The sequence below is a fragment of the Neorhizobium sp. LMR1-1-1.1 genome, assembly GCF_040675795.1.
In the GTDB taxonomy this organism is placed as follows: Bacteria; Pseudomonadota; Alphaproteobacteria; order Rhizobiales; family Rhizobiaceae; genus Neorhizobium; species Neorhizobium cellulosilyticum.
In genome coordinates this window covers 173,014-288,356 of sequence record NZ_JBEGHE010000001.1, presented here as the reverse complement: position 1 = coordinate 288,356, position 115,343 = coordinate 173,014, and the positions used below count along the sequence as shown (strand labels likewise).

The window sequence follows — 115,343 nt, the reverse complement described above, 5'->3', positions numbered from 1 at the left end:
CATCGCTCATTCCCGGTTATCCAAAGGTGATGAAACAGCTTGGCCAATCGACCACGCTGATGGAATTCGAAGACCTTCTCGGCGAGAAGGCAACGCTTAGACACGGCTCGGTCGAAGGTCTCGATCTTCTGGTGCTCGATGCCCCTGCCCTCTACGACCGCCCCGGCGGCCCCTATGTCGATCAATTCGGCAAGGATCACGCGGACAACTGGAAGCGGTTTGCCGTCCTTTCACTCGCCGCAGCCGAGATCGCCGCAGGCGCATTGCCCGGCTGGGTTCCCGACCTCGTCCATACCCATGACTGGCAGTCGGCAATGACTTCGGTTTACATGCGCCAGAACGGCTGCAGCACCCCGGTTGTCATCACCATTCACAACATCGCCTTTCAGGGGCAATATTCCGCCGATCTGCTACCTTGGCTTGGACTGCCGCCGGAAGCCTATTCCATCGACCAGCTGGAATATTTCGGTGATATCAGCTTCCTGAAAGGTGGGCTGCAGACGGCCGATGTGATCACCACAGTCAGCCCGACCTATGCCCGCGAAATCCTGACACCGCGTTTCGGCATGGGCCTCAACGGCGTGCTCAACGAACGAGTGGAAGTGTTGCGCGGCATCGTCAACGGCATCGATCTTGATGTCTGGGATCCGGCTACCGACGAATTCCTGCCTCAGACCTTCGACATAGCCACCCTGCGCCGCAAGCGTGACAACAGGCAGCCGCTTCTCAACCGTTTCGGCCTCGATCCTGACGACAGGGGACCGATCTTTGCCGCGATCAGCCGTATGACGTGGCAGAAGGGCATCGACATGCTGGCCGAGACGGCGGACGAGGTGATCCACAACGGCGGCAGGGTCATTATCGTTGGTGAGGGTGACCACGACATCGAACAGGCACTGCTGGAAACGGCAGCACGTTATCCCGGTCGCATGGCAGTCCATATCGGTTATGACGAACCGACCGCGCATCTCGTCCAGGGCGGCGCGGACGCGATCGTTCAGCCCTCGCGTTTCGAACCTTGCGGCCTGACCCAGCTATACGCCCTGCGTTACGGCTGCGTACCCGTCGTCTCGCGCACCGGCGGACTTTCGGAAACCATCATCGATGCCAATGACGCGGCCATGTCCGCGCGCGTGGCAACCGGCTTCCAGTTCCATCCGGTAACGACCAACGGCCTGCGGCTGGCGCTCAGGCGTGCACTCCATGCTTACGAGCAGCCAAAGATGTGGGCGCGGCTGCAGAACCAGGGCATGAAGACGAAATTCTCCTGGGAGCGCAGCGGCCAGCAATATGCCGCCGTCTACCGCAGCCTCGTCCAGAAAGCCTCGCCGAACACAGGCCTGCGACGCCTGAAATTCTGGTGAGATCGGGCCGGGCGGAAAAGCTTACCGCTTCAGAAACCAGCCCATCCACCGCAAAAGATGCGGCAGGATACCGAAATACATGGTCGGAACGATCAAGACGGTGGCGATGAACATCTTCAACAGGAACGGGATGTCGGCGAGCCACGGGAAGAGGAAATAGACATAGAATGATGCGGTGGGAAAGATCCCCATCCAGATGACGAAGGCCATGCGCCAGCGTGTCGGCGGCTTGGGCGGAAGGGCGAGACCCGTTGCCGAAAACCACAGATCCTCGGTATTGAAGATGCGGTATTCCGGCTGATGGTCTGAAACCTGTTTCAGCCGCTCGTGCCATTCATGCGAAACGTCGGACTGGCGCCATTCATCAAGATCCGCCTGTGTGGCGAAAACCTGGACGATATGGAATTCCTCGCCTTCGACCCGCGGCGGGATCAATGTCGAAAATCTGTAACCCTTCGACTTCGACGAAGCTTCCAGCATGCCACGCGCAAGCTCTTCATACTGCGTCTCGTAACCGACATTGGCGCGCCGATGGACGATACGCGTCACCTGGGACATCTGGCCTGATCCTTGTTGAGAGGCCAGATCCGGGAGGGGTTACGCTCCATGGAGCGGAAAAAGGAAATGGCGCGGTAGGGTGTTCGACTGCTAGGAAAGCAGGAAGCCCTTGTCAACCGGACAAGGGCTCAACCCGTGCGCAAGGCTTCAAGGCCGCCTGAACAGGGCCAGGCTTCGACCTTCCAGTTCGAAATCCTTTTCCTTGGTGATCGTAAGCCCGCGTTTGGCGCTGTCGGATGTGGTCAGTTCCAGCACCCAGCCGCCCTCCCCGAACTGGGGGATACGGAAGGGGACGTTGCCTTCGAACGGATTGCACAAGAGAAGTACGTCGTGCCAGACGCCTTCTTCTTCCTGCAGGTCGCCGCGGCCGATATAGACCCCGAGCGTTGTTCCCTCGTCCCATTGGTCCGGCTGCTGGAAACCGCCGCCGGCATTGAACCACTTGATATCCATGCCGTCGCGCCAGTTCTCGCGGCGCAGGAGCGGCTGCTCGGCCCTGAGCTTGATCACCTGGCGGGTGAACTCGCGCAGTTCCTCGCAGGTTTCCGGCAGGTCGTCCCAATGGACCCAGGAAATCTCGCTGTCCTGCGCATAACCATTGTTGTTGCCCATCTGGCTGCGGCCGAACTCGTCACCTGCAAGCAGCATCGGCGTGCCGTGGGAGAAGAACAGCGTGGCGAGAAAATTGCGCTTCTGCCGGTCGCGCACGGCATTGATGCCTTCGTCCTCGGTCGGCCCCTCGGCGCCGTAATTGTAGGACCGGTTGTCGTTATGGCCGTCGTTATTGTCCTCGCCGTTGGCCTCGTTGTGCTTCTCGTTATAGGAGACGAGGTCGTTCAGCGTGAACCCGTCATGAGCCGTGATGAAGTTGACGCTCGCCCACGGCCGGCGGCCGCGCTGGTCGTATAGATCGCCCGAGCCGAGCAGGCGTGCGGCGAAATCTGTCGAGACATTGTCGCCCTTCCAGTATTCGCGCACCGTGTCGCGATATTTGTCGTTCCATTCGGCCCAGCCGGGCGGAAAGCCGCCGACCTGATAACCGCCCGGACCGATGTCCCATGGCTCGCCGATCAGCTTCAGCTTGGAGAGAACCGGATCCTGCGTCATCGCGTCGAAAAAGCCGCCGCGCTGGTCGAACCCTTCCGGCTCGCGGCCCAGAATGGTGCCGAGATCGAAGCGGAAACCATCGACATGCATGTGTTCGGCCCAGTAGCGCAGGCTGTCCATCACCATCTGCAGCACGCGCGGATGGGAGGTGTTCACCGTGTTCCCGGTGCCGGTGTCGTTGATGTAATAACGGTGATTATCCGGCAGCGTGCGATAATAGGAGAAGTTGTCGATACCCTTGAACGACAGCGTCGGTCCAAGCTCGTTGCCTTCCGCCGTGTGGTTGTAGACCACGTCGAGAATGACCTCGATGCCGGCATCGTGGAAGGACCGCACCATATCGCGGAACCCCTGGATACCGCGCGGACCGTAATAACGTGACGCCGGCGCGAAAAAACCGAGCGAATTATAGCCCCAGAAGTTCTTCAGCCCCTTGTCGAGCAGGTGCTGGTCGTCGGGGAACCAGTGGACCGGCAGAAGCTCGACCGAGGTAATGCCAAGGCTCTTGATATAATCGACGGAAGCCTTGTGGCCCATACCCTCGAACGTGCCGCGCAACTCCTTCGGCAACGCCGAATTGAGCTGGGTAAAACCTTTCACATGGGTCTCGTAGACAACGGCCTTCGGCCAGGGGACATTGGGACGGTTCTGGTCCTGCCAGTCGAATGCATAAGGATCGATCACCTTGGCCTTCGGCGTGAATGGCGCGCTGTCGCGCGTATCGAAGGTGAGGTCCTTGTCCTCGTGAAGGAGATCATAGGCGAAATGCGCCTCGTTCCACTCGATATCGCCGACAAGCTCGCGAGCGTATGGGTCGATCAGAAGCTTGCTCGGGTTGAAACGATGGCCGGCCTCCGGCTCGAACGGACCATGGACGCGAAACCCGTATAGCGCACCAGGCTTCAGCCCAGGCACATAACCGTGCCAGATTTCGTGCGTATATTCCGGCAGGTCGAGCTTGGCGATTTCGATCTTTCCGCTCGGATCATACATGCACAGCTCCACCCGTGTCGCATGGGCCGAGAAGATTGCAAAATTGACGCCCTCACCATCGAAATTGGCGCCGAGCCGTGTCCAGTCGCCGGATTCGATCGTGAACTGATTGCTCTTCATGTCCATGCAACGCCCCTTTGTGGTAAGATCGCCATCGAGAAAATCTGCCCTACAATCGTGCAGCGCGGCATTTGGTTCCGCCTTCGTTTGCGCGGAACGAGATCGGCGCCAGGATCGTTCTCCGCTTCGCGTCCCGTCTATCTTTCACGCTGCGACAGGAGGGTAAAAATATGACATCTCTGACACCACAGGAACTCGAAGGTCGGCTCAACGCTCATCGAGAACTGATGATCGAAATGCTGGCAGCCATGATCGGTGGCGAAGTGACAATCACGACATTCCTCAAGAAGCTGCGCGATGACGCGACCTTCAAGGATAACGAGGAAGATCCAGGCGTGATGCCGGACAGCGCTTTCGCGATCGAAAACGCCTCCGCCCGTGAAATTCGCGCCATACTGGAAGCCGCGCGGGCGCGGGCTTCCGCGAGCTAGATACCATGTCGGCATCGTGTTTCAGCACATTTTAATATTTGTGGCCGTCCTGCCATCTTTATGGCAATTTCATGGAACTAGAATGGCAACAGCACGTTCTTGGTCCAGAGTTCGATGGAGGCGACCATGGTCAGGGAATGGTTTGAAGTTGCAGGTTTCGCGCTGGTCATTGCTGCCTGCTACATGTTCGTTATTCCGGTTTGAAGTTTCCCGAGGAGGGGAATGAGGCTTCGACAAAAGAGGCCCCAAGCTCTCGTGGCCTAGTGGCCGCGGGAGCATTATGCTTGAGGCGAAAGGCCATCCAGAACAGCCTCGCGATCCATTGCCGGATGTAAAATTGTGGGAACGTTTCTCCGCCCGGGCTTGTTAGCCCACGTGACAGGTCGCCAGTTGTTATCGCGAGCGACTGATACGGGAGACTGCCATGCTGCACTTATTCAGAATGCTCAGGAACCGTTTTCTGACCCGGCGGGAACAGTCGACATTCCATGTCGCCCGCCCGCAAGATCTTCAGGTCGTGGTTCCGGAAGCCGTTGCGCTTCCGCTTCCCAAGACACCGCGTGAAGAAATCAGCGTGCCCGCATCAATCAACGGACGCGACCTGTCGACCGGCAGGCTCTAGAGACTGACGAGCCACCGCTCATCTCAAGAAGAACAATCCCAAAAGGAGCTTATCATGGCGAATATCGATTCCGCCAATATCCTCATCTTGGCCACCGATGGCTACGAACGTTCGGAACTGCGCGTGCCTTACGACGAGCTGAAAAAGCGCGGAGCCAAAGTGAAAATCGCCTCGATCAAATCCGGCGAGATCAGGAGCTGGGACGAGAAAGACTGGGGCGACAGTGTGACCGTCGATCTCGATGTCAAGGAAGCGAAGGTGGAGGATTTTGACGCGCTCGTTCTGCCCGGTGGCCAGATCAACCCGGATGTCCTGCGCAAGAACGAGGACGCCGTACAGCTGGTTCGCGATTTCATCAGCCGCGGCAAACCGGTAGCCGCTATCTGCCATGGTCCATGGCTGCTGGTCGAGGCCGATGCCCTGCGCGGACGCAAGGCAACCTCCTATGCCTCTATCCGCACCGACCTGCGCAATGCCGGCGCCAACTGGAAGGATGAAGCCGTCGTGGTCGACAGCGGCATCATCACATCGCGCTCGCCAAAAGACCTCGCAGCCTTCGTCGACAAGATCGTCGAGGAAGTGGAAGAAGGCCTGCACCAGCGCCGCGCTGCCTGATTGCCCTACTTCGATCTGGTGGAGGCCCCTCATCCGGCTGCTGCCACCTTCTCCCCGCTTGCGGGGGGAAGGAACATGCCGCACCGGCGCCGGCTCTCCCTACCGCCGATATCAGGAACGTCATTTCGCCACGCGCGGGGAGAGAGCGAGGGGCAACTGGACGAGCGCAAGAGCTTCACTGCAATCCAGCACCACCCGGCCTTACCCTTCCTTCAAAAATGCCAGTAAACGCGCCTCGTTCATCCGCAATCCGCGCGGAGACTTGGATGTTTTCCCCGTCTCCATGATCCGACGCAATGGCGCATCATCCTCGGCAAGATCGAGAATGCTCGGATGGATATAGCTTGAGCGGCAGACGGCGGGCGTGTTCTGCAGCGCATCCGAAGCGGCTTTGGTCAACGCCTTTATCTTCGGCCGCTTGCCCTCTTCCTCCACGATCGTCCATGCCGTCATGAAGGCAGCCAAGCTGCCACCCCAGGTGCGAAAGGTCTTGGCCGAAACCGGAAAGCCGGCAGCCTTGGCGAGATAGGCATTGAGCCTGCCGGAATCGACCGGGCGGGCGGTGCCGTGCTCGTCTGGAAATGAAAACAGCTGGCGACCGGGAAGGTCGGCGATCTCTTCAAGAATACGCTGCAGTCGTGGATGTTTGAGCGTGTGCTGCACGCGCTTGCCGCCCTTGGCCGTGAATTTCAAAAGCACACCGTCGCCGGACAGGATCATGTGACGTTTCAGAAGCGTCGTTGCCCCATAGGTACGGTTTTCCTTGGCATAGGCTTTGTTGCCGACGCGCAGATGCGTCACATCCATCAGCGCCACGAGGGCGGCCAGCACGCAATCGGACTTGTCGAGACCGAGCGCAAGATCGCGCTTCACCTTGCGGCGAATGCGCGGCAAAGCCTCACCGAACCGGGCCAACTGATCGAACTTCTGCTCGCTGCGAAAGCTCTGCCAGTCGGCATGATACCGATACTGCTTTCGCCCCCGGGAATCGTAACCCGTCGCCTGCAGATGTCCCTGCGGATCCATGCAGATCCAGACATTGTCATAGGCCGGAGGAAGCCCCAGCGCCGAGATACGGAGCCGGTCGTCTTCATCAGTCAGAAGCAATCCGTCCGGCAGCTTGTAGCAAAAGCCCTTGCCACGCTTTAATCGGCGAATGCCCGGCTCCGTATCGCTGACATAGGTAAGCCCGATGGCTTTGAGCGAAGCGGCGTCGATTTCGATTGTTTTGAGCGACAGATCCATGAGCGCTAAAACGACGCGAACCACGCTTCGTTCCTGCGCGAACCGATCAAATCACGTCGAACTACATTGCCAGACTGCGCCGCTCGTCGACGGCATCGTCGCGCTCCAGATTGGCGCGCGGCGCCACAAGTCTCCAGACAAGGCCTTCCGGGCGGAATTCGACATCCACCTGACCGCCAAAGGCAGCAACTGCGTGGCGCTGGATGATGGTCGTTCCAAACCCCTTGCGGGAAGGCTCGCTAACCAGCGGCCCACCGCTTTCTTCCCAGACAAGCCTGATCTTCGGCTCGCCGTCATCGTCGGGAGCGACATCGTCCCACGAAATCCGTACACGCCCATGCGGCACCGACAGTGCGCCATATTTGACCGAATTGGTCGCCAGCTCGTGCAGCACGAGGCCGAGATTCTGGACCGCCTCGGCCTTGAGCATGAAATCCTCGCCCGACACCAGAAGCCGGTCCCCGGCCTCGAAGGTCGAAAGATGAATCTCGATGACGCGCATCAGCCGCACACCGGCCCATTGCTCCTTGGCCAGCGCCTCGATGGATTTTCCAAGCCCGTGCAGGCGTGTGCTGATCGCCTTCTGGAATTCCGGCATGGTCGTGTCCTGACGGCCGAGCTGGCGCATCATCGCCTGCACCAGCGTCAGGATATTCTTCGTGCGATGCACCAGTTCATGCAGGATGAGATGGATACGGTCTTCGGCCTCGCTACGGTCGAAGGACGCATTCGACAGCGCGACCGCCACCTGATTGGCCTCGGTGATACGCGTCTCGACCGGCGAGACGATCTCACCCTTGCCGATCCTGTCCGCCATGTCGGCGATCTGCCGGATCGGCGTGCGAAGCTGACGGGCAATCGTATAGGCAAACAGAACCGCCAGCGTGAGAAAGATCACGCCCCCCGCGACCAGTTGCTTGAAGGTGGTGATGATGCCTTCCTGCGCCGAGGCGATCGGCCCCCAGACGACGGCCTTCCATGTCCAGCCGGTGATCTGGGCATAGCCGTACATCTGCCTCTCATCACCTTCGACATCTTCGATCGTGCCCTTGAAGCCGGTCATCAACCTCAGCGTATCGGGATCGAACGGCTTGCCGGATGCTATTCTGGCGGCCCCACCAGAAGCCACGACCTGCCCCTGTCCGTCGATGACCGCAGCCGACCAGCCTGCAGGAAGTCCCTCGATGGAAATCAGTTTTTCCATGTCTTCGGCATTCTGCGTCATGATGATCGCAGAACCGGAATGCGAAAGCGCATCAGGCAGCGGCATTGCAACGTTGAACACCCACTTGTTGCTCGTCTTGCCGTAAAACACGCTGGAGACTTCGGTAATGCCGGATTTCAGCACCGATTCCAGTGCCGGCATGTTCGACATGCTGGGCAGCGGATCGCCGAAGGGCGAACGGGTGTTGAGCCGCTGCTGGCCATCCTTGTCGACGACGATGACATAAAGCGAATTGGAGCGCAGGCTGCGCTGGGTGCGGTCGTGGAAGGCTCTCAGGTCACCGGCTTCAAGCTCCGGCGAGGTAATCAGAAGGCGAAGCGTCGTCGCCATGTCCTGCAATTCCCGATCGACGGAGCGTGCAATCAGCTGCGCATCCTCGGCGGTCTCGTTGGCCAGTCCTTCGCGTTCCTGCCCCTCGAGTTGCAGGACAAGAAAACCGACAAAAGCCAGCAACGGCAAGGCGACGACAATCACCAGCGCCATCAGATAGGCGCCGATCGAGGCTGTGGGGAAAAGACGCGAAAACTTAAACATTCCGCTATCTTAAGCCAATAATAAAGCTGCAGGCAGAAGCCCGCCCGCTGTCACTGATCATCAGTCGTCCCGCCCTACGCTAATACATCTTAGCCAAAACGGTTCTAACTGCTTTTGCAGATCGCGCCAACATGTGTTTGGAACAACTGAGCTGTGCGTTGCCCCACAATGTTGCGAAAACGTGTCTGCCGTATCGTTTCGGGACAATCGACAAATGTGTGGAACTTAGCCTGCCCGACGAAGATCAGCCGATCCGCTGCCCGCTTTGGGGATCGAAAACCACTGCCTTGTCGAGATTGAAGACGAAGCGGAATGCCTGGCCGGGTTCGACAACGGTTTCCGCGCGGGCGCGACCGGTAAACGTCGTGCCGTCGAGTTTGCCGGTGACGAACGTATCCGATCCGGTCGGTTCGACGATGGTGACCTCCGCATCGATCTGCGCACTGGCCAAGGCAGCGGCATCGGCAGAGCCTTCGTCGGAAATCGCCTCAGGGCGTAGACCGACGATGACCTCCTTCCCCTCGGCGAGCGGTGTCGTGACCGAAGGCGGAACCCTGACGGTCACGCCCTGGCCACCGGCGCCGAACAGCTGGATACCGCCTGAAACCGCCCTGCCCTTCAGCATGTTCATCGCCGGCGATCCCATGAAATCCGCGACGAAGAGATTGGCCGGACGGTTGTAGATTTCTGCCGGCGTGCCGACCTGCTGGACGATGCCTTCCTTCAGCACGACGATCTTGGTGGCGAGCGTCATCGCCTCGATCTGATCGTGGGTGACGTAAACGATCGTCGCATGGGTATTCTGGTGCAGCGCCTTGATCTCGGCACGCACTTCGACGCGCAGCTTTGCATCGAGGTTCGAAAGCGGCTCGTCGAACAGGAAGACGCGCGGCTTGCGCACCAAGGCACGCCCCATCGCGACACGCTGGCGCTGGCCGCCGGAAAGCTGGCTCGGGCGACGGGTCAGGAGATGCTCGATCTGCAGGGTTTTCGCCACCTGCGCCACAGCCTTTGCACGCTCGGCCTTGTCGACGCCGCGCATTTCCAGCGCAAAGGCGATGTTCTCTTCGACAGTCATGTTCGGATAAAGCGCATAGGACTGGAAGACCATTGCGATATCGCGCTTCGATGGGTGCAGGTCGGTCACCACTTGCCCATCGATAACGATGTCACCCGAGGACGGCGGCAAGAGGCCGGCGATGGCATTGAGCAACGTGGACTTGCCGCAGCCGGACGGGCCGACCAGCACGAGGAAGCCGCCCTTTTCCAGCTCGATATCGATACCCTTGAGGATCTCGACGCTGCCGATCTTCTTGCGGATGTTCTTGATCTGAAGAAAGCTCATGAAGATTTATCCCTTGACGGCGCCGGCCATCAGGCCGCGCACGAAATAGCGTCCGGCGACGACATAAACGAACAATGTCGGCAGCGCGGCAAAGACGGCCGCGGCCATGTCGACATTGTATTCCTTCACGCCGGTGGAAGACGAAACGAGGTTGTTGAGCGCCACTGTCATCGGCGAGGCTTCGCCGGACGAGAAGGAGACGCCGAACAGGAAGTCGTTCCAGATATTGGTGAACTGGTAGATGACCGTGACGACGATGATCGGCCCCGAACTGGGCAAAAGAATGCGCCAGAAGATCTTGAAGAAACCCGCACCGTCGATCATCGCGGCCTTCACCAGTTCGTCCGGAAAGGCTTCGTAATAATTGCGGAAAAACAGCGTGGTGAAGCCGAGACCGTAGATCACGTGGACCATGACGAGCCCGGTCGTCGAGTTCGACAGGCCCATCAGGCCGAGCAGCCGCGCCATCGGGATCAGCACCGCCTGGAAGGGGATGAAGCAGGCAAACAGCATCATGCCGAAAACGATCTTGTGGCCCGGAAACCGCCATTTGGTCAGCACGTAACCGTTGAGCGCGCCGAGCAGCGTCGAGATGATGACGGCCGGAACGACCATCTTGATCGAATTCCAGAAATAGCCCTTGATGCCGACGCAGGAGACCCCGATGCAGGCCTCACCCCAGGCTTTGGTCCAGGCGGCGATCGAAGGATCGGTCGGCAGCGCCAGCATGTCGCCGCCGCGGATTTCGTCGAGCGATTTGAGCGAAGTCGACAACATCACATAGAGCGGCAGCAGATAGACGATCGCAAGGATGATCAGCGCGGCATAGATGAAATAGCGTGTGAAACGCGCCGAGCCGGCGCTGATCGTTTCGGGTGCGGCGCTCATTGCTTCTTCTCCCGCAGTTCCGAATAGAGATATGGAACGATGATCGCGGTAATGCCCATCAGCATCATCACGGCGCTGGCCGAGCCGACATTCATCTGGTTTCGGTTGAACGTGTAGGAATACATGAAGGTGGACGGCAGCTCGGTGGCATTGCCCGGCCCGCCGCCGGTGAGCGCGATGACGAGGTCGTAGGACTTGATCGCCATATGTGCGAGCACGATGAAAGCCGAGAGGAATATCGGCCGCAGCAGCGGGATGATGATGCGGCGATAGATGGAAACAGTCGATGCGCCGTCGATCTGTGCCGCCTTGATGATCTCGCCGTCTATGCCGCGAAGGCCGGCCAGGAACATCGCCATGATGAAGCCGGACGCCTGCCACACACCGGCGATGACGACGGTGTAGATCGCCATGTTCGGGTTGACCAGCCAGTCGAAGGTAAAGCTCTCCCAGCCGAGATTGCGCATCGTGTGTTCCAGCCCGAGGCCGGGATTGAGGAACCATTTCCACGCCGTCCCGGTGACGACGAAGGAGAGCGCCATCGGATAAAGGAAGATCGGTCTGAGCACGCCCTCGGCGCGGATGCGCTGGTCCATCAGGATCGCGATGAACAGCCCGATTGCGGTGCAAAGCGCGATGTAGAGAATGCCGAAAATAGCGAGGTTCTGCATCGCCACATACCAGTTCGGCTGCGACCAGAGCCGGAAATAGGCATCGAACCCGCCCCATTTATAGACCGGCAGGATGCGCGATGTGGTGAAGGAGAGCGTGATCGTCCAGAGGATGAAGCCGTAGACGAAAATCAGTATGACGGCGAAGGACGGCGCCAGAACGAGTTTCGGCAGGCCGTTGCGCAGCGTGTCGCCTAAAGATTTCCGCGGCCGTTCGGGGGTAACCACCGGCATCGGTTCGATTGTCGTCATGGGGGTCTCCAATGGGGAGAGAAACATTGAAGGCATCCGGCGGGATACCCCCTCTGGCCTGCCAGCCATCTCCCCCACAAGGGGGGAGAAGACCTGTGACACCCGCATCGCTCGATTGAGGCGTAGAGGGTGCAGCCGGGTTAAGCCCCTCCCCGTTGTGGGGAGGGGTTTGGGCCGGGGTACTGTCTGCTACTTCGCCGCAGCAACCGCTTCCGGCAGACGCTTTAGCGCGGCATCGGTCGTGAGCTGACCATTGAGATGCTGGGTGATGACGTCGAGCATGGCTTCCTTGATGGCGGCCGGCTGGGCGTAGCCGTGAGCCAGCGAGCCCATCAGCGTGCCCTTGGATGAGGCTTCAGCCAGATCCTTCATGCCCTTCTTGGCGCAATCGTCGAATTCCGTATCCGGAATGTCGGTACGGGCCGGAACCGAACCCTTCACCTTGTTGAAGGCGATCTGGAAGGCCGGGTTTTCGACGGCGGACGCCATCTTCATCTGCGCGTCGGCGGCATCACCGCCCACATCGAACATCATGAACTGGTCGGCGTTGAACAGAACCGAGCCTTGCGTGCCGGGGAAGCGGATGCAGACGAAATCTTTGCCCGGCTCCTTCTTGGCGCGCAGCCATTCGCCCTTAGACCAGTCGCCCATTTCCTGCGCGCCAGCCTTGCCTTCGATGACGAGCGCCGTCGACAGGTTCCATTCGCGGCCGGAGAAGTTCGGGTCGAAATAGGTGCGAAGTTTCGACATGTCGTCGAAGACCTTCTTCATCGTGTCGCTGGAAAGTGCTTCCGGATCGGCTTCGAGCACCGCCTTCTTGTAGAAATCCGGGCCACCGCGGGAAAGAACCACGGCTTCCCAGAGCGTGCCATCCTGCCACGGAACGCCGCCATGGGCGAGCGGGACGATGCCGTTAGCCTTGAATTTGTCGAGCAGCGCGAACAGCTCGTCGATATTGGTCGGAACCTTGCCGCCCGCCTTGTCGAGTGCGGCCTTGTTCAGCCACAGCCAGTTGGTCGAGTGAATGTTGACCGGTGCGGCCACCCAGTGACCGTCATATTTGGAGAATTCCTGCAGAGCCGGCGGAATGACCTTGTCCCAGCCTTCCTTGGCGGCGAGATCGTCAAGGTTGGCGGCAACGCCCATTTCCGACCAGTCGCGCAGGTCGAAGCCGAGCAGCTGAACCGCAGTCGGCGGATCGCCTGCAGTGACGCGGGCGCGAAGTGCGGTCATGGCGGCGGAACCGGCACCACCAGCAACCGGCATATCCTTCCAGGTGACGCCTTCCTTGGCGAGGTTTTCCTTCAGCACGTTGAGTGCTGCAGCTTCACCGCCCGACGTCCACCAGTGCAGGACTTCGACTTCAGCGGCCTTGGCGGCACCGGCTGTCATCGCGATCAACGCGGCACCGGCGGCCAGTTTTGTAATGGCACGAATATTCATTGATGATCTCCTCCAAATCCGGGCTCCTCTCCGGATAGGCAATTTATAACGTTATAACCCGAGCAAGTGTCAACCCATGGATGAAGGTTTTCGAATTGCTCGTGATCAATTTTTTAAAGTATTGATCCGGCTCGACAAATATCGATTTTCAGAGGAATGTTCGTCCACTTGAAAGAAAATTCTGGAAATCGTCACGGAATTTGCAACGATATATATGGAGCTCCGGCAGCGGTTAAGCCGCCGGATGGAGGATGAGACATGCCGCTGGACGATGCAGAGGACGGACGCCAACCGAACACGGCTGGCTCTTCGACTTCAACTCCCGGCCCCCACCGAAAGCCGACGCTGAAGACGATCGCCGAATTGACCGGGCTTGCGGTGACCACCGTGTCGCGCGCTCTGGGCGACGATCCGCTGATTGCCCGAGAAACCCGCCAGCGTGTTCAGGCAGCGGCAGCCCAGGTCGGTTACCTGCCCGATCGGGCCGCTCAGCGCCTGCGCACCGGCCGCACCAACGTCATCAGCCTCGTTCTGGATCCGCATGAGGAAATCCTCGGCTACGGCACATCGATGATCAGGGGCATGACGGCGACATTGCGCGGCACGCCCTATCACCTCGTCATCACCCCGCATTTTTCCGATACGCCGCAGATCGATCCGGTCCGCCATATCGTCCGCAACCGCATGGCAGACGGCATCCTGTTCAGTCGCACCGAACCTTCCGACGAGCGGGTGAAATTCCTGCTGGAAGCGGGCTTTCCCTTCGTCTGTCACGGCAGGACGGAGCTTGCGACGCCGCATCCTTATGTCGATTACGACAATTACCGCTTCACCTATCAGGCGGCGAAGAAGCTGATCGCCTCGGGCTGTCGGCGGCTGTTCATCATCCTGCCGCCCGAACGCTTCACCTTCCATCACCACATGCGCCACGGCTTCATGACGGCAGTGCGGGAGGAAGGTGTCGGTTTCGAGATCGCGAGCGGCATTACGCTGGACAGCAAGGCGGATGCGGTGCGCGATCATGTGGCGGCGCGGCTGGCGAAAGCCGACCCGCCGGACGGTTTCATCTGCGGCGGCGAGGTATCGGCCATGGCGGTGATGTCGGCCACCCACGATCTCGGGCTTGAGATCGGCCGCGATGTGAGCTTGGTGGCAAAACAGACATCCGGCCTGTTCGATCAGGTCAGGCCGCGGATCGAGACGATCTACGAGGACCTGTCGGAAGCAGGAAGGCTGATGGCGGGGCTGCTGTTGAAGCGGATGGCCGGGGCAACGCCGGTAGGTGAGTTGCAGGCGGTGCTGGAGGTGTAGCCTTTGGATAAAACAGCGGATCGGCTTTGGCTTGCGTTTGGATCCTCGGGTCAAGCCCGAGGATGACGAGTTTGTGGGGTATGTCTTCGACCCCATTGAACCTAACAATCCTGCCGAAACGTCTCGTATGTCAATCCGATTTGCCTCTGCCGTCATCCTCGGGCTTGACCCGAGGATCCAAACACAAGCAACATCCTATCCAGAAGAGAACCCACAGCGGGCGACCGAGACGCTGACCAACATGCGAAAGGCCACCCAAACGGCGGCCCTTCCCGATACTTAATCCTCCTCGACAAACACCTCGTCACGCTTCTTCCGCACACTCGGCAGGAACACGACAATCAGCACGATGACGGCGATGAACAGCAGCGTGGCGCTGATCGGCCGCGTGACGAACGTGCTCGGATCCCCGCGCGACAAAATCATCGCCCGTCGCAGATTTTCCTCCAGCAATGGCCCCAGCACAAAGCCAAGTAGAAGCGGTGCCGGCTCGCAGCGCAGTTTCAAGAGCAGGTAGCCAAGCAGGCCGAAGAAGGCGACGGCATAGAGGTCGTAGACGTTCGAGTTGACGCTGTAGACGCCGATCGAGCAGAAGGCCATGATGATCGGGAATAGCAGGTAGTAAGGGATGGTCAGGAGTTTGACCCACAGCCCGATCAGCGGCAGGTTGAGGATGACGAGCATCAGGTTGCCGATCCACATCGAGGCGATGATGCCCCAGAAGAGGGCCGGCTGTTCGGCTGCCACGTTCGGACCGGGCACGATGCCCTGGATGATCATCGCCCCGACCATCAACGCCATGACCGGGTTGGCCGGGATGCCAAGCGTCAGAAGCGGAATGAACGAGGTTTGCGCACCGGCATTGTTCGCCGATTCCGGACCGGCGACGCCGGCAACCGCGCCATGGCCGAATTCCTGCGGGTTCTTCGACACCTTCTTTTCGACCGTATAGGAGGCGAAGGAAGCAAGGATCGCCCCGCCGCCCGGCAGGATGCCGAGCACCGAGCCGATCGCCGTGCCGCGCAGCACAGGCGCGATCATCGCCCGAAAATCCTCGCGGCTCGGCAGAAGGCCGGAAACCTTGGCCATCAGCACTTCCCGCGTTCTCTCGTTTTCGAGATTGCGCAGGATTTCCGCGATGCCGAACACGCCGACCGCAACCGCGACGAAATTCAGACCATCGGCATATTCGCGGATGCCGAGCGTGAAGCGCGGCGCGCCTGTATAGATATCGGTTCCGACAAGTCCGAGCAGCAGTCCTAGCGCCACCATGGCCAGCGCCTTGATGACCGAGCCATGCGCCAGCGCGATCGACGAGACCAGACCGACGACCATCAGCGAAAAGTATTCGGCGGCGCCGAATTGCAGCGCGATGGCCGTGAGCGGCGGCGCGAAGATGGCGACGAGGAAGGTGGAGACCGTGCCGGCGAAGAACGAGCCGATCGCGGCGATCGCAAGCGCCGCCCCGGCCTTGCCCTTGCGGGCCATCTGGTAACCGTCGATGGCGGTGACGGCCGACGAGGATTCGCCCGGCATGTTGATCAGGATCGCCGTGGTCGAGCCGCCATATTGCGCCCCGTAATAGATGCCCGCGAGCATGATCAGCGACGAGACCGGTTCGAGCTGGAAGGTGATCGGCAACAGCATGGCGATCGTCGCGGTGGCGCCGATGCCGGGAAGCACGCCGATCAGCGTGCCGAGCAGCACCCCGATCAGGCAGAAGAACAGGTTCTCGATCGATCCTGCGGTCTGGAAGCCGAGAAGAAGATTATTGAAAAGATCCATCAGTCAAATCCTAGAAGCGAACCCAGGGTCCGAAGCGCTGGAAGGGCAGCCCGAGGCCATAGCTGAAAACCAGCACGGAAAAGGCGGTCAGCAGCACAGCGAGAATAACGGCCGTCAGCGGCTTCATCTTGTGGGAGGCGAAAGAGGCGATCAGCGCGGCGAAGAACAGCGACGGCACGAAACCGAGGCCGCGCACCGTGATGCCGAAGAAGATCGGGGCGGCAAGAATGAAGATGATACCGCGCCAGGCAATAGGCCCGATCGGCTCTCCCTCCACGCGAAATGCCTGAAACAGGATGATGGCGCCGAACAGGATGAGCGCCAGCGCCAGGATGAACGGGAAATACCCCGGCCCCATGCGAAACGCCGTACCGAGCTCAAGCTCGATCGACTGATAGGCGAAGAAGATGCCGGTCAGGATCAGCAGGATGCCGCAGATCAGATTGGCTTTGTCGAATGACTTGGAATTCATGGTGTCTCCGTTTGAGTGGGAGATGGTCTAGCGTTGATGGCTGGAGCAAGCTCACCCCCTCTGCCCTGCCGGGCATCTCCCCCACAGGTGGGGAGATCAGCTGGGAAGAAGCTCACCAATCAACCTCGGCGTTTGCGTTCTGCGCTTTGTCTGGTCACTCAAGGTCCGCTGGACACGGTGATCATGAGGCACGTGATCTCCCCCTTGTGGGGAGATCACCGATAGGTCAGAGAGGGCGCGCTTACTCTAAGTCGTCGCTGAATACCGCACCCCATCCAGCGCAAGCACTCAGTCCGCGTACTGCCCGGCAGACTCGATGATCGGCTTCCAGCGGGCGATCTCGGTCTCCAGCTTGGTTTTCAGCGCAGCCGGCGTTGCATCGGCTTCCGGGGAGGGCTTGGTGCCCAGTTCGGCAAAACGCTTGACGATATTCTCGTCCTTCAGCGCGCCCTGGAGCGACTTCGACAGGCGCTCGTTGATCTCGGCGGGTGTGCCCTTCGGCGTGTAGATGCCGTGCCAGATGCCGACGGTCATGCTTTCAAGCCCAGCTTCCTTGACGGTCGGCAAGTCTTTGAAGATGTCGAGACGCTCGGGCGAAGTGACGGCGTAAGCCTTGATCGTGCCGCCCTGGATCTGCTTCGTCGTGTTGGTGGTCTGGTCGCACATGATATCGACCTGGCCGCCGAGAAGATCGGTCATCGCAGGTCCCGTGCCCTTGTAGGGAACGGTGACGAGCGGGGTCTGGATGGCGCTCATGAACAGCATGCCGCAAAGATGCGAGGCAGCCCCGATGCCGGCATTGGCGACGGTCACCTTGTCGGCATTCGCATTGGCGTATTCGACGAGCCCCTTGAGATCGGTCGCTTCCATATCCTTGCGGGCGACGATCGTCATCGGCACGTCGGTGACGAGACCGACATATTCGAAGGCGTTCAGCGTGTCATAGGCGAGCTTGCGGTAAAGCGTGGCGCTGGTCGCCATGCCGATATGGTGGAGCAGAACCGTGTAACCATCGGCTTCGGCTGCAGCGACGCGGCCGGCACCGAGTGTTCCGCCGGCACCGCCGACATTTTCGACGACGATCTGCTGGCCGAGATCCTTCGACATGGATTCGGCAACGAGACGGGCAACCGTATCGGTCGGGCCACCGGCGGCAAACGGCACGACCATGGTGATCTGGCGCTCGGGATAGCCCTGAGCACTCGCCTGTGCGGAAAACATCGAGATGGCGGCAAGCGCCGTTGCGCCGAGAACGGCGTTAAACAGTTTCATGAATTTCCTCCTCCAAGGACAATATCCAGCCTGTAGCTGCAGATGCACATCTCCTCCGGCACCTGCTTGGGATCCATTAGCGGGCGGCGCGGAAACGCTGGCAATTGGCTAACGGCAAGCGAAGGCAGGATATTTCCTCAACCGCAGCGCAGCATGGGTGGATTTGGGAACAACGGGCGTCCGGCATGGGTGGAAATCCACCCAACTGCCTTGAGTAATAGTGACGCAGCGGCAAAATATCCGCCAATTCAACTCAGGAAAAGTCGGCGAACGCTCCCGACTCGTCTTCATCGCCAACTTGGGAGGACTTCAGCATCTTCTTGTCGAGACCGTATTTCTGCATCTTCTCGTAGAGCGTCTTGCGCGAAATACCGAGCGTTTCATAGACCGGCTTCAGCGCCCCGCCATGGGCAGCAATCTCGGTGGCGATGAGATTGCGCTCGAAGGCGGCAACCTTTTCCGCCAGCCGGCCGCCGTTTTCCTTTGCAGCCCCACCCGGCTCCCCTGAACCCGGATCGAGACCCAGCACCAGCCGGTCAGCGGCATTGCGCAGCTCGCGCACATTTCCCGGCCAGTCCCGCTGGGCGATCAGCGAAAGGATATCCGGAGGCACGACGATATCCTCCCGGCCGTAACGCGCCGCCGCCTCGCGCACGAGCTGCAGGAAGAGCAGCGGAATATCCGCCCGTCTTTGCGAAAGCGCCGGGACATGCACCGTCGCGACATTCAGCCGGTAGAGAAGATCGGCGCGGAAGCGACCGGCCGCCACTTCCGCCTCCAGATCCACCTTGCTGGTGGCGATGAAACGCACATCAAGCGGCACGGTCTCGTTGGATCCGAGCCGGGTAATGACCCGTTCCTGCAGCACCCGCAGGAATTTCGCCTGAAGGTCGAAGGGCATGGAGCTGATTTCGTCGAGCAGGATCGTCCCTCCCCGCGCATGCTCGAACTTGCCGTATCGCGGCCGAAGCGCGCCGGGAAAGGCACCGGCTTCGTGGCCGAAAAGCTCGCTTTCGATCAGCGTTTCGGGAAGAGCGGCGCAATTGATGGCGATCAGCGGCCGGTTGGCGCGCGGGCTGATATCGTGCAGGGCGCGAGCCACCACTTCCTTGCCGACGCCGGTATCGCCGATGACCAGCGTATCGGCATCCGTCGCGCCGATCGCACGAATGCGGTAGCGCAGATCGACCATCACCTGCGTGCGGCCCGGCATGCGGGCTTCCACATCGTCACGTTTTCCCGCAACGGCCCGAAGCCGCCGGTTTTCAAGGATCAGCGCGCGCCGCTCCAGCGCACGGCGGATGACGCCGGCCAGATGCTGCGGGGTGAACGGCTTTTCGAGAAAATCGTAGGCGCCCTCGCGCATTGCCTTCACGGCAAGCTGCACATCGCCATGGCCGGTGACGAGAATGACCGGGATTTCCGCATCGAGCTCGCGCACCCGGTGCAGAAGCGTCATCCCGTCCAGCCCCGGCATACGGATATCGCTGACGATCACGCCATCAAAGCCGAAACCGGAAAGCTCCAGCACGTTTTCCGCATTCGGGAACGTGTCGACGGTAAGGTCGAACAGTTCCAGCGCCTGGGCGGTGGAGCGGCGAAGCTCCTCCTCGTCATCGACAAGCAGAACTCGTTGCGCAAGCGTCATTCGGCCGCCTCCATCACGCTTGCATCGGCGACATCGAGTTCGATGTCAAACACCGCTCCGCCTTCCGGATGGTCGGTGACCGAAAGGCTGCCGCCGAAATCCTTGACGATATTGTAGGAGATCGACAGGCCAAGCCCCAGCCCTTTGCCGACGCCTTTGGTGGTGAAGAACGGGTCGAAGATACGCTCGCGAATGGCGGCCGGAACACCCGGCCCGCGATCGCGCACGATGATCATCACCTTCTCGGCCGCACCGGAGGCAGACACATCGATACGCCTGTCCTCCAGTCCCTCCACCGCATCGGCGGCATTGGTAACGATATTGACCAGCACCTGCTGCAGACGCACGGCGCCTGCCATCACCCGCGGCAGGCCCGGTTCGATCGTGATGGAAAGCTCCGCATCCGCCGCCTTGAGCCGCGCCGAAACGATCTCGATCGTATCGCGGATGACATCCTCGACGCTGACCGCGCCGAGTTTTTCATTCGGCTTGCGGGCGAAATTGCGCAGGTGCCGGCTGATCGACGCCATTCGGTCGATCAGCGCCGAGATGCGCTTGAGATTGTCGCTTGCGTCCTCCACCCGCCCGCGCTCGATCAGGAGGCCGGTCGTCTCGGCATAAGTCTTCGCTGCGGCAAGCGGCTGGTTGAGTTCGTGGGAGAGCGCTGCCGACATCTGGCCGAGGCCTGCGAGTTTTCCGGCCTGCACCAGATCGGCCTGTGTCTTGCGCAACCGGCGCTCGGTCAGGCGGCGCTCGGCAATTTCCTTCTCGATCCGGCTGTTGACGCGGGCAAGGGCCGCGGTTCGCTCGTCCACCCGCCGCTCCAGCTCGTTCTGCGCTTCGGCCTGCAGCTGCATGCGCTCAGTCAACCGCGCCCGGCGCTGGAAGACGATCGCCGAGACAAGTCCGGCAAGGCAGAACGCCAGAAACACGGCCGCCATCATCGTCTGCGCCTGCCAGCGCACCGAGGCCGTATCCATCAGCACATTCACCGTCCATCCGGCCTCCGGCATGGATTGCGAGACGTAGAGATATTCCCGCTCCGTATTGCCGTTCCGGATCAGCATGGTTTCATGGCCTGCGAAACTGCCATAGGCGAGCGGCAGCTGATGCAGCTTCACATCCGCATATCGGCGGGAAGTTTCCGTCCGGGCAATCCGATCCGGCGTCAGCGGCAGGATAGCGGCAAATCGCCATTCGTCGCTGCCGGTCATGAAGATGATGCCTTCCGGATCGGAGACGAAGATCCGGTCGTCGCCGCCGGCCCAGGAGGCCTCGATCGTATCGAGATCGACCTTGAAGACAATGACGCCAAGGATTTTTCCATCCATCACGATCGGCGAACTGAAATAATAACCGCGCTTGGCCGATGTCGTGCCGACCGCGAAGAAACGCGACCTCTCGCCCCGCGCCGCCTCCTGGAAATAGGGCCGATAGCTGAAATTCTCGCCGACGAAACTAACGGGAGAATCGTAATTGCTCGCGGCAATCGTCGTGCCGTCCATGGTCATGATGTAGATGTCGGAGGATTTTAGAAGCGCATTGACGGATTTCAGATACCGGTTGGCGGCAAGCCGCAGCGCCTCGTTGCCGGGGTCTTCTATGAGCACCTCGATGATCTCGTCATCGGCAGTCAGCGCCGGCAGCGCCTCATAGCGCTTCAGATGCCCGTCAAGCGCCGAAACCGCCAGCCTCAGCGTCGTCCCCGCCTGCAGTTCCGCCTCGTCCATGGCGCTGCGCGCCACGAACCCATGCACCTTCCATGTCAGCACAAGGCCGAGCACAAGACACAGGACAGACACTGCCGCGATACGATATTTCACGTCCGAAGGGCTCCTCCTCCCTCGACCATAACGCGCATATCTTACGGAGCGCCGCAGAATTTTCCAATGGCTTCTCGTATGACGGGTGCGTTTGGATATTTTGGCGAAAGCGAAGGCTGCTATGTAGCACCGTCACAGGCAGCAATCCCGTGCAAGACGCTTGACTTGCGGTAGGATATCACGTGGTTGTGCAATCAATGAGGGCAGACCGCTTCGGGCGGAAATAGGGGTTCAGATGGTTTCCTTGCTTGCGCTATTCATGGGCGGCGTCGCCGGCCTCAGGGCGATGATGGCCCCGGCCCTCGTCACCTGGGCGGCAGCGCTCGGTTGGCTTGATCTATCCGGCTCATGGCTGTCCTTCCTCGCCTCCAAATGGGCGGTGCTGATCTTCACAATTCTCGCCGTGTTCGAACTGGTGACCGACCAGTTACCCAACACGCCGAGCCGCAAGGTGCCGCAGCAATTCATCACCCGGCTGATAACCGGCGGCGTGGCCGGCGCCGCGATCGGCATTCCCTACGACCTTTGGCTGGCCGGCCTCGTTTCCGGCGTCCTCGGCGCCGTGGCCGGCACCTATGGCGGGGCCTGGGCACGCGCCAAGCTGGCCGAGATTTTCGGCAAGGATGCACCGGCCGCCTTCATCGAGGATGGCGTGGCCTTCGTCGTGGCCTTTATCATCATTTTGTCTCTCCCCGCGGCCGCAACGATATGAAGCGTTTCGACGCGATCATCATCGGTGCCGGCCAGGCAGGCCCCTCGCTTGCCGGCCGGTTCAATGATGCGGGAAAGGCGGTCGCGATCATCGAGCGCAAACATGTCGGCGGCACCTGTGTCAACACCGGCTGCAAACCGACCAAGACGCTCGTCGCCAGCGCCTATGCCGCCCACCTTGCCCGCCGTGCCGCCGATTATGGTGTCGGCATTGACGGCGATATCTCAATCGACATGCAGGCGGTGATGCGCCGCTCTCACAAGGTCACGCTCGACAGCCGCCACGGCAACGAGAACTGGCTGGAGGGCATGCCGAACTGCAGCCTGATCCGCGGCCACGCCCGTTTTGAAAGCAAGGATGTCATTCGCGTCGGCGATGAATTGCTGAGCGCGCCGCAGATTTTTCTGAATGTCGGTTCGCGCGCAACAATCCCGGATTTCGCCGGTGTGAGCGACATCCACTATATGACCAATACCGATATCGTCATGCTCGACCGGCTGCCGAAACATCTGGTGATTGTCGGCGGCAGTTATATCGGGCTGGAATACGCGCAGATCTATCGCCGCTTCGGTGCAGAGGTAACGGTCGTCGAAAAAGGCACGCGGTTGATCGGCCGCGAGGACGAGGACATTTCCGCAGCGGTTCGCGAGACCCTTGAGGCGGAAGGCATCCATATCCGCACCAATGCCGAATGTATCCGTTTCCGCAAGCATGAAGACGGCATAGCAGTCGGCGTGAATTGCGACGAAGGCGAACCCGAAGTGATCGGCTCGGATGTGCTTCTGGCAGTCGGCCGGCGGCCCAATACCGACGATCTTGGCCTCGATAAGGCTGGCGTAGAGCTCGATGCGCGCGGCTTCATCAAGGTGGACGAGCGGCTTGCCACCAATGTCGACGGCATCTGGGCAATGGGCGACTGCAACGGGAAAGGCGCTTTCACCCACACCGCCTATAACGACTTCGAGATCGTCGCCGCCAACCTGTTCGACGGCGAGGACCGCAAGGTTTCGCAACGACTGCTGGGCTATGCGCTGTTCATCGATCCGCCGCTTGGCCGGGTCGGTATGGGCGAGGAAGAGGCACGCAAGGCGGGCCATGATGTTCTGGTCGGCACACGGCCGATGACGAATGTCGGACGTGCGGTCGAAAAGGGCGAAACCAAGGGTTTCATGAAGATCGTCGCCGACGCGAAGACGAAACAGATCCTCGGCGCGGCCCTGCTCGGCACCGGCGGTGACGAGGCGATCCACGGCGTGCTGGACCTGATGAATGTCGGTGCGACTTACGACGATCTGCGCTGGGCGGTGCCGATCCACCCGACAGTTTCCGAACTCTGGCCGACAGTCGTCCTATCTATGAAGCCCGCATAAGGGGATCGGCAAGCTTTTCCGCTTATGAACGGATCAACGATCCGGTTCGGGATGGAAGAGATGTGCGGATTTGCAGGTTACGTGGGAGAAGGGTTTGGGGCGGAGCGCGCGCCATCGCTTCTATCGGCCATGGGACAGGCGATCGCCCATCGCGGCCCGGATGGGCACGGCATCTGGATCGGCTCCGGCATTGGCCTCTCGCATGTACGCCTATCGATCGTCGGTCTCTCCGACGGCCAGCAGCCGATGACGAGCGCCGACGGGCGCTACACGATCGCCTTCAACGGCGAGATCTTCAACTATGTCGAACTGCGCGATGAACTGAAGGCCCGCGGCGCCACATTCCGTACCGGCTCGGATACGGAAGTGTTATTGCAGCTTTATGCCTATGACGGCGAGGCCTGCCTGCAAAAGCTCAACGGCGATTTCGCCTTCGCCATCTGGGACGCGACGGAGCGAAAATTGCTGCTGGCGCGAGACCGCATGGGCGTGCGGCCGCTGTTTTATACCGAGCACAGGGGCACGTTTTATTTCGCCTCGGAAGTGAAGGCGCTTTTGACCGTGCCCGGCATCGAGGCCGAACTCGATGCTGTCGCGCTGGACCAGATATTCACCCTATGGGCGCCGATCGCGCCGCGCACAGCCTTTCGCAACATTTTCGAGCTGGAACCCGGCCAGATGCTGGTTCGCGAGAACGGAGCGAACCGGTTGAAACCCTATTGGACGCTCGACTTCCCCGATGTCGGCGAGCATGGGGCGACAGATGAAGATCACACAGAGGAATTGCGCGCCCTGCTGAGCGATGCCGTCAGATTGAGGATGCGCGCCGACGTGCCGGTCGGCTCCTATCTTTCCGGCGGGCTCGACTCGTCGCTGATCTCGGCGCTCGCCGCTCCGATGGCGCCGAGCGGACTGAACACCTTCTCCGTGACCTTCGACAGCGCGGAACACGACGAAAGCAGCTTTCAGCAGCAGGTAGCCTCGGCGCTCGGCACCCGTCATAACTCGATCGCCTCATCGCCTGAAACGATCGCGACCGCCTTCCCTGACATCATCCGGTTTACCGAACGCCCGATCCTGCGCACCGCCCCTGCCCCGCTTTACACTTTGGCCGGTCTCGTTCGAGAAACCGGCATGAAGGTGGTGCTGACCGGCGAAGGCGCGGACGAAGTATTTGCCGGTTATGACATTTTTCGGGAAGCGAAAGTCCGCCGTTTCTGCGCCCGCCAGCCCGGCTCTAAGATCAGGCCGCATCTCTTCCGCAAGCTCTATCCCTATCTTCCCGGGCTGAAGCAGCAGTCGGCGGAATATCTTTCGGCCTTCTTCAACGTCTCCGGCACCGATCCGTCCGATCCGCTTTTCTCGCACCGACCGCGGATGAAAAGCACGGCGGCGACGAAAATCTTCTATTCCGCAGACCTGCGAGAAACGCTCGGCCACTACGATGCCGCCGAAGAGCTGAGCACGCGGCTACCGGAGCGTTTCCGCCGCTGGCATCCACTGCATCAGGCACAATATCTCGAAACCCGTCTTCTTCTGCCGGGCTACATCCTCTCCAGCCAGGGCGAGCGGATGGCGATGGCGCATGGCATAGAAGGCCGTTTCCCCTTCCTCGATCACCGGCTGGTGGAGTTTGCCACAAAACTTTCGCCTGATGCGAAGCTCAAGGGCCTGCGTGAAAAACATATCCTGCGTGAAGCGGCGAAAGGTCTGTTGCCGGACAGCGTCATCGAGCGTCAGAAACAGCCATACCGCGCACCTGACAGCAGTTCCTTTACCGGCCCGGGCACCGATGAGCAGGCTTACGTCTCCGAGATGCTGTCCGAACGTGCCGTCTCGGCAACCGGACTGTTCGATCCGGTGGCGGTCTCAAGGCTTCACGGAAAATGCCGCAAGCAAACTGTCGCCGGTTTTCGCGATAATGCCGCGTTTGTCGGAATTCTTTCAACCCAGTTATGGGCCAAGAATTTTGCCGAAAAACAATTGGTTACAAAAATATCGGCACTATCCAAAAGCTCGCTTTAAGGCCGAAAATACGCGTTTTTGCCTCTCACGCTCGCGTGATCGATAAAATTTTAGTATTGTCTTTATGAGGATCGGAAGAGCCTGCCTTTAAGCCTTCCAGCACGCCGCGCCACGATCGGGACCCGTGGGCACAAATCGCGACCAAGTCAGGGAGTTTCACCACCATGACCGTATCGATCATCATCAAGACACTGGATGACGAAAAGCGCATTGCCCGCACGATCGAGTGCGCGCTGAAAGCTCTGCCGGATGGCGAGGGCGAGATCATCGTCACCGACCTAGGCTCCCGCGACCGCACGATCGAGATCGCATCGGCCTATCCTGTGCGGCTGACCCAGATTGCTCGTCCCGCGCGTTTTCGCAGCGGCGCCGGCTCGCAGCTCGGTTATCAATATGCCCGCCACGACTTCATCTGCCTGATCGACGCCGACATGGAACTCGATCCGGCATTTCTGCCGGAAGCGATTGCTTTTCTGGAGCGCCATACGCGTACCGGCGGCGTGACAGGCCATATCGAAACCGGAGCGGCATCCGGCAGCGGCTTCCTGCCCGATCGGCGTATCGGCGCCGTGGACCAGTTGGCCGGAGGCGGGCTTTATCGCCGCCGCGCGATCGAAGAGATCGACTATATGGCCGACCGCAACCTGCATGGCTACGAGGAATTGAACCTCGGCATTCGCCTGCGCAGTGCCGGCTGGAAACTGCATCGGCTGGATCGCCGTTTTGCCCGCCATCACGGCCATGATGCTCGCTCTCGTGACCTGCTTCTGCAACAGGTAAAAACCAAGGAGCCTTTCGGCATCGGCGAGCTCTTGCGGGCAGCAACCGGCAAGCCCTATTTCTATCGGCTGCTGCGTGCACTGCCCGAGCTTGGCATCCTGGCGCTTGTCTGGAGCTTCATGTTCGGCTCAATGCTGCTTGTCGCAACACTGCCCGGCGTCACCATGCCCGCCCTGATCATCGCCGCAGGCCTTGGCCTTGTCGTGGCCGTAACGTCCTTGCGCACCGGACGGCTGAAGACGGGTCTTTATACGGTGATCATCCGCTTTCTTCAGGCGATCGCCCTGCCGGTCGGCTACATCACGCCGCGCCGCAACCCGCGTTCCTGGATCGAAAGCCGGCTTCTCGGCGAACCCGATGCGGAAGTGAGCCGCGATGCCGATCAAGCCACGGATGCTTATGATACCGCCATGGCAAAGAGCGCCCGCTGAGCCCTGATTTAAGCCCGATTGTGCAACCGGAACCCGTAATCCGACTTGCTGCAAGCCAGCCTGCAGAGCCGTGAACAGCAGATAAAATCCGGTCACCGAATCATTACTTCGATTTAACCTGACCCCGCTTGAAACGGCCACAGAAGGTAGTAATCTCACCCCATCGCTGGCTGATGTGTAGGGCGCCGGCGACTGAAAGACGACAGGTCGTCACTGAAGTTCTTTCGCCCCCATGATGGAGGCAAGACATGATACCCGCAGTAGCAACACATACGTTCGACCCTAACGAGCTTGCGTTCCTGAAGCGCGTGTTCGATGACGTTTGCATGGAACACGGCCTGCCCGGCAGCAGCGCTGCGGCAAGCAATGTGGCGGTTGAGATGATTCAGCTTTATCAGCGCGGCGTGAAGGACGAAAAGAGCCTTCATCGTCACTTCGATGGGCACAGCTTCTATGGTTGAACAAGGCTAACGCTTCGCCTGCAAATCCCGTTCATCGCGCATCAGGAAAACCCGGGTGATGGGGTCGAGATTGTCTTCCAGCCAGCTTGCCATCGACATCTCTTCCGCAAGGATGCGTTCGAACACGGCCTGGGCTTCGGTTTCTCCCAGCTCGTCGGCAGCCGCGATCAGCATGCGATAGGTCGCGATCTCCAGATGTTCGAACGCATAGGCCTGAGCAGTGAACTTCACCACCTCGTCATTCATCACCAGCGCGGGAATTCCGTGCACGGTCGCGGCGATGCGCCCGGCAATATCCTTGAGTGCGGACGGCGCACCGGAAAAATCGTTGAGAAGGCTCTGCAGCGCGTCCGCCTGGCTGCGCGTTTCCTCAAGATGTTCGAGCATGCGTGCCTTGAGGTCCGGGTAGTTTTCCAGTCGCCGCGTCTGCGCGGTCAAAGAGGTGATCGCCTGCTCCTCCATCGCATGGGCGCTTTTCAGCCAGGCAATGAAATTGTCCTTCGCATGGGTCATGCAGCTCCTCCCTCGTCTCATCCACAGATAATACACGGGCTCGTGATCGCCAATGGCAACCCCGAACCATAACGGGAAGTTCCCTGACATTGAACGCGAAATTGCCTCGAGATGCCCTCAAGGGATGCATCTGCGGCATATCAGCACTTGTTAAAAAGATGGGAACCATCACTTGCGCCCGGGGTTACCGATGCATTAATGGAGGCGCCGATGATCGAAGATCCAAGAGAGCCAACAGAGCAGCCGCCCATGCCGGCGCCAGGATGGGCTCCAGATCCACCGATCAACGAGCCGGAACCCGACAGGCTGCCCGATGAGGCGCCAGTCCCCAATCCGGATGAGACAAACAGACCGCCCGTGTACATGCCGCCAGGAAATGCGGTGTAACCGGCGGCATAGAAGAGAACGACATGACAGTATCGAGTAAGAGCATGCCGAGCAGCGTTGCAGCTCGGTCCCAGCAGCCATCCGAGTTCAAACCGTGCCTTTGGAAGCTGCTGGTAGTGACCGCCGGTATCCTGGCCTCCGTATTCGTTGCCATGCAGATGGTCGACGACACCTATGTCGGTTCGTTCGATACCAAGGTCTCCACGCAGCAGACCCAGAAGGCCGGCTAAGCCTTTTGAAGACCGCTTAGGAAGCCGGAGCGGGAACAAAAACCGAAATCGTGGCGTTCATCCGTCAGAAATGACGAGGTGGCGCAAGGTGGACGTGAGCAATTTTTCCAATTCTGATCTGATTGATCCGGTGCTTCATCGCACGCGGGTCATAAAGCCCGGCAGAAACGTCTGGCGCTCGGCGAAAGCGGAACGCGTTGCGTTCCTGATAGACGGCGAAGACTATTTCCTCCGTCTCGACGACGTGCTGCGTCAGGCGAAAAGATCGATCTTCATCGTCGGCTGGGACTTCAATCCTGACATCCGCTTGCGCCCGCGGGATGAGGGTTCGGAAACGATCGGCACGCTGCTGCGCCGCATGGTCGAGGAGAAGCCGGAACTCGAAATCCGCATTCTCGTCTGGGGCATGGGACCGATCTATTCCGGCAAGAGTTTTCGGATGTTCGGCAAGATTGACTGGGCGGATCATCCGCGCATCGATCTGCGCTTCGACTTCCGCCACCCTTTAAGGGCAAGCCACCACCAGAAGATCGTCGCGATAGACGACAAGACCGCCTTTCTCGGCGGCATTGACCTGACGGCCCGACGCTGGGACGACAGAGAGCACATGATCGTCAATCCTGATCGCGTCTCGCCGGATGGCACCTCCTATGGCCCTGTCCACGACATGCAAACCATCGTCACGGGTGACATGGCAAAGCTGATCGGCGATGTCGCGCGCCGCCGGTGGAGGAAGACTCATGGCGAGGAACTTGCACCCGTTGACGTACCCGGCCCCGCGCCCTGGCCGTCCGATCTCAAGCCAGCACTCACCTATTGCCTGACCGGCCTGGCGCTGACCGAGCCATGGAAGTGGAAAGGCCGCCGCGGTCATCGCGAGGCTATCCGCCTGACCCACGATGCGCTGAAGGCAGCCGAAAGGCATCTCTACATCGAGACACAATATCTCGCCTCCTTCGGCGTGGCGCGAACGCTGGCACGGCGCCTGCGTAAACAGAACGGCCCCGAGATCGTCGTGCTCGTCACCCGCGAATCCCACGGCTTTCTCGAAAAGCTGATGATGGGCCATAACCGCACACGGCTGATCCGCCGGCTGAAACGCGCCGACCGATATGACCGGCTCAGGGTCTTTTATGCGGTGACGCCGGACGAAAGGGGTGGCGAGCGGGAGATTATCGTCCATTCCAAGCTGATCATCGCCGACGACCATTTCGTCCGTGTCGGCTCTTCCAACCTCAACAACCGCTCGGAAGGCCTCGATACAGAGAGCGATCTGGCGATGGAACCGCAGGATGCCGCCGGCCGCGCCGCCATTGCGGAACTGCGGATCGATCTGCTTGCCGAACACCTGGCGGCCGATCCCGCGCTGGTGCGCCAGCATTTCGAAGAGACCGGATCGCTGATCCGCACGATCGAGATGCTGAACGTCAATGGCCGGCATCTGAAGCCCTTCGACGTGGATGTCGAAAAGGGCGAGACCGAATCCATCCCCGGCACCAGCATCATCGATCCGAAACAGCCTTTCTGGCCGGTCCCGCAGATTCAGGCCGGTTTCCGCCGCCTCGTCTCGCGCTTCTCACCCCATCGAATGTTTTGAAAAGCTGTCCGGGCGGCGTCGATAATAAGCCTCGCTGGCAAGAAATGTCGGCAGGCCGATCATCAGTGGCAAGAAGAAATAGAGTACCCGGAAGGCGACGAGCGCACCGATGATCTTGGCGCCGGGAATAATGCCGAGCATCGTCGCCTCCAGCACGCCGAGCCCGCCCGGAACATGGCTGATGAGTGAAGCGACATTGGCCGTGACATAGGCGCCGGCGACCTCGAAATAGGTGATCTCGCCAAACACCGCCATGAGCTGATGGATGGCTGCCGCGACACAGGCAAAATTCAGCGTGCCGATGCCGATCTGCGCCATCGCCAGACCGGGCGACGGCGGATCGAGACGCCATTTGCGGAACCGCACCGGGATCCTGAAGAGGCAGACAAGCAGATATGCAACCGGACCGGCGAGGCAGGCAAGACCTGCGGCCACCCTCGTCTCCTGACCGATACCGAAAAGATCCGTATCCGGTCCGAGATCGAGAAGCAGTACGATCGCGGCAAGGCTCGAAAGCCCCAGCCCCACGGTAATTCCGCAAAAGCCGATGACCTTGGCGATCTCCCCACCCGTCAGCCCCCAGCGAGAATAGAACCGGTAACGCACCGCACCGCTGCTGAGCGCCGCCATGCCGACATTATGGCCGATCGACAGAGCACAGAAGGATGCAAGCGCCGCCTGCCTCCAGACAAGTGGCCTTTTGACATAACGGACCGCAAGCGTGTCGAAGCCGGTGAGGCATAGATAGGATGCCGCGACGAAGATCAGCGCGGCGCCGAGCCTGTCGAGAGGGATCGCTTGCGCCGCATCCGCCACTTCATCGAACGTATAGCGACCAAGGCTGCGATAGACGAGAAACGCAGCAATGCAGACAGCAGCAAGGACACCCAGTTGTAAAATATGCTTCCTGCCGATCATCATGCCTCCTGCCTTCTTACAGGTGGGGAACGAAAACGCGCGACAGGTGTTCCCAGCCCTATGCAATCACCACCCGCCAGATCGCCGGCTTCCCGTCGCCTGAAACTTCTGACCTATAATGTGCACAGTTGTATCGGCACCGATCGCCGGCTTGCGCCGGAGCGCGTTGCCGAAGTAATCGCCGCGGCGCAACCGGATATCATCGGCCTGCAGGAACTCGATGTCGGACGGAGACGAACCGGCGGTATCGATCAGGCCCACACGATCGCCGAAACCCTCAAGATGAAGCATCATTTCCACGCTGCCCTCGATGTCGAGGAAGAACGCTACGGCGATGCGATCCTGACTGCCCTGCCGGCGGAACTGGTCAAGGCAGGTCCTCTGCCTTCGGTGGGGGAACAGCGTGGCGCAATCTGGATCGAAGTCGAGGTCGGTGAAACGCGCCTGCAGGTCATCAATACCCATCTGGGCCTGAGACGCATCGACCGGATGCGTCAGGCGGAAATCCTGCTCGGTCCGGAATGGCTGGGTAGTGACCATATGTCCGACCAGCCGGTCGTTATGCTCGGCGATTTCAACTCGATCCCCTCCAGCCCGCCCTATAAGCGGCTTGCCGGTGCCTTGACGGATGTGCGCACCCATATGGCCGGGCAATTGCGCCCGACCTTCCCATCACGCTTTCCGCTGCTAAGGCTCGACCACATATTTGCATCGAAGGAAGTTTCGGTGACAGGGGTAGAGGTCATTGCCAACCCTCTCGCAAGGCTCGCTTCGGACCATCTGCCGCTTCTGGCGACAATCGAAATCTAGTGCAGCAGCTTCTGAAGCCGTCGCGCCTGTTTCAGGAACTGCGTAACTGCCCGATCGTCCGGCGGCTCGCTGGTTGAAGAAACCCGGGCGACACGGACGGAATGTGCACCGATCTCGCCGAGCCGCTGCAGCACCAGCTGGAGAATGGATGCCTCAACCCCATGATCGACGATCACCACGTGTTTTCCGGCATGATCGTGGCAGGGGCCATCATTATCGCCGAGATACATGACGTGGCGGCGTTCGAGATCCCACAGCTGTCGTTGGCGCTCGGTATTGAGATAACCCGGAGGCACATGCGACGCGCGCGCCAAATCCTCATCGATCACGACCTGCGGCACTTCGAAATCGAGAACCGCGCCGATCGTCTTTTCGGGGTGACCCGGCGCAGGAATTCGCCCGACAAGCAGAAGGTCCAGCTCGCAACCGAGACGCTGCGCGGCATCAAAGGCAAGATCGACGCTTTCGGGAGAAAGTGCCACAAGCACGATACGCTCCAGAGAAAGCGCCGAAAGCTGGTCAGCCAGCTCGCGTCCCGCCAGGTTACGCCCGGTGACACCGGATGGATGGGGCTCAGCCTGCATGAAATTCCTCCTCCCAGAGTTATTCGTATTCTCAAGGACAAAGCGGTAACATCAGCCGATTGTTCCGACAGCATAACACGAAAACGGGATTTAGCTGCGAGAAAGGACGACCAGATATCGTGCTGGCAACGGGCCACGGTTCGAGAAAGCGCAATCGCTGGGAGGGCCGAGCAGAAGGCAATCGCCCGCTTTCAGCTCATGTTCCACAGCGCCTTCGGAAAAATCGAGACACCCTTCGAGTATCCAGATCTGTTGCTGCTGAAAGGCGAAGGCTGAGGCGGGATAGGTGATGCGGGCACCTGCAGGTAACTGGACTTCTATCAGCTCTGCCGGCGCACCGGCGGGCGAAATCGCTCTTCTGAGATAACCCGTCTCGGGATCCGTCCAGATCGATTGCCTTTCCGAAAGGCTCAACCTTTCGGCAGCCTTTTCGGCCGATGCGATCAGAACCGACAGGGGCACGCCGAAAGCACCGGAAAGCCTGCCGAGCACTGTCGCAGTCGGGCTTGCCTCCCGGCGCTCGATCTTGCTGATCATTGCCTTGGATACGCCTGATCGCTGGGCGAGATCGGCAAGCGACCATTTCCGCGCCTCCCTCTCCTGCTTAAGCATGAAAGCTATCGCGTCCGCAGGATCACGCTCCATTTCAACAACGCTCCATGCACCTGAACCGTCTCAGATAGTAGACTTCAGTTCATATAGGAGACAAGCGACTTCCACAACGAAAGGACAAGACCACCGAGTTGCTGCTATACGGAACTTATTCAGTCGTATAATAACGGCAGGATCGGCAGCAAGAAAAAGAGCGTGAGGACGATATGGCACCAGCCCGCCGCTCCTATACCCGCGCCAGCGAGGCTGAGCGCCGCGAAGACCTGATCCTGGCGACGCTCGACTGCATAGCGGAAGTCGGCATTCAGGGTGCCACGGTGCGCCAGATCGCCAACCGCGCCGGTGTGACGGCTGGCCTCATCCGGCATTACTTCACCGGCAAGGACCAGATGCTGGAGGCGGCATACCGCGCCGTGATGAACGGCATGACACAGACCGCGATCGAGGCCGCCCGCGAGGACGAGGCGCCAAGGGCACGGCTTCGCCGTTTCATCATCGCCAACCTGACGCCGCCTGTAACCGACAGCCGAACATTATCGCTCTGGGCCGCCTTCATCAGCCACATCCAGATAGACCCGAGTTTTGCCGCCATTCACCGTGACAACTATCTCGCGTTTTTGCGGGAAGTCGAAACACTTCTGTCGACATTCTTCGATGAGCGCGGCACCGCGCTTTCGCCAAAACAATGCCGCAGCTTTGCGATCTCGCTAAACGCGCTGATCGACGGATTGTGGCTGGAAGGCACGCTTGCCGCCGATCTGTTTGACGAACACGAACTCGCCGATGCGGCGCTTGCCTCCGTTGAGGCGCTGTTGAGATTGACCCCGGGCGAACTGGCCTTGGAAAAGTAAGGAAACCACGCATGCGTTATGCCTCGATCACCGACCGCCTTGCCCATCTCGGCTCCGGCCGCTGGGCCCTGCATCTCACCGCCCGACGGATGAAGGCGGAAGGCGAGGAGATCATCGAACTGACGATCGGCGAGCCGGATGTGGCGCCCGACAAGGCTCTGCTGGATGAGGCTTCGCGTGCCATGTATGCCGGTCGCACGCGCTATTCCAACGGCCGTGGCGAACCCGCAGTCCTGAAAGCACTGGTCGAAAAATATTCGAAGCGCCGCAACGGCGTAACTGAAAAGAATTTCCTCTGCTTCCCCGGTACCCAGACAGCGCTTTACGGCGTGATGACCGGCCTTGTGGAAGCGGGCGACGGCGTGCTGGTCGGCGATCCGCTTTATGCGACCTATGAAGGCGTGATCGCCTCGACCGGCGCCCACATGATCCCGGTACCGCTCAGGCCGGAGAAGAAATTCCATCTTCAGGCCGAGGATCTGGAGCGCGCCATCACGCCGGAAGCGCGCGTGCTGCTTCTGAACACACCGCATAACCCGACCGGCGCCGTGCTGACCAAAGCCGAGATCGCCGCTATCGGTGAAGTCTGCCGCAGCCGAGATCTCTGGATCATCTCCGACGAAGTGTATGAACAGCTGATCTTCGACGGCACCGAGTTCGCCTCGCCCTTCGATATGCCGGAACTGGCCGAGCGGACGATTGCCGTCTCCTCCATCTCGAAATCCCATGCGGCACCCGGTTTCCGCTCCGGCTGGGCCGCCGGTCCGGAAGAATTCTGCGAACGGCTTCTGCCGGTCTCCGAAACCATGCTCTTCGGCGTGCAGCCCTTCATCTCCGACATGACGGCGCTGGCGCTTTCTAAGCATTTCGACACCGCCGACGTGATGCGCGAGAATTACGCCCGCCGCGCCGCAATCGTCGAAAAGGCGTTTGCCGGCAGCAATCTGGTAAAACCCATGCCTCCCGAAGGTGGCATGTTTATCCTGCTCGACGTGACGGCAACGGGCCTCAACGGCGAGGAATTCGCCTGGGAACTGCTGCGCGAGGAAAAGGTCGCGGTTATGCCGGGCACTTCCTTCGGCGATCAGGCTGCAGGTTTTCTGCGCATCTCGCTGACCGTGCCGGAGGACGTGCTGGAAACCGCGATGCAGCGGATCGGCGAACTGGCCGGACGCATCGTTGCACATAAGGAAGCGCCGCTGCATATCCGCTGATCGGAACCTGGCGAAGGCTTCTTACAGTTTTCCCGCCAGCCACAGAATACAGAAGACAAATCCGCCGATCGCCATGAAGGACGACAGGATCGTCGCAAGGATAAGGGCGACGAGATAAAGCCCCGGCACATGCGGCGAGACTTCCAACTGGAAGCTCTCCCGTATCGTCTCCGGATTGACGCAGGTGATCTCGAAATCACCGGGCGTGGGGCATTCGAATGCTCCCAGCGGAAACGATTTGCGACCGCTCATATCCGTGCGCTCGGTTCGAAACAGCGAACGGCCATAGGAGCGATAGTCAAGCTCGACACCTGATGGCTGCTGCGTGATAGAAAAGCGGGCCGAAAAATAGGAAACCCCGGTGATGAACGTCATTGCCGGAATGACGACGCTGACCACATACCGCCCCGCGATCGGCAGGTTCATGCGGTATGGCGTGCTTCCTGCCGGGAAGCGGTATTTCACCTTCGGAGAAATGATCTTCCACAGTCTCGAAATACAGCGAACGAGCAGATAAATGCCCGCCACTGCAAAAAGTGGCGATGCAGCACCAATGAAAACCGGATTCGTCATGCGGCAAGGTTAGCGCAGTGAGGCGCACATTTCCAACTGAAGCGCCAACCTAACGCCTGCTCCGGCCATCACGTCAAACCGTGTCAGCCCGCATCACCGGCATCGGCGACACGCTCGTCGCGCTCGACAGCATCAGCCCCGACGCCGCATGCCTTGCGGGCCTTGTTGAGTTCGATACTCTCTGCGCTCGGTCTTGTCTTGAACATGGCCTCGCCGGTGCCGCAACTGCTGGCGACACTTGGCTGGCTGCTGCCGAAGCGGGTGGCTTCTTCCGATGTGCTTCCACGGGTCATCATGTCCTCCTCCAGGCTAATGCGATAACACCGCAGGCCGGCAGAGGGTTCCAATGTCGGCCGCACGGGATGTGCCAACACTCCCGCGGATGCCCCGCGGGAGTTTTTGCAGACTGTCGGGCGGCTGCGGCTTGTCTTACTTCCACAAGCCATGGCGTTTCGCGAAAGTCTCGAACAGCGCCAGATGCGGAAGATCCTTGCCATTTTCGATCAGCCCATGCCCACCGACTTCGAAGAGATGCAGTTCGGTCGGCGTCTTTTGGGCGCGCAGGGCATTGAACAGGATCAGGCTGTTTTCCGGCGCAACGGCCGGGTCGTCACCCGCATGGGCCAGGAAGGTTGGCGGCATGTCGGCGGGAAGGTTGAATTCCAGCGAGATCTTGCGCTTCTCCTCATCCGTACCGCCCTTGGGGAACATGTTCTTGACCGAGGTCTCATGCGCATAGGGCGCCATCATGGTCATCACGGGGAAGAACATGCCGGTGACAAGCGGCTTGGTCGGGAGCTTGTCGGCCTCATCGACCGGCGCATAGGTTTCGCGGCCGAAGCTTTCCGTCAGCCAGCCGGCCAGATGACCGCCTGCAGAGAAACCGGCAACGCCGACGCGGGCGGGATCGATGCCGAATTCCTTGGCGCGGTGGCGGATCAGCCGGATTGCGCGCTGGGCATCCTGCAGCGGCGCTTCCGGGCCGGCAGCCCAGCCGTCATGCGGCAGGCGGTAGGTCATGATGAAGACCGTCGAGCCCAGGCTGGCAAAGGTCTTGTCGATACTGCTGCCGGAACGGGTCACCGCGACACGCGTATAGCTGCCGCCGGGAATCATCAGGATGGCCGAGCCATCCGGCTTGGCTGGCCGCTGTACCATCAGGATCGGATTGGTGACATGCATGGCGGCCGTATCGTTCGGATCACCATCCTTCGGATTGCGCAGGATCCACTCCTCCTTCGCCGCCACTCCCGCGCTGCCCGGAACCTTGCCCTCAGGCCAGATCGGAAAACTTTCGAGCTGCGGCAGAAGCGGAAGCTTCATCCCCTGCGGTATCTCACCCGGCTTTCCCGCAACGGCAACCGGCGTCGTGCCGGAATTCTGTGCAAGTGCGGCGACCGGCAAAAGCGCAGAGGCTGCGACGGCGGTGAGAAGCTGACGGCGATCCAATAAGGCTGGCATGATCATGATTACTCCCTTTCATATGACTCCTGATGTGCAGCCTAGGGAGTAGCCGGATTGTGACAAGCGGCCGACATGCCGCAGGGCCGCAGTAGAGCCCATGCCGCGACACTGTGTCGGAGGCCAAAGTGATTGCTGTCAAATATCGGGAAAGGTCTTAAGGGGCGAGCTTTCCGCCCTGCTCCGGCCTGTCGCTTTCCTCCTCCGGCGGCTCCCAGCCAAAAACGCTGCGGCCGCCCCATTCATGCGAATGGCGAAACTCGCCGGCGATGATTTCCTTGAAATCCGGACCGGTGACGTAGCGTTCGAGGCTCCGCGCCTGGTCGTCTAGGCGACGCAAAGCCTGCAGCTCCTCTTCGCGGCCGAGCCTTGCCTTGCCAACGGCGGATTTCATAACCCTGATCGTCTCGTCATAGACTTTAAGCGGCACCGGAAACGGATGCCGGTCCTTGCCGCCATGGGCGAGTGAGAAACGCGCAGGATCGGAAAAACGGCAGGGCGCACCATGCACGACTTCCGCCACCATGGCGAGCGCCGAAACGGTGCGGGCGCCGACACCGGGCGTCATCAGCAGATCCTCGAAATCCTTTGGCCCACGATCGGCAGCGGCGGCGAGAGTGCCGTGAAGGCGTCGCATGTTGACATCCTCTTCGCGGACATCGTGATGCTCCGGCATGATCAGATGCGGCAACATCGGCTGCGCTGAGGGTTTCCTCATCCGCGAGGGATCGAGCGAAATGACTTCGCGGACTATTCTGTCCGGCCCGAGCGAGGCAAGCAGATCGAGCTGGCCGCTGCGCGAGGCAAGCGCCCGGTGATCCGCCAGATTGACGATCTCGCCCTGCCCTCTGCCTTCGATGGCCGCATGGGGTGAATCGAGAAAGCTCTTCAACCCCTCCGAATGCCAGTGATAGCGCCGCGCCTGTCGCCGCGCATCGTTCATGCCCTGCTGCACAACCACCCATTTGCCGTCATCGGTGACGATGAAACCGTGCAGATAAAGATCGAACCCGTCCTGCACGGCGGCACTGTCCACCTTGGCGACGAGCTTGCTGGTCTGGGCGAGGGCCCCGCCGTCGATGCCGACGCGATTGCCGATGGCGATCAGTTCCTCCGGCGTCTGGCGCGAGTTCCTGCCGCGACCGCCGCATACATGGATGCCGAGTTCGCCGGATAAAGGCGTCAGCCCGCGCTTCAACGCGCCGATGACGCTGGTGGTAATGCCCGACGAATGCCAGTCCATACCCATCACCGCCCCGAAAGACTGGAACCAGAAGGGATGCGCCATCCGCGCCAGCAATTCGTCACGGCCGTAGTGGATGATGATCGCTTCGGTGATCACCGCACCGAGCCGGGTCATGCGTTCGCCGAGCCACCGGGGAACCCGGCCGCTGTGAAGCGGAAGATCGGCGCTGCCTGAACGTTGAGCCATGCCCCGTTATAGGCGCGCCGTGCCGATTACGACAGCGAAAAGTTCTTCAAACGTTCCGTCAGTCGACCGATCGTCTCGGCATCCGCATTGGCAAAGGCAAAGCGCAGATAATTCTGCTGGCCCTCGCCGAAATAGACGCCCGGAATGCAGGTGATGCCGGCACGTTTGGCAAGCTTTTCCGCGACTTCCGCCGAACCGACACCGGCAAACGGATGCCGCACGAAGGCGAAATAGGCGCCGATTGCATCGAGCTTCCAATCGGGAAGCTGCTCCATGACGGCCTTCAAAGCCTCGGCGCGGCGGCCGATTTCCTGCCGGTTTTCCTCACGCCATCCGGCGAGCAGCGGCAATGCTGCGGCAACGGCACCCTGGGCAGCACGCGGCGCGCAGATCTGCAGGTTGTCCATGATCTTGGCGACCTGCCCGATCACCGCTTCGCTCGCCGTGATCGCACCGAGGCGGTGGCCGGGAATGCAGAAGGATTTCGAGAAACTGTAGAGGCTGATCAGCGTCTCTTCCCAGCCTGCGAGATTGAACAGGCCGTGCGGCTTCTGGCCCGCCTCGGGAAGGAAATCGCGATAGGTTTCGTCGAGGATCAGCCAGATGCCTTTCTGCTGGCAGAGCTTGAAGATCGTCTCGAGCAGCGCCGGCGGATAGATCGCACCGGTCGGATTGTTGGGCGAAACGAGCGCGAGCGCCTTCACCTCGGACGTGATCGCCGCCTCGATCGCGGAAAGCTCGGGCAGGAAACCGTCTTCCGCCTTGCAGGGCACGAAGGCGGTCTTGATGCCCATCATCGCCAAAGTGGTTTCGTGGTTGAAATAGAAGGGTTCGGTCATCAGCACCGTGTTGCCGGGACCCGCCACCGTCATCGCGGCGCAGACAAAGGCCTGGTTACAGCCGGAAGTGACATGCGTATTGGCAGCCGCGAGCGGAGCCCCATAGACATCGGCGACATGCGCACCATAGGCGTCACGCAGCGATTGGTCGCCTTCGATCGGACCATAACCGGTATAGGTGATGGACGAAGCCGTCTCGCCGAGCAGCCGCAGCATCTCGGGATGCGCCGGATAACCGGGCACGGCCTGCGAAAGATCGATCAGCGGCCCTTTCGCGCCATCATAGGCGCGGCCCCATGCGGCAACCGAAGGAACGGGCGGAAGCGAAAGCTTGTCGACGAGCGGATTGAAGCGGGAATTTGAGGCGAGCATGATGTTCCGGAGAAGATTTTAAAAGACAGGCAATTGAATTGCTCCTTTTCTTCATCAGATTATCCGATGACGCAAGCGGAACCGCATTGAACATCGCCTCCGGCACCCACGAGAGAACCGCAAATGGCCGACGACACCCCGGCACGGCAAGATTCCAAGCTGACCATCACCAAGCGCAAATGGGCCGATGAAGGAAAATTCCTCACCGGCCACCATGCCCGGCCGGAAACCGACAGGCTGCCGCCCGGCCAGCATCTGGTGAAAAACTGGCCGGTGCTTGATCTCGGCCAGCAGCCAAGCATTTCCACGGCTCAATGGAAACTTGAGGTCCACGGCTTCGTCAACAATCCTGTGACGCTCGACTGGGCCGCATTCCGGGCCCTGCCGCAGTCGGACATGCTCTCCGATATCCACTGCGTGACCACATGGTCGCGCTACGACAACAACTGGAAGGGTGTCTCCACCCGCGATTTCCTCGATCTCGTCGATCCGAGGGAGGAGGCTCATTCGGTGATGCTGACGAGCTACGACGGCTACACGACGAACCTTCTGCTTTCGGACTTTTCCTCGCCCGATGCGATCATCGTCACCGACTGGGAAGGCGCGCCGCTGACGGAAGAACACGGCGGCCCCGTGCGCCTCGTCGTGCCGCATCTCTATTTCTGGAAAAGCGCCAAATGGCTGAAAAGGATCGATTTCAACGGCATGGATCATGCCGGCTTCTGGGAGAAAAACGGCTATCACATGCGCGGTGATCCGTGGGCGGAAGAGCGGTATTCGGAGGATTGAAAGCCGGTCGCGTTATGGCATCAGAGGATGCAGTCGCGACGTCTCAGCAGATTGCAATTTTCACGAGAGTAATTACAGATCAACACCATAGATAATTCAGTCTATTTCCAGAAAGCTATTTATGCGCCTGATTGTGGTTTTCCTCCTGAGCCTGTTTGTCGCGGGCTGCAGTCCCCTGTCCAAACGTATAGGAACCGTACTGGTCAGAACCGACGCGAATGGCAAAATGGCATCCGTATCCATGCGGGATTCAACGGGCAATCCCAAAGCCGATGCACGGTACATGCAGTATGCGCGAACGACATTTCCTTCTCGGATGCCGAATGCCAAACCCAATACGGGATACACCTACCCAGTCCACGGAGATCCCAGCGTCACTTCGGGAAATGTCATTGCCTGGCGCCAGCTAGGGAGATGAGAACCGCGGAAATCTATGCTGCCATCTACGGACTGGTTTTTCCGCCTTAAGTCGCGTGAACAAGCCCTTATTTCCTGCTCGCTCGACATATCGCATTTCACGCATGACATTCACCCTGCTTCCGGTTTAAAACGAAGAGGACTTCCAATTCGGAGGCTCCTCCATTCAAACCAGTGACTTGATGCCAAGCGTCAGGTGACGATCGCGCAGGAGCATGACTTTGGCCTCGGCCACGCCGGAAAATGCAGATCAGACACCGCCGAAACTGCGTGCGGATGCACGCCGCAATCGCGACAAGCTGATTGAAATCGCCGCTCAGGCCTTTGCCGACAATGGCGTAGAGACCTCGCTGGAACATATCGCCCGCAAGGCCGGCGTCGGCATCGGCACGCTTTACAGGCATTTTCCGACACGCGAACATCTGGTCGAGGTCGTTTATCGGCGAGAGCTGCAGAATCTGGCGGATGCGGCTGACGAACTGTCGCGCACCGAATCCGCCGACATCGCGCTCGAACAATGGATGCGCCGCTTCGTCAATTACATGGCGACCAAGCGCGGCATGGCGAGCAGCCTGAAGATCATCGCCAGCTCCAACTCCACCATGTTCGCCGAAGGTTTCGGGCGGATCCGCTCATCCTTCGACAAGCTTTTGACGGCCGCGCAGGAACAGAACCTCATTCGCAAGGATATAGGGCAGTCGGACCTGATGCACGCCATGTCCAGCATCTATTCCATCCCCGACACGCCCGAATGGCGCGACAGCGCCAATCGCCTAATCGGCCTCCTGATGGACGGATTGCGCGTTCAGCGCTGAACCATAATCGAGATACAAAAACGGCCCGGAAAACCGGGCCGCTTCTCTTTGATGGAGAACGTCGCGCCGTTATTCGGCGGCGACTTCCTTGTAGTCCCGGTAATAGGACAGGTAGTTGCTGCGCAGACGCTCCGGCGCACCCGGATCTGCATATTTGTGCAGTTCGGAAAGATCCGTCTTGTTGAGGATGACGCCGATCGTCTTCGCCGCGATCTGCGGTTCCGACTGCAGCACGCTCTGCACCGCCTTCGCCGGCGTCGCGCCCCATTCGGTGACGAACACGAAGGCATCCGCGTAAGGCTCGAACGCCTTGGCATCGATAACCGGGATAAGCGGCGCAAGGTCGACGACAATAACGTCAAACGTGTCCTTGATGCTTTCCAGGAACTGGCTCATGCCGCTGGAAGCCAGAAGCTCGCTCGTATGGGTAACCTGACGGCCACGCGTCGTCATCGGCAGGATGGTGAGGCGCGAACGGCGGTCGACACGGGCAACGCTGGTCCACGACGTCTTGTTGAGGATGACGTCGACGAGACCGACTTCCGGCTCGCTTGCCAGCATCTTCGAAAGACCCGGATTGCGAAGGTCGGCGTCGATGACCAGTGTACGAGCGCCGCTCGATGCGATCAGGCCAGCAAAGTTTGCGGCAACTGTCGACTTACCCTCGCCCGGCAGGCAGGAAACGACGCCGATGACGGCGCATTTCTTGCCCTGAAGCACGATATCGCAGGCAAGCTTGGTATTGCGCAGCGTTTCGGCAAACTGCGAACGCGGAGCCTCGACCGCAACACGCATCATGCGGCGGAAGGAGATCGGATCGCCAACCGGCTGGTTGGCGGCTTCGCCCTGTTCCGGCACGGCGCTCGGCTTCGGCGCGTCTTCACGCGCGGCACCGGCAATGCGCGGCAGGTAGCCGAGGAAGCGCATGCCGAGTTTCTGCTGCACGTCTTCGCCGGTGCGGAAGAAGCGTTCACGCAGTTCCAGAACGGCGGCGGCGGCACAGCCGATCAAAAGACCGAGAATGACCGACAGCGCTATGGTCAGCGTCTTGCGTGGACTGGACGGTGATACCGGCACACCGGCATCGGAAATCACGCGCGCCTTGGCGATCGGCAGGGACTGCTGTTGCGAGGCCTGTTCGAAACGCTGCAGGTAGGACTCGTAAAGCGTTCTGAGGGCCGAGGCCTTCTGTTCCAGCTCCTGCAGCTGAACCATGTTCACATTGGCATCGGAATTGTTGCCTGCGACGCGCTGGATATTTTCCCGCATCGATTCCACGCGCGACTGGGACACGTCCAGCTCGTTCTTGAAGCTGCCCGTCAGCTGCTGCAATTCGCGGAACATCTGGTTGGTCACGTCCTGCTTTTCGGCCTTCATCGCAATCGCCTGCGGATGATCGGCGCCGAACTGCTGGATGATCGCCTGTTCGCGATCGTTGATGCCGATATAGCGCTTGCGCAGATCCTGCATCACCGTGTTGTCGGTGTCGCGGTTGGAGACGACCGCATTATGCACGGCCGCTTCCGGCCCCTTTTCGATGATTGCCTTGTACTGGTTGTAGCGGGCGGCGGCGGTTGCCGCATCAGCTTGAGCCACGATCAACTGGCTGTTCAAATCGGAGAGCTGCTGCGCTGACAGAAGTTCGCCGCGCGGGGAAATCAGCCCTTTGTCGCGCTTGAACTGTTCGACGGCGAGCGACGCCTGCTGCGAACGGGTATTCAGATCGTTCAGACGTTCCTGCAGCCAGATGCTGGCGCGTTCGGTTGCGTCGAAATTGGCGTTGAGCTGTTCCGTCAGATAGGATTCGGCATAAGTTCTGGTGATCTGCGCCGAGAGAAGCTTGTCCGGCGAGCGCACGGAAACAGCGATGACCGAGCTGCGACCGACGCGTTCGACGGTCAGCCACTGCTGGATGATCGCGGCGGCCTTTTCACGGCGACCTGCTGCGATCTGCTCTTCGGTCAAGGCCGGCGTATCTGCGGAAAAAATCGATGTGACACCGCGCAACATGCCCTTCACAAGATCGACAGGCGACTTTGGCGGGTCGACGATCAAGGCATTCTGGTCGAGCTTCGCCTTGTCAACGACGCTGAGTGCCAGTTCCTTCGACTTCAGGATTTCCACAGCACTGGACATGCGGTTGTCGAGCATCTGCGCGGACTGATTGTCCGACGCGTTTTCTTCCGCGTAACGGGACAGATTGTCGTCCATGAGAATATTCGTCATAGACGTATACATCGGCTGGGCAAAAACCAGATAAAGCCCGGCCAGAACAACCATTGCAGCAACGCAGGCACCGATCACACCCAACCGGCGCATGGCCGCAGACCACAGCTTGTCGAGGTCGATGAACGTGTCGTGGTCTTTCGGTTCCGGGGGAAATATCGTCATCGGTCGAAAGTTTACCTGATCCATTGTGTCATCCGCTCTGGGGAAAATAGTGCAGGAAAGGCGAATGTCTCGCCTTTCCCATAATCATTATGCGTCAAGCCGCGCGTACCTTGGTCGCATGAGCATCGAGCAGTTCCTGGATCGTTACTGCCAGATCGCCGCTCATGTCCGCACGCATCATCGCGAAAGCGACGTTTGCCTCGATGAAGCCGCGCTTGGATCCGCAGTCGAATGTACGTCCCTGGTAAGGATGCGCATGGAACGGCTGAACCTTCAACAGTTTCTGCATGCTGTCGGTCAGCTGGATCTCGTTGCCGGCGCCGCGCTCTTGGCTTTCGAGAAGCTCGAAGATCTGCGGCTGCAGAATATAACGACCATTGAGGTAATAGTTCGACGGCGCATCGGCCGGCTTCGGCTTTTCCACCATGCCGGTGACCTGGAAACCATGGCGAACGTCCTGACCGATGGCCACCACGCCATAGCTCGACGTCTCTTCCGGCGCGCACTGCTCAACCGCAAACACGTTACCGCCGACTTCCTCGTAAAGGTCCATCAGGCCGGACATGCAGCCACGAGCACCATAGGAAACCATGTCGGGCAGAAGCAGCGCGAACGGTTCGTCGCCGACCAACTCACGGGCGCACCAGACCGCGTGGCCGAGACCGAGCGGCACCTGCTGGCGCGTATAGCTGACGGTACCGGCGAGCGGCAGCATCTTTTCCAACTGCGCGACCTGCACGGTCTTGCCTGAGCGGGTGAGGCTGGCGATCAGTTCGGGATTGCTGTCGAAATAGTCTTCAATGGCAGTCTTGTTGCGGCTGGTGACGAAAATGATGTTTTCGATGCCTGCCTGCATGGCTTCATCAACGGCATATTGCACGACCGGACGATCGACGATCGTCAGCATTTCCTTCGGCATGGCCTTCGTCGCGGGCAGGAAGCGGGTTCCGTTGCCTGCGACAGGGATAACTGCCTTACGAACTGGTCTTTTCAAGTTCATTCCTAGTCCTTTCCAGGGGGCATACACGCCCGATTGATCGGATTTCAGTTGACACCGGCCGCCTTGGCGAACCGGCGCATGCGAACAGCGATAGGCATACGGAAGTGTTTTAACGCTCCCGGGGCTTTCAACGCGGTTTTGAGGAACCCACTGAGCGACTTGGCCTTGACCTCGTCGACGAGGGTGAGAAAAGAGCGGGCTTCGATGATGCTGTTCGTGCGGCGGCGCTGCGCCGCCATCTCGGCCGGACCAAGAGAAAAGCGCGCCATGAAACGGCTGTCGCCCTCCAGCATGTCATCGAGATGCTTGTGTTTCAGCACGCGGGAAATCGAACCTTCCCGCAGATAATAGACATAACCCGGATTGGGATCGACCGCGCAGCGCGCGCCGCTTGCCAGAACCGAGGCGAACAGGATGTAATCCTCGCCGATCTTCAGGGCATCGTCGAACCAAAGATCATTCTTCGCCAGGAATTCTCGGTCGAAAACCGGCTTCATGTAGCCGTAGTTGAAGGTCGTCTTGAAGATCAGGTTGGAATCGATGAATTCCGCAAGCGCGATCTCGCGCTTCTCCTGCAGAAAACGCTTGTCGAACATCGTCTTCGCAGGCCCGCCCTCCATCGGCACGACGTCGACATTGTCGACCACGATCTGCGCGTCGAGCGTCCTTGCCCGTTGCAGCATCGAAAGCGAACGTTCCGGATAAACGGCATCGTCGGAATCGAGCGTTGCAACGAAGCGGCCGGTCGCAGCCGCGATACCGGTATTGCGCGCCCTGCCCGGCCCACCATTTTGCGGCTGGCGGATCAGCCGCACGCGCGGATCGGTGTAGGTTTCCGCGAGAGCCACAGTTCCGTCGGTCGAACAGTCGTCAACGACGATCACCTCGACGGTAACGCCGAGCTGAGCCAGAGCGCTGTCGATTGCACGCGCGAGCGTCTCTTCCGCATTATAGGCGGCAATGATGAAGCTGATATCGGGTATCCCGCTATCCATGTTCACGCAGCCTCCGGGGCGCCGTATTGGCGGATTTCACGAACGCCGAGCATGCCCATCACGGCGCCGACATGCAGCGCGCCACGTAGCGCATAACGGTTGCGCCTCACTGGCATAAGCGTGAAGGCGGCGGCGATGGCACCACAATAACCGGCCTTTGTGGCAGCGATGAGAGCCTTGGGAAAACGCTTCACACCACCGCTCTTCGCCGCAACGATCCTGCCATGGGTCTGGCCGGAACGGAAACGACGCTTTGCAAGCCACAGGAAGCTGGCGCGACTTGCCGGCACCGGCTCCAGCACCAAGGCATCCTCGGCGAATTCGATCCGTCCGCCGCTTTCCGTCAGCTGCGAGAAGAAATGCGTATCCTCGCCCCCGCTCTGTCCGAGCGCCAGCGCGAAACGACGGCCAATGACGAGCGGCGAACGCATGTCGAGCAGCGTATTGCAGGTGTAACCGGTGATGATCCGCCCATCGACCCAGACCGGCATGGTCGAGTGGAAATCGCCATTGCGCATCCAGGCGGCACTGTCGTCGCCATAAAGCGCGCGTACAGGGCCGAGCACTGCTTCCGCGCCAGTCTGGCGTGCCTTTTCATAAAGGGCTGCCAGCCATTCCGGCGTCGCGGTCTCGTCGTCGTCGATGAAGGCGAGAAAATCCGCATCGGCCGAGGTGAGGCAGGCATTGCGGGCAACCGAGATATTCGACTTCGGGCAATGGACATAGGCGATCGGGAACGGAGAGCGCTCACGCAGGCTTTCCACCAGATCAGCCGCACTCGGCACCGCATCATTGTCCGCCACGATCAGACGTATAGCAACGCCTTCCGGAACGGTCAGCTTGAACAGCGATTCCAGCGTCTCCCTCAGTGCCGGGCGCCGATAGGTGCAGATGCCGATGTCGATTTTTGTCACGGTGAGATCAGCCGTCATGCGACCTTCTTTCGTCGAATACGAAGCAGTTCCATCCAGAACCCGGCCGACCAGGCGAGGTGCATGATCATTGCGGGAATGGTGGCCAGGAGTGCGATCGAGTTTCGCTGACCGATCGCCATGTAGGCACCGTAAGCGATGCAGGCGATCATCCAGACGGCGACCGGAACGGCAGCCCACCAGTAAAGCAAGGCGAGAACCGCACCGGCAACCACGGGCGCGACCGCAAGCGGGATCGCCTGGCGGATTTTCGGGATGGAGCGATGCTTCAAGAGGTTCTTCGCCCGGCCCCGGCCATAACCGAGATACTGGCGGAAGAGTGCAGAAGCGCTCGAACGCGGGTAATAGGTCATGAAGGTCTCGCCCGTCATCCAGATGCGGAAACCGGCATTCCGGAGCCGGAAGTCCAGCTCGGCATCCTCGTTATGGCTGAAACTCTCGTCATAACCGCCGACCTGACGGTAAGCAGCAATCCGCATCAGCGCGTGGTGACCATGATCGACCCACTCGCCGCCGCCGCCGGCGCGATGCTTGGAGCCGCCATTGCCGAGCTTGGAATTCTGCGCGATGGCCGCTGCCTGCTGGAAGGCGCCGAAACCGACCGTTTCCATGCCGACCACAACCGAATCGGCCTGGTGAGTAACGGCGTCCTCGATCAGCGCCTGGCAGTAGTTGTCCGGATAATCCCCATGCGCATCGATGCGGATGAGATAATCGCGCCCGTCACCATAGGTCTTGACCGCGAGGTTCATCGCAGCGCTCTGGATGCGCTTGGGATTGTCGAGAAGCACGAGATCCGGGATTTCCCCGATCATACGACGAACGATATCCGGCGTGCCGTCGCGGCTGCCGCCATCGGCAACGACAATCAGCATGTCGGTATCGCCCCGCTGAAGCGAGAACTTGCGCAACAGCGCCTCGATCGTCTTGGCCTCGTTAAGGCATGGGATGACGAGAAGAACACGCGGATTGGCCGGGATTTCAGAAGGTTGGTTCGACATGTCGGAACCGGAAACGCTACTCACTACCATATTCCACCTCACGACTGCATGGTTGACGCAGCCTGCATTTCAGCAGGAGAGCGTAAATCGGGTTTTAACGATGCCAGTTTTGCAACCAGCGCCCGGCAATCGGCCGGGCCGGTGATCCATTGTCCGCGCTCGACTGCGGCGATGCGGGCGAACTGTTCGGCGTAAATTTCGGGTGTCATCTGAGAGAACATCGCTTCCAGTGCATCAGGCGTGGCGGCATCGATCGTCACGCCGATCTCGCGGCGGGCCAGAAAACGGCCCGTCTCGGTCGACTTGAGTGCAATCGGCACCGCGCCATAGAGGCCACCTTCGTAAAGGCGGTTCGGCAGCAGCCATTCGGAATTTTGGCCCTCTTCGAAGAAATCAATCGCCCAGTTGAATTGCACCTCGTCATAGATGCGGGCGAGATCCTCAGGGTTCCGGTAGGAACCGTGGAAGGTGACATGTGGGGCGTCAGCGACGATCCGGTCGAAATCGGCAAATTCGCTATAGGCCGGGCGGCCGCGCAGCACGATCTCGACCTTGCCATCCATGCGGCGGGCGAAATCGGTGAGGATCGCAAGCGACTTGGCGCAGCGGATCGCGCCGAACCAGCCGATCCGCCATGGCTCGCCGGCTTTCGGCGCGCGTGGCACCGGCTGAAGCGGCAGACTATCCGGGTCGAGCGCGAGAACCTTGTTTTCCAGCAGCAGAACCGGCAGCGAAAGCCCGGAGCGCGGCTGGAAGAAGTTTTCGACAAACGCAGGCGAGCTGGTGATCAAAAGCTGCGCGCGGCGGCCGAAATGACGCTGGAATGCCCGCACCAGACTTCCCTTCCAGCCGTCGTCGAGCAGCAGGCGATGGATATCGAGGCATTCGTAGACAATCGGCAGATTGCGATCGAACAGACGCGCTGCCTGGCCCGCCAGCGCCAGCGTCTCGAGATTGCGGGCAATGATCACGTCGGGGCGGTCGATAGCGGCAAGCCTGCCCTTCAGCCCGGCGCTCGCCTTGACGATCGCACCAATCCGCTGCGCAAACTTTCCGTCGGAGGTCTCGCCCAGCACGATGGTGCGCACGCCCGGCTCACCCTCGAGCAGGTTGCGTCCTCTGGTAAAGCCCGCAACCGTCACGTCAGCTCCCCCGGCCTTCAGGGTGAGCACACGCCGCCTGATGGCCGCATCGGCCAGATCATGGGCGAGATAGAGAACGTTTATGCTCAAACGGGCATGCTCCTGTGCTGAAAAACTCAACGCAATATGACAAGCGAAGAAATGGCTGCGGTCAGGCTCAATCGAGATTGCAGGCGACGGATTCAGGGAACTGGCACGCGTCTCCCTGGGCGGTGAAGGAAACCCGGTCGATCACCATGGAGGACTGCCCCTGATAGGAGAAGCGGCCCATCCAGTCCTTCAGCGTGTCGGTACCCCACAGGCTGAGCATGATCTTCTGGTCATTGGTCGGTATTTTCGAAGGATCCGTCACCTCGTGAACGAGCTTGCCGTTGACGAAGTAACGCAACCGGTCCTTTTCCCAGACGAAGGCGTAGTCGTTGAAACCCTGATCGGCGCCGCCGGCAACCGGAATGAGCTTCTCGTTACCGCCCTTGCCGTTGATATACTGGTTGACCTGAACCTGATTGGTGTTCTTGCCGAGCACCTCGAAGTCGATCTCGTCCCAGGGCTTCTTGTCGGTCGGGCCGATATAGGTGAAGAAGGCCGAGTTGAGGCCCGAACCGGTCGCCGCCTTCATCCGCACCTCATAGGTGCCGTAAAGGTAACGCGACTTGGTCTGCACTTCGCCGCAGAGAAATTTACGGTCCTTCGACTGGCCTTCGGAAAAATTCAGCGTCAGCGTTCCGCCTGCCGTATCGATCTGCTTCTTCGACCAGGTGCAGTTCTGGTGCGAGCCATTCGCCCAGCCGTCTGCGACATACCAGAAGGACCGGTCGAAGCTGTCGAAATTCTCGACAAAGGACTTGTTGTTCAACGTGCCCTGCGCCGCAGCCGGCATGGCGGCGGACAGAAAGGAAAGGCCCAGAGTGGAGATGGCGGCCGCGATTTTGTGTGCGATGGTCGTCATGGTTTCACCTGCGCTGCTGTGACAGTTTCGGTTCCATCGGGTGCGAAGACCCGACAGGACGGTTCGAAGTCGCTTTCGCGAGCTTTTCCCTGCGCCCGCGGCTGCCGGTCAGGATCTGATAAACGGGCGACGCAATCCGCATCATGACGGCGTTGCTGATCACCAAGATGACAAGCGAGACGACAACCGAGCCGAAATAGAAAAGCGGATAGGCTTCCGCCGTTCCGACGCGGTTCCACACCATCCACAAAGCCACGAGAACCGGATAATGGGCGCAGAACACCCAGAAGCTGAGGCTGCCGGTCGAAGCCAGCCGCCTGCCCAGCCGTGTCTCGATCGCAATCGCCGAGATCATCCAGAAACCAAAGGCGCCGACGATCGACAGCACGTTGCGCGCAAGATCGACGCCCCAGGGATAAGCGGGCTGGCTCAGATAGATCGCCAGTGACAGGACGAAGGCCGCGGCGAGCGTTGCGATCGAACCCGGCCATGCGAAACGGTCCAGCGCCTTGAGATCGGCGCCACGCAAGCCCAGATACATGCCGAGCGCGAAGCTGAACAGGATCGAGCGCTTGACGACGATGGCAAAGCTCAGGTCCGGAATGACGGCAAGAACGAAAAGCACTGCAAGCACCGGGATTGCCGCGTGACGCAGCAGGAACAGCAGGATCGGCGACAACAGGATGCAGACGAACAGATCGCGCAGGAAATACAGCGGCACATTGGCCGGCATGCCTTCGAGCGCAAACGCATAGGTCAGCATCTCACGCACCGATGCCGTGATATCGGGAAAATAGCCGACGCCGATGCCGGCGCGCTGCAGGCCGACGATCGCGACGAACAGGCAGAGGTTCCAGATCAGGAACGGCAGAAGCACCGTCATCGTCTTGGAACGAACCACCTTGCCGTAGTCGAAGGATGCCGCGCCTTTGCGCAGCAGAAGATAACCCGAAATCATGCTGAGGCACGGGACACCGATGCGGAACAGGCTGTCGCCAAGGAAAACACTCAGCCAGTTGAACCAACCGGTCTGGGCAATCACCACATCGGATGCCGGATCGTGAGGCACATGCACGAAGACAATGCCGCAGATCAGCAGGATACGCATCAAATTGATACGCAAGGATATGTTCTGATCAACAGTCAAACCAGTCACCCCTTTTGAGCAGTGCCTCCCGTCACCGCCATTTCAATCAGAGCAGACTTGAGCCCGCGTGAGTGAGAAGCATCACGTGAAGTTTCGGGTAAAATGTGGCAGCGCAGCAAATTTGGCAGGTGCGAAATCTAGCAGTGGTAACTATTCGGCGCTCAGTCATTGGCTTTTGTCAGGCCGGAAGCACTGGTACATAGGGGCTTTGCAGGCCAAACTAATATAAGAATGCTGCAGTGCAGCGAGACTCAAAATTAAAAAAACAATCACGTTTTCTCGCGCGATCGTGCATTGCACGTGAGAAGACCACGTCAACAATGGCGAATTGAGGCAAAAATATGGCAAACATGAGGCGAAATCGGTGATTTGCCCGAATCGCCGGAAACCGTTTGCCGGCAGGTATCCAGGATGGCTCAACACCCGCTATCGGGCGCCGATTGCGACAAAAAAAGCGGCCGGACGTTTTATCGCCCGGCCGCCTTGGCTGGATTTTTAGGATTTCATTTACCCTTGCGGGCGAGACACCTTGTCAGATGGTTGTCGCGCGGCTGAGAGCCGTGCGCTTATCCAGAACGTCCAGCGCCTCGTCGATATTCGCCACCAGCGCCGCCCGGTCGCCATTGGCGGTCTGCCAGGCGTCGATGAAGGTGCTGGTCTTGCCGTAGCTGTTGTCGAGCACGCAATGATCGGCATCGAGAAGCAGGCTCATGATATGACCGTGCATTCGGTCGGTAATGACCTGCCGTGCGGAACTCAACAGCCGCACGCCGCGGTCAAAACGCTGCTGCGCCCGCTCGCGATAGGCGAGTTCCGTCATCTTCGCCCGCCCGCCGACATCGCCGCGCAACAGGCCCTTGATGATGGCAGCACGCTTGGTGCGCTTCTGGAAATCGGCCTCCTCGTGTTCCGGCCAATCCGCCACGATCACATTTGGGCGTGCGATGGCGCGGGACGTATCATGTGCCGCGCCGACTTCCTGGTCCGCCCGAAGGTTAAGGAGCAGATCATGGCTCGGCGCAAGGCGCTTCACGGGACCGATCCAGAAGGCCATGTCCGGGCAAAGCCGGACTTCGCACTGGAACCACTTCTTGGCGAACTCGAAGCTCTTCTTGTCGCGCACCAGGAGCTTGTAATTGCCGTGCTTCTCGATCGCGCGTGCCGTGCTGTCGACGTTTTCCTGGTTCTTGAAATGGATCGTCTGCGGCATCTGGATGACCGGACGGCCCTGGTATTTGCCCAGGATATGTTCGCGAAACTCGCGGAAACCCGGCCAGATATCGCCGAAATTGCCGCCGCCATGCAGCAGGATCTGGCCGTCGCCGATCGCAGCCAGCATCCGCTCGTCGCTATGGGTCGGGATTTCGCTGACAAAGCTCGGCTTCGACTTTACCCGGTCAAAATAGGCCAGTTCCCCGAGCCAGATGGCGCTGTCACCGATATTGTAATGGTTCGGAAAATCCAGAAGCGCGTAACGCCCGGACAGATCGACCAGATCGGCAAGGTTGTCGTGAATTACACCCTGAAGCCTCTTGATGGTGGCAGCACTTGTTTCCTGCATGGGATCTCCTTGGACGTACAGTCTCATTTCCAATTGGGTCTACTTTTGCGTCAGCAGGCGGAAGCGTGCCGGCAGCATCGACATGATCATGGCGAGATAGGGCCGGATCATCTTAAAGGCGAAAATCAGCATGAATGCGGCATAGATGGCGCCGCCCAGCGCAATGCAAAGCCCGGTGCCAAGCCATGCGGGTGTTACCGCCGCAAGGATGAACGGCTTGGCGAACCAGACGCAGACGGCCATAACGAGCGAACCGATGAATGGCATCGAAATCGCCTTCAGCGTTCCCAGTGAATCGATATGGGCAAAGCGCTTCAGCACATATTGCTGGTAAGGCATGGTCAGCCACGCCCGCAGCGCATATCCGGCAGCAACCGCGATAATGCCGTAAGGTACCAGCAGCCACGTCAGAATGACCGTCATCGCAAGCTGCAGCGCCGCCACTGACAAGATGCTCTGTGCCTTGTTGACGGCCGCAAGCGCCGAGGAGGCAAACACGTTCATCACGAAGGGCACGGCCATCATGACGAGCACGGTCGCGACATCGCCGGCATTGCCCCACTTGTCGCCGAACAGGAAGAGGATCAGCTGATCCGACAGCGCACCAAAGCCGAGTAGCAACGGGAAGGTTCCAAGCGCTGCCAGACCGACGATACGGTTATAGGCGTTGCGGAAGCTGACCGGATCGTTCTGCAGCTTCGACAGCGTCACCAGCGCGACACTGCCGATCGGCGACAGCACGGCCTGCGAGATCAGCTCGATCAGCCGCCAGGCGATCCTGTAACGCCCGACTTCCGTCGGTCCGAACCATCGCGAAATGAAGATATCCTGCACGCGGGCAAGCATCATCCAGAGAATTTGGCTGACCACGAGGCTGACGCTGAACAGGAAGATCGAGCGGAAGATAGCGAAGTTGAAGCGCAGCTTCGGGATCCACCGATAGGACAACCAGCCCAGAACGACGAGCACGATGCCATTGACCGCGGTCTGCGCCACCAGCGACCAGACGCCCCAACCGAGAAAGGCCGCGGCCACCGCCGTAAGACCAGACAGAAGGCTCGCGGCAATGCTCTGGGCGGCAAGGCTTTTGTGGCCGAAATCGCGCGCCAGTCGGGCATTATGGATGACGGCGAGCGATGACAGAGGCAGGAAAAGCGCCAGCCATTTGAGGATTGCCGCGACATTCGGATCGCGGACGAATTCACCATAGGCGGGTGCCGCAAAAAAGATGACAACTCCGACCGAGACGCTGAAAGCAACCGAGGCCCAGAAGGCGGTATCGGCCAACTCTTCGTCCAGTTCGAGCTGACGGGTCACGGCATCGCCAAGCCCGGCATAGGCAAGCACCCGGCCGATTTCGACGAACAGGCTGGCAAGCGCAAACGTGCCGAAATCCGCAGGCCCGAGAATACGGGCCAGGATAACGAAGATGATGAAGGTCGCGACCGTGCTCCACCCGACGCGCACGATCGACCACAGAATCGATGTCGCGGTTTTCTTTTTCAGGTCGCCACTGTCGACGGCTTGAGCATCCATGAACATTCCAATCGATTAGAAGGCGGCGCAAACCGCCCCATATGCGTCTTGGCCCGCATGGCGTGGACCGTTTCCGAAAATGTCCGGATGTTTTAAGAGGTCTGGCCCGCCCGGCCGCTGCGCCAATAGGCCCAGAGTCCGGCAAAATTCTGCTTCACCGTGTTCCGATAGGTCAGCCCCAGCGCGCTATCGAGGTTCTTGCCGCCGAAATATTCCTTCAGCGCCTGGCGCACGTCCCAGCGGAACATGCCGCGCATGTTGGAATCCCGCACGAACATGTATTTGGCGTAAAGCGCGCCATTGCCATAGGAATAACCGTCGAACAGCCGCTGAACCTGGTCCATGCTGCGTCGGCCATGGAAATGCTTGACCACGAGGGTCGGAACATATTCCACGCTAAAACCTTCACGGAAAGCCCGGTGGATGTAATCCGTATCCTCGCCGGAGCGGAACGTGGCGCCAGCGCCGAAGCGCACGTCGAATACACCGACCTTGTCCGCCAGCGCCTTCGGAAAAGCCATGTTGCAGCCGTGGATAAAGCCGCCCGGATGATTGTAGATGTTGAGGACCGCGTGTTCCGTGTCCGTCTTGATCGTGATCGGCAGATCGCGCTCGTCGCCCAGGTCGATGCGGCCGCCACGCATGACGGGGGCGGTGTCATTGGCGAACAGAGCGGCGATGGTGGTGAAATAATCCGGCGAGACTTCGCAGTCGTCATCGGTAAAGGCAAGGATGCGGCCCTGAGCGTTCTCGATCCCGGTGTTGCGGGCATGCGACAAGCCCGGACGGCTTTCGAAGATTAGCGTCGTTTTGATCGGAGCGGTCTCGCTCCACCTGGCGACGACCTCGGAAGTTGCATCGGTCGAACCATTGTCGACGAAGATGAACTCGAGCTTGAGGTCGCGCGCTTGCAGCGCGGCATGGGAGATGGCCTGCAGGCAGCTATCGAGCCCGAAGGCGCGATTACGCGAAGAAATAATGAGGCTAATATCGACAACCTCGAACGTCATCCTGTTCCCTTCAACCGTTAAGCGAATAAAGCGGCTTGCCGCCACTTCGTCACCAAGAGACTTTTTGCACTGCAACAAACCACGAAAGCAATCAGGAGTGCAATTGGGGTATTTTCATGATTGCTGCTCACAGATAGGGCAGCTTTCGTGCCGGAACATTGCCAGCGCCAGATATTTTGCATACCCGTCTTTCTTGTCGGAAAAATGATAATCGGTCGCTTCAATCCCCTGTTTTCAGGTAAAAACAGCCGATTTTGCTCATCTGAGCCTGCTGCGCCGTCACGCGAAAACAGCACGAAATTCACCCTTTCGCCGTATTCACCCTTCTAAAATTGGTGCAGTGCCCAAGATTAGGATCGCGTCTCTGCGCTTGCGCAACCACGACACCAACATGGCGTTTGCGACATCTGTCGCATTGACGGAAGCGCGAATCGCCAAGCCGAGAATCGCGTCGGACTGCAAGAATTGGGTCCGCGCCCTCATCATTTGGAAAGGTCCGCTGATCGTAAAACTGTGTCTGTTCAGGCCTGCTCAACCACTCGCAAGCCACCCGCTGCAGTCGCATCGGCTATCAGCTTCGACAGATAGGCTGCGTCCAGAAGGGCGCAGATGCTCATCGCCGCGATCCTTGTGTTCCGCAACGGGCAACAGCCCGGGCCCGGCCTTGCGATACGCGCCCTCTCCTCTCTCCAAGAAAGATGGACAGCCACCCCAGCTCACGTTCCAGAACTGCTAAGGAATTCAAAACATGGCTAGTTTTACCGTTGTCATTCCGTTCTACCAACGGAAAAAAGGAATTTTGTCCCGCGCGCTGAAATCCATATTCGCGCAAAGTTTCAAGGATTTCGACATCGTCATCGTCGATGACCAGTCACCCCTCTCCGCAGAAACCGAATTGCGCGACGCACCTGCCGAATGGAAGGCGAAAATCCGCGTCATCCGCCAGGAAAACGGCGGGCCGGGTGCGGCCCGCAATACCGGCCTCGACAATGTTCCGGCAGAAACCCGCTTCGTCGCCCTGCTCGATTCCGACGACATATGGCGCACCGACCACCTGAAGAACGCCCATGACTTCATGACCCGCTTCGAGGCCGAATGCTATTTCGCCTCGATGCAGGAGAGCGAGGAATTCTATTACCATTTCGGCATGGCAAAGCTCGCCGAGACCGAGGAAGGCAAGACGCTGGTCGAAGATCCGCTCGTGCTGGAAATCCCCAATCTGGCCAGCGTCATGCTGAAGGACTGGGCCTTCCTGCATTTGAGCTGCATGGTCATCGCCCGACCGCTGTTCGAGGCGATAAGGTTCGATCCGGCGCTGCGGCTCGCCGCCGAGGACGTGCTGTTCTTCGCCGATTGCATCCTGAATTCCAAGCGAACCGTCGTGTGCGACGCGCCCGGCGCTGCCCGTGGCATGGGCGTCAACATCTTCCATGGCATCGACAACCAGTCGCCGGAATTTCTGCAGCAGCAGTTCAACACGCTGGTGGCGCTCGATACGCTCGAAACGCGTTTCGAGGACAGGCCGGAGGACGTCGCGTCGATCACCTCCTACAAAAACATCGCAAGACGACAGGCGCTCTGGAGCCAGGCTGGACGGCTGAAGCGCCGTCAGTCGCCCGATTTCGGAATGCTGGCACGCTGGGTCATGCGCGATCCGGCCATTCTTGGCGCAGCCGTCAAGCTCGGCGCAGGCAAGTTCGATCGCGGGCGCAGATAATCCGGCCTGAGACAACGGATACTGTTTCGAGAGAAAACGACAGGGCGGATGACAACTCCATCCGCCTTATGTCCTTTTGGTATCAGCCCTGCCCTGCTACCGGCACGCCGGCCAGCAGATAGCGCGGAGTCGTCGGCAATGACGCCGCCGACGTGTTGTTGCGCCGAAGCGCATCGTACTTATCGAAGAAAATGCCGGTGACCACAGGCACAAGGGCATCCGGACGCGACAGGATATGCCTGATCGCACCGCCCTTGCCCGATTGCCGTTTCACATCGAGAAACTCGCGCAATTCATACCGCGCCTTGATGTGGTCGCGGTGATGGATAATCACCGAACGCGCATCAGGAGACAGTTGCATGGCGGCAAGCACGGCGTTATCGGCCTCATAAAGCCGCCTCAGGTCCTCGGTGCGATGACGGCTGCTGAGAGAATCGCCGCGCACCACGGCACCGTACCCGCAATGTTCGATCACCTTGTAACGGGCGCCGAGCGCAAGCGCCCGCACATAGAAATCGTAATCCTCTCCGAGCCGCAGCCCCTCGTCGTAGGTTAAGCCGTTCGCAACGATAAAGGATCGGCGCATGACCGGCTTCAGGAAACCGGTCTCGCCGCGCGGTTTGCCACGCTGCGAAATATTGCCCTCGACAAACTGTACGAGCGAAAGCTCTCGCGCCCGCGACTGAAACTGCGCTGGTGCAGAAAGGGCAGCCGGATCGGCGACGAAGGCGATGTTGTCGGCGATAAAATCCCATCCGCTCTCTTCAAGCATCGGAGCGAACCGGCCTGGAAAGAAAAAATCGTCTGCGTCAAGAATTGCGATCAGCGGCGCGCTCGACTGCGCGATCGCCGCATTTCTGGCCGCCGAAGGTCCTTGGTTCTTCTCGAAGGAAATGATCTTCAGGCGACCACTTCCATCATTCGCCGCAAGTGCCGCCTGATCCGTTCCGTCGCTGGAGCCATCATCGACGACGACGACTTCGGATACGGCGGCCTCGCGAAGCGCAGAAGCCACTGCCAGACCGATCGTATCGGATGCGTTCTTGGCTGCGATGATTACACAGATCGTTTCGTCAACGGCTTGCGCCATAAGCTTCTCCATCGTCCGTTTCACCGCTCATTGGTGCAGACTTATGAACTTAGGAAAATGGCAGCGATGTGAAAGGGCTAATTTTAGGGGCCAGAAATGCCCGTCAAAGGCTCAATGATCCTGAATGTGAACCCGAGCTGGCGCTTCGGCTGTCAGGCTGTCGCGGACGCCTGCCTCTGCTCTCGACTTTGCCTTGAGGCCATCACTCGACCGGTCGGCATCCATCTGCGCCTTCTCCCGACGCACCATGTAAACGATTCCGATGAAATAACCGATCTGAAGTATTAGCGCGCAGAAGATAGTCTCGATGAGCGCCGTCCAGAAGGAACCTGACATGACGTAAGCGGCAATAGCAAACACGGCGAGTGTGCCCAACATGCTCACGAATACACGCGGTGCGTACATCATCATTCCTCCCGAGGGACTTTTCTTATGAATTTTTAAATTTCATCAGTCCTCTCACACGCCCTTTACATTACTGTGCAGTGAGAGAGTTTTCAAGATTTTCGCCGGCTCATAAATTTTGGCCAGTGAATCTTTCGTAAGGTTCCGTCATCGCCCGCTAGGTGCCTTTCAAACGGTTCAACACCCTGTTACCACATATCTCCACCACACTTTCGCCACAATTAAGCCTGATTTGGCGCCTCTTGGAACAAATAGACGCCGCCGGGTGCCGAGCGCCCGCGATATCCGTTCACTTATTGTTACAAAGGTCACAAGGCGCCATCATGCGCCTTTTTGCGCCGCACCATTGTATTGCAGTGCAGCAGGCCTAGGCCTTTGGTCCTAAGGGCAAGCTACTTAGGGCCTGAACCTCAAGAAGCGGTGAATGATCAGACCGCGTAAAATCACTGGTAATACATCCGGATCAAGTTTCGATTACGATTAATAGTCGACATCGATTCAATTTTACAGGCTTGCGGTAGTATTTGTGTAAGCCTTTATATTTACGATCACGACCTGCAGCTGTGACAATCTCTCGCCTTTTGGCCTCCCACCGGCCCTTCCCGTCACATCGCAGAAATTTTTGTCTGGCATCAAATTACGAACACAGACTTATTATCACATACCAGCTCAATGAAGCGCCGCTTAAGGCACCGACTATCGCCAAACCTAAATGGAGCCCCCTCTATGAAGTCAGCGACACGTTCGGCAGATACGCCGCTATCAGACCTGGACCATGCCGCCATGACACTCCCGATCGGCGGCCTGGCCAAAAGAACGTTTGACGTAACCGCAGCAGGCATGGCTCTGATCGTTTTCAGCCCGCTGTTTTTGATGATCATGGCTTTGGTAAAGCTGACCGACAAAGGCCCCGCCTTTTACGGACACAGCCGCATCGGCCACAGGGGCCGTGTGTTCAAATGCCTGAAGTTCCGCACCATGGCGGTGAATGGCGATGAACTGCTTCGGAAGCATCTTCGGGAAAACCCCGAGGCTGCGGAAGAATGGCGCCAGACCCGCAAACTCAAGGACGACCCGCGCGTCACGGCCGTTGGTCGTGTCCTGCGTAAGCTCAGCCTTGACGAACTGCCGCAGCTCCTCAACATCGTCCGCGGTGAGATGAGTGTCGTCGGTCCGCGTCCGGTCGTCGACGACGAGCTGAAGGTTTATGACAGCTCTGCCGTCTATTACCTGCAGACCCGCCCCGGCCTGACCGGCCTATGGCAGATCAGCGGACGCAATGACGTGTCTTACGAGACCCGCATCGCATTCGATACGCAGTATGTGCAGAACTGGTCGCTGATAAAGGACGTCTCGATCATCTTGAAGACGATCCCTGCCGTCTGCATGGCCCGCGGTAGCTACTGACGGGCATCATAGCCGCACCGCGCGTTATCCGCCGGTGCGGAAATCACCACGAAATACGAAATGCAATAAACCAAGGAGATCTGATGGGTATCCGAATGGTCTTTCCGCGACGCATCCCGACGCTGGCAATAGCGGCGGGAACATTTGTTTTGTCGCTGACCACATCAGCAGGCGCGCAGACTTCTGCCCAGCCTCAGTCCCAGACACCCCAGTCCCAAGCCCAACCTCAGGCAGCAGCTGCGGCCCAGCCTGCGACAAAGACCAGCAAACCGGCGCAAGCGACGGCAACGGTCAGCGCAAAGAGCCAGGAGGGTGCCTATCGCCTTGGCGTAATGGACAAGCTTCGCATTCGCGTTGCGGAATGGCAGCCGGCAGACGGCAGCGTCCGCACCTGGGATGCCGTCAGCGGCGACTATGCGGTCGGCCCGTCCGGAGCACTATCGCTGCCCTTCATCGGTGATCTCGATGCCGCCGGCAAGACGACGGCAGAGGTCGGCAAGGCGATCGGCGAGAGGTTGCAGAGCGAATTCGCCCTGCGCAATCTCCCCTCGGCTTCCGTGGAAATCGCGGAATTCCGGCCGCTCTTCTTGGCGGGCGATGTCGATAAGCCGGGCGAATATCCCTATTCCCCCAATCTGACCGTTCTGAAAGCCGTCAGCCTCGCCGGTGGCCTCAAGCGTTCCGACGCCGGCCAGCGCTTTGCCCGCGATTTCATCCGGGCGCGCGGCGATGCCCAGGTCAGTGATTCGGAACGCGGGCGCCTGATCGCTCGCAGAGCGCGCCTCATGGCCGAAATCGCCAATGCCAAGGAACTGGCCATGCCGCCGGAACTGAAGGATGTGCCGAACGCCAAGGAACTGATGGCGAGCGAGGCCTCGCTTATGAAGTCGCGTCGCGAACGTTACGAGCTTCAATTGAAGGCGTTGGCCGACCTCAAAACCCTGCTTGATACCGAAGTCCAGTCTCTGGCGCAGAAATCGGGAACACAGCAGCGGCAGCTCGCGCTCTATAACGACGACCGCGATCGTATGGCCAAGCTCAGCGAACAGGGTCTTGCCACATCCAGCCGCCGTCTCTCGGCGGAAGAACGTGCAGCGGATCTCGAATCCAACATGCTCGATACGGATACGGCTTCGCTGCGCGCCAAGCAGGATATCAACAAGGCAAACCAGGACGAGATCAACCTTCGCAACGACTGGGATGCCCAGCGCGCCCAGGAACTGCAGGACACCGAGGCGCAGCTGGAGAAGCTCGGCCTTGAACTCTCGACCAGCCGCGAGCTGATGCAGGAAGCCCTGGCGCAGTCGGCCGAAGCCCTGAAATTCGACCCGTCGAACAAGGACGCGACGATCAAATATGTCATCGTCCGGGATAATGGCGACGGTCCGAAACAGATCACCGTCGATGAAAACGCCATGCTTCGCCCCGGTGACGTGATCAAGGTATCATCAGACCTTCTGATGCAGTGATAGGTGGCGAATGAAAATCGCTCGGTCGATGTTGGTCGACCCTGACAGGAACCAGGTCTATGGGATAGCGGCAGTGGCGCTATCCTTCTTCGTCTTCGCCTATTCCAGCCTTTTCGGGCAGGTGTCGATCCTGGTCTATTACGGGCTCTGGTTTCCGCTGATCCTGGTTGATTACAAACGGGTGCTGGGCAACTATTTCAGATATTTCTGGATAATCGCCTTCCCGCTTCTCTGTTTCCTGTCAGCCTTCTGGTCGCCGGCGCCATCGGTGTCGTTGAGGACGGCAATCCAGCTGCTTACCCATCTGATCTGCGCCCTGATAGCAATGCGCACGATCAGCGTGCTGACGCTGACACGCGGTTCGATCGTCGGCACGGTCGTGGTCATGCTCTATTCGATCGTCTTCGGTCACTACAGCTATGATGCGATGGATGGCAGCTACAGCTTCGTCGGATCCTTCGCTTCCAAGAACCAGCTCGGGCTTTACGCCTCCCTCGGCATTGTTTTCTCGGTTCTCTACGCCATCGTCTTCCGCCGCCGGGATATATGGCTGGCTGGCGCCGGTGCCGCGGCACTTCTCTGCGCCTACTGCCTGATGGCGTCCCAATCGGCAACGTCCGTTATCACCACGGCGGGGCTGATTGCCGCCTGTATCGCCTATCTGCCATTCGGTCTTCTGGCGCCAGGAAGCCGAAAGCTGCTGTTCGTCGGCATTCTCGTGATCGGCCTGGCGATCGTCGTGGCCGGCCTGCAAATGGGCGCAGTCGATGCGATCCTCGGCCTGTTCGGCAAGGATTCGACGCTGACGGGCAGAACCTATCTCTGGCAACAGGGTATCGAGGCAGCACATCTCAACCCGGTTCTCGGCATGGGTTATCAGGGTTTCTGGGTCCAGGGTTTTGCCAAGCCGGAACAGCTTTGGGACGAGTTTTTCATCGCCACCCGCACAGGCTTCCACTTCCACAACACCTATATCGAGGTGGCCGTGGAGAACGGCTTGGTCGGCCTTGCGCTGCTTGTCTTCATGTTGCTGCGAAACGTTTTCGGCCATCTGAGCGCCATGCTGAACCGGCACAATGATCCGTCATCCATCGTCCTGTTCGCCGTCAGCCTGTTGCTGCTGATGCGATCCTTCGTCGAGATCGACGTGATCTTCCCCTATCAGATCGGTTCTTTCCTGATGTTCTATGCCGCTGGAAAACTGACCCTCCGGCGGCCCGTGCCCCAGCTTCCGCAGCAGCGATACAGGCACCACCCGATCGCGGCCTGACCCACCAAAAAGCAAACGGCCCGGAGCAGAAAGCCCCGGGCCGTTTTCATTTCAAGTCTTGGGAGACTTAGGCTGCCCTTGCGGCATCGAGCGGAATCTCGACATCGATCTCAAGGATCGAGACATTCTCGTCGCGATCGACCTTCACCGTGACACGGTCAGCGTCGAGCTGGACGTGCTTGGCGATGACGGCAAGGATTTCCTCGCGCAGGATCGCGGTCAGGTCGGAGCCGGTGGATGCCCGCTCGTGAGCCAGAAGAACCTGCAGGCGTTCCCGCGCAGCAGGCGCCGAGCGCCGAGGCGAACGGGTGAAAAGACGCAGTATGCTCATGCGGCCTTCCTTCCGAAGAGTTTTCCGAAGATGCCGCGCTTTTCGCCCGGCACCGTCACAGGTACGATTTCGCCGGCCAGACGGCGGGCAGCTTCAAAATAGGCCTGTGCCGGCGCACTGCGTGCATCCGACAGCGTGACCGGGGCACCGAGGTTCGATGCCTTCAGGACATCCGTGCTTTCCGGGATGATGCCGAGAAGCGGGATGGAGAGGATTTCCAGAACGTCGTCGACCTTCAGCATGTCGCCGCGTTCCGCACGAACGGAATCATAACGGGTCAGCAGAAGATGCTTTTCCATCCGCTCGCCGTTCTCGGCCTTCAGCGTCTTGGAATCGAGCATGCCGATGATGCGATCCGAATCGCGGACCGAGGAGACTTCCGGGTTGGTGACGACGACGGCAACGTCGGCATGGCGCATGGCAAGCGTCGCGCCCTTTTCGATGCCGGCCGGGCTGTCGCAGATGACCCAGTCGAAATACTTCTTCAATTCGCCGATGACGCGCTCGACACCCTCTTCCGTCAGCGCGTCCTTGTCGCGCGTCTGGGAAGCGGGCAGCAGGAACAGCGTGTCGAGCCGCTTGTCGCGGATCAGCGCCTGCGGCAGCTTTGCGTCGCCGTTGATGACGTTGACGAGGTCGTAGACCACGCGGCGCTCGGCACCCATCACGAGGTCGAGGTTGCGAAGCCCGACATCGAAATCGACGACGGCGACCTTTTCATTGCGCTGTGCCAGCGCTGCTCCGAGTGCGGCCGTCGATGTTGTCTTGCCAACCCCGCCCTTGCCGGACGTCACGACTATGACTTTCCCCATCTTGATCTCCTGTATTGAACCTTGTTCCGGTTCAGAAAAGTACGTCTGCCATGATCGTTTCGCCCTCAAGCGAAAGCTGCACGGCGTGCCCGCGAAGGCTTGAATCCATGTCTTCCGCCATCTTGTAGATACCGTCGATGGCGATCAGTTCCGCCTCTAGGCGGCGGCAGAAAATGCGTGCGTTGCTATTGCCGATCGACCCTGCCATCGCCCGGCCGCGCAGCGTGCCGTAGATGTGGATCGAACCGCCGGCGATAACCTCGGCACCCGATGCAACGGAGCCGACAATGGTGATGTCGCCTTCCGGAAAGATGATCGACTGGCCGGAACGGACCGGCTCGTCGATTGTAAGCGACTGCGGGATCGCCCGAACCTGCGGCGCTTCCTGGCGCTGCGGCGCCGGTGAGACAGTCGCGGCGACATCGGCTTCGGCCTCGGTTTCCGGCTCCTGTGCCGTTACCTCGACGTCGGAAGCGGGCTTGCCGCCCTTCATCGCAGGTGGCATTTCGGGCGTGAGCTGCGACGGGCGCGCGCCCTCGATGCCCATGATCCGGACCTTGCGCGCGGCAAGGTCGTCGATCAGTTGTTTCAGTTCGGCCTTCTTGATCGAAAGCTCCGAGACGTCGAGGACGACGGGCCTGTCGAGAAAGAAACCGGCAGATCGGGCAGCCAGATCGTCGAGGCGTTCAAGCCATTGATCCAGCGGAAGATCCGGTGAAAGAACGACCGCCAGGAACGAACGGCCCTTGATGCGAATGGAGCGAGCGTCTGTTAGCACTTTGGTCATCTACGTTAATAAATCGTTGCCCAATGTCTACCGCTGACGTGGTTAACAAATGATTAACGCGACCCGCCCAAATCTTAAGAAGCGGTAACCAACTCGGGTGAAACAGGGTCGCGATAGGTGATACGGAAGACCCTGAACCTGCAGCCTTGATCGAGGCTTATGCGAGTTTTCTTTTGCAAGCGACGAGCCGGGCACGCCTTGTTTCCGCATAGAAAAAAGTGGCGCGAGGAGAAACGAAAAGAGGCGAGCCATGGGCCCGCCTCCGGTAAATCATCGTTCTTGAGCTTAAACGGCCAAGCCGGCGAGAATCAGTCTTCCTTGATATGGCTGTGATGCTTGGTGTCGCGCATCTTCACATAGACCATAAGCGAGATGGCGATCATGATCGTCACATACCAGAAAAACCACTCTTCATGGCCGATCTGCTTGAACTTCAGCGCCACGAATTCAGCCGTGCCGCCGAAGATCGTGTTGGCGAGCGCGTAAGGCAGAGCGACGCCGAGCGCACGGATATGCGCCGGGAAAAGCTCGGCCTTCACCACCGCGTTGATCGAGGTGTAACCGGTCACGATCAGCAGGCCGACCAGCGATAGCAGGAACGCAGTGAACGCGTTCGTTGTGGCCGCAAGCGAGGTGAAGATCAGGTAGGTGAACAGCGTGCCGAGAACGCCGAAGCCAACCATCAGCGGTTTGCGACCGATCTTGTCGGAAAGCGCGCCGGCTATCGGCTGGCAGAGCATAAAGACGAACAGGGCTGCCGTGGTGATCTCCGTCGCCGTCTCCTTGCTGAAGCCCGACGTGTTGACCAGGAACTTCTGCAGGTAGGTCGTATAGGCGTAGAAGGCGAGCGTACCGCCCGACGTCAGCGCGATGACGAGGAAGGCTTCCTTCGGGTAATGCCTAAACAGCGCCCAGCCGCCAGAAGCCTTTTTCGCATCCTTGTCGGCATTCTTGAACGACTGCGTCTCGACGAGGCCGCGGCGGATATAGAACACCACGATCGCCAGCAATCCGCCGATGAAGAACGGAATGCGCCAACCCCAGGACTGCAGCTGTTCCGCAGTGAGCAAGGCCTGCAGCACGAGCAGCACCGCAAGGGCTACAAGCTGACCGGAAATTAGCGTCACATACTGGAAGCTGGAGAAGAAACCACGACGGTTGCGACCGGCCATTTCGCTGAGATAGGTGGCGCTGGCGCCATATTCGCCGCCGACACTGATACCCTGCAGCAAACGCGCAAACACGAGGATCGCTGGCGCAGCAAGGCCGATAGACTCGTAACCTGGTGCAATCGCGATCAGGAAGGAACCGAGACACATCAGCGTGACGGAAAGCGTCAGGCCGGCCTTGCGGCCCTTGCGGTCGGCATAGATGCCCATGAACCAGGCGCCGATCGGCCGCATCAGGAAGCCCACGGCAAAGACGGCCGCAGCACTCAGCAGTTCCGCCGTCTGGTCGCCCGAGGGAAAGAAGATGGGAGCAAAATAGAGGGTGAAGGCGGAATAGACATACCAGTCGTACCATTCGACCAGATTGCCGGCAGAGCCGCCAATGATAGATTTCAGCCTGACCTTTTCGTCGATAGGCGACGAGGCCACGTCTTTTGCCAAGGTGTTATCCAAGAGCGCAGATCCATTTCTGAACAGCGCGGCGACGTAAGGGTGCCAGGGGGTGCCACGCATCGCAATCGCGGGCCGCGCCGGGTTGGGGTGTCCTGAAAGGACTTGGGGTGTCCGACCGTGTTACGCCCGAAAGCCCGTCGAGGCCAGCCCTAATCGACCCGTCAATAAGACATATTATCGCAGTGCAGCATTTTTTCGCGAGCGAATGGCAGCAACGCCGCCATTCCCGATCTCACCTGCCTGTTTGCCGTCAGGACTTGGGGTTGATGTTTTCGAAGTGAAGCAGAAGGCCGCTATGATCCTTTTCTCCGCCGCCTTCGAAAACGAAGTCGGAAAATTCACCGGTCACCGTTTGCGTCAACGGCAGCTGCAGCGAAAGTTCCTTGGCGAGCGCCATGACCGTATTCAGGTCCTTCAGCTGGTTGTTCGACGAACCACCGGGATCGAAATTCCGTTCCACCATGCGCGCGCCGTGCAGCTCCAGAATACGGCTCTCCGCAAAGCCGCCGCGGATCGCATTGCGGAAGGCTTCACGCGATGCGCCGCCGGCCTTAACAAGGATCATCGCCTCAGCGACGGCACCGATGGTGACCGCCACGATCTGCTGGTTGGCGAGCTTGCACACCTGCCCTGCCCCGCTCGGCCCCACATGCGTGACGCGACCGAGAACGGCGAAGACATCGGCAAGATCCGCAACCACATCGACATCACCACCGGCCATGATTGCCAGCGTGCCCGCATCGGCACCGACGACACCACCGGAAACCGGGGCATCGAGATGCCTGATGCCGATAGCAGCAAGTCTGGCGAAATGATCGCGGGCAATCGACGGCGCAATCGAACTGGTGTCGATCAGCACGGCATCCTTCTTCATCGCAGCAGCAACCCCGCTATCGAACAGGACCGTACCGACGACATCGCCATTGGTCATCATGGTGAAGACGATATCGGCATCGCGAACCGCGTCCGTGGCCGAAGCGGCGACCACTGCCCCCTCGGCTTCAAGCGGCTTCGCCTTTGCAGCGTCACGGTTCCATACCGTCAGAGGATAACCGGCGCGGGCAAGCCGGCGCGCCATGGGCAGCCCCATCAGGCCAAGCCCGAGAAAGGCTATCTTCTTCTTTTGCGTCTCGCCGGTCACAGCTTGCCTCCCAGCTCATCTTCGATATGGACCTGGATGATCTCGTCGAAATTCTTCTCAGACGTGAAGCCGAGTTCGGTGGCGCGCTTGGCCTCAAAACCCGGCGCCCAGCCGGCGACCATATTCATGATCATCTCGTCCGGCTGACGACGGATCAGTTTCACCGCGTCTTCACCCGCCGCCCGCCGCAGGGCCTCGATCTGCTCACCCACCGTGGCGCTCACGCCCGGCATGGAAAGGCTGCGGCGCCAGCCGAGTTTCGAAAGGTCGAGACCGGCGCCATGAATGAGGAAACCGACGGCCGAGCGCGGAGATGTATGCCAATGACGCACGTCCTCGGAGACAGGCAGGATTGCTTCCTGTCCGACAAGCGGCTCGCGGAGAATGCCGGAGAAGAAGCCGGAGGCAGCCTTGTTCGGCTTTCCCGGGCGGATGCAGACTGTCGGCAGGCGGATGCCGATACCATCGAAGAAACCGCGACGGCTGTAATCGGCCAGCAGCAGCTCGCTCATCGCCTTCTGCGTGCCGTAGCTGGTGAGCGGCGTCAGATGGAAGTCGTCGGGGATCGGATAGGTCAGTGGCGCACCGACGACCGCGATCGACGAGGTGAAGACGACGCGCGGAAAATAACCGTCCTTCTGGTTTTCAAGCCGGATGGCATCGAACAGATAGCGTGTACCGTCGAGGTTGATACGATAGCCCTTGTCGAAATCGAGTTCCGCTTCGCCCGAAACGATCGCCGCCAGATGGAAAATCACGTCGGGTCGCGTTGCGATCAGCTTCTCCGCCTCGCCGGGCAGGCTGAAATCCGAAGAAAGTGTCGTGATCTTGCCGGCAAAACCGGCAGGCGCTTCCGGCTCAATCACATCGACCAATGTCAACGCATCAACAGGCTTGCCGTGCAACACCCCTTCCGAAACGAGACGCTGGGTGAGCTTGCGACCGACCATGCCGGCAGCACCGATAACAAGAATATGCATGTTTCCTCCCATACACCCGTGGATGCCCCACGAATTTCCTCTTGTAAGGTTGTCTGATAACCCTGTATGCTCTGTTTGGAAATAGAAGAGTTCGTCATCAGGCAAAAAAGCAGCCGGTGAAAACTGACGTGAGGCTTTGGACTGCCGGAGAAAGATCCGGGCACTCCTGGGGAGGAGAGACTATATGACGGACCTTTCGGGCTCGATCGCCGAGCAGCGTCTTTCGCTATGCGCAATTCTTGGCGAAGATCTTGTCCTCACCAACTCGGCTGACATGCTGCAATATTGCCGCGACTGGCACGGCGACGTGACCAGCGGTGCGATTGCCGTCATACGTCCCCGCTCGACTGCGGATGTGCAGACAGCAGTGAAGGCCTGCCGCGATCTCGGCCTCAAGATCGTGCCGCAGGGCGGAAATACCGGCCTCGTTCTCGGCGGCATACCGGATGAGCCCGAACGCCAGGTCGTGCTGACGCTGGAGCGCATGAACAAGATCCGCAACATCGACAGCGACGATTTCTCCGCCGTGGTCGACGCCGGATGCGTGCTGGCCGAACTCAAGGATACGATTGCCGAGAAGGGCATGTTCTTCCCACTTGCTCTCGGTGCTCAGGGCAGCTGCCGCATCGGCGGCAATGTCTCCACCAATGCCGGCGGCATCAACGTGCTGCGTTACGGCATGACCCGCGAACTGGTTCTCGGGTTGGAAGTCGTGCTTCCCGATGGCAGCGTTTTCGACGGCCTGTCGACGCTGCGCAAGGACAATCGCGGTCTCGACCTGAAGCAGCTTTTCATCGGCGCCGAAGGCACGCTCGGCATCATCACCGCAGTCTCAGTGAAGCTGACGCCCTACCCCGACAATGTCGCAACCGCACTTCTGGCGCTGAATTCGCTGGACGACGCGATCACGCTCTACCGTCGTGCAAGGCGCGATTGCTGCGACCTGATGTCGGCCTTCGAATTCATGCCGCCGCTCGCCTTCACGCTTGCGCGCGAAGCCATGCCCGACCTGCCGATCCCGTTGTCGGGCGACTATCCCGCCTATGTATTGATGGAGATTTCCGGCTCCGGCCTCGTCGATATCGACGATCTGATGCACCGTTTTCTCGAGGGTGTGATGGACGACGAACTGGTGGTCGACGGCACGATCGCCACATCTCAGGCGCAGGCTCGCAATCTCTGGCTCATCCGTGAAGGCATGAACGAGGGCCAGGCCAAGCGTGGCGCCCATATGCGCACCGACATCTCGGTATCGCTGTCGCAGCTTGCCGCTTTCGTCGTCGATGCCGAAGCGGCAGTTGCGCAAGCACTGCCCGACTGCATCAGCGTGTCCTACGGCCATGTCGGCGACGGCAACGTACACCTCAACGTGCTGCCGCCGAACGGCTCGACCATCGAGGAACGCCACGAAAAAATCTACAAGGCCAAGAAGGTCGTCAATGTCGTGGTCGACAAATACAACGGCAGCATCAGCGCCGAGCACGGCATCGGCCGCCTGAAGCGCGAAGATTTCGAGGAGCGCCTGTCCGACACCAAGCGCGGCCTTCTGATAGCTATCAAGAAGGCGATCGATCCGGATCTGCTACTGAACCCCCATTGCCAAATCGATCTCGGCGCGGATATTCGCTAGCCATCACAAGGAGCAACATCCGCCATGGCCGATTTCACCCAGATCAGACGAAGTGAGCATCTGCCGACGCGCATCGCCGCTGAAATCGGCCGGGAGATTTCCGATGGCAGCATCGCTCCTGGCCAGAAACTGCCGACCGAACATCTTCTGGCCCAGACGTTTGGCGTCAGCCGCTCGGTCGTACGCGAGGCGATCGCCCATCTGCGCAACGAGGGCCTGGTCGAAACCCGCCAGGGTGTCGGTGCCTTCGCGACCGAACTCGCGCAGCGCCAGTCGCTCCGGATCGAGGCCGGACCACCGGAAGATAAGGAAGCTTTCCGCGACCTGTTCCAGGTGCGCTTCGCATTGGAGACGGAAGCTGCTGGCCTGGCAGCCCTCCACCATTCACGCGAGGATCTTGCCAGGCTCGACGAGATTTTAGCGCAGATGACCGGCGCGGAAAAATGGGGTGAACACGGCGTCGTCGCCGATCTCGCCTTCCATCGTGCCGTCGCTGCCGCCACTCACAATGAATATTTCCAGCAATTCGTCGGCTTCATCACCGAGCGAACCCATGTCGCGATCAACGCGGCTCGCGCCGCAGCGATTTTGGAGGAAATCGTCGAAGTGACCATCGCCGAACATGTCGCCATTCGTGATGCGATTGCAACCGGCGAGCCGGCTGCCGCAAAGACCGCAATGAAGCGGCACCTGAATGGCGCTGCCCGGCGCCTGAACCTTGAGCTGGAAATGAGCTGACGGCAGGTCAGGGTTGGTTTTCCACCCCCACGTCCTCCTGCCGTTATAGACAAAACGCAAAAGTCATATTAAAACGGCTCTAACGTTGTCGGACATCTGACAACGTCGGGAAAGGTGGAGGCCTTTTCCTGAACATGGGAGGATTTTCTTGGCATATCTGCATGCCCTGTCGTCGGATATCGTCTTGCCGGTGGATGCGCGACATGCGCTTCTGGTTGGACGTGTATGGTCGAACGCAGCAGCCGGCCCTAGCCCGGTACTTTTCTCGAACGGACATCTTCTAGACCTCTCTTCACTGGCGCCGACCCTGTCTGCGCTGCTGGAGATTGAGGATCTTGTTGCGAGGCTGTCCGCAACCTCATCATTCACCGATCTTGGAAGCCTCGATGACTTCCTGAACGGCAAGGCAGGAACGCTTCTTGCGCCGGCCGACCTTCAGGCGATCAAGGCCGCCGGCGTCACCTTCGCAGACAGCATGCTGGAGCGGGTGATAGAGGAACAGGCCAAAGGCGATCCTCTGCGCGCCCAGGAAATTCGCGGCCGCCTGGCCCCGGTTCTCGGCGACAACCTCAAGGGCCTCGTTGCGGGATCGGAAAAGGCTGCCGAAGTCAAGAAACTGCTGCAGGATATGGGCCTCTGGTCGCAATATCTCGAAGTCGGCATCGGCCCGGACGCGGAAATCTTCACCAAGGCCCAGCCCATGTCATCCGTCGGCTGTGGCGCCGATGTCGGCATCCATCCGAAATCCGACTGGAACAATCCTGAGCCGGAAGTCGTGCTCGCCATCACCTCGAAGGGTGAGATCATCGGTGCAACACTCGGCAACGACGTCAACCTGCGCGATTTCGAAGGCCGCTCGGCGCTGCTCCTGAGCAAGGCGAAGGACAACAACGCCTCCTGCTCGATTGGCCCGTTCATTCGCCTGTTCGACGGAAAGTTCACCATCGACGACGTCAAGTCGGCCGAGATCAGCCTGTCCGTGAAGGGCGAAGACGGTTTCGAGATGACCGGCGTCAGCCCGTTGAAGGCGATCAGCCGTACACCGGAAAATCTGACGTCACAGCTTTTGAACCGCAACCATCAATATCCTGATGGCGCGCTGTTCTTCCTCGGCACCATGTTCGCCCCGGTCAAGGATCGCCGCGGCAAGGGCCTCGGCTTCACCCACGAGATCGGCGACATCGTCGAGATCTCGAGCCCCAAACTCGGGCGGCTGGTCAACCGGGTGGAGCACAGCGACACCTGCCCCGAATGGACATTCGGGATAACCGCGCTGATGAAAAATCTGGCCAAGCGCGGTCTTTTGTAAGGGCATCAGGGAGGAGCAAATGCAAAAGATTATCGACCTATTCTACAAGTCCCTTGAGATCCTGCTGATCCTGCTTCTGGCGGGCATGGCCCTGATGGTGTTCGGCAATGTCGTGCTGCGCTACGGCTTCAATTCGGGCCTCAACGTCTCCGACGAACTGTCGCGTTACTTCTTCGTCTGGCTTACCTTTATCGGCGCCGTCGTCGCATTTCGCGAACACGCCCATCTGGGCGTTGAATCCCTGGTGGCGATGCTTGGCCGCAAGGGCCGCATCGCCTGCATGATCCTCAGCAACCTCGTGATCATCGGCTGTTCCGCCATATTCTTCTGGGGCACCTGGGTCCAGTTGCCGATCAACACCAGCATGGCGGCTCCCGTCACCGGCCTTTCGATGGGCTGGGTCTATGGTGTCGGCTTCTTTACCGGCGCTGGCTGTATCCTGATTTCACTGGACCGCCTTTTCCGCCTCCTGACCGGCCGCGTCACCGAGGAAGAGATCGCCGCCTTTACCGGCGAAAACCTGACGATCGAGCAGATGGCGGAGCGCACCTGATATGACACTATTCGTATTTGTCGGCTCCCTGCTTGGAGCCATGGCGATCGGTGTACCCGTCGCCTTCTCGCTGATGTTCTGCGGCGTCGTGCTCATGTGGCACATGGACATGTTCAACAGCCAGATCATCGCCCAGAACATGATCGCGGGTGCGGACACCTTCACCCTGCTCGCCATTCCCTTCTTCATTCTCGCCGGCGAGCTGATGAACTCCGGCGGCCTGTCGAAGCGCATCATCGATTTCGCCATCGCCTGCGTCGGCCATATCCGCGGCGGCCTCGGCATCGTGGCGATCGTCGCAGCCCTTATCATGGCCTCGATCTCCGGCTCGGCAGCGGCCGATACCGCGGCGCTTGCCGCGATCCTCATCCCGATGATGGCGAAGGCCGGCTACAACATTCCGCGCTCGGGCGGCCTGATCGCCGCCGGCGGCATCATCGCCCCGGTCATCCCGCCATCCATGGCCTTCATCGTCTTCGGCGTCGCCGCAAACGTCTCGATCACCCAGCTCTTCATGGCCGGTATTTTCCCCGGCATCCTGATGGGCCTGTCGCTGGTCATCACCTGGCTCATCGTTGCCCGCAAGGACAACGTGCAGGCGCTGCCCAAGACCACCTACAAGGAACGCCTCAACGCGACGGGGCGCGCACTCTGGGCGCTCGGCATGCCGGTGATCATTCTCGGCGGCATCAAGGCCGGCGTGGTGACCCCGACGGAAGCCGCAGTCGTGGCTGCGGCCTATGCGATGTTTGTCGGCATGGTGATCTACCGCGAACTGAAACCGAGCGACCTGCCCCGCGTCATCCTGCAGGCAGCCAAGACCACCGCGGTCATCATGTTCTTGGTCTGCGCCGCACTCGTATCGGCATGGCTGATTACCGCTGCCAATATTCCGGCCGAAATCGCCGGCTATATCGAGCCGCTGATCGACCGGCCGATGCTGCTGATGTTCGTCATCATGATCCTCGTGCTCGTCGTCGGCACCGCCCTCGACCTGACGCCGACCATCCTGATCCTGACCCCTGTCCTGATGCCGATCATCAAGCAGGCGGGCATCGATCCGGTCTATTTCGGCGTGCTATTCATCATCAACAACTCGATCGGCCTGATTACGCCGCCAGTCGGGATTGTTCTCAACGTTGTCAGCGGTGTCGGGAGGATACCGCTTGGCAAGGTGACGGCCGGGGTTTGGCCGTTCCTGCTGGCACAGACGATCGTGCTCTTCCTGCTCGTGCTGTTTCCCGATCTCGTGATGGTACCTGCACGATGGTTGCATTGACGGCCTGACAAACAACCTTTTCTATTCAAAGTTCAACTGGGAGGACTAACCATGAAGAAACTTCTTTTCGCAACAACCGCACTGGCGATGGCGATTACGGGTTCGGCTCCGGCATTTGCCGAGTTCAACAGCCGCAACATCCGCGTCTCGAACGGCATCAATGCCGATCACCCGGTCGGCAACGGTATCAAGGCCATGCAGGAATGCCTTGACCAGAAGTCGGGCGGCAAGCTGAAGCTCACCGCGTTTTGGGGCGGCGCGCTTGGCGGTGACCTTCAGGCAACTCAGGCGCTGCGTTCAGGCGTCCAGGAAGCCGTCGTCACCTCGTCCTCGCCGCTCGTCGGCATCATCCCGGCGCTCGGCGTGTTCGACCTGCCGTTCCTGTTTGCGAGCCCTGCAGAAGCCTACAAGGTTCTCGATGGCAAGTTCGGCGACTCGATGAACCAGAAGCTCGACGCAGCTGGCCTCGTCAACCTCGCCTACTGGGAAAACGGTTTCCGCAACCTGTCCAACTCCCAGCATCCGGTAACCAAGTGGGAAGACTTCTCGGGCCTCAAGGTCCGCGTCATGCAGAACAACATCTTCCTCGACACGTTCCAGAACCTCGGCGCCAACGCCACTCCGATGGCCTTCGGTGAAGTCTATTCGGCGCTGGAAACCAAGGCGATCGACGCGCAAGAAAACCCCTATGTGACGATCGACACATCGAAGTTCTTCGAAGTGCAGAAATACATCACCGAGACGAACCACGCCTACACGCCGTTCCTCTTCCTCTTCTCCAAGGCGATTTTCAACACCTACACGCCGGAAGAACAGGCAGCGCTGCGCGAATGTGCGGTCGTCGGCCGTGATGTCGAGCGGCAGGTCATCGCCGACCTGAACAAGAAGTCGCTGGAAAAGATCAAGGCGGCAGGTCTCGAAGTGAACCAGCTTTCGCCGGAAGAGCAGACCCGCATCCGCGAAAAGTCCATGATCGTTTATGAAAAGCACAAGGCCCAGATCGGCGCCGACGTTGTCGACGGCATTCTCGCCGAGCTGAAAACCATCCGCGGCAACTGATCCGGATACACTCCCCGGAAAAGCTGTCGTGAGTGAAGCCCGCACCCCGCCGGTGCGGGCTTCTTTTTATTCGGGCACAGCCGGAAGCACGCTGTCCCGCTTCTTCAGCATCTGTTCGCGGATGAAGATGAACAGGCCGGAAGCGACGATGAGGGCTGCACCGACAAGCATGGTCAACCGCGGCACGTCGCCGAAGAACAGAAAGCCGAAGATCACCGCCCAGAGCAAAAGCGTATATTGAAGTGGCGCGACCGTTGCCGCATCCGAGATTTTCAGCGCCCGATTGACCAGCATATGCGCCGCCATCGCTACGATGCCGAGCAGGCCTAAAAGGCCGAGATCGAAACCGGACTGGATCGGCGACCAGTCGAAGGGGGCAAACGCCAGCCCCGCGAGCCCCGCCCCCATCACTTGAAAGAAGACCAGCGTTGTGTCCGGCGTTCCGCGCAGAAAGCGTCCGGAAATCATCATGAAGGCGAAGGCGGCACTGCCGATGATCGAGATTACCGCAGGCGCGGTGAACATCGCAGCAGACGGTTCCAGCGTGATGATGACCCCGACAAAACCGATGGCGATCGCCGTCCAGCGCCGCCATCCGACATGATCGCCCAGAAGAAGCGGCGAAAGCGCCGCGACATAGATCGGCGCTGCCAGCCAATAGGTCATCACGTCGGCAAGCGGCAGGTACATCACGGCGTAATAGAAGCAGAACACTTCCGCCGTCGAGCAGACCACGCGGGCAAGCTGCATCCATGGTCGCTCGGCTTTGGTAAGTGCCGGCAACCCGGCCATCCAGACCATCGGCACAAGGATGACGAGGGCGGCAAGACTTCGAAGAAGCACGACCTGCCCGAGCCCGTAGCTGGCGACCAGCCATTTGCCCATTGTGTCATTCAGCGCGAACATCAGCATGCCAAGCAACATGATCGCGGGACCGGCCACAGATGCGCCGCGCAAGGCTGCCGTCGAGGAGATTTGCATGGCTGGTCTCCTCAGATGGACGAAGCGTCGGAGAACCGACGGCTAACGGTGAAGGCCTTGTCGAGTTCCGGGTTGAGCTCCATGCCAAGACCCGGACCGGGCGGCACAGTGATCATGCCGTTATTCACCTCAGGCAACGCCGTCACCAGATCGCGATACCAAGTATTGTAGAAGGCGCGCACGCTTTCCTGCACCAGTGCATTCGGCGCGTTGAGCGACAGATGCGTCGAGGCGCAGAGCACGACTGGGCCGGTGCAATCATGCGGGGCGACCGGCAGATGCCAGGCTTCCGCCATCGAGGCGATCTTGCGCGATTCCGAAAGCCCGCCACACCAGGAAATATCGAGCATGACGATGCCGGCAGCCCCGGTTTCCAGATAATCGCGAAAGCCCCAGCGCGTGGCGAGCGTCTCGGACGCCGAGATCGGCGCGGGCGAGACTTCAGCATAGCGTTTCAGGCTGGACAGGCTGTCCATCTTGATCGGGTCTTCGTGCCAGAACGTGTTGTAGGGCTTCAAAGCCTTGGCGATCTGCATCGCCGGCAACAGCTGCCACATCGAATGGAACTCGACCATGATATCGATTTTGTCGCCAACGGCCTTGCGGATCTTCTCGAAGGGTTCGAGCGCCGCCTTCAGATCGGCAGACGAGATATACTGACCCTTGGTCTTTTCCGCCGCTTGGTCGAATGGCCAGATCTTCATCGCCGTGATGCCTTCGGAAAGCAGCGATTCCGCCAGTTCGTCGGCGCGGTGCAGGAAGCCGTTCAGGTCGTCATAGTCCTTGCCGGTCGAAAGCCCGTAATTGGCCGTCGTCTGCCCCGTCGCCTTCTTGATATATTCAGTGCCCGCGCAGGTATTGTAGGTGCGGATTTCCTTGCGCGAAAAACCGCCGAGCAGCTGCGCGATCGGCTGGCCGGTCACTTTGCCGAAAATGTCCCACAGCGCGATGTCGAAGGCGGAATTGCCGCGCACTTCGGCACCCGACGAACGGAAGCCGACATAACCGACCAGTTCCTGCGCCAGAAGATCGATCGCCAGCGGATCGCGGCCGATGACACGCGGGGCGACATATTCGTGGATATAGCTTTCCACCGTTTCGGCCCCGAAAAAGGTCTCCCCCAATCCGGTAATGCCCTCATCGGTGTGAACCCGAACCCAGAGCAGGTTGCTCCGCTCGGCGACACGCACCGTCTCCAGCTTGGTGATCTTCATGTTTCCTCCCAGAATTTCCCAAGAGCCTGTAATCCTAAGGGAATTGCACCGGGATCGAAAGCCGTTTGCGGCCTCTAAAGTACGCTGCGCTAATAAAATTAACGCGTATCTCACGCCTCCGTTGCTCCGCTTTCAAACGCCACCACCGCTTTCGTAAAATTACCGCGCAAATCCTTTGACATGAGGCGAGAAGGGCTCTTTCATGGGCAACAACAAACGTCGCCATGCTCCGAGGAAAGGGCTGGACGGCATATAAAGCAAGAAAGAGGAACATCATGAACGTCGCTTCCCGTCCGAACGACATCCAGGCCGTCATCGAGGCCGATCGCGCCCATGTCTGGCATCATCTCTCGCAGCACAAGCAATATGAGAGCGTCGACCCGAAGATCTATGTCGAGGGCAAGGGCACGCGTGTCTGGGATGCGACCGGCAAGGAATATCTCGATGCGGTGGCGGGGGCAGTGTGGACCGTCAATGTCGGTTATGGACGCACCTCGATTGCCGATGCGGTGCGCGACCAATTGATAAAACTCAACTATTTCGCGGGCGCCGCCGGCAACGTCCCGGCAGCGCTGTTTGCCGAAAAACTGATCGAAAAGATGCCGGGCATGACCCGCGTCTATTATTCGAATTCCGGTTCGGAAGCGAACGAGAAGGTGTTCAAGATGGTGCGCCAGATCGCGCATCGCAAACACAATGGCGGCAAGTACAAGATCCTCTACCGCGACCGCGATTATCACGGCACGACGCTCGGCACGCTGGCCGCCGCCGGCCAGAAGGAGCGCCGCGAGCAATACGGCCCGATGCCGGAAGGTTTTGTCGAGGTGCCACACTGCCTCGAATATCGCAGCCAGTGGGGTGACGTGGACGATTACGGCATCCGCGCCGCCAACGCGATCGAGGAAGTCATCCTGCGCGAAGGCCCGGAAACCGTTGGTCTTCTGTGCCTAGAACCGGTCACTGCCGGCGGCGGCGTCATCACCCCGCCGAAGGGCTATTGGGAACGCGTGCAGGAAATCTGCCGCAAATACGATGTCCTGCTGCATATCGACGAAGTCGTCTGCGGCATGGGCCGAACCGGCAAATGGTTCGGTTACCAGCACTACGGTATCGAGCCCGATTTCGTCACCATGGCGAAGGGCGTCGCCTCCGGTTATGCAGCGATCTCCTGCACGGTGACGACCGAAAAGGTCTTCGAACTGTTCAAGGACGATCCAACCGACCCGATGTCCTATTTCCGCGACATCTCCACCTTCGGCGGCTGCACGTCCGGACCGGCCGCAGCGCTTGAAAACATGCGGATCATCGAGGACGAAGGCCTACTCGAAAACACGCTGAAAATGGGCGAACGGCTGATGAACAACCTGCGCGAATTGCAGAGCCGCCATCAGGTGATCGGCGATGTCCGTGGCCTCGGCCTGTTCTGCGGCGCGGAGCTTGTGATGGATCGCGCAACCAAGGAACCGGCACCGGAAAAGATGGTCCAGGCCGTCACGGCCGACTGCCTGGCGCAGGGCGTCATAATCGGCGCCACCAACCGCTCGGTCCCCGGCCTCAACAACACGCTGTGCATGAGCCCGCCGCTGATCATTAATGCCAGCGAAATCGACCAGATCACCGGTGCCATCGACAAGGCCCTGACCAAGGTATTCGGCTGACTGCCACGAAAAGCGGGCCGGAGTTTCGAGACGCGGCCCGCATCATTTCGCACGATATGAGCGGCAATGCCGCGTGGGAACCTGCATGACCAATTCCGAATTCCGCCCGATCTCGGGCGTTGATCTGCCGCGCTTTGCCGGTATCGCAACCTTCATGCGCCTGCCGCATATTGCGCTGGATGACGCACGGTTGAGCCAGGTCGACATCGGCCTGATCGGCGTCCCTTGGGATGGCGGCACGACAAACCGGCCCGGCCCCCGCCATGCGCCACGCCAGTTACGTGATCTCTCCAGCATGGTCCGGCACGAGAATGGTGCAACGCGGATCAGGCCTTATGATCTCGCAAACTGCGCCGATCTGGGCGATGTCGGGCCGAACCCGGCCGATGTCGAGGATTCGATGCGGCGGATCACCGCCTTCTATGATCGGGTAAAAGCGGCCGGCATCATGCCGTTAACCGCCGGCGGCGATCATCTTTCGTCATTGCCTATCCTGCGCTCGCTCGGCCGCGACAGGCCGCTCGGTATGATCCATTTCGACAGCCACACCGATCTCTTCCACTCCTATTTCGGCGGCTTCAAATATACCCACGGCACGCCCTTCCGCCGCGCCGTAGAGGAAGAATTGCTCGATCCCAAGCGCGTCTGCATGATCGGCATCCGCGGCCCGGCCTATGATTTCGAGGACCGTGACTTCGCCGATGCGGTCGGTATTCGCGTCATCCCGATCGAGGAATTTCATGCCCGCGGTGTCGAGGACGTCATGGTTGAGGCAAGGGAAATTGCCGGTTCGGGCGAGACCTATGTCAGCTATGACATCGACTTCATCGATCCGGCATTCGCGCCCGGAACCGGCACACCGGAGATCGGTGGCCCGAACAGTTTTCAGGCACTTCAGGTCGTGCGGGCCTTGCGCGGGCTCAATATCGTCGGCGCCGACATGGTGGAGGTCTCACCGCCATTCGACACGAGCGGTGCTACCGCCTTCCTCGGCATAACCGTGATGTTCGAATTGCTCTGCGTCATGGCCGAAATCATTGGCAGGCGTCGCGGCACCAACTAGCGCCGATCACACCGCATTCGCCATGGCGGCATCGTTGAGAAGCCCGCTGATAGCGGAGATCAACTGTGCCGGCACGAAGGGTTTCTGGATCAGCACGCTGTTTGGTACGCCATGCGACGTCCATTCAGCCGCGCTATCAGCCGTCACATAGACGACGGGAATGTTTGACTGACACTGCCGCGCATGGCGGCCGACCTGCCAGCCGTTCGCACCTTTGCCAAGGCGGATATCGGTGATAACGCCCGAAAACTGGGCGGCATCCGCATCCAGCGCGGCAATTGCCTCTTCTGCGGAAGCGAAGGACGCAACCTCGAAGCCGTTTTCGATCAACAACTCCTCGGCATCGAGCCGCAGAAGATGGTCGTCTTCGACCAGAAGCAATTGAATTGATGCGTCATCCGCCATGGTCCGTCCTATCGGATGCAGCGGTAAGACAAGAAGCCCGCATCCCAGTTTCAGGTTCCGACTTCACCGTCGTCACCATCCCGTCCGGCCGCCTAACGCGATCAAGGGCAAGTAGTTCCCCATTCTGATACAATCTTCGAAAATGCTAAGCCACCGTGATATCCTTGCATCATCGGTCGCTTCAGATCGAGACGCTGCAGGCCTGAGGGGGCCGCCTGCAGCGCCTCGACACGGCACGCATGCAGTCGCCTATTGCAGCGCGACGGCACGGTCCGGACGGGAGAAATAACGACGCCAGGCGCTGGGCGTGGTGCCGGTGACGCGCCGGAACACGCGGGATAGATGAGACTGGTCGGCCAGTCCGCAATCGAGGGCGATCTCGCAGAGCGGCGCATTGGTGGTCAACATACGCTGCTTGGCATACTCCACCCGGCAAGACACGACATAGCTGTGCGGAGGAACGCCGAAGGTTGCTTTGAATGCCGCGGAAAAATAACTTGTGCTAAGGCGAACCTGCTGCGCCAGTTCATCGAGCGGAATGCCATGTCCGATACGCGCTTCGATATATAGCTTCACCTTCTTGACCTGCCAGGGAGCAAGGCCACCGGTCGTGCCCTGCTTTTCAGGCCTGACAGATGCAACCGGCTCCACAAGCCGCAATTGGGCAGGCTGGCGTTCGGTGATTTTGGCGTCGATGGACAAGGGATTTTCTGGATATAGGCCTGTGAGATCGGCATAGATGGTGCTCATATCGAGCGGGTTGATCTGACGGGCGACAACAGCTGCGGTGGCGGACATCTGCGCTCTCCTGTGGGTCTGTTGAATTTTCACCAGTCCATATTGAGATGACCGCCGCCAATCGGATATTCTACAGTCAGTCAGTTTTCGCACACATGGGTTTTAGCCTCATATACTCGGGTATGATTGCCCTTGGCGGAAGCTGCCGCGTAGGGTCGGTTAGAGCTTGAAACACGGCAATTTCAATGAATTGAGGATATGACGGAAAGCCCAATCATTCTGGTTGTCGATGACGAGCCGCTGATCCGGCAGGCACTCGACACTCTGCTTCGCTCCGTCGGTTACCGCGTGCGGACATTTGCGACCGCGCTCGACCTCTACGAGGACGATTGCCTTCCCGAGGCCAGCTGCCTGATCCTCGATATCCGGCTTCCCTTCACCAGCGGACTGGATTTCCAGCAGAAACTCACCGATCGCGGCATCGTCGTTCCGATCATATTCGTTACCGCACATGGCGATATCCCGATGACGGTGCGCGCCATGAAGGCTGGAGCCGCAGACTTTCTTTCCAAGCCGTTCCGAGATCAGGACATTCTCGATTCCGTCGCCTCGGCTGTGCTGAAGCATCAGGAATTCCTGGGCTCCAGCAAAACCGAGGCTGACCTGAAATCCCGCTATACCCAGCTTTCTCCGCGCGAACAGCAGATCATGGCCATGGCAACGGCCGGCCTGATGAATAAGCAGATCGCCGGCGAACTGGGCCTAAGCGAGATCACCGTGAAGATCCATCGCGGCAAAGTAAGTCGCAAGATGAGCGCGAAAACCTTCGCTGATCTTGTGAAGATGGCAGAGTTGCTCGGCCTGTCGCACCGTTAAGCATTTCGCGCAAAAGTGCGAAGCGATTTTGCGTCAAAGAAATGCGATGAAGCAAACATCAAAGCGTTTGGAACATACCCGAAAGATAGCGACACGCTTTGGAATGAGCCGAATAAACCCCCGTATAATTTAAACCCTTGGCTCAGAGGCGCATATTACAGGGAAAGAGAAAGACCGGGTTTCCCGGAGATTGGTTCATACCCGTTGAAAGCGCCTGTCATCATTGCCATCATCGACGACGAAGAGAACATCCGTCGCGGGATGAGCGGCCTTTTGCGATCACTCGGTTACGAAGCGCGCAGCTTTGAATCCGCAGAAGCGTTCCTCGCCACCACTGCAGCAGGCGACTGTTCGTGCATCGTCTCCGATGTGCATATGGATGGCATGAGCGGCATCGACCTCTTCCAGACGCTTTCAGCGCGCGGAAGCGAGGTTCCGTTCATTTTCGTCACCGCCTTTGCCGAAGAGGTCGGGCGGCTTAGTCTGGGCAAGGACACTTGCGTCCTGCCAAAACCTTTCAAGGTCGATATTCTCATCGACTGCATCGAAAAGGCAACGCAGCCGGCAACCTGAACACTCAAGGAAGCAGCGCATGTGCACGCATCATAATTTCATCAGAAAAGTGACGCCGAAGACCCGCGGTTGCGAGGAATGTCTGGAGCTTGGCATGACCTGGGTTCATCTGAGGCTATGCCGCGAATGCGGTCATGTGGGCTGCTGTGACCAATCGGAAGGCAAGCATGCGACAGCCCATTTCAAGCACACGCGCCACCCGATCATCGAAGGCTACGATCCGCCGGAAGGCTGGGGATGGTGCTATATCGACGAAGAGATCGTCGACTTGCCCGACCAGACACCGCAGGTCGGCCCGATCCCTCGTTACGTGTAAAAGTTCAAGAGAAATGGCAGCGGTTCAATGAGCCGCTGCGAGGTACTGATGGATCGCGGCGACGACAACCGATCCCTCACCCACGGCTGATGCCACCCGCTTGACGGATCCGGCCCGCACGTCGCCTACGGCAAAGATGCCCGGCTTGCTGGCGGCATAGGGATGCCGTGTCATATCGTCGGAGGAAAGGCCGGTACAGACGAAGCCTTGCCGGTCGAGTTCCAGGCATCCGTCGAGCCAGTCGGTATTGGGGTCCGCACCGATCATAACGAACAGGTTGGAGGCATTGCAGCGCAACGTCTCCCCGCTCGTGCGATCGATCCAGGTCACGGTTTCCAGCCCGTGTTCTCCGCCAAGCTCGGTAATCTCGCATCCCTCGCAAAGGGTGATATGCGGCGAGCTCTTGATACGCTGGACAAGATAGTCGGACATGGTCGCGGAAATCTTGCTGCGCACCAGCATATGCACGTGACGCGCGGTCCGGGAAAGAAACACCGCTGCCTGCCCTGCCGAATTGCCGCCACCGACAATGACGACTTCCTGACCCGAACAGATCTGGCCTTCCATCGCGGTTGCCGCATACTGGATGCCGCGACCTTCAAACCTTGCATAATCGGGAATATCGAGCTTGCGATAACGCGCGCCGGTCGCAACCACGACAGTCTTCGTGCTGACCGAACGGCCATCGCTCAGGCCCACCGCATAAGGCGAGTTTGAGCAATCGAGTGATGCGGCACTTCGTGACACGCAAAGCCGTGCGCCAAATTTCTGTGCCTGGATATGGGCGCGCCCCGCAAGCGCCAGCCCGGAAATACCGGTCGGGAACCCGAGATAATTCTCGATCTTCGACGACGTGCCGGCCTGGCCGCCCGGCGCCATGGTTTCGATGACCAGTGTCTTCAGCCCTTCCGAGGCGGCATAGACCGCCGATGCAAGCCCGGCCGGTCCCGCACCAAGCACCACGACGTCATAAAGCGCATCGTCTTCCGGCGGTTCGAAAAGCCCCAGTTCGTCGGCCAGTATCTCATTCGTCGGTTGTTTGAGAACGCCATGATCCGGCGTAATCAGGGCCGGAAGATCATCCGCACCGATCCCGAACCTCTGCATCACAGCAGGCGCATCCGTATCGTTCACGCCCATGATCGTGACGGGATAGAGATTGCGGATGAGAAACCGCTGGATGCCCAACAGATCGCCGCTTTCCCTATGGCCGATGAGAATGCCGCCACCGGTCGCGTGGCGCACGAAGCCGGCGCGGCGAAGGATGTAGGATCGGATGATCGTCTCGCCGATATCCGGCTCTCCCGTGATCAACGCACGGAATTTTTCATGGCAGACACGGATCACCCGCGAGCCAGCAAGGCAGAGGCCGGACAGCAGAATGCTGCGGTGAGTGAACATGTTCTGCTCACCACTGAACTGACCCCGCTTGTAGCTGTAGAGATAATGCCGGCCCTGGATGGGATCGTCGGCGAACATCTGCAGCTCGCCGTCCAGAACCAGAAGGAAATCGATCGAATGATCGCCTCGACGGAAGACAAAAGTGTCCTCCTCGATCTGCTCCTCCGTCCCGTATGGGCGGATGCGTTCGATCATCTCGTCTGTCAGTGCGGGAAAGGTCTGCGCCGGGCGTATCCACGGATCGGTGGGATCGACAGGAAGATCAAGCATGCAAAGCTCCCGTCACGACATCAACCAATAATCGCGGATTTTATCAACGAAAAGCCGGCATCCGCAATACGGATGCCGGCGAAGCACATATTACTTGTTGGTGTCGCGCAGGATCTCGAACAGGAACCAGGCGCGCTTTTCAGACTCGTCGATCCAGTTTTCGAGCAGGCTGGCTGTGCCGACATCGTTATGTTCGTCACAAACATCGTGCAGTTCACGCATGCTGGCGATGAGAGCCGCATTGTCTTCACGCAATTCCGCCAGCATTTCATGCGGATGAACGAAGTCGGCGTCGTTATCCTCGATGCGCTGCTTGCGGGAAATGTCCCCGATCGAGCGCAGCGTGTTGCCGCCGATCTTGCGGACGCGTTCGGCCAGCGGATCGGTCATCGCCAGCAGCTCGTCGCCGTGATCGTCCAGCATCAGATGGAAATCGCGGAAATGCACACCGGACATATGCCAGTGGAAATTCTTGGTCTTGAGATAAAGCGCAAAGACATCGGCGAGCAGCGCATTGGCGCCGCCGGAAATGTCCTTGGTTGCCTCAGCGCCAAGACCTGTCGGGGTCTTGAGATCTGCCGAGCGGCGAGATTTGGCGGTCTGTTCCATGATCATATCCTTCATTGAGACTTGAATTACGCGGTTCTGAACGACGCCGGCGGATCGCTTGCGGGAAACGTCTCGCGCAACGCCTCGTCGACATCCTCATCGGTCTCGACATGGGCCGCGGGCGCTCTCGCAACGACGAGATCGAGCGGTTCGGGCAGGCTTTCGAGACCGTCACGCAGAACGTCTTCCGCGTCTTGACGCTTGTTCGTCATGTCATGCCTCCAATTTTGCTGCGAACACCCACGCCGCCACTCTGACAAATGAGGTTACGATGTTTGTGTTCCACGGATGAGACAATATCGCCCTGCCCTGCGCACGACTTGGACAAATCCATCTGCGCGAGCAGTGCAGCCTGCATTTCGACAGCAACCCAAACGAGCCGGTTGCGTAATTTTGGACAATTCAGGATTATTTCAGAGAAGCATATCACGCAATTCTCCGATAGTCTGTCGCAAGAATGGGGCAACAGCGATCAGGCACGAATTGTCGATCGAGGGGACTGGTCTTGCAGGGCGACATGACGAATTGGATGCGGCTATCCGGAAACCGGCCGGGTATGGCAGCCAGCAACAGATATCGCGTAGCTTTCGGTATTGCTTCCGGGCTCGCCATCTTCGCCATAGACACGTTCACGACGCTGGCAAGCGCGGTTGCCGTGCTCTACGTGCTGGTGATCGTGCTGGCGGGTGACCTTGGCAGCAAAAAAGCTATTCGCAGGACTTCCGCAATCTGCGCAATTCTCACCCTCATCAGCTTCGCAACTTCACATGCACATAATCTGGAATCCCAGGCGACATTGCGGCTTCTCTTCAGCCTCGCCGCGAACATCGTGACGACGCTTCTCCTTCTACGCCGCGTTGGAGACGAGGCAGCCCTTAAGGAGAGCGAGCACCGCTACCGGACGATTTTCGAGACGCTTGCCATTGCAATCTGGGAGAACGATTTCCGCTTCGTGAAGGCCGAACTCGACAAGCTGCGCCAACGTGGCATCGTCGATATACGACCGTATCTCGCAGACAATCACGATTTTGTCGTCAGAATGCGCAAGGCCGTTCGGATCACCGACGTCAACCAGACCGCGCTGAAGCTGATGGGCGTTCCCTCCAAGGATGAGTTCTTCCGCACGCTCGACGATTTTCTTCCTGACAACGATGGCGGTTTCGCCCATTTCCTCGCAGGGATTTTCGAAGGCCAGACCGAATTTCAGTCGGAAACCACCGTGCGCAGCCAGGATGGCAGACTGATCCCTATCCTCGTCGCCCTCAGCTTTCCGAAGGACGGTTCCGGTCTCGACCGCATACAGGCCAGCATCGTCGACATGACCGAGCGGCACCAGTTCCAGGAAGCGCTGGAAACGTCGCGGCAGGAACTGGAACAGGCGTCTCGCGCCGCGATGATCGGCGAAATCTCGGCCTCGATTGCCCATGAAGTCAACCAGCCGCTTTCGGCTATCATGACTTTCGTGCAGGCGGGAACGCGCTGGCTGAACCGGCAGCCGCCGGATATCGATGAGGCGAAGCTAGCCCTGCAGGACGCCGTTGCAGCGACTGAACATGCAGCGCAGGTCGTCAAGCGCGTGCGGATGCTGCTCGGCAAGTCGAAATCGGAAAATGCGGAAGTCACGGTCGATGCCGCAATCGCCGATGCGGTGCAGCTGAAGCAGAAAGAACTTGCGGTCGACGGCGTTCAGGTGAGCCTGTCGCTGATGGCCCAAGGGGGGACGGTTCGTGGCGACCGGGTTCTGCTGCAGCAGGTTTTCCTCAACATCATATCCAACGCCATGCATGCGATGGAGACGGCGTACACGCGCGCACTCACGATCCAGAGCAGCCTCACCGACGAAGGTATCGCAATCCGCTTTACCGACAGCGGTGCTGGGCTGGGTTCGATGGCGCCGGAAACCCTATTCAAGCCGTTCAACACGACCAAGCCGAATGGCATGGGCCTCGGTCTTGCCATGTGCCGCTCGATCATGATGGCGCATAGCGGCACGATCTCGATCCGCGACCGGATGGACGGACAAGGCGCGGTCGTCGAGGTCAGGCTGCCGCTCGCGGTGGACGAGGAAGAAGCGGTGACGCTGACCGCCTGACAAAAATGCTAGACGTTCGAAGGCGGCAGCTTTGCCACGGCCGCTTTCAACGCCACGCCGCTGACGCGGGTCTTCATCATATCCTTGACCAGCGCGGCAATGACCTCGGCGGCTTCACGGATCGGCAGACCGCCATCGCGGATATTGGAAACGCAATTGCGGCCGGAATCCGGGTTCCCCGACTTCGGACCATAGGTAATGTAGGCTCCGAGACTGTCTGCGGCGGAAAGGCCCGGACGTTCCCCGACAAGCACAATCGTCAGTTTTGCGCCAAGCGCTTCACCTGCGGGATCGCCGAGCGCCACCCTTGACTGATTGGCCATCACGATCGGCGCGGCCGAAAGGTTGAGCGTGGTGAGTTTCGGAGAGAGCGCCTCGATCAGCGGCACGGCATTGAGATCGACCGCGCTGGACGACAGGCCGTCCGCAACGACAATCGCCACGTGGTAGCCCTTGCCCGTCCCCGCCTGTTTCAGTCGCTCAGTCGATTCCGGCGCGAGCAACCGGCCAAGATCCGGTCGCCGAACATAGATGCTGCGATCAGGAGCCATGCTGTCGACCCCGATCACAGACAAGCCGATGCGGTTCAGCCGGTCGGTGAGCGAGGCCCGGTCGACACTCGTCCAGACCGCTTCGCGTGCTCGCGCATGATCGAGCAGAAAGGAAAGCTGCGCCTGCGTCGGAAGACCCGCACCATGGCGGCCGAGCGAAACGCGCGCATCGGTCATCTCCCTGAGATCCAGCGTCTTTTCGGCAGCGGAGGGTTCGATCACCTTGGCCATGTCAGGCTCCGATCAATGCGCTGCTGCGGACATAGTTGGAAAGTGCTGCCGGCTCGCCGATCAAGGCACCATCGCGATCCGTCAGCCCGATCTCGGAAAGCCACTGTTCAAACTCTGGCGCCGGCGGCCGTTTCAACGTCTCGCGGCAATAGACGGCATCGTGATGCGACAGCGACTGGTAGTTCAGCATGATATCGTCGGCACCGGGAACGGTGATGACGAAATTGACATTGGCGGCGCAGAGCAGCGTCAGCAGCGTATCCATGTCTTCCTGATCGGCATCGGCATGGTTGGTGTAGCAGACGTCGACGCCCATCGGCAGGCCGAGCAGCTTGCCGCAGAAATGATCTTCGATACCTGCGCGGATGATCTGCTTGCCGTTGAACAGATATTCCGGCCCGATGAAGCCGACGACCGTGTTGACGAGCAGCGGATCGAACTCGCGGGCGACCGCATAGGCACGCACTTCCATCGTCTGCTGGTCGACACCGAAATGCGCATCGGCGGAAAGGGCGGCACCCTGCCCCGTCTCGAAATACATCACGTTTGCGCCCGGCATGCCGCGGTTCAGCGAACGTCCGGCCTCATGCGCTTCCTTCAAGAGCGCCAGATCGACGCCGAAACCGCGATTGGCCTTTTCCGATCCCGCCACCGACTGGAAGACCAGATCGACGGGCGCTCCTCGTTCGATCGCATGGATCGCGGTCGTCACATGGCCGAGACAGCAGGTCTGGGTCGGGATCGCCAGTTTCTCGCGCAACTCGTCGAGAAGCGAGACGATGCGGATATAGTCATCTGTCGCATCGGTCGCCGGATTGACGCCGATCACGGCATCGCCCGATCCCATCAGCAGCCCGTCGATGGCGGATGCGATGATGCCGCGGCTGTCGTCGGTCGGATGGTTCGGTTGGTTGCGGGTGGAAAGCCTTCCCGCCAGACCAATCGTGTTGCGGAAGCGGGTGACGACACGGCGTTTTGCGGAAACCGCGATCATGTCCTGCAGCCGCATGATCTTCGATACGGCAGCGACCATTTCCGGCGTCAGCCCCCAGGTGACAGCCTCGAGCCGGTCATGAGTCGTCTCGGGCTTCAGCAGCCATTCGCGGAACTCGCCGACGGTAAGCGAGGAGACCGCGGAAAATGCCGCCGGATCATGCCGCTCGGCAATCAGCCGGGAAACCTCGTCATCGTCGGAAGAAATCAGTTCCTCGCCGAGAAACGACTTGAGCGGCAGATCGGCAAGCGCCATCTGCGCCGCCAGCCGCTCGACCGGGCCTTCGGCTGCTATGCCGGCCAGCTGGTCACCGGAACGTTCCGGCGTCGCCTTCGCCAGCAGCGTCTTCAGGTCATCGAAGCGGAAGACAGTCTGCTCGATCGTCGTCTTGTAGGCCATGAATGATCAACCCATTGAAAAAGCGTGCAGTCGGCCTCCCTTGGAAAATATTGCTTCCTCCAACGCGCTACCCTCCGGCCCGATTAAGCACGACAAACACTTCGCATTTCAAGGTCAAACTTGAGCTGTTGCAACGAAGGCCTGCTTGACCTCTAGGCGCGGTCCAATATCTACGCCGCATGGATTCTCAAGACACGACCGCCACGTCCCGTTTCGATATCAATTCGCTGCGGGAAACCATCCGCCGCATAGCCAGGGGCCGCGATACCTGGGCCTTGCGCTGGCAGGCTTTGCTTGCCTTCATCGATATCTGTATTCTCGCATTCTTTCTACTTGGACCATACCTGCGTGACGGGCCGTCATATCTGATTATCGACTACATGATCGCCGTCTGGGTCGCTTTCGAGCTGGCGGCCCGTTCGCTTGCCGCCCCATCCTTTGGCCGCTTCCTGAAAATGCCGATGACCTGGGTCGACCTCTTCATTCTGGCGACCCTGCTGTTTCCCGATACGCTCTTCAACTTCGCCTTCCTGCGCGTCATGCGCATCTGGGCGATCGGCAGAAGCCCGCTCTTAAAGGAAGTCATGCGCCGGTTCGGTTGCCAGCATCTGGAAGACGTGACGCGCGCCTGCCTGAACTTCGTCGTCTTCCTCTTTGTGGTGACGGGCTTCGTCTACACGACCTTCTTCTACGACCGCCCCAGCGGAGAGGGTTTCGTCGACGCGCTCTATTTCACCGTCGCCACTATCACCACCACCGGCTTCGGCGACATCACGCTTCCCGGCACGCTCGGCAAGCTGACCTCCGTCTTCACCATGATCATCGGCATTTCGCTGTTCGTGCGGCTGGCGCAGGCGATCATCCGGCCGCCCAAGGTGCGCTTCCCCTGCCCCGAATGCGGGCTGCAGCGACATGATACCGACGCCGTACATTGCAAGGCCTGTGGTCACCTCCTGAACATTCCTGACGATGGCGATTGATGGAATGACGCGGTTTGATCCGATGGCGTGATGATCATCCTTCCGTGTCGTATATCGACTGGGCCGGGCCGCAAACTGTCGTTAATCTCCCCCGCAGAGTCAGGAGACGGCAATGGCAGAATTTCCATCAAAGGCAAAAGTGGTCATCATCGGTCTGGGCGGCATCGTCGGCGCCTCGATCGCCCACCATCTGGTGGAACGCGGCTGGGACGACATCGTCGGCATCGACAAGTCCGGCATCCCCACCGATATCGGCTCGACCGCCCATGCCTCGGATTTCTGCTACACGACCAGCCACGATTATCTCTCGGTCTGGACCACTCAGTATTCGATCGATTTCTACGAAAAGATGGGCCACTACGCCCGTATCGGCGGCCTTGAAGTGGCCCGCACCGGCGATGACCTCTGGATGGAGGAGATCAAGCGCAAGCTGACCTCTGCAAAGGCTTTCGGCACCCGCGCCCATTACGTCTCGCCGGCCGAGATCAAGGAAAAGTTTCCGCTGATCGAGGAGGATCAGGTCCAGGGCGGCATGTTCGATCCCGATGCCGGCCTCGTCATCCCGCGCAGCCAAACCGTTGCCGGCAAGCTGGTCGATGCCGCCGAAAAGGCCGGCAAGCTGAAAGTTTTCGGCAATACGCCGGCAACCTCGCTGATCGTCGAGAATGGCCGCATCAAGGGCGTCGTCACCCATCGCGGCACGATCATCGCCGACCACGTCATCGTTTGCGCCGGCATATGGGGCCGGCTGATCGCCGAAATGGTCGGCGAAGACCTGCCGGTGATGCCGGTCGACCATCCGCTGACTTTCTTCGGCCCGTTCAACGAGTTTGCCGGCACAGGTAAGGAGATCGGTTATCCGCTGCTGCGCGACCAGGGCAATTCCGCCTATATGCGCGACACAGGCGATCCGAACACGACCGAGGGCGGCCAGATCGAATGGGGGTATTACGAGACTGACAATCCGCGCCTCTGCCACCCGCGCGACATTCTCGAAAAGCATGAGGCCCGCCTGTCGCCCTCGCAGCGCGATCTCGACATGGAACAGATCCTGACGCCGCTAGAGCGCGCGATGGAACTGACGCCGATCCTCGGCGAACTCGGTTACAACGAAGGCCATTCCTTCAACGGCTTGCTTCAGGTTTCCGCCGCCGGCGGCCCCTCCTGCGGCGAAAGCCAGAAGGTGCGCGGCCTCTGGTATTGCGTCGCCATCTGGGTCAAGGACGGCCCCGGCTACGGCAAGCTGATCGCCGACTGGCTGACCGATGGTCGTACGGAAGTCGACCACAACTCGATCGACTATTCCCGCTTCTACCCGCATCAACTGACCGAAGAGTTCATCGAGGGCCGCACCCGCGAGGCCGCGCAAAAGATCTATTTCCCCGCCGTCCACCCACGCGAACCCTACGCGACCGGCAGAAGTGCCAAGAAGTCGCCTTTCCATGAGCGCGAGAAGGAACTCGGCGGTTACTTCATGGAACTCGGCGGATGGGAACGCGCCCACGGCTATGCCGCCAACGAGCATCTTCTGGAGAAATACGGCAACCGGGTGCCGGTACGCGAGAACGAATGGGACAACCGCCATTTCTGGCGCGTGTCGAACGCTGAACATCTGGCGATGAGCGAGGATTGCGGCATCGTCAATCTTTCCCATTTCCATATGGTCGACATCGAAGGCCCGGACCATGTCGAGCTGCTGGAATGGCTCTGCGCCGCAAAGATCGGCGGGGATGCCAATATCGGCAAGGGCGTCTATACCCACTTCCTCGATGACGAGGGCATGGTGCGCGCCGACTTCACCGTTTTCCGAATGGAAGACCGCTGCCGCCTCGTCAACGGCGCCGATGCTGGCCCGCGCGATTTTCACTACATGAAGCGCATCGCCGAAGACCGCGGCCTGGACGTGACGATCACCGACGTCTCCGAAAAATTCATCACCATCGGCATCTGGGGTCCGAACGCCCGCGACACGTTGAAAAAGGTGGTCGCCGACCCGGTCGGTCTCGCGATCGAAAACTTCGCCTTCGCCGCCATCAAGCCGATCGAGATCGCCGGCAAGCCAGTAACCGCCTTCCGCATTTCCTATGTCGGCGAACAGGGTTGGGAACTGCATATGAAATACGAGGACGGCCTCGCCGTCTGGGACGCCCTGCGCGCAACCGGCGTCATGGCCTTCGGCGTCGAGACCTATGCCAATTCCCGCCGCATGGAAAAATCGCTGCGCCTGCAGAACGGCGATCTTCTGACCCAGTACAATCTGATCGAGGCCGATCTGGCCCGTCCCAAGGTCAAGGAAGCCGATTTCCGCGGCAAGACGAAACATCTGGAATACAAGGCTAGGCAGCATCAGCCAGCCATGCTCTGCACGCTGGTGATGACCGACAACACCGACGCGAGCGGCGTGAAGCGCTACCCGGTCGGTTCCATGCCGGTGATCGACCCGGAGATCGGCAAGACGCTGGTCGACGAGTTGGGCCGCATCTCCTATACGACCTCGGTCGCCTACGGCCCGACGATCGGCAGGAACATCGCGCTCGCCTATCTGCCCTGGGACTACTGCCAGGTCGGCCGCAAGCTGACGGTGAACTATTTCAACGAGGATTTCCCGGTCGAGGTGGCAGCGGTGGGTTACAAGCCGCTTTATGATCCGGACAATTTGAAGCCGCGGACGTAAACGGCCCCAGTTCCCTCATTCCTGTACTTGTGACAGGAATCCAGCCGACGCGCGTCTGCGCGTCGAGAAGAGTCTTTTCAGCCCAAGGACTTGGGCTGGCTGGATCTCTGTGACAATCCTCGGGTTTAACCCGAGGATTGTCACAGAGATGAGGGAAGAGAGCGGTGCCCGCTCATCAAACAACCTCAAGCGCTCTGTCGACGCTCCATCTCGGCATCACCCGCCAATTCCCCCGCAATCTCTTCCGCCACCTTTTTCGCCTGATTGCGGATATCCGGAACGGCAGTGATTTCCCAGAACTGGCCGGCAGTCAGTGCACCGACGGCATAGAGCCTCTGCCGCACGGTCCCATCCGGGCAACAGATACGCGAGCGGGCATCGACGCTGACGCCGAGCCCCAGCCGGTCCATGCCGATCACGGATGCTTCGCACATCTGCTGCAACAGCGGCGAATGGGCGATGCCGGCGCGCTCCATGCCGGTACAGTTGACGATCCAGTCGACCGCGATCTCCTGCATCTCCGATGTGCCCCGCCTGCGGAAACGGATGCCGATCCGGCCATCGGCTTCCCTGATCTCGCGAATGAAACCGGCATGAACCGTCACCGTGCCTGCATCGGTCAACGGCTTGAAGCGCGACCAGACCGGCGGGGCAAGTCGGTGCCGGTGAATATTCCACCAGGCAAGCGCATGCCGCATGAAACGGGATCTCTGTGCGTCATTGAGTTCCTGCCAGAGCTGCTGCGTGCGATGCCTCAATCCATCCATCAGCCCGCGCCAGTCGGCTCCCTCGCGCACCTGCAACCGAAAGCCGGCGAGAATGTCGCTGATCTCGCGGCCTGTCGCAGGCAGGCGAGGTTCGACCGGCTCCGGCTTGATCGTGCTGTGGGGGTGCGGAACGAGGCCCCGACGCGAAATCACATGGATTTTGCCACGATGTCCGTGCGAGCGTAGCGACAGGACCTGATCGACCATCGTCAGGCCGGAACCCAGAATACAGATATCGTCATCTGGTTTGACGGACGAGAGCCAGCCGAGCCGCCAGGGGTTCTGAACGACACGGCGCTGCATCTTTTCCGGAACAAGATCAGACGCGATCGGCATTTCTGCATTACCGACACCAAGGCAGAGCGCAACATTTCGTGCCCGCAGCACCGTGTCATTGTCGAGATGGAATTCGACATCCGTATCACCGGGCATCATGCAGGCTGTCGCCTTGGCCTTGATGAAATCGACGGCAACGCGGTCATCCCGGCGGCGCAACAGCGAGGCCAGCCTGTCCCTGAGATAAAGCCCGTAATCTCCACGCGCGGCAAAATAATCACCGACCGGTTTGCGTCCCTTTTCCTTCAGCCAATCGAGGAAATCGTTCGGCTCATCCGGAAACGCACTCATCCGTGCCGCCGGTACATTGAGCCGGTGGAGATAGAATTCGCTGCGATAGGCAGTGCCGCGGCCGAACCCCGGATCATCGCCGATAATGGCAATCGACCGCTCCGGCCCAAGCTGGCGCAGAAGATTGATAGTCAGCGCAATGGCTGAAAAACCGGAACCGACAACAGCGACGTCATAGATCAAGGGCCAACTCCTGCTCTATTTCGGAAAGCCGGTCGCCGTCCCCACGGCGTCCGATATCACTACCAACCTAGTCGGGATTGAACGTCTGTAAAGCCTTCGTTTATGTCAGCCACAGGTGATGCCCGGCAGCATAGACGAAAAAGCCGCGACATGTTTCCATGCCGCGGCTCCAATTCCGGTTGATTTTGGATCGATCAGTTCGGCAGAGCGTAGGCGATCACGTCGTCGCCGCGATCCGGCGACTGGCGGGCACCACCGGCCGAAATGACGATATATTGCTTGCCGGTCTTCGGCGACTTGTAGGTCATCGGCGTACCCTGGCTGCCAACCGGCATGCGGGCCTTCCAGACTTCCTTGCCGGTCGCCGAATCGAAGGCGCGCAGATAGTAGTCTTGGGTGGCTGCGAAGAAGACGAGACCGCCCTGGGTGGCGAGCGAGCCGCCGATCGTCGGCATGCCGATCGGGATCGGAACGCCCATCTTGATGCCGAACGGGCCGGTATCTTCTACGGTACCGAGTGGCACCTGCCACTTGATCTGCTGGGTATTCATGTCAATCGCCGTCAGCGAACCGAAAGGCGGCTCCTGGCAGGGAATGCCCAGCGCCGACAGGAAGCGGTTCTTGTCCACCGCGTAAGGCGTGCCCTTCATCGGGACGACACCCATGCCGGTATTGACCGCTTCACCACCGTTGGAAACGGCATTGGTCGGAGCGGCTTCCTTCATCTGGATCCACAGGCCGAGACGCATGTCGTTAACGAAGATCGTGTTCGTCACCGGATCGGTCGAAAGACCGCCCCAGTTCATGCCACCGAGCGAACCCGGGAAGTTGAGGGCCAGATCCGTTCCCGGAACCGTGTAGACACCGTCATAGCGCATGCTCTTGAAGGAAATGCGGCACAGCAGCTGGTCGAACGGGGTGGCACCCCACATGTCGCTTTCGGTCAGCGTCTGTGCGCCGATCTGCGGCATGCCAACGGAAAGCTTCTGAGTGGCAGGGTAGGTTTCCTTGGGGATATTGCCCGCCTTGACCGGGACATCTTCCACCTTGGTGAGCGGTTCACCCGTGGCGCGGTCGAGCACCCAGAGCTGGCCGGCCTTGGTGCCGAACACGAGCGCCGGAACGGTCGTGCCGTCGGCCTTGGGGAAATCGATCAACGACGGCTGCATCGGGACGTCGAAGTCCCACAGATCGTTGAAGACCGTCTGGTAGACCCATTTCTCCGCGCCCGTGGTGGCGTCGAGAGCGAGCATGGACGCGCCATATTTGCGCTGCAGGTCGGTTCGGGTCACGCCGTAAAGGTCGACCGAGGGGCTGCCGACCGGCAGGAACACGGTGTTGGATGCCGGGTCGTAGGACATGGCAGCCCAGACGTTCGGGGTCGAACGCGCATAGGTCTTGCCATCGGCCGGGGCCGAATGATCCTCAGGGTTGCCCGGATCGAAGGCCCAGCGCATCTGGCCGGTTATGACGTCGAAACCACGCATGACGCCGCCCGGCATATCGACCTGAACGTTGTCGGCGATACGACCGCCAACAACGACGGTGGTGCCGGCAAGCGTCGGGGCTGACGTCAGCACATAGCTCGGATCCGGCGCATCACCGAGGCCGACCTTCAGGTCGACACGGCCATTGGTGCCGAAATCCGGGCAAAATGCACCGGTGTCGGCATCGAGCGCGATCAGTTCGGCCTGGATCGTGTTCATCAGAATACGGCGCTGGCAAAGCGCGCCTTCGGCAACCGAGACAGCCGTCACCGGCGTTGAACCGTCAGCGGTCGGCTGAACGAGCGGCTGCGTAGCATCGAAATAAGCAAGACCACGGCAACGCATCCATACGGACGACTTGGCGTTGATCTCGTTCTTCCAGATCTCCTTGCCGGTATCGGCATCGATTGCGATGACGTTGTTGTGTGGCGTGCACAGGAACACCCGATCACCGACCTGAAGCGGAGTCAGCTGATCCTCCGCGCCGTTTCCGCCGGGGCTGATCGGAGTGTCGCCGGTGTGGTAGGTCCAGGCAACCGTCAGGTCCTTGACGTTGTCGCGGGTGATCTGGTCGAGCGCGGCAAAGCGCGAACCGCCGGCCGTATTGCCGTAGGCTTCCCAGTTTTTCTGCTCCTTGGCCGGATCGACCGGAGTGAGCGGGGCAGGCGTGCCGGAAAAGGCGACGGTCGGATGCGGCACCATCATGCCGGCAAAACCGGCGACGGAAGCAACAGCAAGAATAGCGGCAACCAGGAAGGACGGCAGATAGGCCGGCGTCCTGCCGGCGGCCTTGCGCAGCAGCGGGAAGCTCAGCGCGATCACCGTTGCACCGACGCCGAAGGCGAGCAGGCGCGAGATCAGCGGCCAGAAATCGAGACCCGCATCCCAAATCGCCCAGACGACGGTGGCGATGTTAACGAGGCCGAACAGCAGCGCACCTGCGGGCTTGCGAAGAATGACAAGCGCACCGGCGATAACGATCGCAATGCCGGCAAGCAGGAAGTACCAGCTGCCGCCGAGCATGACGAGCTTGCCGCCGGCAACGGCGAAAAACAGGCCCGCGAGGGCGAGAACGGCACCGAGCACGAAAAGCCAGGTCTTGGCTATCGCGGACAGGGCGCCCTTTGAGGTTTCCATTTGTGTCTCTAGCTCCAGTTGTGGATTCGACAGTGTCGACAGTCAAAGGCCACAGCGGTGCCGTCAGGAGCGGGGAACAGGATCAAATGCAGTACCGTGCTTCTGTCGAAGAAACGCAAACGGCAGGCCGAACGATATGCAATCGGCTGGTCGGAGGCGTCCCTTTCGAGGACTTCGAGGTCGCTTGCCACGCCCTCCCCGCGCGCCAGCGGCAGGCATGCATGCCCGCATCTGCGGTATAACGCCGCCTGCGGCAAAATGGCAAGAAAATGTATGTACTATTCCGTACATAATCTGTTCGACGATTTTGAACGGTCCTCAAGCTATTGATAAACCTGAATTTCGAGCACGATTAAGGATGAGCGTCACGATCGAAAGCCGGTAGATATCCGGCCATCCCGGTATCATCTAAGGATGTTCCACGACGTAAAAGCTGCGCAGTGTCCGCGCTTCCCGCTTCACGATGCGCAACGGCCCGCCCATTTCGACAAGCGCATTCAGCTCTCTCAGCGCCAGAGCATGGGCAACCCCGAGAAGCCGGGCAAAAGAACGACTGTCAACGGCAATACCTTGTTCGGCAGCAACGATGAGCGCCGCTTGCAGCGATGTCAGCCGCAGATCCTTCGCCTGATGCTCCGCGACAAGGGCGAGAAACCGCTCGGATTGATCGCGATCCTCGTTCACGCCGCCTCGCGCTTGCGGAACGACACCATGATCGACTTGGAGGTCGGCGTGTCGCTTTCCTCGCCCGCACTACCCAAGGGCACGAGTACATTCAGCTCCGGATAATAACCGGCAATACTGCCACGCGGGATGTCATAGGGCACGAAGCGGAAATCCTGGGCCACGCGGGAGATCCCGTCATCGTAATCGGTCACGACATCCATCCGGTCACCGGCTTCAGCGCCGATATCCTTCAGGTCTTCGGGATGGATGAAGATCACCTGGCGCTCGCCATAGACACCGCGATAACGGTCATCGAGACCGTAGACGGTGGTATTGTACTGGTCATGCGATCGGAAGGTCTGCAAGGCGAAACGTCCGACGCCCTTGCGGGCACGCTGGTGCACCGTCTCCTGCGGCAGCGTGACGGCGGAAAAGCACGCCTTGCCCGCCGACGTGGTCCATTCGCGATGGGACGCGGTATTACGCAGATGGAAGCCGCGCGGCTTGCGGACACGAGCGTTGAAATTCTCAAAGCCCGGAATGGTCGCTTCGATATGATCGCGGATGAGATCGTAATCGTCCGCTAGCGCTGCCCAGCTCACGACATCCGTGCCGACCGTGGCTTCGGCAATGCCGGCAATGATCCCGACTTCGGACAGAAGATGAGGCGAGGCGGGACGATTGATACCGGCCGAGCCATGCACCATGCTCATCGAATCCTCGACGGTGACGAGCTGGGAATTGCCGAGCGAATTCAGGTCCATCTCGGTGCGCCCCAGACAGGGCAGGATATAGGAGACTTCGCCGGGCATCAGATGCGAATGGTTCGGCTTCGTGGCGATGTTGACCGTGAGCTTCATCCGCCGCATCGCCGTCTCGACCAGCGCACTATCGGGCGTTGCGCGAGCAAAATTGCCGCCGAGCCCGATAAAGGCCTGCGCCGAGCCATCCAGCATCGCGCCGATCGCGGCCAGCACATTATGCCCGTCGGCACGCGGCGCGGAGAAGCCGAAATGTCTTTCCAGCGCATCGAGGAAAGCGGCAGGCGGCTTTTCGTTGATGCCGACCGTGCGGTCTCCCTGCACATTGGAATGGCCACGCACCGGGCATAGCCCCGCGCCTTGCCTGCCGACATTGCCGCGCAGGAACATGAAATTGGAAATCTCGCGGATCGTCGCCACCGAATGGGCATGCTGGGTCACGCCCATCGCCCAGGTACAGATCACCTTACCGGCCTTCATGTAGACGGCAGCGGCACGCTCGATCTCGGCGCGGGAAAGCCCCGACTGATCCTTGATCTCGGCCCAGCCGGTAGCATCGACCGCGGCGCGGTATTCAGCAAACCCGGCGCAATGTTCGGCGATGAAGGCATGGTCGAGGACCGAAGGCTCACCTGCGGCAATCGCTGCATCTTCTGCTGCAAACACGGCCTTGGCCATGCCGCGCACCGCCGCCATGTCGCCGCCGAGACGCGGCTGGTAATATTGGCTGGCAATCTCGGTAGAGCCGCCGCGCAGCATCTCGATCTTGTCCTGCGGATCGGAAAAACGCTCCAGCCCCTTTTCGCGGATCGGATTGAACACGACCAAATCGGCGCCACGCATGGCGGCACGGCGCAGGTCGCCCAGCATGCGCGGATGATTGGTGCCGGGGTTCTGGCCGATGACGAAAATCGCATCCGCCTTTTCGAAATCCTCAAGCAGAACCGTCCCCTTGCCGACGCCGATCGCCTGTTTCAGCGCGACACCACTCGCCTCGTGGCACATGTTCGAGCAATCGGGAAAATTGTTGGTGCCGTAAACGCGCACGAACAGCTGGTAGAGATAGGCCGCCTCATTGCTGGCGCGGCCGGACGTGTAGAATTCGGCCCGGTCGGGACTATCGAGGCCCTTGAGGATGCCGCCGATCTCGGCAAAGGCGTCTTCCCAGGCAACTGGCAAATATCGGTCGCTCGCCGCGTCATACCGCATGGGATGGGTCAGGCGACCGTTGAGCTCCAGCTCGTAATCGCTCAGCTTGCGCAGTTCAGAGACAGTATTGGCTGCGAAAAAAGCAGGCGTCGCGCGCTTTTCCGTCGCCTCCCAGGAAACGGCCTTCACCCCGTTTTCGCAAAATTCGAATGACGATCCATGTTCGGGATCACCCCAGGCGCAACCCGGACAATCGAAGCCATCCGGCTGGTTTGCCTTCAACATGGTGCGGGCGCCAGCGAGCGGCGATCCACTTTCAAGCAGCCGCTTGCCGCAGCTCTTCAACGCACCCCAACCGCCGGCGGCCGCGGACTTCTTGCCAATAAATGATCCATTCATGACAGATGCTATTGACGATCATCAAAAGCGCTTCAAGCTGACTGTTCGTATGGCTCGATAGACAAAACCTATCAACTTTGGTTGTTACCGCACCCGTGGAATGGTACAGGCCTCTCCACCACCGAAAATGCGCGAGCGGCTGAGAAACCGCTTTTCCCTGCCGTTATCGAGCGAGAACATTCCCCCCCTGCCCGGCACGACATCGATGATCAGCTGCGTGTGCTTCCACGCCTCGAACTGGCTGCCGCTGATATAGACCGGCACGCCGCCGATCTCGCCCAGCTTCACGTCATGGTCACCGATAATGAAATCATCAGCCGGGTAACACATCGGCGATGACCCGTCGCAGCAGCCGCCGGACTGGTGGAAAAGGATTTCCGGGTAGTCCTGCCTTATCTCGGCGATGAGATCGAGTGCCGCATCGGTGGCGGTGACGCGCGGCTCCCCGTTGACATGAGTATTCATGATCTCTCCTCCCAAAGAGCTTTTGATGCTCAGGTGATGAGCTGAACGAAGTCTATCACGATCGCCATGAAAACACCCGAGACAGTCATCGCCAGGCCGCAGAGAAACACTTTGCTTGCCTTGTCATATACCCGCCGCTGCAGTGAATCGTGCCGCAGAAAGATCACGAGAGAGCTCCCCTGCGTGATGATCCCGGCGGAGAGCAGAAGCATCGTCGGCAGGTCGATAAGGGTCCATGGGATCGGGTTTTGAGCCCATTGGCTGAGAAATGTCAGAGAGAACGAGAGAATGATCCCCACAACGGTCAGCGTGCCATTGCGGAAAAGCATTTCGACCAGCGGTTCATTTTCATTCGACATCGCGGAATATCTCGGCTGCCGGATTATGACTGCCTATCGAATAGTCCTTTCGCGAGAATTTCAAGGCCGGTTGATAGGCGCGAGAGCCGGACAGGGATTCCCCTGCCCGGCTCCGGCTTGGATCAGAAGAAACCGAGCTTCTTCGGGCTGTAGCTCACCAGCATGTTCTTGGTCTGCTGGTAGTGGTCGAGCATCATCTTGTGCGTCTCACGACCGATGCCGGACTGCTTGTAGCCGCCGAAGGCCGCATGCGCCGGATAGGCGTGATAGCAATTGGTCCACACGCGGCCTGCCTGGATTTCGCGGCCGAAGCGATAGGCGCGGTTGCCGTCACGCGTCCATACCCCGGCACCAAGACCGTAAAGCGTGTCGTTGGCGATCGAGAGCGCCTCGTCATCATCCTTGAACGTGGTGACCGAAACCACCGGGCCGAAGATTTCCTCCTGGAACACACGCATCTTGTTGTGTCCCTTGAAGATCGTCGGCTTGATGTAATAGCCGTTCGCCAGCTCTCCGCCGAGATCGTTGCGATCGCCGCCGGTCAACACTTCAGCACCTTCCTGCTTGCCGATATCGAGATAGGAGAGGATCTTCTCCATCTGCTCGCTGGATGCCTGCGCACCGATCATCGTGGCGCTATCGAGCGGGTTGCCCTGCACGATCGCTTCCACACGCTTCACCGCCCGCTCCATGAACCGGTCGTAGATCGACTCATGCACCAGCGCGCGGCTCGGGCATGTGCACACCTCGCCCTGGTTGAGCGCGAACATCGCGAACCCTTCCAGCGCCTTGTCAAAGAAGTCATCGTCTTCATTGGCCACGTCGGCAAAGAAGATGTTCGGCGACTTGCCGCCAAGTTCCAGCGTCACGGGAATGAGGTTCTGGCTCGCATATTGCATGATCAGCCGGCCTGTCGTCGTTTCGCCGGTAAAGGCAATCTTGGCGATCCGGTTCGACGATGCCAGGGGCTTGCCGGCCTCGAGACCGAAACCGTTGACGATGTTCAAGACGCCGGGCGGCAAAAGATCGCCGATGATTTCAGCCCAGACAAGCAGCGAGGCGGGCGTCTGTTCGGCCGGCTTGATGACAACGCAATTGCCGGCGGCAAGCGCGGGCGCCAGCTTCCAGGCAGCCATCAGGATCGGGAAGTTCCACGGAATAATCTGGCCAACGACGCCGAGCGGCTCATGAAAATGATAGGCGACGGTGTCGTTGTCGATCTGGCCGATCGATCCTTCCTGGGCGCGGATGCAGGACGCAAAATAGCGGAAATGGTCGATGGCGAGCGGAATGTCGGCTGCCATGGTTTCGCGGATAGGCTTGCCATTGTCCCAAGTTTCGGCCTGGGCCAGCACTTCCAGCTTGTCCTCCATCCGCTGGGCGATCTTCATCAGAATGTTGGAGCGCTCGGCCGGCGCGGTGCGGCCCCACTTGTCCTTTGCGGCATGCGCAGCATCGAGCGCGGCGTTGATATCCTTCTCGTCCGAACGCGGAATTTCACACAACTTGCCGCCGGTGACCGGCGTGATGTTGTCGAAATACTTGCCGCCGATCGGCTCCCTCCACTCGCCGCCGATGTAATTGCCGTATTTCAGCTTGAACGGCGATTCGACGATTTTCTGGTGCAGCATGTCATCCTCCCATGATGAGCTGGCTTCCCGGTTCGGGACCGGGCTGGAAGGAAATCTGCGTCGTCCCGTTCTTGACGAAAAGCAGGGTGTGACCATATGGCGGCGCACACTGTCGCACCCTTGCGACAGTGTGCGCCGCAAACCATGCGGCACCGCAACAGAATTCGATTTACGTCAATGGAGACCGAAACGGTTCATCTTGCGGTGAAGCGTTGCCCGGCTCATGCCGAGCGCAATAGCCGCCTGCGAGACATTGCCGTTGGCGCGCGACAGGGCGCGCATCAACGCCGCCCGTTCCGCTTCGACCAGATCCTGACGATCGCCCGCCCGGTTCTCGTCGAGAGCATCCGCAGCCGGAATGCCGGCGGCGATACGGCTGTCGTCCAGCGCAAGAGCCAGGCGCGCCGCACGCGTCGCGCCGATGACCAGATCGTTGCGATCGACCGCAAGAAGTGCCGCCGCCGCATGTGCGGCCTGCGGCACCATCAGGAAACGGGCGCCTGGAAAGGCGGATCGGAACAGGTTGAGCTCAATCCTGAGCGCCGCATCGCGCACCGTCTGGGAAAGAATCGAGAGCATCATTTCATTGACGTCGTCCCGACACGTGGAAATATCGAGCGCCGCCGCCACTTCGCCGCGATGATCGCGGATAGGGGCGGTAGTGCAGCTCAATCCCGTATTGGACGAAAAGAAATGCTGGTCGCGAAAGATCGAAACCGCTCGTTCGTCCGCCAGTGCCGTACCGATACCGTTGGTTCCGATACTCGCCTCGGTCCAGATGGCCGCCGTCCAAAGGCCAAGATCGTGAAAGGCCCGGTCATCCCCCGCCGTGCCGCGCCGTTCCAGCGCAACACCGTTTCGGTCGGTCAGCAGCAGGCAGCAGCCCGACCTGCCGACGGTCGAAAAGAGCTTGTCCATTTCCTCGCGCGCCTCGACAATCAGGCGCTCCGAGGCCTGCCGCGTCTGGCGAAATTCGCTGTCCGTCAAGCGTTCGGGTGCGCGTTCCTGCTCGGGCGCAAGATGGTGCATAACCATGCAGCGCCGCCACGAAGCGACAACAGGTGAGCTTGCGGCAGCGGACTGGGCCGAGGCGTAGACCTCGTCCGCATGCAGGGAAACGGGATGCATGGGCTCCTCCCGGGCCAATTCTTGCATCAAGTTTCGCTAAAAAGCCGGCGCTTTGCAATCGTCAAGCAGGCGGCCCCACGAACTATTTATCGAAATACCACACGCGGCCTAGATGCGGCCGATCACGCAGCCTCTCGCGTCGACGGCTCGCATCTGGCAAAAGGCGCGAAGGCATGCCGCACGCGCAGGATCGTTTCCGGTTCGGCAGCCACCAGTGGCAAGCGGACATCAGCCGGTGACTGGTGCAGGAAGAACTGCGCCTCCTTCAGCGCGGCAACGTCATCCCCACAAACAGCCGCCGCAGCAACGGACATGGCCTGCAGCAGAGAATCGCAGCCACTGCCACGCTCCGCCATCGCCACCATGGTCTGCACCGGAGATGGGATGATATTGGCCAACGCCGACAAGGCGCCGTGCCCACCCAGATCCAGGAATTCCATCAGCTTCCTGTCATCTCTCGAAAGATGCATGAACCGATCTCTGAGCGATGCCGGCAAGGCCGCGAAATGTTCGAGACGCCCGGCGCCATGACATATGCCGGCGATAGGATCGATTTCGGCAAGCGCATCCATTAGCGCCGGGCCATAGTCCTTTGCCGTGCGCCCCGGATCATCATCCACAACAACCGGGATATCGACGGCAGCAGTGATTTCGCGAAAGTGATTGATCACTCCCTTGAGCGTCGGTTTCGAATAATACGGCACCGTCACCAGCAAGGCATCGGCACCGAGCTCTTCGGCGCGGCGGCATCGCTCCGCGGTCTTTACAGTGCAGTTTGTGCCGGTCGCAGCTATCACGCTCAGATGTGGTCGGCCCCGCGAAACAGCGGTTTTCAGCAGGCTCTGGTATTCATCCGAGCCGAGCACCGGACCCTCGCCGACAACGTCGCAAACCACAATTCCATCCACTCCGGCGATGATCTGCCGATCGATCGTTGCCTCGAATTCCGAAAGATCGATCCGGCCATCGTTGAAGGGGCTCAAAAGGGGTGTGTAAGTTTGACGCCTTGCGCGAAGGAAGGGTGTCATGATTTGGCTCCTGTTTTACAGAAACCAACATTGCTCTCACCGCATAGGATTTCGATATGTGGGGCGAGACTATGACATCAAAGTCTTATATGCATCCATTTGCCTTGACCGCGGCGATGCACCATATTCCGCGCCAGACATATACATCGAACGACACCTTGGCCCTGCGCCTGGAGACTTTATGACCGCATCGCATGCCGCCGCTTCCGATACCACTTCGGAAACCCGCAAATTTCTTGTGCTGCTGCTAGGGTCGATCGGGGTCGTATATGGCGACATCGGCACCAGCCCTCTCTATGCGTTCCGCGAGGCGTTGCGTCCGTTTGCAGCCAACGGCATTCGTGACGAGCACGTGATAGGCCTGATCTCGCTGATGGTCTGGACACTGACCATCATCGTAACCTTCAAATACGTTCTGTTTCTTCTGCGTGCAGACAATGACGGTGAAGGCGGCACGCTTTCGCTTCTGGCGCTTCTGATGAAGAAGACCGGAAGCTACATGCCGGTGCTTTTCTTTGCAGGCCTGATCGGTTCGGCGCTGTTCATCGGCGACGCGATGATTACCCCGGCGCTATCGGTCATGTCGGCGCTCGAAGGCATGAAGCTTATCACGCCTGCTTTCTCCGGTTACGTTCTGCCGCTCTCCGCTGCCATCATGATCTGTCTGTTCATGGTCCAGTCCAAGGGCACCGCGGCCGTAATGAAATTCTTCGGGCCGATCACCGTCGTGTGGTTCCTTGCCATGGCCTGGGGCGGCCTCATCCATATCGGCGACGACTTGACGATCCTGCAGGCCCTCAACCCGATCAACGCTCTCTGGTTCATCACCCATGCTGGCTGGGCCGGGCTGATCGTGCTCGGCGCCGTCTTCCTCACCGTCACCGGTGCCGAAGCGCTTTATGCGGACCTGGGGCATTTCGGCAGGAAGCCGATCAGTGTCGCCTGGTTCATCCTCGTCTTCCCGGCGCTTGCCCTGAACTATCTCGGCCAGGGCGCGCTCGTGCTTGCCGATCCGACAAAGATTTCCAACCCGTTCTATCTGCTTTATCCCGATTGGGCGCTGTTGCCGATGGTGATCCTTGCTACCATGGCGACAATCATCGCCAGCCAGGCCGTCATCACCGGGGCCTTTTCGCTGGCCCGCCAGGCAGTGCACCTGGGCTTCCTGCCGCGTCTTGCGATCAAGTTCACCTCCGAGACCAATACCGGGCAGATCTATGTACCGGCCGTCAACATGGTCCTGTTCATCGGCGTCATCGTACTCATCTTCTCCTTCGGGGATTCGGAATCGCTTGCCACCGCCTACGGTATCTCGGTCACCGGCGCGATGGTGGTCACGACGCTGATGTCCTTCCAGTTCCTGCGCGCCGTATGGGGTTACAAGGCCATAACGGCTGCGATCATTCTGGGACCGCTTTTCGTCATTGAGACGATCTTCCTCGCCGCCAACCTTCTCAAGGTCCATGACGGCGGCTGGGTGCCGGTCATGCTCGCGCTGGTCATCATGCTGACCATGTGGACATGGACGAAGGGATCGAAATACCTGAAGGAAAAGACGGCCAAGAACGACATTCCGCTGGAAACCTTCATCACCTCGATCGAAAGCTCCATCGAACGGGAAACCGCCAGCGCACCCGTGACCGTACCCGGAACCGCGGTCTTCCTGACCAGCGTGCCGGATCGCACCCCCGCCGTTCTGTTGCACAATCTGAAGCACAACCACGTCCTGCACGAACAGAACGTCATCCTGACCATCTGGACCCAGGACAAGCCCTATGTGCCTCAGCAGGAACGTGTCGAGATGACGAGATTGTCGAAGCGCTTCATCCGCCTCGACATCACCTTCGGCTACATGGATGAACCCAACGTCGCCAAGGCTCTGACCGTTTGCAAGAAAAAGGGCTTCAAGTTCGAAATCATGCAGACCTCTTTCTATCTCGGTCGCCGCAACCTGATCGAAACGCCCAATACCGGCCTGCCGCGCTGGCAGGAAAAGCTCTACATCATCCTCGCCGATTTCGGCATCGATCCTTCAGCCTATTTCAAGCTGCCGCCGAACCGCGTGGTGGAACTGGGTGAGCAGGTCGCGATTTAAAGCAATTCCAGCAAAAGTGGACACCGGTTTTGCGGCCGGAATTGCGTTTAAACAAAGAGATAGAGCGCCATGACTGTCGTCGCCTCCTATGTATACACGAACGGAAAGCGCGGGCGCCCTCTCCCGATAGACGAACCCTGTCCAGCGCTGACTGGTGACGAATTCGCCTGGATCGGCCTGCACGAGCCGACAGCCGACGAGCTGAAAACGCTCGCAAAGACCTATAGCCTGCATGAACTTGCTGTTGAAGATGCGCTCAACGCACATCAGATCCCCAAGGTCGAGGCCTATGGCGACCAGCTTTTTGTCGTCGCCAAGACCGCCCATCTCGACGGCGACAAGATCAAATACGGCGAGACTGCAATCTTCGTCGGACAGCGCCATATCATCACCGTCCGGCACGGCTCGATGCGCAGCCACAGCGAAGTGCGCTCCCAGCTCGAAGCCTCGCCGAAACTGCTGTCGCAAGGCCCCGACTATGTGCTGCACGGCATTATCGATTTCATCGTTGATGGTTATCTGCCAACGGTTCAGACGATCGAGGATCGCGTTCTGGAGATGGAGCAGAAGATGCTCGCCAATTTCCTCGAACGCGAGCAGATCCGCCGCCTGTTCCGGCTGAGACGGCAATTGATCCTGTTCGGGCGCATTCTCGGACCGATGACGGAAGTGGCGGGCAAACTCGTCAATCTGGACCTGCCCTGCCTGGACAAGCACGCCAAACCCTATTTCCGCGACGTTCTGGACCACTGCCGACGGGTGGAAAGCATGGTCGGCGGCCTTCGGGAAGTCATCACCTCAGTCTTCGAGGCCTCTAACCTTCTGGAACAGCAGCGTCAGGGCGTCATCACCAGGCAGCTTGCCTCCTGGGCCGCGATCCTGGCCGTGCCGACAGCTGTCGCCGGCATTTACGGCATGAATTTCGAGAACATGCCGGAGTTGAAGACCGAATACGGTTATTACGTCGTGCTTGCCGCAATCGTCCTCGTCTGCGGCGTGCTCTATCATCGCTTCAAGAAGGTCGGCTGGCTTTAGCTCCGGATCAATCCGGCGCGGCCAGACGATAGCCGACGCCGGTCTCCGTCAGGATAAATCGCGGTTGGTCGGGCGTCGCCTCGATCTTCTGCCTGAGCTGGCGCACATAGACGCGCAGATACTGAACATCGGTCAGCCCGTCCCAGACATGTTCCAGCAGGAACCGGTGGGTCAGCACCTTGCCGGCATGCTGCACGAGAATGCGCAGGATGTCGTATTCCTTCGGCGACAGCTTCACGTCGCGGCCTGCCACCTTGACGATCCGCTTGACCAGATCGACCGACAGCTCACCGGTCTGGAAAACCGGCTTTTCGCCCTGCGCCTGCAACCGGTGGCGCAGTGCCACGCGGATGCGCGCACCCAGTTCGCTCATCCCGAAGGGTTTCGTCACATAGTCGTCGGCGCCAAGTTCCAGCGCCTTGACGATGCCCGCCTCGTCGGTGCGGCTCGACAGGATGACGATCGGCAGAGTCATTCCCTCGCCGCGCCATTTGGCGAGCAGATCGTGGCCGGACATATCCGGAAGGCCGAGATCCAGAATGATAAGATCCGGCTTGTCGCTGACCGCCAGCTCCATGGCCACCTTCGCATTCATCGCCTCGCTGACGGCATAGGCCTGCGCGCTCAGGCCCACGCGCAACAGCTTGCGGATCGGCGGCTCGTCATCGACGATCAGGATACGTACGGCGTTTTCAGTCATTTTCATCCCCCAAGATCGGCACGTCCATGGGAACCGGCATCCTGATGGTAAAGATCGCCCCCGAACGGTCAGACCGGTTATGCGCCCGGATCGTGCCGCCCATCGCTTCGACGAAACCGCGGCAGATGGCAAGCCCGAGCCCGGTACCCGCCCTTACCTGATCGCTTTTGCGTACCCGGTAGAAACTGTCGAAGATCCGCTCCAGGTCTTCTGGCGGTATGCCGGGCCCCTCGTCCATGACGGAGAGAAGGACGGCATTTCCATCCCTCTGTCCCCTTATGTCGATGACCGTGCCCTCCGGCGCATATTTGGCGGCGTTATCGATCAGATTGAACAGGACCTGCTCGAACAGCACGGGATCGACCTTCAGCATCGGCAGATCTGCCGGGATGCCAACCTCCACCGTGTGGCCCGATGTGATCTTCGCCGCCCGGCCAAGCGCCGTGCCCACCATGTCACCGGCGAAATGCAGGGCGTAGTTCGGCTGCATTGCGCCGGAACCGAGCCGCGTCATGTCGAGCAGGTTAACGATGAAGCGGTTGAGCCGCTCGGACTCGTCGATGACGGTCGACAGAAGCTCCGCCCGCGTTTCTTCCTGCAATTGCGGTCCCAGATCCTTCAGCATGTCGGCCGAACCCATGATCGCCGCAAGCGGGGTCTTCAGGTCATGGCTGATCGAGGTGAGAAGCGCGGTGCGCAGCCGGTCGGTTTCTGCCGCAAGCCTTGCCTTGTCGACATCCGACACCAGTTGCACCCGCTCGATTGCGAGAGCTGCCTGATCCGCCAGCGCATCGAACAGCCGCTGCTGTTCGGGCGTCAGAAGCGGTCCCTGACGATCGTTGTCGAGACCGATGACGCCGACCGCCTCACGACCGGTGCGAAGCGGCAGGTAGAGCCGTTTGGCGCCGGGCAGTGTGTCGGCTGCGCGGCCGGCGGGGCGATTGTGCTCCCAGGCCCATCTGGCGGCCGCGATATCGGCATCGACCAGCGTATCGTCCGGCGGATAGCCCGCTTTCACCGCGATCGTTCCACTCTCCGGCAAGAGGATGACAACCCTCACCTTCAACATCGAGGCGATCTGGAAGGCGGTAACCCACAGCACATCGTCCAGCGTCCCGGTGCTCGCAAGCTTTTTGGAGAAGAGATAGAGATCTTCCGTCGTGCGCGCCCTTGCTCTGGCGGCAACCGCCTGCCGCTGAACCGCCGCCGTCAGGTTGGAGGCGACGAGCGCAACACCGAGATAGAAGAGCAGCGCGATCACGCTTTCCGGATCGCGGATCGTGAATGTGTAGCGCGGTTCGAGGAAAAAGAAGTTGAAGGCGACGGCCCCGAGCAACGAGGCAAACAGCCCCGGCCCCAGTCCGCCCCGGACCGCCGAAGCAAGAACCGCCATCAGGAAGACCAGCGCCAGATTACGCACGACGAATGTCTGGTCGAGCGCAACGCCCGCCGCGATTGCCAGCGCAACGAAGACCGTGCTTTGCAGATAGTGTTTTACCCGGAAAGGTCTTGGCGCCTGCGCAACCTTCACACCGCGGTCTGCCTCACCATCCTTCTGATCACCGGAAATCACGTGGACGCTGATATGACCGGCATGCCGGATCAGGTCATGGGTGACGGAAGTTTGCCAGAACTGCAGCCAGCGCGGTTTTGCGGGCCGGCCGACAACGATATGGGTGAAATTGTTGGCATTGGCATAGGCAATGATTTCGCGTGACGGCGAAAGCCCCGGCAACGTGACAGCCTCGGCGCCAAGCTGCTGCGCCAGCCGCATGTTTGTCGCCAGCCGGTCCTTGTCCTCCTCCGAAAGCGCGGCATCCTGCGGGGTGTCCAGATGCAATACTGCCCAGGGCGCCCTGAGCCGATCCGCCTGCCTGCGGGCATAACGCACCAGGCTTGCTCCGTTGCGCCCGTGATCCAGGCAGACGAGCAGCCTGTCGCCCGCCGCCCACGGACCGGAAATCGCATTGGCCTGCATGTGGTTGAGCAGTTGTTCGTCGACGCGCTGGGCGGTACGCCGCAAAGCCAGTTCGCGCAAAGCCGTCAGATTGCCCGGCGAAAAATAGTTCTCGATCGCCCGGCGCGCCGTCTTCGGCATATAGACCTTGCCGTCGTTGAGACGTTTGATCAGGTCGTCGGGGGTGATGTCGATGATCTCGACATCATCGGCACGGTCGATGATCAGGTCCGGCACCGTCTCGCGCACCCGGATGCGAGTGATCTGCGCCACGACATCATTGAGGCTCTCGACATGCTGGATATTGAGAGTGGAATAGACGTCGATGCCCTGCGCCAGCAGTTCCTGCACATCCATGTAACGTTTCGGATGGCGGCTGCCGCTGGCATTCGTATGCGCCAGTTCATCCACCAGAACGAGAGCCGGACGGCGGGCGAGGATGGCATCGAGATCCATCTCCTCGAGACTCTGGCCGCGATAATCGATTTGTCGGCGGGCGATGATCTCGAACCCGTCGATAAGGGCCTCGGTTTCGCGCCGGCCATGCGTCTCCACCACGCCGATGACGACATCGACACCATCGGCTTGCCGCGCCCTGCCGGACATCAGCATTTCATAGGTCTTGCCGACGCCGGGCGCGGCGCCAAAAAAGATCTTCAGCCGCCCACGGTTCTCCCGCTCCGCCTCACGCAGGAGAGCATCCGGCGAGGGTCTGGTATCTGTGTCTCGGCCGTTCTCGCGGGGGGCGTCGGGCATGAAATGCGGTCTCTCAGGATGGTGCTGCCCCTCACCCGGCCTCCGCTCCGCTCGACCACCCTCTCCCCGCAAGCGGGGCGAGGAGGAACGGAGAGCTTGCGGCTTGGTCCTTCTCCCCGCTTGCGGGGAGAAGGTGCCGGCAGGCGGATGAGGGGCAAACGCCTGCATTCCTTACGTCTTAGAGCCATCCAGCGCCATGTTCAACGCCAGCACGTTGACCACCGGCTCGCCGAGGAAGCCCAGCTCTCGGCCTTCGACATGCGCTTCGACCAGCGCCTTTACGCTCGCCTCGTCCATCTGGCGCGCCTTGGCCACACGCGCCACCTGGAAATAGGCGGCCTCCGGCGAGATATGCGGATCAAGGCCACTGCCCGAGGCGGTCACAAGATCGATAGGCACCTCCGCATTCGGGTTGGAAGCCTTGGCAGTCTCGTAATCCGCCCTCACCCGGTCGATCAGTTTCTGGCTGGTCGGGCCGAGATTGGAGCCGGAGGACGAGGCAGCGTTGTAACCGTCACCGGCAGCCGAGGGACGGCCGTGGAAATATTGCTCGCCGGCGAAGCTCTGGCCGATCAGTGACGAGCCGATCACCTGACCATCCCTTTCGATCAGGCTGCCATTCGCCTGCGCCGGAAACACAGCCTGCGCAATGCCTGTCATGGCGAATGGATAGATCAGGCCGGTAATGGCCGTGGTGGCGACGATCATGACGATGGCCGGACGAAGTTGTTTCAACATCGAGAATACTCCTTAAGCGAGGCCGAGCGTGGTGATGACCACGTCGATCGCCTTGATGCCGATGAACGGGACGACGATGCCGCCGAGGCCGTAGATCAGAAGATTGCGGGAGAGAAGCGCACCGGCGCCGACGGCGCGATAGGTGACGCCTTTTAGCGACAACGGGATCAGCGCGATAATGATCAGCGCATTGAAGATGATCGCCGACAGGATGGCGCTTTGCGGTGTCGCAAGGCCCATGACGTTCAGCACGCCGAGCTGCGGATAGAAGGCGAGAAACATCGCCGGGATGATGGCGAAATATTTGGCAATGTCGTTGGCAATCGAAAACGTCGTCAGCGCCCCGCGGGTCATCAGCAACTGCTTGCCGATCTCGACGATCTCAATGAGCTTCGTCGGGTCACTGTCGAGGTCGACCATGTTGCCGGCCTCGCGGGCCGCAACCGTGCCGGTATTCATCGCCACACCGACATCCGCCTGCGCCAATGCCGGAGCATCATTAGTGCCGTCACCGCACATGGCGACAAGCTTGCCCTTGGCCTGCTCCTCACGAATGAGCGACAGCTTGTTCTCCGGCGTCGCCTGGGCAAGAAAATCATCGACGCCCGCTTCGGCAGCGATCGCCGCCGCCGTCATCGGGTTGTCGCCGGTAATCATCACCGTGCGGATGCCCATCTTGCGGAGTTCGGCAAAACGCTCGCGGATGCCACCCTTGACGATATCCTTGAGGTGGATGACGCCAAGCAGTTTTCCGTCGCGGGCAACGCCGAGCGGCGTGCCACCGGCCTTGGCGATCTCTTCCGCGATCGCCTGCAATTCTCGCACGGTGTCCGACTGCGGGCTGGCGGCAATAGCCGTATTGCCGGCCACAGGCAACGTGCCACCATTGACATAGGCGAGCACCGCATCGACCGCGCCCTTGCGGATCTGGCTGCCGTCGAGATCGACGCCGCTCATCCGCGTCTGGGCGGTAAAGGGCACGAACGAGGCTTTCAGGCTCGCCATATCGCGGCCGCGGATCGCGTATTTCTCTTTGGCAAGCACGACGATCGAACGGCCTTCCGGCGTCTCGTCGGCAAGCGAGGCAAGCTGCGCCGCATCGGCGAGTTCCTGTTCGGAAACTCCGCGCACCGGACGGAACTGGGTTGCCTGGCGGTTACCCAGCGTGATCGTGCCGGTCTTGTCGAGGAGCAGCGTATCGACATCGCCGGCGGCCTCCACCGCGCGGCCGGACATGGCGAGCACGTTGAAGCGCACCAGACGGTCCATGCCGGCAATGCCGATGGCCGAAAGCAGCGCGCCTATGGTTGTCGGGATCAGCGTCACGAACAGCGCGACCAGCACGATGACCGGGATCGAGCCGCCGGCATAGGCGGCAAAGCTCGGGATCGTCGCCGTTGCCAGCACGAAGATCAGCGTCATCCCGGCAAGCAGGATGTTGAGCGCGATCTCGTTCGGCGTCTTCTGGCGCTCGGCACCTTCGACAAGCGAGATCATCCGGTCGATGAAGGTCGAACCGGCAGCCGCCGTAATCCGCACCCGTATGACGTCGGAGAGAACCTGCGTGCCGCCGGTGACGGCCGAACGGTCGCCGCCCGATTCACGGATGACCGGGGCGCTTTCGCCGGTAATGGCTGCCTCGTTGACGGAAGCAACGCCTTCGATCACCTCGCCATCGGAGGGGATGATATCGCCGGCCTCGACCAGCACGATATCGCCCACCTTGAGCGAGGTACCGGCGACCATCTTGTAGTCGCTGTCGTTGGCGCTGGTGAGGAGCTTGGCCTGGGTTTCGGTCCGCGCCTTGCGCAGACTGTCCGCCTGCGCCTTGCCACGACCTTCCGCCACCGCCTCGGCGAAATTGGCGAACAGTACGGTAAACCAGAGCCAGAGGTTGAGCTGGAAGGAGAAACCGAGATTGTCGCCGCCGACGATAAGATCGCGCAGGAAGAGAACGGTCGTCAGGACCGACACCGTGGCCACGACGAACATGACCGGGTTCTTGGCGAGCGTGCGCGGATTGAGCTTGGTGAAAGCTGCGCCGATCGCGGGAATGAGAATGCGGCTATCGAGGATAGACGCGGATTTTGCCTGGCTCATGAAGAGGCTCCAGCTTGGATGAGGCGACCGATGGCCCTGACAGATCAGGGCCACACAGTCAGCCGTGCAGGATTTCGATGACGCAGACGATGGCGAGTATGCCCGCCATCATCGCGAGAATGGCATTGGAACCGCACCATCTCTGGCGCTCCCGGGAATTGCCCCGGACGTTCCCCTTGCCCCGCATCGGCGAGGCAAGGTCTGATTGTCTGCGAAGGGCGTGACGAATGCTCATGTCGGATCTCCTTAGAACGTCTGTCCGGCGATCATCGCCAGATGCTCGACGATCGGGCCGAGTGCGAGTGCCGGGAAGAAAGTCAGGCCGCCGACGATCAGGATCGTGCCGACGAGAAGACCGACGAACAGGCCGCCATCGGTGGGGAATGTGCCGGCCGAGGCCGGAACCGTCTTCTTGCCGATCAGCGAGCCGGCAATCGCAAGTGCCGGGATGATGACCAGGAAGCGCCCCATCAGCATGGCGATGCCGAGCGTCACATTGTACCAGGGCGTATTGCCGGTAAGCCCGCCGAAAGCAGAGCCGTTATTGGCGGCAGCCGACGTATAGGCATAGAGGATTTCCGAGAACCCGTGCGGTCCACCGGTGCCGATCGAGGCGACGGCTGAAGGAAGCACGGCGGCGATCGCGGCAAAGACGAGCATGGCGAGCGGCAGGCAGAGAACGGCGAGCAGCGCCATCTTCATCTCCTTCGCCTCGATCTTCTTGCCGAGATATTCCGGCGTGCGGCCGACCATCAGGCCGGCGACGAAGACGGCGACGATGATGAACATCATGATGCCGTAGAAACCGGCACCGACGCCGCCGACGATGACTTCGCCGAGCTGCATGTTGATGATCGGGATCAGCCCGCCAAGTGCGGTGAACGAACCATGCATGGCATTGACCGCACCGCAGGATGCGGCCGTGGTGATGACCGCGAACAGCGACGAGAGCACGACGCCGAAGCGGACT

The 115,343-nt window shown here is 59.9% G+C and carries 103 protein-coding genes (2 of these 103 only partly in view); 37 read left to right on the top strand and 66 right to left on the bottom strand.

What is annotated here, in order from left to right; all coding sequences use genetic code 11:
• Positions 1 to 1,364: the 3' portion of a glycogen synthase GlgA gene (gene glgA, locus MRBLMR1_RS01200; RefSeq protein WP_148143094.1), read on the top strand. The gene continues 112 nt to the left of window position 1, outside the view; only the last 1,364 of its 1,476 coding nucleotides appear in the window; its start codon lies beyond the left edge, outside the window; its stop codon occupies positions 1,362 to 1,364.
• A gap of 21 nt (positions 1,365 to 1,385) precedes the next feature.
• Here glgA and MRBLMR1_RS01195 read toward each other — a convergent pair whose 3' ends face one another.
• Together MRBLMR1_RS01195 and glgX are read right to left on the bottom strand one after the other, a co-directional pair.
• Complete coding sequence (locus tag MRBLMR1_RS01195; protein WP_148143093.1) at positions 1,386 to 1,922, bottom strand: antibiotic biosynthesis monooxygenase; 537 nt, start codon at positions 1,920 to 1,922, stop codon at positions 1,386 to 1,388.
• 147 nt (positions 1,923 to 2,069) lie between these two features.
• Positions 2,070 to 4,148 (bottom strand): glycogen debranching protein GlgX, encoded by a 2,079-nt coding sequence (glgX, locus tag MRBLMR1_RS01190; RefSeq protein ID WP_210297832.1) that lies wholly within the window; start codon positions 4,146 to 4,148, stop codon positions 2,070 to 2,072.
• Between the two features lie 164 nt (positions 4,149 to 4,312).
• Between glgX and MRBLMR1_RS01185 the strand changes: the two genes are divergently transcribed.
• The 3 genes from MRBLMR1_RS01185 (at position 4,313) to MRBLMR1_RS01175 (ending at position 5,810) form a co-directional block, all read left to right on the top strand.
• Positions 4,313 to 4,573 (top strand): hypothetical protein, encoded by a 261-nt coding sequence (locus tag MRBLMR1_RS01185; protein ID WP_148143092.1) that lies wholly within the window; start codon positions 4,313 to 4,315, stop codon positions 4,571 to 4,573.
• 424 nt (positions 4,574 to 4,997) lie between these two features.
• Positions 4,998 to 5,195, top strand: a complete 198-nt coding sequence (locus tag MRBLMR1_RS01180) for a hypothetical protein (protein ID WP_148143091.1) — start codon at positions 4,998 to 5,000, stop codon at positions 5,193 to 5,195.
• Positions 5,196 to 5,249: 54 nt separating this feature from the next.
• Positions 5,250 to 5,810: a type 1 glutamine amidotransferase domain-containing protein gene (locus MRBLMR1_RS01175; RefSeq protein WP_148143090.1), complete on the top strand. Its 561-nt coding sequence runs from the start codon at positions 5,250 to 5,252 to the stop codon at positions 5,808 to 5,810.
• Between the two features lie 201 nt (positions 5,811 to 6,011).
• Here the strand turns inward: MRBLMR1_RS01175 and MRBLMR1_RS01170 are convergent, their stop codons facing one another.
• The 6 genes from MRBLMR1_RS01170 to MRBLMR1_RS01145 all read right to left on the bottom strand — a co-directional run bounded on the left by MRBLMR1_RS01170 (position 6,012) and on the right by MRBLMR1_RS01145 (position 13,407).
• Complete coding sequence (locus tag MRBLMR1_RS01170) at positions 6,012 to 7,028, bottom strand: DNA topoisomerase IB (RefSeq protein WP_148143626.1); 1,017 nt, start codon at positions 7,026 to 7,028, stop codon at positions 6,012 to 6,014.
• Positions 7,029 to 7,116: 88 nt separating this feature from the next.
• Positions 7,117 to 8,814 carry a sensor histidine kinase gene (locus MRBLMR1_RS01165; protein WP_148143089.1) on the bottom strand — a complete coding sequence of 566 codons (1,698 nt, stop codon included), beginning with the start codon at positions 8,812 to 8,814 and terminating at the stop codon, positions 7,117 to 7,119.
• A gap of 244 nt (positions 8,815 to 9,058) precedes the next feature.
• Positions 9,059 to 10,159, bottom strand: a complete 1,101-nt coding sequence (locus MRBLMR1_RS01160; protein ID WP_148143088.1) for an ABC transporter ATP-binding protein — start codon at positions 10,157 to 10,159, stop codon at positions 9,059 to 9,061.
• A gap of 6 nt (positions 10,160 to 10,165) precedes the next feature.
• A complete protein-coding gene (locus tag MRBLMR1_RS01155; RefSeq protein WP_148143087.1) occupies positions 10,166 to 11,047 on the bottom strand; it encodes a carbohydrate ABC transporter permease in 882 nt (293 codons plus the stop codon).
• The gene (locus MRBLMR1_RS01150) at positions 11,044 to 11,970 is read right to left on the bottom strand and encodes a carbohydrate ABC transporter permease (protein ID WP_148143086.1); all 927 of its coding nucleotides are present in this window, start codon (positions 11,968 to 11,970) and stop codon (positions 11,044 to 11,046) included. The genes MRBLMR1_RS01155 and MRBLMR1_RS01150 overlap by 4 nt, the downstream gene beginning before the upstream one ends.
• A gap of 189 nt (positions 11,971 to 12,159) precedes the next feature.
• On the bottom strand, positions 12,160 to 13,407 hold the full coding sequence (locus MRBLMR1_RS01145; RefSeq protein WP_183685310.1) for an ABC transporter substrate-binding protein: 1,248 nt from the start codon (positions 13,405 to 13,407) through the stop codon (positions 12,160 to 12,162).
• A 264-nt stretch (positions 13,408 to 13,671) separates the two neighbouring features.
• On the opposite strand from MRBLMR1_RS01145, the gene MRBLMR1_RS01140 reads away from it, so the two are divergent.
• Positions 13,672 to 14,724, top strand: a complete 1,053-nt coding sequence (locus MRBLMR1_RS01140; RefSeq protein WP_148143084.1) for a substrate-binding domain-containing protein — start codon at positions 13,672 to 13,674, stop codon at positions 14,722 to 14,724.
• 279 nt (positions 14,725 to 15,003) lie between these two features.
• On the opposite strand, the gene MRBLMR1_RS01135 is transcribed toward MRBLMR1_RS01140, so the two are convergent.
• From MRBLMR1_RS01135 to MRBLMR1_RS01115, 5 genes are all read right to left on the bottom strand, one after another.
• Positions 15,004 to 16,509, bottom strand: a complete 1,506-nt coding sequence (locus MRBLMR1_RS01135; protein ID WP_148143083.1) for a tripartite tricarboxylate transporter permease — start codon at positions 16,507 to 16,509, stop codon at positions 15,004 to 15,006.
• 10 nt (positions 16,510 to 16,519) lie between these two features.
• Positions 16,520 to 16,981 carry a tripartite tricarboxylate transporter TctB family protein gene (locus MRBLMR1_RS01130; protein ID WP_148143082.1) on the bottom strand — a complete coding sequence of 154 codons (462 nt, stop codon included), beginning with the start codon at positions 16,979 to 16,981 and terminating at the stop codon, positions 16,520 to 16,522.
• A gap of 288 nt (positions 16,982 to 17,269) precedes the next feature.
• Entirely contained in the window at positions 17,270 to 18,253 is a 984-nt protein-coding gene (locus MRBLMR1_RS01125; RefSeq protein ID WP_148143081.1) for a tripartite tricarboxylate transporter substrate-binding protein, read from the bottom strand.
• A 253-nt stretch (positions 18,254 to 18,506) separates the two neighbouring features.
• Positions 18,507 to 19,901, bottom strand: a complete 1,395-nt coding sequence (locus MRBLMR1_RS01120) for a sigma-54-dependent transcriptional regulator (protein ID WP_148143080.1) — start codon at positions 19,899 to 19,901, stop codon at positions 18,507 to 18,509.
• Positions 19,898 to 21,724 carry a sensor histidine kinase gene (locus tag MRBLMR1_RS01115; RefSeq protein ID WP_500063469.1) on the bottom strand — a complete coding sequence of 609 codons (1,827 nt, stop codon included), beginning with the start codon at positions 21,722 to 21,724 and terminating at the stop codon, positions 19,898 to 19,900. The genes MRBLMR1_RS01120 and MRBLMR1_RS01115 overlap by 4 nt, the downstream gene beginning before the upstream one ends.
• A 235-nt stretch (positions 21,725 to 21,959) precedes the next feature.
• Here MRBLMR1_RS01115 and MRBLMR1_RS01110 point away from each other — a divergent pair, with 235 nt between their 5' ends.
• From MRBLMR1_RS01110 to MRBLMR1_RS01090, 5 genes are all read left to right on the top strand, one after another.
• Positions 21,960 to 22,436 (top strand): DUF4126 family protein, encoded by a 477-nt coding sequence (locus MRBLMR1_RS01110; RefSeq protein ID WP_148143079.1) that lies wholly within the window; start codon positions 21,960 to 21,962, stop codon positions 22,434 to 22,436.
• Complete coding sequence (locus tag MRBLMR1_RS01105) at positions 22,433 to 23,806, top strand: FAD-containing oxidoreductase (protein WP_148143078.1); 1,374 nt, start codon at positions 22,433 to 22,435, stop codon at positions 23,804 to 23,806. Before MRBLMR1_RS01110 ends, MRBLMR1_RS01105 begins: the two co-directional genes overlap by 4 nt.
• 60 nt (positions 23,807 to 23,866) lie before the next feature.
• Positions 23,867 to 25,831 carry an asparagine synthase (glutamine-hydrolyzing) gene (gene asnB, locus MRBLMR1_RS01100; protein WP_148143077.1) on the top strand — a complete coding sequence of 655 codons (1,965 nt, stop codon included), beginning with the start codon at positions 23,867 to 23,869 and terminating at the stop codon, positions 25,829 to 25,831.
• 164 nt (positions 25,832 to 25,995) lie between these two features.
• Positions 25,996 to 27,042 (top strand): glycosyltransferase, encoded by a 1,047-nt coding sequence (locus MRBLMR1_RS01095; RefSeq protein WP_148143076.1) that lies wholly within the window; start codon positions 25,996 to 25,998, stop codon positions 27,040 to 27,042.
• Positions 27,043 to 27,290: 248 nt separating this feature from the next.
• Complete coding sequence (locus MRBLMR1_RS01090) at positions 27,291 to 27,503, top strand: hypothetical protein (protein ID WP_148143075.1); 213 nt, start codon at positions 27,291 to 27,293, stop codon at positions 27,501 to 27,503.
• 6 nt (positions 27,504 to 27,509) lie between these two features.
• Here the strand turns inward: MRBLMR1_RS01090 and MRBLMR1_RS01085 are convergent, their stop codons facing one another.
• On the bottom strand, positions 27,510 to 28,016 hold the full coding sequence (locus MRBLMR1_RS01085) for a ferritin-like domain-containing protein (protein ID WP_148143074.1): 507 nt from the start codon (positions 28,014 to 28,016) through the stop codon (positions 27,510 to 27,512).
• 410 nt (positions 28,017 to 28,426) lie between these two features.
• On the opposite strand from MRBLMR1_RS01085, the gene MRBLMR1_RS01080 reads away from it, so the two are divergent.
• Both MRBLMR1_RS01080 and MRBLMR1_RS01075 read left to right on the top strand, forming a co-directional pair.
• On the top strand, positions 28,427 to 28,633 hold the full coding sequence (locus tag MRBLMR1_RS01080; RefSeq protein WP_148143073.1) for a hypothetical protein: 207 nt from the start codon (positions 28,427 to 28,429) through the stop codon (positions 28,631 to 28,633).
• Positions 28,634 to 28,721: 88 nt separating this feature from the next.
• Complete coding sequence (locus MRBLMR1_RS01075; protein ID WP_500063465.1) at positions 28,722 to 30,230, top strand: phospholipase D-like domain-containing protein; 1,509 nt, start codon at positions 28,722 to 28,724, stop codon at positions 30,228 to 30,230.
• Here the strand turns inward: MRBLMR1_RS01075 and MRBLMR1_RS01070 are convergent.
• Positions 30,210 to 31,148 (bottom strand): putative bifunctional lysylphosphatidylglycerol flippase/synthetase, encoded by a 939-nt coding sequence (locus MRBLMR1_RS01070; protein ID WP_148143071.1) that lies wholly within the window; start codon positions 31,146 to 31,148, stop codon positions 30,210 to 30,212. The two genes, MRBLMR1_RS01075 and MRBLMR1_RS01070, sit on opposite strands and share 21 nt — an antisense overlap.
• A 60-nt stretch (positions 31,149 to 31,208) precedes the next feature.
• Between MRBLMR1_RS01070 and MRBLMR1_RS01065 the strand changes: the two genes are divergently transcribed.
• Positions 31,209 to 31,958 (top strand): endonuclease/exonuclease/phosphatase family protein, encoded by a 750-nt coding sequence (locus MRBLMR1_RS01065; protein WP_148143070.1) that lies wholly within the window; start codon positions 31,209 to 31,211, stop codon positions 31,956 to 31,958.
• Here the strand turns inward: MRBLMR1_RS01065 and MRBLMR1_RS01060 are convergent.
• Together MRBLMR1_RS01060 and MRBLMR1_RS01055 are read right to left on the bottom strand one after the other, a co-directional pair.
• Positions 31,955 to 32,542, bottom strand: a complete 588-nt coding sequence (locus MRBLMR1_RS01060; protein ID WP_148143069.1) for a type I phosphoribosyltransferase — start codon at positions 32,540 to 32,542, stop codon at positions 31,955 to 31,957. The two genes, MRBLMR1_RS01065 and MRBLMR1_RS01060, sit on opposite strands and share 4 nt — an antisense overlap.
• Before the next feature lie 90 nt (positions 32,543 to 32,632).
• A complete protein-coding gene (locus MRBLMR1_RS01055) occupies positions 32,633 to 33,154 on the bottom strand; it encodes a helix-turn-helix domain-containing protein (protein WP_500063462.1) in 522 nt (173 codons plus the stop codon).
• 206 nt (positions 33,155 to 33,360) lie between these two features.
• Here MRBLMR1_RS01055 and MRBLMR1_RS01050 point away from each other — a divergent pair, with 206 nt between their 5' ends.
• Together MRBLMR1_RS01050 and MRBLMR1_RS01045 are read left to right on the top strand one after the other, a co-directional pair.
• Positions 33,361 to 34,005, top strand: coding sequence for a TetR family transcriptional regulator C-terminal domain-containing protein (locus MRBLMR1_RS01050; RefSeq protein WP_148143067.1), 645 nt, complete (start codon positions 33,361 to 33,363; stop codon positions 34,003 to 34,005).
• Between the two features lie 11 nt (positions 34,006 to 34,016).
• The gene (locus MRBLMR1_RS01045) at positions 34,017 to 35,219 is read left to right on the top strand and encodes a pyridoxal phosphate-dependent aminotransferase (protein WP_148143066.1); all 1,203 of its coding nucleotides are present in this window, start codon (positions 34,017 to 34,019) and stop codon (positions 35,217 to 35,219) included.
• A gap of 21 nt (positions 35,220 to 35,240) precedes the next feature.
• Here MRBLMR1_RS01045 and MRBLMR1_RS01040 read toward each other — a convergent pair whose 3' ends face one another.
• The 5 genes from MRBLMR1_RS01040 to MRBLMR1_RS01020 all read right to left on the bottom strand — a co-directional run bounded on the left by MRBLMR1_RS01040 (position 35,241) and on the right by MRBLMR1_RS01020 (position 39,896).
• Entirely contained in the window at positions 35,241 to 35,792 is a 552-nt protein-coding gene (locus MRBLMR1_RS01040) for a hypothetical protein (protein WP_148143065.1), read from the bottom strand.
• A gap of 83 nt (positions 35,793 to 35,875) precedes the next feature.
• Positions 35,876 to 36,085 (bottom strand): hypothetical protein, encoded by a 210-nt coding sequence (locus MRBLMR1_RS01035; protein WP_148143064.1) that lies wholly within the window; start codon positions 36,083 to 36,085, stop codon positions 35,876 to 35,878.
• 136 nt (positions 36,086 to 36,221) lie between these two features.
• Positions 36,222 to 37,253, bottom strand: a complete 1,032-nt coding sequence (locus tag MRBLMR1_RS01030; RefSeq protein WP_148143063.1) for an alpha/beta hydrolase — start codon at positions 37,251 to 37,253, stop codon at positions 36,222 to 36,224.
• Positions 37,254 to 37,410: 157 nt separating this feature from the next.
• Positions 37,411 to 38,685, bottom strand: a complete 1,275-nt coding sequence (locus MRBLMR1_RS01025) for a DUF763 domain-containing protein (RefSeq protein ID WP_148143062.1) — start codon at positions 38,683 to 38,685, stop codon at positions 37,411 to 37,413.
• Between the two features lie 26 nt (positions 38,686 to 38,711).
• A complete protein-coding gene (locus MRBLMR1_RS01020) occupies positions 38,712 to 39,896 on the bottom strand; it encodes an aminotransferase (protein WP_148143061.1) in 1,185 nt (394 codons plus the stop codon).
• Between the two features lie 123 nt (positions 39,897 to 40,019).
• On the opposite strand from MRBLMR1_RS01020, the gene MRBLMR1_RS01015 reads away from it, so the two are divergent.
• Positions 40,020 to 40,685, top strand: a complete 666-nt coding sequence (locus MRBLMR1_RS01015; RefSeq protein WP_148143060.1) for a sulfite oxidase-like oxidoreductase — start codon at positions 40,020 to 40,022, stop codon at positions 40,683 to 40,685.
• Positions 40,686 to 41,323: 638 nt separating this feature from the next.
• Positions 41,324 to 41,917 carry a TetR/AcrR family transcriptional regulator gene (locus MRBLMR1_RS01010; protein WP_394353636.1) on the top strand — a complete coding sequence of 198 codons (594 nt, stop codon included), beginning with the start codon at positions 41,324 to 41,326 and terminating at the stop codon, positions 41,915 to 41,917.
• Between the two features lie 69 nt (positions 41,918 to 41,986).
• Here the strand turns inward: MRBLMR1_RS01010 and MRBLMR1_RS01005 are convergent, their stop codons facing one another.
• From MRBLMR1_RS01005 to MRBLMR1_RS00950, 12 genes are all read right to left on the bottom strand, one after another.
• A complete protein-coding gene (locus MRBLMR1_RS01005) occupies positions 41,987 to 44,332 on the bottom strand; it encodes a polysaccharide biosynthesis tyrosine autokinase (RefSeq protein WP_148143058.1) in 2,346 nt (781 codons plus the stop codon).
• Positions 44,333 to 44,402: 70 nt separating this feature from the next.
• A complete protein-coding gene (locus tag MRBLMR1_RS01000; RefSeq protein ID WP_148143057.1) occupies positions 44,403 to 45,308 on the bottom strand; it encodes a UTP--glucose-1-phosphate uridylyltransferase in 906 nt (301 codons plus the stop codon).
• A 44-nt stretch (positions 45,309 to 45,352) separates the two neighbouring features.
• The gene (locus MRBLMR1_RS00995) at positions 45,353 to 46,303 is read right to left on the bottom strand and encodes a glycosyltransferase family 2 protein (RefSeq protein ID WP_148143621.1); all 951 of its coding nucleotides are present in this window, start codon (positions 46,301 to 46,303) and stop codon (positions 45,353 to 45,355) included.
• A 2-nt stretch (positions 46,304 to 46,305) separates the two neighbouring features.
• A complete protein-coding gene (locus MRBLMR1_RS00990) occupies positions 46,306 to 47,235 on the bottom strand; it encodes a glycosyltransferase family 2 protein (protein ID WP_148143056.1) in 930 nt (309 codons plus the stop codon).
• On the bottom strand, positions 47,232 to 48,236 hold the full coding sequence (locus MRBLMR1_RS00985; RefSeq protein WP_183685311.1) for a glycosyltransferase family 2 protein: 1,005 nt from the start codon (positions 48,234 to 48,236) through the stop codon (positions 47,232 to 47,234). Before MRBLMR1_RS00985 ends, MRBLMR1_RS00990 begins: the two co-directional genes overlap by 4 nt.
• A 38-nt stretch (positions 48,237 to 48,274) precedes the next feature.
• A complete protein-coding gene (locus MRBLMR1_RS00980; protein ID WP_183685273.1) occupies positions 48,275 to 49,468 on the bottom strand; it encodes a glycosyltransferase in 1,194 nt (397 codons plus the stop codon).
• 67 nt (positions 49,469 to 49,535) lie between these two features.
• Entirely contained in the window at positions 49,536 to 50,327 is a 792-nt protein-coding gene (gene exoK / locus MRBLMR1_RS00975; RefSeq protein WP_148143055.1) for an endo-1,3-1,4-beta-glycanase ExoK, read from the bottom strand.
• Positions 50,328 to 50,331: 4 nt separating this feature from the next.
• The gene (locus tag MRBLMR1_RS00970) at positions 50,332 to 51,450 is read right to left on the bottom strand and encodes an acyltransferase family protein (RefSeq protein ID WP_500063456.1); all 1,119 of its coding nucleotides are present in this window, start codon (positions 51,448 to 51,450) and stop codon (positions 50,332 to 50,334) included.
• Between the two features lie 556 nt (positions 51,451 to 52,006).
• Complete coding sequence (locus MRBLMR1_RS00965) at positions 52,007 to 53,035, bottom strand: polysaccharide pyruvyl transferase family protein (protein WP_148143054.1); 1,029 nt, start codon at positions 53,033 to 53,035, stop codon at positions 52,007 to 52,009.
• A gap of 39 nt (positions 53,036 to 53,074) precedes the next feature.
• The gene (locus tag MRBLMR1_RS00960; RefSeq protein ID WP_148143053.1) at positions 53,075 to 54,571 is read right to left on the bottom strand and encodes a lipopolysaccharide biosynthesis protein; all 1,497 of its coding nucleotides are present in this window, start codon (positions 54,569 to 54,571) and stop codon (positions 53,075 to 53,077) included.
• Positions 54,572 to 54,663: 92 nt separating this feature from the next.
• Positions 54,664 to 55,581 carry a glycosyltransferase family A protein gene (locus tag MRBLMR1_RS00955; protein ID WP_148143052.1) on the bottom strand — a complete coding sequence of 306 codons (918 nt, stop codon included), beginning with the start codon at positions 55,579 to 55,581 and terminating at the stop codon, positions 54,664 to 54,666.
• A 17-nt stretch (positions 55,582 to 55,598) separates the two neighbouring features.
• Positions 55,599 to 55,886, bottom strand: coding sequence for a hypothetical protein (locus MRBLMR1_RS00950; protein ID WP_500063453.1), 288 nt, complete (start codon positions 55,884 to 55,886; stop codon positions 55,599 to 55,601).
• A 443-nt stretch (positions 55,887 to 56,329) separates the two neighbouring features.
• Between MRBLMR1_RS00950 and MRBLMR1_RS00945 the strand changes: the two genes are divergently transcribed.
• Complete coding sequence (locus MRBLMR1_RS00945; RefSeq protein ID WP_148143050.1) at positions 56,330 to 57,298, top strand: glycosyltransferase family A protein; 969 nt, start codon at positions 56,330 to 56,332, stop codon at positions 57,296 to 57,298.
• Between the two features lie 82 nt (positions 57,299 to 57,380).
• Here MRBLMR1_RS00945 and MRBLMR1_RS00940 read toward each other — a convergent pair whose 3' ends face one another.
• Both MRBLMR1_RS00940 and MRBLMR1_RS00935 read right to left on the bottom strand, forming a co-directional pair.
• Positions 57,381 to 58,388, bottom strand: coding sequence for a glycosyltransferase family 2 protein (locus MRBLMR1_RS00940; protein ID WP_500063451.1), 1,008 nt, complete (start codon positions 58,386 to 58,388; stop codon positions 57,381 to 57,383).
• Positions 58,389 to 58,499: 111 nt separating this feature from the next.
• Positions 58,500 to 58,796, bottom strand: a complete 297-nt coding sequence (locus MRBLMR1_RS00935) for an exopolysaccharide production repressor protein (protein ID WP_246435668.1) — start codon at positions 58,794 to 58,796, stop codon at positions 58,500 to 58,502.
• Positions 58,797 to 59,519: 723 nt separating this feature from the next.
• Here MRBLMR1_RS00935 and MRBLMR1_RS00930 point away from each other — a divergent pair.
• The 3 genes from MRBLMR1_RS00930 (at position 59,520) to MRBLMR1_RS00920 (ending at position 62,939) form a co-directional block, all read left to right on the top strand.
• Positions 59,520 to 60,200 carry a sugar transferase gene (locus tag MRBLMR1_RS00930; RefSeq protein WP_148143048.1) on the top strand — a complete coding sequence of 227 codons (681 nt, stop codon included), beginning with the start codon at positions 59,520 to 59,522 and terminating at the stop codon, positions 60,198 to 60,200.
• An 83-nt stretch (positions 60,201 to 60,283) separates the two neighbouring features.
• Positions 60,284 to 61,669, top strand: coding sequence for a polysaccharide biosynthesis/export family protein (locus tag MRBLMR1_RS00925; protein ID WP_246435665.1), 1,386 nt, complete (start codon positions 60,284 to 60,286; stop codon positions 61,667 to 61,669).
• Positions 61,670 to 61,679: 10 nt separating this feature from the next.
• The gene (locus MRBLMR1_RS00920) at positions 61,680 to 62,939 is read left to right on the top strand and encodes an O-antigen ligase family protein (RefSeq protein ID WP_148143047.1); all 1,260 of its coding nucleotides are present in this window, start codon (positions 61,680 to 61,682) and stop codon (positions 62,937 to 62,939) included.
• A 67-nt stretch (positions 62,940 to 63,006) separates the two neighbouring features.
• Here MRBLMR1_RS00920 and minE read toward each other — a convergent pair whose 3' ends face one another.
• The 6 genes from minE to denD form a co-directional block, all read right to left on the bottom strand.
• On the bottom strand, positions 63,007 to 63,270 hold the full coding sequence (gene minE / locus MRBLMR1_RS00915) for a cell division topological specificity factor MinE (protein ID WP_148143046.1): 264 nt from the start codon (positions 63,268 to 63,270) through the stop codon (positions 63,007 to 63,009).
• The gene (minD, locus tag MRBLMR1_RS00910; protein WP_148143045.1) at positions 63,267 to 64,082 is read right to left on the bottom strand and encodes a septum site-determining protein MinD; all 816 of its coding nucleotides are present in this window, start codon (positions 64,080 to 64,082) and stop codon (positions 63,267 to 63,269) included. Before minD ends, minE begins: the two co-directional genes overlap by 4 nt.
• 31 nt (positions 64,083 to 64,113) lie before the next feature.
• The gene (gene minC, locus MRBLMR1_RS00905) at positions 64,114 to 64,869 is read right to left on the bottom strand and encodes a septum site-determining protein MinC (RefSeq protein WP_148143044.1); all 756 of its coding nucleotides are present in this window, start codon (positions 64,867 to 64,869) and stop codon (positions 64,114 to 64,116) included.
• Between the two features lie 308 nt (positions 64,870 to 65,177).
• Positions 65,178 to 66,479: an MFS transporter gene (locus MRBLMR1_RS00900; protein ID WP_286194049.1), complete on the bottom strand. Its 1,302-nt coding sequence runs from the start codon at positions 66,477 to 66,479 to the stop codon at positions 65,178 to 65,180.
• Positions 66,480 to 66,741: 262 nt separating this feature from the next.
• Entirely contained in the window at positions 66,742 to 67,632 is an 891-nt protein-coding gene (locus MRBLMR1_RS00895) for an NAD(P)-dependent oxidoreductase (protein WP_183685274.1), read from the bottom strand.
• Complete coding sequence (denD, locus tag MRBLMR1_RS00890; protein WP_148143042.1) at positions 67,629 to 68,612, bottom strand: D-erythronate dehydrogenase; 984 nt, start codon at positions 68,610 to 68,612, stop codon at positions 67,629 to 67,631. The genes MRBLMR1_RS00895 and denD overlap by 4 nt, the downstream gene beginning before the upstream one ends.
• Positions 68,613 to 68,796: 184 nt before the next feature.
• Between denD and MRBLMR1_RS00885 the strand changes: the two genes are divergently transcribed.
• The 6 genes from MRBLMR1_RS00885 to MRBLMR1_RS00860 all read left to right on the top strand — a co-directional run bounded on the left by MRBLMR1_RS00885 (position 68,797) and on the right by MRBLMR1_RS00860 (position 75,180).
• The gene (locus MRBLMR1_RS00885; protein WP_148143041.1) at positions 68,797 to 70,242 is read left to right on the top strand and encodes an FAD-binding oxidoreductase; all 1,446 of its coding nucleotides are present in this window, start codon (positions 68,797 to 68,799) and stop codon (positions 70,240 to 70,242) included.
• Between the two features lie 24 nt (positions 70,243 to 70,266).
• Complete coding sequence (locus MRBLMR1_RS00880) at positions 70,267 to 70,980, top strand: FadR/GntR family transcriptional regulator (RefSeq protein ID WP_148143040.1); 714 nt, start codon at positions 70,267 to 70,269, stop codon at positions 70,978 to 70,980.
• 148 nt (positions 70,981 to 71,128) lie between these two features.
• A complete protein-coding gene (locus tag MRBLMR1_RS00875) occupies positions 71,129 to 72,289 on the top strand; it encodes a fumarylacetoacetate hydrolase family protein (protein WP_148143039.1) in 1,161 nt (386 codons plus the stop codon).
• Positions 72,290 to 72,308: 19 nt separating this feature from the next.
• Complete coding sequence (locus MRBLMR1_RS00870; RefSeq protein ID WP_148143038.1) at positions 72,309 to 72,842, top strand: TRAP transporter small permease; 534 nt, start codon at positions 72,309 to 72,311, stop codon at positions 72,840 to 72,842.
• Between the two features lies 1 nt (position 72,843).
• Entirely contained in the window at positions 72,844 to 74,121 is a 1,278-nt protein-coding gene (locus MRBLMR1_RS00865) for a TRAP transporter large permease (RefSeq protein WP_148143037.1), read from the top strand.
• Positions 74,122 to 74,172: 51 nt separating this feature from the next.
• Positions 74,173 to 75,180, top strand: a complete 1,008-nt coding sequence (locus MRBLMR1_RS00860) for a TRAP transporter substrate-binding protein (protein ID WP_148143036.1) — start codon at positions 74,173 to 74,175, stop codon at positions 75,178 to 75,180.
• 66 nt (positions 75,181 to 75,246) lie between these two features.
• On the opposite strand, the gene MRBLMR1_RS00855 is transcribed toward MRBLMR1_RS00860, so the two are convergent.
• Together MRBLMR1_RS00855 and MRBLMR1_RS00850 are read right to left on the bottom strand one after the other, a co-directional pair.
• Positions 75,247 to 76,161 carry a DMT family transporter gene (locus tag MRBLMR1_RS00855; RefSeq protein WP_500063443.1) on the bottom strand — a complete coding sequence of 305 codons (915 nt, stop codon included), beginning with the start codon at positions 76,159 to 76,161 and terminating at the stop codon, positions 75,247 to 75,249.
• An 11-nt stretch (positions 76,162 to 76,172) separates the two neighbouring features.
• The gene (locus MRBLMR1_RS00850) at positions 76,173 to 77,375 is read right to left on the bottom strand and encodes a mandelate racemase/muconate lactonizing enzyme family protein (RefSeq protein ID WP_148143035.1); all 1,203 of its coding nucleotides are present in this window, start codon (positions 77,373 to 77,375) and stop codon (positions 76,173 to 76,175) included.
• 275 nt (positions 77,376 to 77,650) lie between these two features.
• On the opposite strand from MRBLMR1_RS00850, the gene MRBLMR1_RS00845 reads away from it, so the two are divergent.
• Positions 77,651 to 79,033, top strand: a complete 1,383-nt coding sequence (locus tag MRBLMR1_RS00845; RefSeq protein ID WP_148143034.1) for an aminotransferase class III-fold pyridoxal phosphate-dependent enzyme — start codon at positions 77,651 to 77,653, stop codon at positions 79,031 to 79,033.
• A gap of 85 nt (positions 79,034 to 79,118) precedes the next feature.
• The gene (locus MRBLMR1_RS00840) at positions 79,119 to 80,096 is read left to right on the top strand and encodes an agmatinase (RefSeq protein WP_148143033.1); all 978 of its coding nucleotides are present in this window, start codon (positions 79,119 to 79,121) and stop codon (positions 80,094 to 80,096) included.
• Between the two features lie 6 nt (positions 80,097 to 80,102).
• Here the strand turns inward: MRBLMR1_RS00840 and MRBLMR1_RS00835 are convergent, their stop codons facing one another.
• Together MRBLMR1_RS00835 and MRBLMR1_RS00830 are read right to left on the bottom strand one after the other, a co-directional pair.
• A complete protein-coding gene (locus MRBLMR1_RS00835; RefSeq protein WP_148143032.1) occupies positions 80,103 to 80,501 on the bottom strand; it encodes a response regulator in 399 nt (132 codons plus the stop codon).
• Positions 80,502 to 80,750: 249 nt separating this feature from the next.
• A complete protein-coding gene (locus MRBLMR1_RS00830) occupies positions 80,751 to 81,299 on the bottom strand; it encodes a helix-turn-helix domain-containing protein (RefSeq protein ID WP_148143031.1) in 549 nt (182 codons plus the stop codon).
• Positions 81,300 to 81,497: 198 nt separating this feature from the next.
• On the opposite strand from MRBLMR1_RS00830, the gene MRBLMR1_RS00825 reads away from it, so the two are divergent.
• From MRBLMR1_RS00825 to MRBLMR1_RS00815, 3 genes are all read left to right on the top strand, one after another.
• On the top strand, positions 81,498 to 82,115 hold the full coding sequence (locus MRBLMR1_RS00825; protein WP_148143030.1) for a response regulator transcription factor: 618 nt from the start codon (positions 81,498 to 81,500) through the stop codon (positions 82,113 to 82,115).
• 204 nt (positions 82,116 to 82,319) lie between these two features.
• Positions 82,320 to 82,688 (top strand): response regulator, encoded by a 369-nt coding sequence (locus MRBLMR1_RS00820; RefSeq protein ID WP_148143029.1) that lies wholly within the window; start codon positions 82,320 to 82,322, stop codon positions 82,686 to 82,688.
• A 19-nt stretch (positions 82,689 to 82,707) separates the two neighbouring features.
• Positions 82,708 to 83,004, top strand: a complete 297-nt coding sequence (locus MRBLMR1_RS00815) for a UBP-type zinc finger domain-containing protein (protein ID WP_148143028.1) — start codon at positions 82,708 to 82,710, stop codon at positions 83,002 to 83,004.
• A gap of 24 nt (positions 83,005 to 83,028) precedes the next feature.
• Here MRBLMR1_RS00815 and MRBLMR1_RS00810 read toward each other — a convergent pair whose 3' ends face one another.
• The 3 genes from MRBLMR1_RS00810 to MRBLMR1_RS00800 all read right to left on the bottom strand — a co-directional run bounded on the left by MRBLMR1_RS00810 (position 83,029) and on the right by MRBLMR1_RS00800 (position 85,496).
• Positions 83,029 to 84,675 carry a cyclic nucleotide-binding domain-containing thioredoxin-disulfide reductase gene (locus MRBLMR1_RS00810; protein ID WP_148143027.1) on the bottom strand — a complete coding sequence of 549 codons (1,647 nt, stop codon included), beginning with the start codon at positions 84,673 to 84,675 and terminating at the stop codon, positions 83,029 to 83,031.
• A 90-nt stretch (positions 84,676 to 84,765) separates the two neighbouring features.
• Positions 84,766 to 85,284 carry a Dps family protein gene (locus MRBLMR1_RS00805; protein WP_148143026.1) on the bottom strand — a complete coding sequence of 173 codons (519 nt, stop codon included), beginning with the start codon at positions 85,282 to 85,284 and terminating at the stop codon, positions 84,766 to 84,768.
• Positions 85,285 to 85,310: 26 nt separating this feature from the next.
• Complete coding sequence (locus tag MRBLMR1_RS00800; protein WP_148143025.1) at positions 85,311 to 85,496, bottom strand: hypothetical protein; 186 nt, start codon at positions 85,494 to 85,496, stop codon at positions 85,311 to 85,313.
• A 344-nt stretch (positions 85,497 to 85,840) separates the two neighbouring features.
• Here MRBLMR1_RS00800 and MRBLMR1_RS00795 point away from each other — a divergent pair, with 344 nt between their 5' ends.
• The gene (locus MRBLMR1_RS00795) at positions 85,841 to 87,376 is read left to right on the top strand and encodes an ATP-binding protein (protein ID WP_183685275.1); all 1,536 of its coding nucleotides are present in this window, start codon (positions 85,841 to 85,843) and stop codon (positions 87,374 to 87,376) included.
• An 8-nt stretch (positions 87,377 to 87,384) separates the two neighbouring features.
• On the opposite strand, the gene eutC is transcribed toward MRBLMR1_RS00795, so the two are convergent.
• Entirely contained in the window at positions 87,385 to 88,158 is a 774-nt protein-coding gene (eutC, locus tag MRBLMR1_RS00790) for an ethanolamine ammonia-lyase subunit EutC (protein ID WP_183685276.1), read from the bottom strand.
• A 1-nt stretch (position 88,159) separates the two neighbouring features.
• Entirely contained in the window at positions 88,160 to 89,551 is a 1,392-nt protein-coding gene (locus tag MRBLMR1_RS00785) for an ethanolamine ammonia-lyase subunit EutB (protein WP_148143022.1), read from the bottom strand.
• A gap of 179 nt (positions 89,552 to 89,730) precedes the next feature.
• Here MRBLMR1_RS00785 and MRBLMR1_RS00780 point away from each other — a divergent pair, with 179 nt between their 5' ends.
• Positions 89,731 to 90,531: a potassium channel family protein gene (locus MRBLMR1_RS00780; RefSeq protein WP_148143021.1), complete on the top strand. Its 801-nt coding sequence runs from the start codon at positions 89,731 to 89,733 to the stop codon at positions 90,529 to 90,531.
• Between the two features lie 112 nt (positions 90,532 to 90,643).
• Entirely contained in the window at positions 90,644 to 93,205 is a 2,562-nt protein-coding gene (locus MRBLMR1_RS00775) for an FAD-dependent oxidoreductase (RefSeq protein ID WP_148143020.1), read from the top strand.
• Positions 93,206 to 93,390: 185 nt separating this feature from the next.
• On the opposite strand, the gene MRBLMR1_RS00770 is transcribed toward MRBLMR1_RS00775, so the two are convergent.
• The 9 genes from MRBLMR1_RS00770 to MRBLMR1_RS00730 all read right to left on the bottom strand — a co-directional run bounded on the left by MRBLMR1_RS00770 (position 93,391) and on the right by MRBLMR1_RS00730 (position 104,992).
• Positions 93,391 to 94,782, bottom strand: a complete 1,392-nt coding sequence (locus MRBLMR1_RS00770; RefSeq protein WP_183685278.1) for an FAD/NAD(P)-binding protein — start codon at positions 94,780 to 94,782, stop codon at positions 93,391 to 93,393.
• A gap of 194 nt (positions 94,783 to 94,976) precedes the next feature.
• Positions 94,977 to 97,406 carry a glucose/quinate/shikimate family membrane-bound PQQ-dependent dehydrogenase gene (locus tag MRBLMR1_RS00765; protein WP_183685279.1) on the bottom strand — a complete coding sequence of 810 codons (2,430 nt, stop codon included), beginning with the start codon at positions 97,404 to 97,406 and terminating at the stop codon, positions 94,977 to 94,979.
• A 408-nt stretch (positions 97,407 to 97,814) separates the two neighbouring features.
• The gene (locus MRBLMR1_RS00760; protein ID WP_148143018.1) at positions 97,815 to 98,090 is read right to left on the bottom strand and encodes a hypothetical protein; all 276 of its coding nucleotides are present in this window, start codon (positions 98,088 to 98,090) and stop codon (positions 97,815 to 97,817) included.
• On the bottom strand, positions 98,087 to 100,381 hold the full coding sequence (locus tag MRBLMR1_RS00755; protein ID WP_148143017.1) for an FdhF/YdeP family oxidoreductase: 2,295 nt from the start codon (positions 100,379 to 100,381) through the stop codon (positions 98,087 to 98,089). Before MRBLMR1_RS00755 ends, MRBLMR1_RS00760 begins: the two co-directional genes overlap by 4 nt.
• An 84-nt stretch (positions 100,382 to 100,465) precedes the next feature.
• Positions 100,466 to 100,846, bottom strand: coding sequence for a DUF779 domain-containing protein (locus MRBLMR1_RS00750; RefSeq protein ID WP_148143016.1), 381 nt, complete (start codon positions 100,844 to 100,846; stop codon positions 100,466 to 100,468).
• Positions 100,847 to 100,875: 29 nt separating this feature from the next.
• A complete protein-coding gene (locus MRBLMR1_RS00745; protein WP_148143015.1) occupies positions 100,876 to 101,205 on the bottom strand; it encodes a hypothetical protein in 330 nt (109 codons plus the stop codon).
• Positions 101,206 to 101,327: 122 nt separating this feature from the next.
• A complete protein-coding gene (gene adh / locus MRBLMR1_RS00740; RefSeq protein WP_148143014.1) occupies positions 101,328 to 102,836 on the bottom strand; it encodes an aldehyde dehydrogenase in 1,509 nt (502 codons plus the stop codon).
• A gap of 174 nt (positions 102,837 to 103,010) precedes the next feature.
• Positions 103,011 to 103,964, bottom strand: a complete 954-nt coding sequence (locus tag MRBLMR1_RS00735; RefSeq protein WP_148143013.1) for a helix-turn-helix domain-containing protein — start codon at positions 103,962 to 103,964, stop codon at positions 103,011 to 103,013.
• A 122-nt stretch (positions 103,965 to 104,086) separates the two neighbouring features.
• Positions 104,087 to 104,992, bottom strand: a complete 906-nt coding sequence (locus MRBLMR1_RS00730) for a dihydrodipicolinate synthase family protein (protein WP_148143012.1) — start codon at positions 104,990 to 104,992, stop codon at positions 104,087 to 104,089.
• A 181-nt stretch (positions 104,993 to 105,173) separates the two neighbouring features.
• Here MRBLMR1_RS00730 and MRBLMR1_RS00725 point away from each other — a divergent pair, with 181 nt between their 5' ends.
• Positions 105,174 to 107,087 carry a potassium transporter Kup gene (locus MRBLMR1_RS00725; RefSeq protein ID WP_148143011.1) on the top strand — a complete coding sequence of 638 codons (1,914 nt, stop codon included), beginning with the start codon at positions 105,174 to 105,176 and terminating at the stop codon, positions 107,085 to 107,087.
• Positions 107,088 to 107,156: 69 nt separating this feature from the next.
• Positions 107,157 to 108,122, top strand: coding sequence for a magnesium and cobalt transport protein CorA (locus MRBLMR1_RS00720; protein WP_148143010.1), 966 nt, complete (start codon positions 107,157 to 107,159; stop codon positions 108,120 to 108,122).
• Positions 108,123 to 108,129: 7 nt separating this feature from the next.
• Here the strand turns inward: MRBLMR1_RS00720 and MRBLMR1_RS00715 are convergent, their stop codons facing one another.
• The 6 genes from MRBLMR1_RS00715 to kdpA form a co-directional block, all read right to left on the bottom strand.
• Positions 108,130 to 108,822, bottom strand: a complete 693-nt coding sequence (locus MRBLMR1_RS00715; protein ID WP_148143009.1) for a response regulator transcription factor — start codon at positions 108,820 to 108,822, stop codon at positions 108,130 to 108,132.
• Complete coding sequence (locus MRBLMR1_RS00710; protein ID WP_148143008.1) at positions 108,815 to 111,535, bottom strand: sensor histidine kinase; 2,721 nt, start codon at positions 111,533 to 111,535, stop codon at positions 108,815 to 108,817. Before MRBLMR1_RS00710 ends, MRBLMR1_RS00715 begins: the two co-directional genes overlap by 8 nt.
• A 171-nt stretch (positions 111,536 to 111,706) precedes the next feature.
• On the bottom strand, positions 111,707 to 112,273 hold the full coding sequence (kdpC, locus tag MRBLMR1_RS00705) for a potassium-transporting ATPase subunit KdpC (protein ID WP_148143007.1): 567 nt from the start codon (positions 112,271 to 112,273) through the stop codon (positions 111,707 to 111,709).
• Between the two features lie 12 nt (positions 112,274 to 112,285).
• Positions 112,286 to 114,373, bottom strand: a complete 2,088-nt coding sequence (gene kdpB / locus MRBLMR1_RS00700) for a potassium-transporting ATPase subunit KdpB (protein ID WP_500063431.1) — start codon at positions 114,371 to 114,373, stop codon at positions 112,286 to 112,288.
• A gap of 58 nt (positions 114,374 to 114,431) precedes the next feature.
• Positions 114,432 to 114,608 (bottom strand): hypothetical protein, encoded by a 177-nt coding sequence (locus tag MRBLMR1_RS00695; protein WP_183685280.1) that lies wholly within the window; start codon positions 114,606 to 114,608, stop codon positions 114,432 to 114,434.
• A gap of 11 nt (positions 114,609 to 114,619) precedes the next feature.
• On the bottom strand, positions 114,620 to 115,343 hold the 3' end of the coding sequence (gene kdpA / locus MRBLMR1_RS00690) for a potassium-transporting ATPase subunit KdpA (protein ID WP_148143005.1). The gene runs 980 nt beyond the window's last position; 724 of the gene's 1,704 nt are visible here — the last part of the coding sequence; its start codon lies off the right edge, out of view; its stop codon occupies positions 114,620 to 114,622.

Coding starts and splice junctions, on each gene's coding strand:
- MRBLMR1_RS01080 (WP_148143073.1), top strand. CDS start 28,427: ATGACAGTATCGAGTAAGAGCATGCCGAGCAGCGTTGCAGCTCGGTCC.
- MRBLMR1_RS00850 (WP_148143035.1), bottom strand. CDS start 77,375: ATGAAGATCACCAAGCTGGAGACGGTGCGTGTCGCCGAGCGGAGCAAC.
- MRBLMR1_RS00785 (WP_148143022.1), bottom strand. CDS start 89,551: ATGGCCTACAAGACGACGATCGAGCAGACTGTCTTCCGCTTCGATGAC.
- MRBLMR1_RS01095 (WP_148143076.1), top strand. CDS start 25,996: ATGACCGTATCGATCATCATCAAGACACTGGATGACGAAAAGCGCATT.
- MRBLMR1_RS01040 (WP_148143065.1), bottom strand. CDS start 35,792: ATGACGAATCCGGTTTTCATTGGTGCTGCATCGCCACTTTTTGCAGTG.
- MRBLMR1_RS01020 (WP_148143061.1), bottom strand. CDS start 39,896: ATGCTCGCCTCAAATTCCCGCTTCAATCCGCTCGTCGACAAGCTTTCG.
- adh (WP_148143014.1), bottom strand. CDS start 102,836: ATGCTGCACCAGAAAATCGTCGAATCGCCGTTCAAGCTGAAATACGGC.
- MRBLMR1_RS01060 (WP_148143069.1), bottom strand. CDS start 32,542: ATGCAGGCTGAGCCCCATCCATCCGGTGTCACCGGGCGTAACCTGGCG.
- MRBLMR1_RS01140 (WP_148143084.1), top strand. CDS start 13,672: ATGCCGCTGGACGATGCAGAGGACGGACGCCAACCGAACACGGCTGGC.
- MRBLMR1_RS00755 (WP_148143017.1), bottom strand. CDS start 100,381: ATGAATGGATCATTTATTGGCAAGAAGTCCGCGGCCGCCGGCGGTTGG.
- MRBLMR1_RS00840 (WP_148143033.1), top strand. CDS start 79,119: ATGACCAATTCCGAATTCCGCCCGATCTCGGGCGTTGATCTGCCGCGC.
- MRBLMR1_RS00725 (WP_148143011.1), top strand. CDS start 105,174: ATGACCGCATCGCATGCCGCCGCTTCCGATACCACTTCGGAAACCCGC.
- MRBLMR1_RS01105 (WP_148143078.1), top strand. CDS start 22,433: ATGAAGCGTTTCGACGCGATCATCATCGGTGCCGGCCAGGCAGGCCCC.
- MRBLMR1_RS01150 (WP_148143086.1), bottom strand. CDS start 11,970: ATGACGACAATCGAACCGATGCCGGTGGTTACCCCCGAACGGCCGCGG.
- MRBLMR1_RS01025 (WP_148143062.1), bottom strand. CDS start 38,685: ATGGCTCAACGTTCAGGCAGCGCCGATCTTCCGCTTCACAGCGGCCGG.
- MRBLMR1_RS01090 (WP_148143075.1), top strand. CDS start 27,291: ATGATACCCGCAGTAGCAACACATACGTTCGACCCTAACGAGCTTGCG.
- MRBLMR1_RS00995 (WP_148143621.1), bottom strand. CDS start 46,303: ATGGATAGCGGGATACCCGATATCAGCTTCATCATTGCCGCCTATAAT.
- MRBLMR1_RS00810 (WP_148143027.1), bottom strand. CDS start 84,675: ATGCTTGATCTTCCTGTCGATCCCACCGATCCGTGGATACGCCCGGCG.
- minE (WP_148143046.1), bottom strand. CDS start 63,270: ATGAGCATACTGCGTCTTTTCACCCGTTCGCCTCGGCGCTCGGCGCCT.
- MRBLMR1_RS00865 (WP_148143037.1), top strand. CDS start 72,844: ATGACACTATTCGTATTTGTCGGCTCCCTGCTTGGAGCCATGGCGATC.
- kdpB (WP_500063431.1), bottom strand. CDS start 114,373: ATGAGCCAGGCAAAATCCGCGTCTATCCTCGATAGCCGCATTCTCATT.
- MRBLMR1_RS00815 (WP_148143028.1), top strand. CDS start 82,708: ATGTGCACGCATCATAATTTCATCAGAAAAGTGACGCCGAAGACCCGC.
- MRBLMR1_RS00835 (WP_148143032.1), bottom strand. CDS start 80,501: ATGGCGGATGACGCATCAATTCAATTGCTTCTGGTCGAAGACGACCAT.
- MRBLMR1_RS00775 (WP_148143020.1), top strand. CDS start 90,644: ATGGCAGAATTTCCATCAAAGGCAAAAGTGGTCATCATCGGTCTGGGC.
- MRBLMR1_RS00720 (WP_148143010.1), top strand. CDS start 107,157: ATGACTGTCGTCGCCTCCTATGTATACACGAACGGAAAGCGCGGGCGC.
- glgX (WP_210297832.1), bottom strand. CDS start 4,148: ATGGACATGAAGAGCAATCAGTTCACGATCGAATCCGGCGACTGGACA.
- MRBLMR1_RS01180 (WP_148143091.1), top strand. CDS start 4,998: ATGCTGCACTTATTCAGAATGCTCAGGAACCGTTTTCTGACCCGGCGG.
- MRBLMR1_RS01175 (WP_148143090.1), top strand. CDS start 5,250: ATGGCGAATATCGATTCCGCCAATATCCTCATCTTGGCCACCGATGGC.
- MRBLMR1_RS01015 (WP_148143060.1), top strand. CDS start 40,020: ATGGCCGACGACACCCCGGCACGGCAAGATTCCAAGCTGACCATCACC.
- MRBLMR1_RS00930 (WP_148143048.1), top strand. CDS start 59,520: ATGAAGTCAGCGACACGTTCGGCAGATACGCCGCTATCAGACCTGGAC.
- MRBLMR1_RS01185 (WP_148143092.1), top strand. CDS start 4,313: ATGACATCTCTGACACCACAGGAACTCGAAGGTCGGCTCAACGCTCAT.
- MRBLMR1_RS01195 (WP_148143093.1), bottom strand. CDS start 1,922: ATGTCCCAGGTGACGCGTATCGTCCATCGGCGCGCCAATGTCGGTTAC.
- MRBLMR1_RS00715 (WP_148143009.1), bottom strand. CDS start 108,822: ATGACTGAAAACGCCGTACGTATCCTGATCGTCGATGACGAGCCGCCG.
- MRBLMR1_RS01050 (WP_148143067.1), top strand. CDS start 33,361: ATGGCACCAGCCCGCCGCTCCTATACCCGCGCCAGCGAGGCTGAGCGC.
- MRBLMR1_RS00985 (WP_183685311.1), bottom strand. CDS start 48,236: ATGTCGAACCAACCTTCTGAAATCCCGGCCAATCCGCGTGTTCTTCTC.
- MRBLMR1_RS00880 (WP_148143040.1), top strand. CDS start 70,267: ATGGCCGATTTCACCCAGATCAGACGAAGTGAGCATCTGCCGACGCGC.
- MRBLMR1_RS01035 (WP_148143064.1), bottom strand. CDS start 36,085: ATGACCCGTGGAAGCACATCGGAAGAAGCCACCCGCTTCGGCAGCAGC.
- MRBLMR1_RS00750 (WP_148143016.1), bottom strand. CDS start 100,846: ATGAATACTCATGTCAACGGGGAGCCGCGCGTCACCGCCACCGATGCG.
- MRBLMR1_RS00800 (WP_148143025.1), bottom strand. CDS start 85,496: ATGACGAACAAGCGTCAAGACGCGGAAGACGTTCTGCGTGACGGTCTC.
- MRBLMR1_RS00935 (WP_246435668.1), bottom strand. CDS start 58,796: ATGATGTACGCACCGCGTGTATTCGTGAGCATGTTGGGCACACTCGCC.
- MRBLMR1_RS01070 (WP_148143071.1), bottom strand. CDS start 31,148: ATGATCGGCAGGAAGCATATTTTACAACTGGGTGTCCTTGCTGCTGTC.
- MRBLMR1_RS00945 (WP_148143050.1), top strand. CDS start 56,330: ATGGCTAGTTTTACCGTTGTCATTCCGTTCTACCAACGGAAAAAAGGA.
- MRBLMR1_RS01160 (WP_148143088.1), bottom strand. CDS start 10,159: ATGAGCTTTCTTCAGATCAAGAACATCCGCAAGAAGATCGGCAGCGTC.
- MRBLMR1_RS01135 (WP_148143083.1), bottom strand. CDS start 16,509: ATGGATCTTTTCAATAATCTTCTTCTCGGCTTCCAGACCGCAGGATCG.
- MRBLMR1_RS00855 (WP_500063443.1), bottom strand. CDS start 76,161: ATGCAAATCTCCTCGACGGCAGCCTTGCGCGGCGCATCTGTGGCCGGT.
- MRBLMR1_RS00695 (WP_183685280.1), bottom strand. CDS start 114,608: ATGAGCATTCGTCACGCCCTTCGCAGACAATCAGACCTTGCCTCGCCG.
- MRBLMR1_RS00870 (WP_148143038.1), top strand. CDS start 72,309: ATGCAAAAGATTATCGACCTATTCTACAAGTCCCTTGAGATCCTGCTG.
- exoK (WP_148143055.1), bottom strand. CDS start 50,327: ATGACGACCATCGCACACAAAATCGCGGCCGCCATCTCCACTCTGGGC.
- MRBLMR1_RS01030 (WP_148143063.1), bottom strand. CDS start 37,253: ATGCCAGCCTTATTGGATCGCCGTCAGCTTCTCACCGCCGTCGCAGCC.
- denD (WP_148143042.1), bottom strand. CDS start 68,612: ATGCATATTCTTGTTATCGGTGCTGCCGGCATGGTCGGTCGCAAGCTC.
- MRBLMR1_RS00965 (WP_148143054.1), bottom strand. CDS start 53,035: ATGCAGGAAACAAGTGCTGCCACCATCAAGAGGCTTCAGGGTGTAATT.
- MRBLMR1_RS01045 (WP_148143066.1), top strand. CDS start 34,017: ATGCGTTATGCCTCGATCACCGACCGCCTTGCCCATCTCGGCTCCGGC.
- MRBLMR1_RS00710 (WP_148143008.1), bottom strand. CDS start 111,535: ATGCCCGACGCCCCCCGCGAGAACGGCCGAGACACAGATACCAGACCC.
- MRBLMR1_RS00735 (WP_148143013.1), bottom strand. CDS start 103,964: ATGCATCCCGTTTCCCTGCATGCGGACGAGGTCTACGCCTCGGCCCAG.
- MRBLMR1_RS01155 (WP_148143087.1), bottom strand. CDS start 11,047: ATGAGCGCCGCACCCGAAACGATCAGCGCCGGCTCGGCGCGTTTCACA.
- MRBLMR1_RS01130 (WP_148143082.1), bottom strand. CDS start 16,981: ATGAATTCCAAGTCATTCGACAAAGCCAATCTGATCTGCGGCATCCTG.
- MRBLMR1_RS01000 (WP_148143057.1), bottom strand. CDS start 45,308: ATGAACTTGAAAAGACCAGTTCGTAAGGCAGTTATCCCTGTCGCAGGC.
- eutC (WP_183685276.1), bottom strand. CDS start 88,158: ATGGCCAAGGTGATCGAACCCTCCGCTGCCGAAAAGACGCTGGATCTC.
- MRBLMR1_RS01085 (WP_148143074.1), bottom strand. CDS start 28,016: ATGACCCATGCGAAGGACAATTTCATTGCCTGGCTGAAAAGCGCCCAT.
- MRBLMR1_RS01165 (WP_148143089.1), bottom strand. CDS start 8,814: ATGTTTAAGTTTTCGCGTCTTTTCCCCACAGCCTCGATCGGCGCCTAT.
- MRBLMR1_RS01005 (WP_148143058.1), bottom strand. CDS start 44,332: ATGGATCAGGTAAACTTTCGACCGATGACGATATTTCCCCCGGAACCG.
- MRBLMR1_RS00730 (WP_148143012.1), bottom strand. CDS start 104,992: ATGACACCCTTCCTTCGCGCAAGGCGTCAAACTTACACACCCCTTTTG.
- MRBLMR1_RS00860 (WP_148143036.1), top strand. CDS start 74,173: ATGAAGAAACTTCTTTTCGCAACAACCGCACTGGCGATGGCGATTACG.
- minC (WP_148143044.1), bottom strand. CDS start 64,869: ATGACCAAAGTGCTAACAGACGCTCGCTCCATTCGCATCAAGGGCCGT.
- MRBLMR1_RS00940 (WP_500063451.1), bottom strand. CDS start 58,388: ATGGCGCAAGCCGTTGACGAAACGATCTGTGTAATCATCGCAGCCAAG.
- MRBLMR1_RS00765 (WP_183685279.1), bottom strand. CDS start 97,406: ATGGAAACCTCAAAGGGCGCCCTGTCCGCGATAGCCAAGACCTGGCTT.
- MRBLMR1_RS00780 (WP_148143021.1), top strand. CDS start 89,731: ATGGATTCTCAAGACACGACCGCCACGTCCCGTTTCGATATCAATTCG.
- MRBLMR1_RS00885 (WP_148143041.1), top strand. CDS start 68,797: ATGACGGACCTTTCGGGCTCGATCGCCGAGCAGCGTCTTTCGCTATGC.
- MRBLMR1_RS00960 (WP_148143053.1), bottom strand. CDS start 54,571: ATGGATGCTCAAGCCGTCGACAGTGGCGACCTGAAAAAGAAAACCGCG.
- MRBLMR1_RS00920 (WP_148143047.1), top strand. CDS start 61,680: ATGAAAATCGCTCGGTCGATGTTGGTCGACCCTGACAGGAACCAGGTC.
- MRBLMR1_RS00990 (WP_148143056.1), bottom strand. CDS start 47,235: ATGACGGCTGATCTCACCGTGACAAAAATCGACATCGGCATCTGCACC.
- MRBLMR1_RS01055 (WP_500063462.1), bottom strand. CDS start 33,154: ATGCTTAAGCAGGAGAGGGAGGCGCGGAAATGGTCGCTTGCCGATCTC.
- minD (WP_148143045.1), bottom strand. CDS start 64,082: ATGGGGAAAGTCATAGTCGTGACGTCCGGCAAGGGCGGGGTTGGCAAG.
- MRBLMR1_RS01120 (WP_148143080.1), bottom strand. CDS start 19,901: ATGACGCTTGCGCAACGAGTTCTGCTTGTCGATGACGAGGAGGAGCTT.
- MRBLMR1_RS01110 (WP_148143079.1), top strand. CDS start 21,960: ATGGTTTCCTTGCTTGCGCTATTCATGGGCGGCGTCGCCGGCCTCAGG.
- MRBLMR1_RS00805 (WP_148143026.1), bottom strand. CDS start 85,284: ATGGAACAGACCGCCAAATCTCGCCGCTCGGCAGATCTCAAGACCCCG.
- MRBLMR1_RS00955 (WP_148143052.1), bottom strand. CDS start 55,581: ATGACGTTCGAGGTTGTCGATATTAGCCTCATTATTTCTTCGCGTAAT.
- MRBLMR1_RS00825 (WP_148143030.1), top strand. CDS start 81,498: ATGACGGAAAGCCCAATCATTCTGGTTGTCGATGACGAGCCGCTGATC.
- MRBLMR1_RS00845 (WP_148143034.1), top strand. CDS start 77,651: ATGAACGTCGCTTCCCGTCCGAACGACATCCAGGCCGTCATCGAGGCC.
- MRBLMR1_RS01125 (WP_148143081.1), bottom strand. CDS start 18,253: ATGAAACTGTTTAACGCCGTTCTCGGCGCAACGGCGCTTGCCGCCATC.
- MRBLMR1_RS00830 (WP_148143031.1), bottom strand. CDS start 81,299: ATGTCCGCCACCGCAGCTGTTGTCGCCCGTCAGATCAACCCGCTCGAT.
- asnB (WP_148143077.1), top strand. CDS start 23,867: ATGTGCGGATTTGCAGGTTACGTGGGAGAAGGGTTTGGGGCGGAGCGC.
- MRBLMR1_RS00925 (WP_246435665.1), top strand. CDS start 60,284: ATGGGTATCCGAATGGTCTTTCCGCGACGCATCCCGACGCTGGCAATA.
- kdpC (WP_148143007.1), bottom strand. CDS start 112,273: ATGTTGAAACAACTTCGTCCGGCCATCGTCATGATCGTCGCCACCACG.
- MRBLMR1_RS01065 (WP_148143070.1), top strand. CDS start 31,209: ATGCAATCACCACCCGCCAGATCGCCGGCTTCCCGTCGCCTGAAACTT.
- MRBLMR1_RS00795 (WP_183685275.1), top strand. CDS start 85,841: ATGGCAGCCAGCAACAGATATCGCGTAGCTTTCGGTATTGCTTCCGGG.
- MRBLMR1_RS00745 (WP_148143015.1), bottom strand. CDS start 101,205: ATGTCGAATGAAAATGAACCGCTGGTCGAAATGCTTTTCCGCAATGGC.